This is a genomic window from Priestia sp. SB1, from assembly GCF_038898415.1.
This window is the reverse complement of sequence record NZ_JBBJSS010000007.1, coordinates 55,283-170,625: the sequence shown is the minus strand read 5'-3', so window position 1 is coordinate 170,625 and position 115,343 is coordinate 55,283. Positions and strand designations below refer to the sequence as shown.

General features: G+C 39.1%; 119 protein-coding genes, 1 tRNA gene, 1 other RNA gene, 1 pseudogene and 1 riboswitch (2 of these 123 running past the window's edge). Of the genes and pseudogenes, 102 read left to right on the top strand and 20 right to left on the bottom strand.

Annotation, left to right across the window (positions count from 1 at the left end):
• The 4 genes from WKH56_RS25170 to hpf form a co-directional block, all read left to right on the top strand.
• Positions 1-220, top strand: the end of a protein-coding gene (locus WKH56_RS25170; RefSeq protein ID WP_275210644.1) for a flagellar hook-associated protein 2. 1,580 nt of this gene lie to the left of the window's left edge; the window shows 220 of its 1,800 coding nt (coding positions 1,581-1,800); the start codon falls outside the window, past its left edge; it ends in the stop codon at positions 218-220.
• A 16-nt stretch (positions 221-236) separates the two neighbouring features.
• Positions 237-638 carry a flagellar export chaperone FliS gene (gene fliS, locus WKH56_RS25165; protein WP_028412023.1) on the top strand — a complete coding sequence of 134 codons (402 nt, stop codon included), beginning with the start codon at positions 237-239 and terminating at the stop codon, positions 636-638.
• Between the two features lie 2 nt (positions 639-640).
• Positions 641-979, top strand: coding sequence for a flagellar protein FliT (gene fliT, locus WKH56_RS25160; RefSeq protein WP_028412024.1), 339 nt, complete (start codon positions 641-643; stop codon positions 977-979).
• Positions 980-1,167: 188 nt separating this feature from the next.
• A complete protein-coding gene (hpf, locus tag WKH56_RS25155) occupies positions 1,168-1,719 on the top strand; it encodes a ribosome hibernation-promoting factor, HPF/YfiA family (protein ID WP_013059750.1) in 552 nt (183 codons plus the stop codon).
• A 73-nt stretch (positions 1,720-1,792) separates the two neighbouring features.
• Here hpf and WKH56_RS25150 read toward each other — a convergent pair whose 3' ends face one another.
• Complete coding sequence (locus tag WKH56_RS25150) at positions 1,793-2,197, bottom strand: GNAT family N-acetyltransferase (protein WP_028412025.1); 405 nt, start codon at positions 2,195-2,197, stop codon at positions 1,793-1,795.
• 226 nt (positions 2,198-2,423) lie between these two features.
• Between WKH56_RS25150 and secA the strand changes: the two genes are divergently transcribed.
• From secA to cccB, 6 genes are all read left to right on the top strand, one after another.
• The gene (secA, locus tag WKH56_RS25145; RefSeq protein WP_013059748.1) at positions 2,424-4,940 is read left to right on the top strand and encodes a preprotein translocase subunit SecA; all 2,517 of its coding nucleotides are present in this window, start codon (positions 2,424-2,426) and stop codon (positions 4,938-4,940) included.
• 99 nt (positions 4,941-5,039) lie between these two features.
• Positions 5,040-6,138 (top strand): peptide chain release factor 2 gene (gene prfB, locus WKH56_RS25140; protein ID WP_114896991.1). Its coding sequence is split into 2 segments (ribosomal slippage): positions 5,040-5,102 and positions 5,104-6,138, totalling 1,098 coding nucleotides; the frame shifts between segments, so codons are not numbered across the junction.
• Positions 6,139-6,443: 305 nt separating this feature from the next.
• Complete coding sequence (locus tag WKH56_RS25135) at positions 6,444-8,177, top strand: alkaline phosphatase D family protein (protein ID WP_375166611.1); 1,734 nt, start codon at positions 6,444-6,446, stop codon at positions 8,175-8,177.
• A gap of 26 nt (positions 8,178-8,203) precedes the next feature.
• Positions 8,204-8,422 (top strand): twin-arginine translocase TatA/TatE family subunit, encoded by a 219-nt coding sequence (locus WKH56_RS25130; RefSeq protein WP_028412028.1) that lies wholly within the window; start codon positions 8,204-8,206, stop codon positions 8,420-8,422.
• 59 nt (positions 8,423-8,481) lie between these two features.
• Complete coding sequence (gene tatC / locus WKH56_RS25125; protein ID WP_275210646.1) at positions 8,482-9,198, top strand: twin-arginine translocase subunit TatC; 717 nt, start codon at positions 8,482-8,484, stop codon at positions 9,196-9,198.
• 124 nt (positions 9,199-9,322) lie between these two features.
• Positions 9,323-9,637: a cytochrome c551 gene (gene cccB / locus WKH56_RS25120; protein ID WP_013059743.1), complete on the top strand. Its 315-nt coding sequence runs from the start codon at positions 9,323-9,325 to the stop codon at positions 9,635-9,637.
• 25 nt (positions 9,638-9,662) lie between these two features.
• Here the strand turns inward: cccB and WKH56_RS25115 are convergent, their stop codons facing one another.
• Entirely contained in the window at positions 9,663-10,199 is a 537-nt protein-coding gene (locus tag WKH56_RS25115) for a flavodoxin family protein (protein ID WP_275210647.1), read from the bottom strand.
• Positions 10,200-10,537: 338 nt separating this feature from the next.
• On the opposite strand from WKH56_RS25115, the gene ftsE reads away from it, so the two are divergent.
• The 7 genes from ftsE (at position 10,538) to WKH56_RS25080 (ending at position 17,921) form a co-directional block, all read left to right on the top strand.
• Positions 10,538-11,224: a cell division ATP-binding protein FtsE gene (gene ftsE, locus WKH56_RS25110; protein ID WP_013085414.1), complete on the top strand. Its 687-nt coding sequence runs from the start codon at positions 10,538-10,540 to the stop codon at positions 11,222-11,224.
• A complete protein-coding gene (ftsX, locus tag WKH56_RS25105) occupies positions 11,214-12,104 on the top strand; it encodes a permease-like cell division protein FtsX (protein ID WP_014457813.1) in 891 nt (296 codons plus the stop codon). The genes ftsE and ftsX overlap by 11 nt, the downstream gene beginning before the upstream one ends.
• 160 nt (positions 12,105-12,264) lie before the next feature.
• Complete coding sequence (locus WKH56_RS25100; protein ID WP_275210648.1) at positions 12,265-13,473, top strand: murein hydrolase activator EnvC family protein; 1,209 nt, start codon at positions 12,265-12,267, stop codon at positions 13,471-13,473.
• Positions 13,474-13,646: 173 nt separating this feature from the next.
• A complete protein-coding gene (locus WKH56_RS25095; RefSeq protein ID WP_028412032.1) occupies positions 13,647-15,086 on the top strand; it encodes a S41 family peptidase in 1,440 nt (479 codons plus the stop codon).
• Between the two features lie 163 nt (positions 15,087-15,249).
• Positions 15,250-16,440, top strand: a complete 1,191-nt coding sequence (locus tag WKH56_RS25090; RefSeq protein ID WP_028412033.1) for a PDZ domain-containing protein — start codon at positions 15,250-15,252, stop codon at positions 16,438-16,440.
• 26 nt (positions 16,441-16,466) lie between these two features.
• Complete coding sequence (locus tag WKH56_RS25085) at positions 16,467-16,691, top strand: DUF2198 family protein (protein ID WP_028412034.1); 225 nt, start codon at positions 16,467-16,469, stop codon at positions 16,689-16,691.
• A gap of 315 nt (positions 16,692-17,006) precedes the next feature.
• Positions 17,007-17,921 (top strand): proline dehydrogenase, encoded by a 915-nt coding sequence (locus WKH56_RS25080; RefSeq protein WP_275210649.1) that lies wholly within the window; start codon positions 17,007-17,009, stop codon positions 17,919-17,921.
• A 64-nt stretch (positions 17,922-17,985) separates the two neighbouring features.
• On the opposite strand, the gene WKH56_RS25075 is transcribed toward WKH56_RS25080, so the two are convergent.
• On the bottom strand, positions 17,986-19,647 hold the full coding sequence (locus WKH56_RS25075; protein WP_047749599.1) for a sigma-54 interaction domain-containing protein: 1,662 nt from the start codon (positions 19,645-19,647) through the stop codon (positions 17,986-17,988).
• Between the two features lie 335 nt (positions 19,648-19,982).
• Between WKH56_RS25075 and uvrB the strand changes: the two genes are divergently transcribed.
• The 25 genes from uvrB (at position 19,983) to WKH56_RS24950 (ending at position 43,564) form a co-directional block, all read left to right on the top strand.
• On the top strand, positions 19,983-21,962 hold the full coding sequence (uvrB, locus tag WKH56_RS25070) for an excinuclease ABC subunit UvrB (protein WP_033580416.1): 1,980 nt from the start codon (positions 19,983-19,985) through the stop codon (positions 21,960-21,962).
• A gap of 6 nt (positions 21,963-21,968) precedes the next feature.
• Positions 21,969-24,845 carry an excinuclease ABC subunit UvrA gene (uvrA, locus tag WKH56_RS25065; RefSeq protein ID WP_028412038.1) on the top strand — a complete coding sequence of 959 codons (2,877 nt, stop codon included), beginning with the start codon at positions 21,969-21,971 and terminating at the stop codon, positions 24,843-24,845.
• Between the two features lie 87 nt (positions 24,846-24,932).
• Positions 24,933-25,244: a hypothetical protein gene (locus WKH56_RS25060; protein ID WP_310884131.1), complete on the top strand. Its 312-nt coding sequence runs from the start codon at positions 24,933-24,935 to the stop codon at positions 25,242-25,244.
• A 38-nt stretch (positions 25,245-25,282) separates the two neighbouring features.
• Positions 25,283-26,374, top strand: a complete 1,092-nt coding sequence (locus tag WKH56_RS25055; RefSeq protein ID WP_028412039.1) for a DUF4097 family beta strand repeat-containing protein — start codon at positions 25,283-25,285, stop codon at positions 26,372-26,374.
• 41 nt (positions 26,375-26,415) lie between these two features.
• Positions 26,416-26,610 (top strand): PspC domain-containing protein, encoded by a 195-nt coding sequence (locus tag WKH56_RS25050; protein ID WP_029714382.1) that lies wholly within the window; start codon positions 26,416-26,418, stop codon positions 26,608-26,610.
• A gap of 2 nt (positions 26,611-26,612) precedes the next feature.
• Positions 26,613-26,978: a phage holin family protein gene (locus tag WKH56_RS25045; RefSeq protein ID WP_013059727.1), complete on the top strand. Its 366-nt coding sequence runs from the start codon at positions 26,613-26,615 to the stop codon at positions 26,976-26,978.
• A 191-nt stretch (positions 26,979-27,169) separates the two neighbouring features.
• Positions 27,170-28,105 carry an HPr(Ser) kinase/phosphatase gene (gene hprK, locus WKH56_RS25040; RefSeq protein ID WP_042991820.1) on the top strand — a complete coding sequence of 312 codons (936 nt, stop codon included), beginning with the start codon at positions 27,170-27,172 and terminating at the stop codon, positions 28,103-28,105.
• Positions 28,106-28,121: 16 nt separating this feature from the next.
• Positions 28,122-28,955 (top strand): prolipoprotein diacylglyceryl transferase, encoded by an 834-nt coding sequence (gene lgt / locus WKH56_RS25035; protein ID WP_028412041.1) that lies wholly within the window; start codon positions 28,122-28,124, stop codon positions 28,953-28,955.
• A 60-nt stretch (positions 28,956-29,015) separates the two neighbouring features.
• The gene (gene ppaX / locus WKH56_RS25030) at positions 29,016-29,663 is read left to right on the top strand and encodes a pyrophosphatase PpaX (RefSeq protein WP_033580418.1); all 648 of its coding nucleotides are present in this window, start codon (positions 29,016-29,018) and stop codon (positions 29,661-29,663) included.
• Positions 29,660-30,187, top strand: a complete 528-nt coding sequence (locus WKH56_RS25025) for an acyltransferase (RefSeq protein WP_013059723.1) — start codon at positions 29,660-29,662, stop codon at positions 30,185-30,187. Before ppaX ends, WKH56_RS25025 begins: the two co-directional genes overlap by 4 nt.
• A gap of 183 nt (positions 30,188-30,370) precedes the next feature.
• On the top strand, positions 30,371-31,552 hold the full coding sequence (locus WKH56_RS25020; protein WP_028412043.1) for an ATP phosphoribosyltransferase regulatory subunit: 1,182 nt from the start codon (positions 30,371-30,373) through the stop codon (positions 31,550-31,552).
• Complete coding sequence (hisG, locus tag WKH56_RS25015; protein ID WP_013059721.1) at positions 31,552-32,184, top strand: ATP phosphoribosyltransferase; 633 nt, start codon at positions 31,552-31,554, stop codon at positions 32,182-32,184. The genes WKH56_RS25020 and hisG overlap by 1 nt, the downstream gene beginning before the upstream one ends.
• Before the next feature lie 15 nt (positions 32,185-32,199).
• Entirely contained in the window at positions 32,200-33,468 is a 1,269-nt protein-coding gene (gene hisD, locus WKH56_RS25010) for a histidinol dehydrogenase (protein WP_243495249.1), read from the top strand.
• A gap of 74 nt (positions 33,469-33,542) precedes the next feature.
• Positions 33,543-34,127, top strand: coding sequence for an imidazoleglycerol-phosphate dehydratase HisB (gene hisB, locus WKH56_RS25005; protein ID WP_013059719.1), 585 nt, complete (start codon positions 33,543-33,545; stop codon positions 34,125-34,127).
• The gene (hisH, locus tag WKH56_RS25000) at positions 34,128-34,775 is read left to right on the top strand and encodes an imidazole glycerol phosphate synthase subunit HisH (RefSeq protein ID WP_034264272.1); all 648 of its coding nucleotides are present in this window, start codon (positions 34,128-34,130) and stop codon (positions 34,773-34,775) included.
• The gene (hisA, locus tag WKH56_RS24995) at positions 34,762-35,499 is read left to right on the top strand and encodes a 1-(5-phosphoribosyl)-5-[(5-phosphoribosylamino)methylideneamino]imidazole-4-carboxamide isomerase (RefSeq protein WP_048021782.1); all 738 of its coding nucleotides are present in this window, start codon (positions 34,762-34,764) and stop codon (positions 35,497-35,499) included. Before hisH ends, hisA begins: the two co-directional genes overlap by 14 nt.
• Positions 35,496-36,254 (top strand): imidazole glycerol phosphate synthase subunit HisF, encoded by a 759-nt coding sequence (gene hisF, locus WKH56_RS24990; RefSeq protein WP_048021783.1) that lies wholly within the window; start codon positions 35,496-35,498, stop codon positions 36,252-36,254. The genes hisA and hisF overlap by 4 nt, the downstream gene beginning before the upstream one ends.
• Positions 36,251-36,874: a bifunctional phosphoribosyl-AMP cyclohydrolase/phosphoribosyl-ATP diphosphatase HisIE gene (gene hisIE / locus WKH56_RS24985; protein ID WP_013059715.1), complete on the top strand. Its 624-nt coding sequence runs from the start codon at positions 36,251-36,253 to the stop codon at positions 36,872-36,874. The genes hisF and hisIE overlap by 4 nt, the downstream gene beginning before the upstream one ends.
• 181 nt (positions 36,875-37,055) lie before the next feature.
• Entirely contained in the window at positions 37,056-38,558 is a 1,503-nt protein-coding gene (locus WKH56_RS24980; RefSeq protein ID WP_033580422.1) for a tetratricopeptide repeat protein, read from the top strand.
• Between the two features lie 111 nt (positions 38,559-38,669).
• Entirely contained in the window at positions 38,670-39,623 is a 954-nt protein-coding gene (gene trxB / locus WKH56_RS24975; protein WP_013059713.1) for a thioredoxin-disulfide reductase, read from the top strand.
• 303 nt (positions 39,624-39,926) lie between these two features.
• The gene (locus tag WKH56_RS24970) at positions 39,927-40,385 is read left to right on the top strand and encodes an 8-oxo-dGTP diphosphatase (RefSeq protein ID WP_013059712.1); all 459 of its coding nucleotides are present in this window, start codon (positions 39,927-39,929) and stop codon (positions 40,383-40,385) included.
• 41 nt (positions 40,386-40,426) lie between these two features.
• Positions 40,427-41,320, top strand: coding sequence for an RNase adapter RapZ (rapZ, locus tag WKH56_RS24965; RefSeq protein WP_013059711.1), 894 nt, complete (start codon positions 40,427-40,429; stop codon positions 41,318-41,320).
• Positions 41,317-42,303, top strand: coding sequence for a gluconeogenesis factor YvcK family protein (locus WKH56_RS24960; RefSeq protein ID WP_028412048.1), 987 nt, complete (start codon positions 41,317-41,319; stop codon positions 42,301-42,303). Before rapZ ends, WKH56_RS24960 begins: the two co-directional genes overlap by 4 nt.
• 33 nt (positions 42,304-42,336) lie before the next feature.
• Positions 42,337-43,281, top strand: a complete 945-nt coding sequence (whiA, locus tag WKH56_RS24955) for a DNA-binding protein WhiA (RefSeq protein ID WP_013085390.1) — start codon at positions 42,337-42,339, stop codon at positions 43,279-43,281.
• A gap of 28 nt (positions 43,282-43,309) precedes the next feature.
• Positions 43,310-43,564: an HPr family phosphocarrier protein gene (locus tag WKH56_RS24950; RefSeq protein WP_013059708.1), complete on the top strand. Its 255-nt coding sequence runs from the start codon at positions 43,310-43,312 to the stop codon at positions 43,562-43,564.
• A 34-nt stretch (positions 43,565-43,598) separates the two neighbouring features.
• Here the strand turns inward: WKH56_RS24950 and clpP are convergent, their stop codons facing one another.
• Positions 43,599-44,186 carry an ATP-dependent Clp endopeptidase proteolytic subunit ClpP gene (gene clpP, locus WKH56_RS24945; RefSeq protein WP_013059707.1) on the bottom strand — a complete coding sequence of 196 codons (588 nt, stop codon included), beginning with the start codon at positions 44,184-44,186 and terminating at the stop codon, positions 43,599-43,601.
• 220 nt (positions 44,187-44,406) lie between these two features.
• On the opposite strand from clpP, the gene WKH56_RS24940 reads away from it, so the two are divergent.
• The 15 genes from WKH56_RS24940 (at position 44,407) to ssrA (ending at position 59,649) form a co-directional block, all read left to right on the top strand.
• Positions 44,407-44,478: transfer RNA gene (locus WKH56_RS24940), tRNA-Arg, on the top strand.
• 201 nt (positions 44,479-44,679) lie between these two features.
• A complete protein-coding gene (locus tag WKH56_RS24935) occupies positions 44,680-45,354 on the top strand; it encodes a hypothetical protein (protein ID WP_028412049.1) in 675 nt (224 codons plus the stop codon).
• Positions 45,355-45,640: 286 nt separating this feature from the next.
• Positions 45,641-46,951: an RNA polymerase factor sigma-54 gene (rpoN, locus tag WKH56_RS24930; RefSeq protein WP_048021786.1), complete on the top strand. Its 1,311-nt coding sequence runs from the start codon at positions 45,641-45,643 to the stop codon at positions 46,949-46,951.
• A gap of 12 nt (positions 46,952-46,963) precedes the next feature.
• Positions 46,964-47,212: a glutaredoxin family protein gene (locus tag WKH56_RS24925; RefSeq protein ID WP_028412051.1), complete on the top strand. Its 249-nt coding sequence runs from the start codon at positions 46,964-46,966 to the stop codon at positions 47,210-47,212.
• Between the two features lie 133 nt (positions 47,213-47,345).
• Positions 47,346-48,374 carry a sugar-binding transcriptional regulator gene (locus WKH56_RS24920; RefSeq protein WP_014457838.1) on the top strand — a complete coding sequence of 343 codons (1,029 nt, stop codon included), beginning with the start codon at positions 47,346-47,348 and terminating at the stop codon, positions 48,372-48,374.
• 46 nt (positions 48,375-48,420) lie between these two features.
• A complete protein-coding gene (gene gap / locus WKH56_RS24915; RefSeq protein WP_013059702.1) occupies positions 48,421-49,428 on the top strand; it encodes a type I glyceraldehyde-3-phosphate dehydrogenase in 1,008 nt (335 codons plus the stop codon).
• A 309-nt stretch (positions 49,429-49,737) separates the two neighbouring features.
• Positions 49,738-50,922 carry a phosphoglycerate kinase gene (locus WKH56_RS24910; protein ID WP_028412053.1) on the top strand — a complete coding sequence of 395 codons (1,185 nt, stop codon included), beginning with the start codon at positions 49,738-49,740 and terminating at the stop codon, positions 50,920-50,922.
• Positions 50,923-51,097: 175 nt separating this feature from the next.
• The gene (gene tpiA / locus WKH56_RS24905) at positions 51,098-51,853 is read left to right on the top strand and encodes a triose-phosphate isomerase (protein ID WP_013085385.1); all 756 of its coding nucleotides are present in this window, start codon (positions 51,098-51,100) and stop codon (positions 51,851-51,853) included.
• Complete coding sequence (gene gpmI / locus WKH56_RS24900; RefSeq protein ID WP_028412054.1) at positions 51,853-53,385, top strand: 2,3-bisphosphoglycerate-independent phosphoglycerate mutase; 1,533 nt, start codon at positions 51,853-51,855, stop codon at positions 53,383-53,385. The genes tpiA and gpmI overlap by 1 nt, the downstream gene beginning before the upstream one ends.
• 24 nt (positions 53,386-53,409) lie before the next feature.
• Positions 53,410-54,705, top strand: a complete 1,296-nt coding sequence (gene eno, locus WKH56_RS24895) for a phosphopyruvate hydratase (RefSeq protein WP_028412055.1) — start codon at positions 53,410-53,412, stop codon at positions 54,703-54,705.
• A gap of 208 nt (positions 54,706-54,913) precedes the next feature.
• Positions 54,914-55,147, top strand: coding sequence for a preprotein translocase subunit SecG (gene secG, locus WKH56_RS24890; RefSeq protein ID WP_014457843.1), 234 nt, complete (start codon positions 54,914-54,916; stop codon positions 55,145-55,147).
• Between the two features lie 268 nt (positions 55,148-55,415).
• Positions 55,416-56,156, top strand: a complete 741-nt coding sequence (locus tag WKH56_RS24885) for an alpha/beta hydrolase (protein ID WP_028412056.1) — start codon at positions 55,416-55,418, stop codon at positions 56,154-56,156.
• 38 nt (positions 56,157-56,194) lie between these two features.
• Positions 56,195-58,537: a ribonuclease R gene (rnr, locus tag WKH56_RS24880; RefSeq protein ID WP_310884130.1), complete on the top strand. Its 2,343-nt coding sequence runs from the start codon at positions 56,195-56,197 to the stop codon at positions 58,535-58,537.
• A 145-nt stretch (positions 58,538-58,682) separates the two neighbouring features.
• Entirely contained in the window at positions 58,683-59,150 is a 468-nt protein-coding gene (smpB, locus tag WKH56_RS24875; protein ID WP_013059694.1) for an SsrA-binding protein SmpB, read from the top strand.
• Positions 59,151-59,287: 137 nt separating this feature from the next.
• Positions 59,288-59,649, top strand: a transfer-messenger RNA (tmRNA) gene (gene ssrA / locus WKH56_RS24870).
• 154 nt (positions 59,650-59,803) lie between these two features.
• On the opposite strand, the gene modB is transcribed toward ssrA, so the two are convergent.
• The 4 genes from modB to fdhF all read right to left on the bottom strand — a co-directional run bounded on the left by modB (position 59,804) and on the right by fdhF (position 64,821).
• Positions 59,804-60,460, bottom strand: a complete 657-nt coding sequence (modB, locus tag WKH56_RS24865) for a molybdate ABC transporter permease subunit (RefSeq protein ID WP_034264255.1) — start codon at positions 60,458-60,460, stop codon at positions 59,804-59,806.
• Between the two features lie 7 nt (positions 60,461-60,467).
• Positions 60,468-61,265, bottom strand: a complete 798-nt coding sequence (gene modA, locus WKH56_RS24860) for a molybdate ABC transporter substrate-binding protein (protein WP_168761545.1) — start codon at positions 61,263-61,265, stop codon at positions 60,468-60,470.
• Positions 61,266-61,390: 125 nt separating this feature from the next.
• The gene (locus WKH56_RS24855) at positions 61,391-61,870 is read right to left on the bottom strand and encodes a helical membrane plugin domain-containing protein (RefSeq protein ID WP_310884129.1); all 480 of its coding nucleotides are present in this window, start codon (positions 61,868-61,870) and stop codon (positions 61,391-61,393) included.
• 11 nt (positions 61,871-61,881) lie between these two features.
• On the bottom strand, positions 61,882-64,821 hold the full coding sequence (fdhF, locus tag WKH56_RS24850) for a formate dehydrogenase subunit alpha (protein WP_342836907.1): 2,940 nt from the start codon (positions 64,819-64,821) through the stop codon (positions 61,882-61,884).
• 366 nt (positions 64,822-65,187) lie between these two features.
• Between fdhF and WKH56_RS24845 the strand changes: the two genes are divergently transcribed.
• From WKH56_RS24845 to moaA, 3 genes are read left to right on the top strand one after another with little or no spacing between them, the layout of a single operon-like run.
• Entirely contained in the window at positions 65,188-65,532 is a 345-nt protein-coding gene (locus WKH56_RS24845) for a Na-translocating system protein MpsC family protein (protein WP_013059689.1), read from the top strand.
• A gap of 15 nt (positions 65,533-65,547) precedes the next feature.
• On the top strand, positions 65,548-66,345 hold the full coding sequence (gene fdhD / locus WKH56_RS24840) for a formate dehydrogenase accessory sulfurtransferase FdhD (protein WP_033580428.1): 798 nt from the start codon (positions 65,548-65,550) through the stop codon (positions 66,343-66,345).
• Positions 66,346-66,389: 44 nt separating this feature from the next.
• Entirely contained in the window at positions 66,390-67,406 is a 1,017-nt protein-coding gene (gene moaA / locus WKH56_RS24835) for a GTP 3',8-cyclase MoaA (RefSeq protein WP_028412063.1), read from the top strand.
• A 13-nt stretch (positions 67,407-67,419) separates the two neighbouring features.
• On the opposite strand, the gene mobA is transcribed toward moaA, so the two are convergent.
• Positions 67,420-67,989: a molybdenum cofactor guanylyltransferase gene (mobA, locus tag WKH56_RS24830; RefSeq protein ID WP_028412064.1), complete on the bottom strand. Its 570-nt coding sequence runs from the start codon at positions 67,987-67,989 to the stop codon at positions 67,420-67,422.
• A gap of 161 nt (positions 67,990-68,150) precedes the next feature.
• On the opposite strand from mobA, the gene WKH56_RS24825 reads away from it, so the two are divergent.
• Genes WKH56_RS24825 through moaD form a run of 5 tightly spaced genes read left to right on the top strand, consistent with a single transcriptional unit; the run spans position 68,151 to position 71,661 of the window.
• On the top strand, positions 68,151-69,167 hold the full coding sequence (locus WKH56_RS24825; RefSeq protein ID WP_028412065.1) for a molybdopterin-synthase adenylyltransferase MoeB: 1,017 nt from the start codon (positions 68,151-68,153) through the stop codon (positions 69,165-69,167).
• Between the two features lie 16 nt (positions 69,168-69,183).
• On the top strand, positions 69,184-70,449 hold the full coding sequence (locus WKH56_RS24820) for a molybdopterin molybdotransferase MoeA (RefSeq protein ID WP_221833754.1): 1,266 nt from the start codon (positions 69,184-69,186) through the stop codon (positions 70,447-70,449).
• The gene (gene mobB, locus WKH56_RS24815) at positions 70,437-70,964 is read left to right on the top strand and encodes a molybdopterin-guanine dinucleotide biosynthesis protein B (RefSeq protein WP_033580429.1); all 528 of its coding nucleotides are present in this window, start codon (positions 70,437-70,439) and stop codon (positions 70,962-70,964) included. Before WKH56_RS24820 ends, mobB begins: the two co-directional genes overlap by 13 nt.
• Positions 70,961-71,425 (top strand): molybdenum cofactor biosynthesis protein MoaE, encoded by a 465-nt coding sequence (locus WKH56_RS24810; protein ID WP_275210655.1) that lies wholly within the window; start codon positions 70,961-70,963, stop codon positions 71,423-71,425. The genes mobB and WKH56_RS24810 overlap by 4 nt, the downstream gene beginning before the upstream one ends.
• A gap of 2 nt (positions 71,426-71,427) precedes the next feature.
• Positions 71,428-71,661, top strand: a complete 234-nt coding sequence (gene moaD / locus WKH56_RS24805) for a molybdopterin converting factor subunit 1 (RefSeq protein ID WP_028412068.1) — start codon at positions 71,428-71,430, stop codon at positions 71,659-71,661.
• A 32-nt stretch (positions 71,662-71,693) separates the two neighbouring features.
• On the opposite strand, the gene WKH56_RS24800 is transcribed toward moaD, so the two are convergent.
• From WKH56_RS24800 to WKH56_RS24785, 4 genes are all read right to left on the bottom strand, one after another.
• A complete protein-coding gene (locus WKH56_RS24800) occupies positions 71,694-72,335 on the bottom strand; it encodes a nitroreductase family protein (protein ID WP_013059680.1) in 642 nt (213 codons plus the stop codon).
• A gap of 27 nt (positions 72,336-72,362) precedes the next feature.
• Positions 72,363-72,800: a MarR family winged helix-turn-helix transcriptional regulator gene (locus tag WKH56_RS24795; protein WP_013085370.1), complete on the bottom strand. Its 438-nt coding sequence runs from the start codon at positions 72,798-72,800 to the stop codon at positions 72,363-72,365.
• A 69-nt stretch (positions 72,801-72,869) separates the two neighbouring features.
• The gene (locus WKH56_RS24790; RefSeq protein ID WP_342836902.1) at positions 72,870-73,061 is read right to left on the bottom strand and encodes a hypothetical protein; all 192 of its coding nucleotides are present in this window, start codon (positions 73,059-73,061) and stop codon (positions 72,870-72,872) included.
• Positions 73,062-73,191: 130 nt separating this feature from the next.
• On the bottom strand, positions 73,192-73,818 hold the full coding sequence (locus WKH56_RS24785) for an undecaprenyl-diphosphatase (RefSeq protein WP_028412069.1): 627 nt from the start codon (positions 73,816-73,818) through the stop codon (positions 73,192-73,194).
• A gap of 153 nt (positions 73,819-73,971) precedes the next feature.
• On the opposite strand from WKH56_RS24785, the gene WKH56_RS24780 reads away from it, so the two are divergent.
• The 3 genes from WKH56_RS24780 to WKH56_RS24770 all read left to right on the top strand — a co-directional run bounded on the left by WKH56_RS24780 (position 73,972) and on the right by WKH56_RS24770 (position 77,325).
• Positions 73,972-75,108, top strand: coding sequence for an MGDG synthase family glycosyltransferase (locus WKH56_RS24780; RefSeq protein ID WP_230624697.1), 1,137 nt, complete (start codon positions 73,972-73,974; stop codon positions 75,106-75,108).
• 158 nt (positions 75,109-75,266) lie between these two features.
• The gene (locus WKH56_RS24775) at positions 75,267-75,992 is read left to right on the top strand and encodes a response regulator transcription factor (RefSeq protein WP_025752630.1); all 726 of its coding nucleotides are present in this window, start codon (positions 75,267-75,269) and stop codon (positions 75,990-75,992) included.
• Positions 75,970-77,325 carry a sensor histidine kinase gene (locus WKH56_RS24770; RefSeq protein WP_033580431.1) on the top strand — a complete coding sequence of 452 codons (1,356 nt, stop codon included), beginning with the start codon at positions 75,970-75,972 and terminating at the stop codon, positions 77,323-77,325. The genes WKH56_RS24775 and WKH56_RS24770 overlap by 23 nt, the downstream gene beginning before the upstream one ends.
• Before the next feature lie 30 nt (positions 77,326-77,355).
• Here the strand turns inward: WKH56_RS24770 and WKH56_RS24765 are convergent, their stop codons facing one another.
• Positions 77,356-78,069 carry an FTR1 family protein gene (locus WKH56_RS24765; protein ID WP_028412072.1) on the bottom strand — a complete coding sequence of 238 codons (714 nt, stop codon included), beginning with the start codon at positions 78,067-78,069 and terminating at the stop codon, positions 77,356-77,358.
• A gap of 216 nt (positions 78,070-78,285) precedes the next feature.
• On the opposite strand from WKH56_RS24765, the gene WKH56_RS24760 reads away from it, so the two are divergent.
• The 4 genes and pseudogenes from WKH56_RS24760 to WKH56_RS24745 all read left to right on the top strand — a co-directional run bounded on the left by WKH56_RS24760 (position 78,286) and on the right by WKH56_RS24745 (position 80,803).
• A complete protein-coding gene (locus tag WKH56_RS24760) occupies positions 78,286-78,912 on the top strand; it encodes an FMN-dependent NADH-azoreductase (RefSeq protein ID WP_168761550.1) in 627 nt (208 codons plus the stop codon).
• A 125-nt stretch (positions 78,913-79,037) separates the two neighbouring features.
• A pseudogene (locus tag WKH56_RS24755) lies at positions 79,038-79,217 on the top strand (hypothetical protein).
• Between the two features lie 124 nt (positions 79,218-79,341).
• The gene (locus tag WKH56_RS24750; protein WP_014457861.1) at positions 79,342-80,235 is read left to right on the top strand and encodes a LysR family transcriptional regulator; all 894 of its coding nucleotides are present in this window, start codon (positions 79,342-79,344) and stop codon (positions 80,233-80,235) included.
• Positions 80,236-80,371: 136 nt separating this feature from the next.
• Positions 80,372-80,803, top strand: coding sequence for a carboxymuconolactone decarboxylase family protein (locus tag WKH56_RS24745; RefSeq protein ID WP_014457862.1), 432 nt, complete (start codon positions 80,372-80,374; stop codon positions 80,801-80,803).
• Between the two features lie 38 nt (positions 80,804-80,841).
• Here the strand turns inward: WKH56_RS24745 and WKH56_RS24740 are convergent, their stop codons facing one another.
• Together WKH56_RS24740 and WKH56_RS24735 are read right to left on the bottom strand one after the other, a co-directional pair.
• Entirely contained in the window at positions 80,842-82,044 is a 1,203-nt protein-coding gene (locus WKH56_RS24740) for an MFS transporter (RefSeq protein WP_033580435.1), read from the bottom strand.
• A gap of 129 nt (positions 82,045-82,173) precedes the next feature.
• Entirely contained in the window at positions 82,174-82,968 is a 795-nt protein-coding gene (locus WKH56_RS24735; RefSeq protein WP_028412075.1) for an SDR family oxidoreductase, read from the bottom strand.
• A gap of 170 nt (positions 82,969-83,138) precedes the next feature.
• Between WKH56_RS24735 and WKH56_RS24730 the strand changes: the two genes are divergently transcribed.
• A complete protein-coding gene (locus WKH56_RS24730) occupies positions 83,139-83,723 on the top strand; it encodes a DUF502 domain-containing protein (protein WP_028412076.1) in 585 nt (194 codons plus the stop codon).
• 21 nt (positions 83,724-83,744) lie between these two features.
• Here the strand turns inward: WKH56_RS24730 and WKH56_RS24725 are convergent, their stop codons facing one another.
• A complete protein-coding gene (locus WKH56_RS24725) occupies positions 83,745-84,617 on the bottom strand; it encodes a TetR/AcrR family transcriptional regulator (RefSeq protein ID WP_028412077.1) in 873 nt (290 codons plus the stop codon).
• 268 nt (positions 84,618-84,885) lie between these two features.
• On the opposite strand from WKH56_RS24725, the gene WKH56_RS24720 reads away from it, so the two are divergent.
• Together WKH56_RS24720 and WKH56_RS24715 are read left to right on the top strand one after the other, a co-directional pair.
• Complete coding sequence (locus WKH56_RS24720) at positions 84,886-87,996, top strand: efflux RND transporter permease subunit (protein WP_168761552.1); 3,111 nt, start codon at positions 84,886-84,888, stop codon at positions 87,994-87,996.
• Positions 87,997-88,032: 36 nt separating this feature from the next.
• Entirely contained in the window at positions 88,033-88,170 is a 138-nt protein-coding gene (locus WKH56_RS24715; protein ID WP_014457868.1) for a hypothetical protein, read from the top strand.
• Between the two features lie 34 nt (positions 88,171-88,204).
• Here the strand turns inward: WKH56_RS24715 and WKH56_RS24710 are convergent, their stop codons facing one another.
• Both WKH56_RS24710 and WKH56_RS24705 read right to left on the bottom strand, forming a co-directional pair.
• Positions 88,205-88,378, bottom strand: a complete 174-nt coding sequence (locus WKH56_RS24710; protein WP_080754494.1) for a YozQ family protein — start codon at positions 88,376-88,378, stop codon at positions 88,205-88,207.
• A gap of 112 nt (positions 88,379-88,490) precedes the next feature.
• Complete coding sequence (locus WKH56_RS24705) at positions 88,491-89,477, bottom strand: ABC transporter substrate-binding protein (protein ID WP_028412079.1); 987 nt, start codon at positions 89,475-89,477, stop codon at positions 88,491-88,493.
• Positions 89,478-89,656: 179 nt separating this feature from the next.
• Between WKH56_RS24705 and WKH56_RS24700 the strand changes: the two genes are divergently transcribed.
• The 6 genes from WKH56_RS24700 to WKH56_RS24675 all read left to right on the top strand — a co-directional run bounded on the left by WKH56_RS24700 (position 89,657) and on the right by WKH56_RS24675 (position 94,667).
• Entirely contained in the window at positions 89,657-90,661 is a 1,005-nt protein-coding gene (locus tag WKH56_RS24700) for a FecCD family ABC transporter permease (protein ID WP_028412080.1), read from the top strand.
• Positions 90,658-91,707 (top strand): FecCD family ABC transporter permease, encoded by a 1,050-nt coding sequence (locus tag WKH56_RS24695; protein ID WP_028412081.1) that lies wholly within the window; start codon positions 90,658-90,660, stop codon positions 91,705-91,707. The genes WKH56_RS24700 and WKH56_RS24695 overlap by 4 nt, the downstream gene beginning before the upstream one ends.
• 26 nt (positions 91,708-91,733) lie before the next feature.
• The gene (locus WKH56_RS24690) at positions 91,734-92,561 is read left to right on the top strand and encodes an ABC transporter ATP-binding protein (RefSeq protein ID WP_013059664.1); all 828 of its coding nucleotides are present in this window, start codon (positions 91,734-91,736) and stop codon (positions 92,559-92,561) included.
• Between the two features lie 82 nt (positions 92,562-92,643).
• Positions 92,644-93,321, top strand: a complete 678-nt coding sequence (locus WKH56_RS24685; protein ID WP_342836897.1) for an IucA/IucC family C-terminal-domain containing protein — start codon at positions 92,644-92,646, stop codon at positions 93,319-93,321.
• Positions 93,314-93,571 carry a YusU family protein gene (locus tag WKH56_RS24680; RefSeq protein WP_028412083.1) on the top strand — a complete coding sequence of 86 codons (258 nt, stop codon included), beginning with the start codon at positions 93,314-93,316 and terminating at the stop codon, positions 93,569-93,571. The genes WKH56_RS24685 and WKH56_RS24680 overlap by 8 nt, the downstream gene beginning before the upstream one ends.
• 178 nt (positions 93,572-93,749) lie before the next feature.
• Positions 93,750-94,667: a proline dehydrogenase family protein gene (locus tag WKH56_RS24675; protein ID WP_168761553.1), complete on the top strand. Its 918-nt coding sequence runs from the start codon at positions 93,750-93,752 to the stop codon at positions 94,665-94,667.
• A gap of 79 nt (positions 94,668-94,746) precedes the next feature.
• Here WKH56_RS24675 and WKH56_RS24670 read toward each other — a convergent pair whose 3' ends face one another.
• A complete protein-coding gene (locus WKH56_RS24670; RefSeq protein WP_013059660.1) occupies positions 94,747-94,896 on the bottom strand; it encodes a YuzL family protein in 150 nt (49 codons plus the stop codon).
• 184 nt (positions 94,897-95,080) lie between these two features.
• Here WKH56_RS24670 and WKH56_RS24665 point away from each other — a divergent pair, with 184 nt between their 5' ends.
• The 21 genes from WKH56_RS24665 to WKH56_RS24565 form a co-directional block, all read left to right on the top strand.
• Positions 95,081-97,462 carry a 3-hydroxyacyl-CoA dehydrogenase/enoyl-CoA hydratase family protein gene (locus WKH56_RS24665; RefSeq protein ID WP_176344946.1) on the top strand — a complete coding sequence of 794 codons (2,382 nt, stop codon included), beginning with the start codon at positions 95,081-95,083 and terminating at the stop codon, positions 97,460-97,462.
• A 12-nt stretch (positions 97,463-97,474) separates the two neighbouring features.
• On the top strand, positions 97,475-98,653 hold the full coding sequence (locus WKH56_RS24660; RefSeq protein ID WP_014457877.1) for an acetyl-CoA C-acetyltransferase: 1,179 nt from the start codon (positions 97,475-97,477) through the stop codon (positions 98,651-98,653).
• Positions 98,654-98,676: 23 nt separating this feature from the next.
• Positions 98,677-100,461 carry an acyl-CoA dehydrogenase family protein gene (locus WKH56_RS24655; RefSeq protein ID WP_033580444.1) on the top strand — a complete coding sequence of 595 codons (1,785 nt, stop codon included), beginning with the start codon at positions 98,677-98,679 and terminating at the stop codon, positions 100,459-100,461.
• A 115-nt stretch (positions 100,462-100,576) separates the two neighbouring features.
• Positions 100,577-100,933 (top strand): arsenate reductase family protein, encoded by a 357-nt coding sequence (locus WKH56_RS24650; RefSeq protein WP_028412087.1) that lies wholly within the window; start codon positions 100,577-100,579, stop codon positions 100,931-100,933.
• 135 nt (positions 100,934-101,068) lie between these two features.
• Complete coding sequence (gene gcvH / locus WKH56_RS24645) at positions 101,069-101,452, top strand: glycine cleavage system protein GcvH (protein ID WP_014457880.1); 384 nt, start codon at positions 101,069-101,071, stop codon at positions 101,450-101,452.
• A gap of 79 nt (positions 101,453-101,531) precedes the next feature.
• Complete coding sequence (locus WKH56_RS24640; RefSeq protein ID WP_014457881.1) at positions 101,532-101,777, top strand: YusG family protein; 246 nt, start codon at positions 101,532-101,534, stop codon at positions 101,775-101,777.
• A gap of 181 nt (positions 101,778-101,958) precedes the next feature.
• On the top strand, positions 101,959-102,309 hold the full coding sequence (locus WKH56_RS24635; protein ID WP_025752660.1) for a toprim domain-containing protein: 351 nt from the start codon (positions 101,959-101,961) through the stop codon (positions 102,307-102,309).
• Between the two features lie 14 nt (positions 102,310-102,323).
• Positions 102,324-102,623, top strand: a complete 300-nt coding sequence (locus WKH56_RS24630) for a thioredoxin family protein (protein WP_033580445.1) — start codon at positions 102,324-102,326, stop codon at positions 102,621-102,623.
• A 180-nt stretch (positions 102,624-102,803) separates the two neighbouring features.
• Positions 102,804-102,911: riboswitch (SAM riboswitch) on the top strand.
• Between the two features lie 131 nt (positions 102,912-103,042).
• Positions 103,043-104,068 carry a methionine ABC transporter ATP-binding protein gene (locus WKH56_RS24625; protein ID WP_034264210.1) on the top strand — a complete coding sequence of 342 codons (1,026 nt, stop codon included), beginning with the start codon at positions 103,043-103,045 and terminating at the stop codon, positions 104,066-104,068.
• Complete coding sequence (locus WKH56_RS24620; RefSeq protein WP_016765829.1) at positions 104,061-104,729, top strand: methionine ABC transporter permease; 669 nt, start codon at positions 104,061-104,063, stop codon at positions 104,727-104,729. The genes WKH56_RS24625 and WKH56_RS24620 overlap by 8 nt, the downstream gene beginning before the upstream one ends.
• Positions 104,730-104,746: 17 nt before the next feature.
• Positions 104,747-105,583 carry a MetQ/NlpA family ABC transporter substrate-binding protein gene (locus WKH56_RS24615; protein WP_014457885.1) on the top strand — a complete coding sequence of 279 codons (837 nt, stop codon included), beginning with the start codon at positions 104,747-104,749 and terminating at the stop codon, positions 105,581-105,583.
• Between the two features lie 121 nt (positions 105,584-105,704).
• The gene (locus WKH56_RS24610) at positions 105,705-106,070 is read left to right on the top strand and encodes a carboxymuconolactone decarboxylase family protein (RefSeq protein ID WP_016765828.1); all 366 of its coding nucleotides are present in this window, start codon (positions 105,705-105,707) and stop codon (positions 106,068-106,070) included.
• Positions 106,071-106,308: 238 nt separating this feature from the next.
• Positions 106,309-107,094 carry a Fe-S cluster assembly ATPase SufC gene (gene sufC, locus WKH56_RS24605; protein ID WP_013059647.1) on the top strand — a complete coding sequence of 262 codons (786 nt, stop codon included), beginning with the start codon at positions 106,309-106,311 and terminating at the stop codon, positions 107,092-107,094.
• Positions 107,095-107,111: 17 nt separating this feature from the next.
• Positions 107,112-108,419, top strand: a complete 1,308-nt coding sequence (sufD, locus tag WKH56_RS24600; protein WP_028412089.1) for a Fe-S cluster assembly protein SufD — start codon at positions 107,112-107,114, stop codon at positions 108,417-108,419.
• Positions 108,419-109,639: a cysteine desulfurase gene (locus WKH56_RS24595; protein ID WP_013059645.1), complete on the top strand. Its 1,221-nt coding sequence runs from the start codon at positions 108,419-108,421 to the stop codon at positions 109,637-109,639. The genes sufD and WKH56_RS24595 overlap by 1 nt, the downstream gene beginning before the upstream one ends.
• A complete protein-coding gene (sufU, locus tag WKH56_RS24590) occupies positions 109,629-110,063 on the top strand; it encodes a Fe-S cluster assembly sulfur transfer protein SufU (protein ID WP_013085338.1) in 435 nt (144 codons plus the stop codon). The genes WKH56_RS24595 and sufU overlap by 11 nt, the downstream gene beginning before the upstream one ends.
• A 45-nt stretch (positions 110,064-110,108) precedes the next feature.
• A complete protein-coding gene (gene sufB / locus WKH56_RS24585) occupies positions 110,109-111,506 on the top strand; it encodes a Fe-S cluster assembly protein SufB (protein WP_013059643.1) in 1,398 nt (465 codons plus the stop codon).
• A gap of 101 nt (positions 111,507-111,607) precedes the next feature.
• Positions 111,608-112,462, top strand: a complete 855-nt coding sequence (locus WKH56_RS24580; protein ID WP_048021828.1) for a DUF72 domain-containing protein — start codon at positions 111,608-111,610, stop codon at positions 112,460-112,462.
• A gap of 120 nt (positions 112,463-112,582) precedes the next feature.
• Entirely contained in the window at positions 112,583-112,885 is a 303-nt protein-coding gene (locus tag WKH56_RS24575) for a YunC family protein (protein ID WP_168761555.1), read from the top strand.
• Positions 112,886-112,974: 89 nt separating this feature from the next.
• Positions 112,975-113,727: a sporulation protein YunB gene (gene yunB, locus WKH56_RS24570; protein ID WP_034264201.1), complete on the top strand. Its 753-nt coding sequence runs from the start codon at positions 112,975-112,977 to the stop codon at positions 113,725-113,727.
• Positions 113,728-113,975: 248 nt separating this feature from the next.
• A protein-coding gene (locus WKH56_RS24565; RefSeq protein WP_028412627.1) for a sodium-dependent transporter crosses the window boundary here: on the top strand, positions 113,976-115,343 show its 5' portion. Its footprint extends 147 nt past the window's final position; the window shows 1,368 of its 1,515 coding nt (coding positions 1-1,368); it begins with the start codon at positions 113,976-113,978; the stop codon falls past the right edge of the window.

Here is a 115,343-nt window from a genome sequence, read left to right as displayed (position 1 = left end):
AACCGTATCCAAAGTTGAGCAGCGCGCTGGCCGTTCAACATGGACAAGTGAACAATTTTTGCTTGGGCGGAATTTAAAAAGCGTAAACAGCCAAATTACTAGTTTTGAAAGCAGGCTCACACAAGTAGAGGACCGGTATTATCGTCAGTTTACAGCAATGGAGAAAGCCATTCAAAATGCAAATGCTCAAAGCGCGCAGTTATCGCAATATTTTAGTTAAGAAGGAGTGAACGTTTATGGCAGCAAATAATCCATATCAAGCGTATCAGCAGGGAGCTGTTCAGACTGCCTCTCCAGGAGAGTTAACGCTTATGCTGTATAACGGGTGTTTGAAATTTATCAAACTTGCACGAACAGGCATACAGGAAAAAAATATTGAGCTAAAAAATACGAATTTGTTAAAAGCACAAAATATTATTCAAGAATTAATGATTACCCTTGATACAAACGTGCAAGTTGCTAAGTCTATGATGACTATGTATGACTATATCAACCAGTGTTTAATTGAAGCGAACACAAAAAATGACATAGAGAGCTTGGATGAAGCCGAACAATATGTAACAGAGTTCCGCGATACGTGGAAGCAAGTTGTGCAGCTTCACCGCCAGCAAGTCCATGGAAGCGGCGGCCAAGCATAAATATGATAAACGAACTGTATCAGATAACTGACGAGATTTACCGACTTACTCAAATATTTTCTGACAAAAATCGAGAAGAGGACATTCAGAAATTAGAGTATCTTCTATTAAAAAGACGTGACCTCATGGAGAAGCTGCCGCCAAAAAGTAGAGATCATGAATGGATGGGTAAGAAAATTGTCGAAATGAATAAGACGATTGATCAAAATCTGATCTTCATCCGGCATCGAATCATGGAAGATCTCCGTTTGCTAAAAGTGAAAAAAAAGCATAATAACAGCTATGTAAACCCTTACGAAATGAAATCGTTTGATGGGATGTTTTACGATAAAAAAAATTAATTTTGCGTAAAAAATACAACCCTTCTTCTTATGAAGAAGGTCTATTTTTTTGGTTTTTTCATAAACTTTTCTCAGGTTCTAAAAATTTTCACTAAATTTTCTAAAAATTTTAATAGTTTAGGAAGGGATTGTGTCGGGTATTGTAGAATTGTAGAGGTATAGCAATGGATTAAAGGAGGAGTTCGAACATGATGTATAACATTCGCGGTGAAAACATTGAGGTGACTCCAGCAATTAGGGAATACGTAGAGAAAAAGCTTGGTAAGTTAGAGCGTTATTTCGACGAGACACCAACTGCTGACGTAAATGTAAACTTAAAAGTCTACAATAACGATCAAAAAATAGAAGTCACAATCCCAATGAATGATCTCGTATTGAGAGCTGAAGAGACCCACAGTGATTTATACGCAGCTGTCGATCTTGTCCTAGATAAATTAGAGCGTCAAATTCGTAAACATAAAACAAAAGTGAATCGAAAAATGCGTGAAAAAGGTGCTGAGAAGTATCTATTTGCAGCATTAGAAAGTGAAGCGAACGTAGCTGTTGCAACTGAAGAGGATGAATTAGAGCTAGTTCGTACAAAACGATTTAATTTAAAACCAATGGATAGCGAAGAGGCTATTTTACAAATGAATATGTTAGGACATAGTTTCTTTGTATTTACAAATGCTGAGACAAACATTACAAACGTTGTGTACCGAAGAAAAGATGGCCGATATGGATTGATTGAACCAAACTAAAGGTTACAGTCTTTCTTAAATAAGAGCAGTAAAATAAAAGCAGCGTGCTTCCGCACGCTGCTTTTTTAGCTGTTTAAAAAAATAGTTCCATAACTACATAGCGTGTAGAAGATTTGGTGAATACACGCGTGGTTTCTTTCATTTTGAATGCCTGATAAAAAGATACTTTATTTTCTCGTGCGTTACACCAGACCCTTCGTATCCCAAGATTCTTGAGTTTGAACAAAACTTCTTTTAGCAAATGACTGCCGTACCCTTTTCCTTGTTCTTCTTTGAGCGTAGCAAATTTCCGGAATTGAGCTTCATCACCTGTTATAAATAAGGAAACAACTGATTTTAACTCTCCTTTTTCAAACAGTCCATAGTGCATGCCTGATGGATCCTCTTTCAGCTGAACATAACTGAAATCTTTATGAGGCCACATGACGATATGTCGGACTTCCCAAGCTTGTTCTTTTGTAATCGTTTGAACGTTCATTCTACATTCCCCTTTTTTATTGTAAGAGTGAGGCAGGGAAAATCACAATAGAAAATAACTCCTTAATAGAGTAGTACTAGTAAAGAGACAGACGAAAAAGGGTACAAGTTGCTACTTGTTTAGCTGCAATGTTACAATTTTACTCAGAATGTTTTATAATGAAAGATACAGATATGAATGAAAATAGTATAAAATGTACTGATTATAAATAGAGGAGCGTTTTAATATGCTTGGATTATTTAAAAAAGTGTTTGACGGCAATCAGCGCCAAATCGGCCGTTTAGAAAAAATGGCGGACCAAATTGATGCGTTAGGTCCTGAAATAGCGTCTTTAACGGACGATCAGCTTCGTGAAAAAACAGCTGAATTTCAACAACGCTACCAAAATGGTGAATCGCTCGATAACCTATTAGATGAAGCTTTTGCGGTTGTACGTGAAGCAGCGAAACGTGTGTTAGGCATGTATCCGTACAAAGTTCAGCTAATGGGGGGTATTTCTCTGCATGAAGGGAATATCTCGGAAATGAAAACGGGTGAAGGTAAAACGTTGACAGCTACTATGCCTGTATACTTAAACGCCATTACAGGCAAAGGTGTACATGTAGTAACAGTGAATGAATACTTAGCGAGCCGTGATGCTAGTGAAATGGGTCGTTTATATGAATTCCTAGGCTTGAAAGTAGGGTTAAACTTAAACCATTTAACGCGTGAAGAAAAACAAGAAGCATATGCAGCGGATATTACGTATAGTACAAATAATGAACTAGGATTTGACTATTTACGTGATAACATGGTGCTTTATAAAGAACAAATGGTTCAACGTCCGCTTCATTTTGCTGTAATCGATGAAGTTGACTCTATCTTAATTGATGAAGCACGTACGCCGCTTATTATATCCGGCAGCGCACAGAAATCGACTGCGCTTTATATTCAAGCTAATGCATTCGTTCGCACGCTTGATAAAGAAACCGATTTTACTTTTGATATCAAAACAAAAAGCGTTCAGCTAACCGAAGAAGGTATGTCAAAAGCCGAGCGCGCATTTGGCATTGAAAACTTATTTGATATTTCACACGTAGCGCTAAACCATCACATCAACCAAGCGCTTAAAGCACATGTAACGATGCAAAACGATGTGGATTATGTAATTGATGAAGATCAAGTCGTAATCGTTGACCAATTTACTGGTCGTTTGATGAAAGGAAGACGTTTTAGTGACGGCTTGCATCAAGCTATCGAAGCTAAAGAGAACGTTGAGATTCAAAATGAAAGCATGACGTTAGCTACAATTACATTCCAAAACTACTTCCGTATGTATGAAAAATTATCAGGTATGACGGGTACAGCTAAAACGGAAGAAGAAGAATTCCGTAATATCTACAACATGCACGTTGTCGTTATTCCGACAAACAAGCCAATTTCACGTGATGATAAAGCGGATTTAATTTACAAGTCAATGGAAGGCAAGTTTAATGCGGTAGTGGAAGATATTGCTGAGCGCCACGCAAAAGGACAGCCTGTTCTTGTTGGTACAGTTGCGATTGAAACATCTGAAGTTTTATCAGCATTATTAAAGAAAAAAGGCATTCGCCATCACGTTTTAAATGCAAAACAGCATGAGCGTGAAGCGGATATTATCGAGAATGCGGGTCACAAAGGTGCGGTAACAATCGCAACGAATATGGCCGGTCGTGGTACGGATATTAAACTAGGTGAAGGTGTCGTTGAAGCTGGAGGTCTTGCTGTAATTGGTACAGAGCGTCATGAATCACGCCGTATTGATAATCAGCTCCGCGGACGTGCTGGACGTCAAGGGGACCCAGGGGTGTCTCAATTCTATCTATCCATGGAAGATGAATTAATGCGCCGATTTGGTTCTGATAATATGATGGCGATGATGGATCGTCTTGGTATGGATGATTCACAGCCAATTCAAAGTAAAATTGTAACAAGAGCTGTTGAATCCGCTCAAAAACGCGTTGAAGGTAATAACTTTGATGCGCGTAAACAATTGCTTCAATATGATGATGTTCTTCGTCAGCAGCGTGAAGTTATTTACAAACAGCGCTTTGAAGTGCTTGATTCAGACAACTTACGTGCGATTGTAGAACGTATGATTGAATCAACGCTACAGCGTGTGGTTGAGGTAAATACACCGCGTGAAGAATTAGAAGAAGAATGGAATTTACAAGCGATTATTGATTACGTAAATGCTAATGTTCTTGAGGAAGGCGAAGTCACAGAAGAAGATCTTCGCCGTAAAGAGCCTGAAGAAATGGTAGAACTGCTGGTAGATCATGCAAAAGCTCGTTATAATGAAAAAGAAGAGCAGCTCCCTGAAGAACAAATGCGTGAATTCGAAAAAGTAGTTGTTCTTAGAGCAGTTGATTCTAAATGGATGGATCATATCGATACGATGGATCAGCTTCGCCAAGGTATCCACCTTCGTGCGTACGGCCAAACAGATCCTCTTCGCGAATACCAAATGGAAGGTTTTGCGATGTTTGAAAATATGATTGCAACCATTGAAGAAGAAGTGACGAAGTATATCATGAAAGCAGAAATTAACAACAACCTTGAGCGTCAAGAAGTAGCGCAAGGTCAGGCGGCTGTTCATCCAAAAGAAGGAGACGCGCCGGCTAAGAAGAAGCCAAAAGTAAATGCGATAGAAGTTGGCCGAAATGATCCTTGTATCTGTGGAAGTGGCAAAAAGTATAAAAACTGCTGCGGTAAAGAATCATAAAATAAGAGTCAATTAGTATAGAATGAACTAGTACAGGAAGGAAATGAGTCTTCTCATTTCCTTCCTGTGCGTCAAAAATAAAATAGAGGTGTTTAACTCATGGATTTAGTAGAAATTAAGCAAGAACTTGACAAAACAGCTAAGCGATTAGCGGACTTTAGGGGGTCTCTTTGACCTCGATACAAAACAAGCTCGTATCGATGAATTAGATGAGACTATGGCTGATCCAAATTTTTGGAATGACCAGCAGGCAGCTCAGACTGTTATTAATGAAGCCAATGGTTTAAAAGATGCAGTAAATCAATTTAACCACTTAGATGAAACATACGAAAATTTACAGATATCTCATGAACTTGTAAAAGAAGAATACGATGAAGATTTAGCAGAAGAACTAGTTAGTGAACTAAAAGAGCTTATTTCAGGCATGAACGACTTTGAATTACAGCTGCTTTTAAGCGAGCCGTATGATAAAAATAACGCTATTTTAGAATTGCACCCAGGTGCTGGTGGAACAGAATCACAGGATTGGGGTTCAATGTTACTACGTATGTATACGCGCTGGGCGGAGAAAAAAGGTTTCAAAGTAGAAACACTTGATTACTTACCTGGGGATGAAGCTGGTATTAAAAGTGTAACGCTTTTAATTAAAGGCCATAATGCGTACGGGTATTTAAAAGCTGAAAAAGGCGTTCATCGTCTCGTTCGCATTTCTCCGTTTGATTCATCAGGCCGTCGCCATACGTCATTCGTATCGTGCGACATAATGCCGGAATTTAACGATGAAATTTCAATTGATATTCGTACGGAAGATTTGAAGGTTGATACGTACCGTGCAAGCGGTGCCGGAGGTCAGCATATCAATACAACAGATTCAGCTGTTCGTATTACTCACCTCCCAACTAATGTAGTCGTATCTTGTCAGACGGAACGTTCACAAATTAAAAACCGTGAGCAAGCAATGAAGATGTTAAAATCTAAGTTGTATCAGTTAGAAATTGAGAAGCAGCAAGAACAGCTAGCTGAAATCCGCGGAGAACAAAAAGATATTGGATGGGGAAGTCAAATTCGTTCTTACGTATTCCATCCGTATTCGTTAGTAAAAGATCACCGCACAAATACGGAAGTCGGAAACACGCAAAGTGTAATGGATGGAGATCTAGATCCGTTTATTGATGCGTATTTACGTTCTCATATTTAATCAAAAGGCAGTATACCTCGGTATGCTGCCTTTTTTTAGTTGTTAGGACTTTGTAAAATTTGAATGAAGAAAAACGAGCGTAAAGAACTATTTGTAGATAGAAAATTAAGAAAATGCAGAAATTTAAAGGTTGCTGTCGTCCGTTCGCTTATTTTGTCAATGAAATAAAATGGTTTAAAATACCTATTTTATGGTAAATGCTTCTTTACAATCCTTTATACCTCTTTTACAAACAGCTTTTATAATTTGAGTTAAATCAAGAGGAAGGGGCATGTGCAGTGGCAAATAAATCGTTACACGAATTAATAGAGCAAGTAAAACAGAACAGTTTTTCTTCGAGTAAAGGGTTTGATAGAAGGCGTTTTTTACAAGGAGCTGGAAAAGTAGCAGGAGTATCACTTGGCTTAACAATTGCTCAGTCTATCGGTTTAAATGCAGTAGAAGTTTCAGCGGCAGCGCCTAAATTTTCAAGTTATCCGTTCACTTTAGGCGTCGCATCGGGAGATCCTTTAGCAGATAGTATTGTTCTTTGGACAAGATTAGCACCAGACCCATTGAATGGCGGGGGAATGCCTAATCAACCCGTTCCAGTAAAATGGGAGCTTGCCGAAGATGAAGACTTTCATCGAATTGTCAAACGAGGAACAGAAATTGCTAGACCTGAACTTGCTCACTCTGTTCACGTTGATGTAAAAGGATTAAAGCCAGGCCGTATTTATTATTATCAATTTAAAAGCGGTCATGAGTTAAGCCCGGTTGGAAAAACAAAAACACTTCCTTCAGCAAATGCAGAAGTAGCCAGCATGACGTTTGCATTCGCTTCGTGTCAACAGTATGAACATGGTTACTTTACAGCTTATGAACATATGGTTAAAGAACAATTGGATTTTGTGGTTCATTTGGGCGATTACATCTATGAATATGGACCAAACGAGTATGTGGCTGCAAGCGGAAATGTTCGTACTCACAGCAGCGCAGAAATTCAAACGCTTCAAGACTATCGAAACAGGCATGCTCAGTACAGGTCAGATGCCAATTTGAAGTCTGCTCATGCTGCTTTTCCTTGGATTGTGACGTGGGATGATCATGAAGTAGAAAACAATTATGCAAATGTAATTCCTGAAAAAGGACAATCAGTAGAAGCATTTATTCAACGCCGCGCGGCAGCTTATCAAGCTTATTACGAACATATGCCTTTGCGTCAAACATCCTTGCCTCACGGAACGGATATGAGATTGTATCGTGACTTTTCATATGGGAAACTAGCTTCCTTTCAAGTGTTGGATACGCGTCAATACAGAGACGATCAAGCAAACGGAGACGGAACAAAGCCGCAAACGCCAGAATCTCTTGATCCTAAACGTACACTATTAGGGATTGAACAAGAAAAATGGCTTTTTACTAATCTTGAAAAATCAGCGTGTCATTGGAACGTACTGGCTCAACAAATTTTCTTTGCTCCCAGAAAATTTGGAACGGCGGCTAAGCCTACATACAGCATGGATGCATGGGATGGGTATACGGCGAATCGTCAGCGTGTTATTGATTTTATTGAAAAGAAAAAGTTGGACAACGTCATTGTACTAACTGGAGATGTGCACGCTAACTGGGCTTCTAATTTACACACGGATTTTTCCAATCTTAATTCAAGAATTATTGGTGCAGAGTTCGTTGGCACCTCCATCACTTCCGGAGGGAACGGAGCAGATAAACGAGCTGATACGGATAAAATTTTAAGTCAAAATCCCCATCTTACATTCTTTAATGATTACAGAGGATATGTAAGGTGTACGGTCACTCCTGATATATGGCAAGCTGATTATCGCGTTGTGCCTTTTGTAACAGAACCTGGTGCGGAAATTTCAACTCGAGCTTCCTTTCAATATAAAAAAGATGGAAAAGGTATGACAGAAGTTGAAGTAAATAACGTGCCGCGTGGGCTAAAGATTTCTAAGGAAGTAGAGGAAGATCGTATGCGGGCACACGGGAAAGCACATGAAAAACAAGAGTTGAAAAAGAAAGAAAAAGTACAGCAGTAAATTGAGTAAGGGAAAGGAGGTCAAGTATGCTTTCTAATATTGGAATTCCTGGTTTAGTTATTATTTTGGTCATTGCGTTAATTATTTTTGGGCCGTCTAAGCTGCCGGAAGTTGGACGGGCGTTTGGGCGAACATTAACTGAATTTAAAGGAGCAGCAAAAGGGCTCGTATCAGATGATGAAAGTGTTAAAGAAAAGCAGGCAGCAACCGTTTCTGAACAAAAAAGGAATGAATCGACATTGTAAGTAAGGAAATAGACGAGGAAACTCGTCTATTTCTACTTGTCAGAAAGGAGAAATAGACAATGGGAGAAATGAGCTTGATGGAGCACCTTGAAGAATTGCGTGTTCGTATTATTAAAACACTTTGTGCATTTGTAGTTTTACTTATTGTCAGTTTTGTATTTGTACAAGATATTTATCAGTGGCTAGTGAAAGATTTGGACGGCAAGCTTGCTGTACTTGGACCAAGTGAAATTGTATGGATTTATATGGTGATTGCATTTGTTTTTGCGCTTGCTTTTACACTTCCAGTAGCTGCTTATCAAGTATTTCGGTTTGTTTCACCGGGATTAAAAAAGGAAGAGTATAAGATTATGATTACCTTCATTCCATTCTTTTTTTTCTTATTTGTAAGTGGTTTGGGGTTTGGTTATTTTGTTTTATTTCCAATGGTTTTAGCATTTTTAACAGGTTTGTCGAATGATCAGTTTTCACTCATGTTTACGGCGGAGCATTATTTCCGTTTTATGCTTAATCTGTGTTTACCATTTGGTTTTTTATTTGAAATGCCTTTAGTTGTCTTATTTTTAACGCGTTTAGGGGTTCTAAATCCAGTGAGGTTAGCTAAAGCAAGGAAGTTATCTTATTTTGCTTTAATTGTGATATCTGTGCTTATTACTCCTCCTGATTTTATCTCGGATATTTTAGTCATTGTCCCGCTTCTGCTCTTATATGAGCTCAGTGTGACAATTTCACGCGTAGTATACAAAAAACGTTTAGGAAACGAATCAATTGCTTGACCTCATACATAAATACGATGAGAGAATTCATGAAATTGAAACAAAGTCCTTGTAAACAGAGTGTTTTAAACATTCTTGAGTAGGTTATAATAGAGTGAAAACTCTACAGCAAGGGGGAGAAGGCTTGAAAAAAGTATTATTAACGTTAACAATTGGCCTAGCGCTTGTTTTGTCCGCGTGCGGCGGAGGCAGTTCCAAAAATGAATCTGCCGGTGAATCTTCAGCGAGTGCAGAAGATATTGTGAAGAAAAACTGTACAGGCTGTCACGGTGTAGATTTAGGAGGAGCAAATGGGCCAAGCTTGCAGCATGTAGGCAGCAAGCACTCAGAAGCTGAAATTGAAAACATTATTAACAATGGTCAAGGCGGTATGCCAAAAGGACTGATTAATGAAGAAGATGCCAAAAAAGTTGCGGCTTGGCTGGCAAAGAAAAAATAAGACGGGTATCCGTCTTATTTTTGTGTTAAAGCTGCTTTAATTGTTCATTTAAGACAATAGCTTGCTGTTGAGCTTTGACATCTTTTGCTATGTCTTCAGGTGCATTGGCTTCTCCAATGATGTATCCGCTAAAGGAAGAACCAATAAAATCGACAATGTATTGAAATTGCATAATAAGAGGAAGGGCCTTTACAGATGCGCCTGTGCCCCCGACTACTAATACATAGACGCGCTTATTTTTCATTTGTTCTTTAAAGTTGATTGTCGAATCTCTAAGGCTTTCAGACCAACGATCCACAAAGTTCTTCATCAATCCGCTCATACCGTACCAGTAAAGAGGCGTAACAAATAAAATAGTATCGTGCGCTGCCATCTTTTTCGCTATATCATAATAATCATCTTGTTGATTGGTAAATCCATGTTCATCGTGACGCATATCAGTAATGGGGTTAATGGTATGCCTACGTAAGTAAACTTCTTCAGTATTGATATCTTTTAAGACTGCTTTAGCCAATTCTTCCGTATTTCCGTTTTCCCGTGAACTTCCATAAATAGTGATCATGTTATCTCTCCTCATCGTTTTTCTTATTTATCATACCTTGTTTGTAAAAAAGTAGACATGAATGTGCTTTGTCTAACGATATTCGTAAAAAAGTGAACAGCAAAAAACAACAGAATTAAAAATAAGGATAAATTCTCATACCCTGCTAAAAATATCCTACTTATGTCATATTTGAAATAAAAATGTAATATTTTTGGGGCTTATTTTCACGAAGAGTGATGTTATAATGAGAAAGCGCGTGAGAAGAGTCGAATTTTTGGTTTGAATTGTAGAGTTTTGTCGTATTTTGACAAGTTTTACATAGTATTAAAATAACACACTTGATTAGGTGATTACTTATGATTGAAATGCAAAATGTATATAAAACGTATCCGAACGGTGTAAAAGCAATCAATGGCATTAGCATCAAGATTAATCAAGGTGAGTTTGCTTATATCGTAGGACCAAGTGGAGCAGGAAAATCCACTTTTATTAAAATGATGTATCGTGAAGAAAAGCCTTCTTCAGGAAATATCATTGTAAACGGTGCAAATGTAGCAAAAATAAAAGATAGCAGAGTTCCTATCTTTAGACGTCATATTGGTGTAGTCTTTCAAGATTTCAAGCTGCTTCCAAAATTAACGGTCTATGAAAACATTGCTTTTGCACTAGAAGTAATTGAGCAAAGTCCCGAAGAAATTAAAAAGCGAGTGCTAGAGGTGCTAGAGCTTGTTAAGTTAAAGGGTAAAATGGATTCTTTCCCTGATGAATTATCTGGAGGAGAGCAGCAGCGTGTGTCTATTGCGCGTTCAATTGTGAATAGTCCTAAGGTTGTCATCGCCGACGAACCGACAGGGAACCTTGATCCGGAGACTTCATGGGAAATCATGGATATTTTTGAGGAGATTAATAAACGCGGTACGACTATTTTAATGGCAACGCATAACCGTGAAATTGTAAATACAATTCGAAAGCGCGTAATTGCGATTGAAAATGGAAATGTTGTGCGTGATGAAGTAAGAGGTGAATACGGATATGAAGGCTAGGACATTCGGTCGCCACTTACGTGAAGGATCTAAAAGTTTAGGAAGAAACGGCTGGATGACATTCGCATCTGCAAGCGCGGTTACCGTGACGCTCTTGCTTGTAGGCGTATTTTTTATGTTGATGATGAATTTAAACCACATTGCTAAATTGATTGAAAATGATGTGGAAATTCGCGTTCACGTTGATGCTGCAGCGACAGCGGATGATCGAAAAGCAATGAAAGAAAAGCTAGATGCAATTAAGCAAGTTGATACGGTGACGTTTTCTTCTAAAGATAAAGAGTTAAAAGATTTAATTAATAGTATGGGTGATGAAGGACAAGCTTTTGAACCGTTTGAGCAGCAAAACCCATTAAATGATGTGTTTGTTGTTAAAACAAAAGAGCCGACTGATGTCGCAAAAGTAGCTAAACAAATTGAGAAATATCCGTATGCAGCAAAAGTTCAATACGGACAAGATCAAGTTGAAAAGTTATTTAAAGTGCTGAAAGTAGCTCGTAATATCGGAGTAGTACTGATTTTAGGGCTTCTATTTACAGCGATGTTCCTCATTTCAAATACAATTAAAATTACGATTGTAGCTCGCCGTGAAGAGATTGAAATTATGCGCTTAGTTGGAGCCACAAACTCCTTTATTCGCTGGCCGTTCTTTATTGAAGGTCTGTTTTTAGGAGTGCTTGGTTCTATTGTGCCAATTGCTGTTATTATCGGTGTGTACAGCGTTTTATATAATGAAGTTCAGCCTAAGTTCGATGGATTCTTTGAACTTTTACCTGCTTTTCCATTCGTGCTTCAAGTATCGCTATTACTACTTGTAATCGGTGGTCTAATTGGGATGTGGGGAAGTACATTATCCATCCGTAAATTCTTACGAAAATAAAGATAGATTTTTAACATAATAGATTATAACAACCTCACATTTGATGTTTATCAGATGTGAGGTTGTTGTGTAATTACAGATAAAAATAGAAAAAAGTGCTAATGGGGGTCTTGCTAATGCCCGTTTATACGGGGAAATATGTGCAAATGGGGAGAAACAAATGACACGTAAGACATTAGTAATGACAGCAGCAGTTTTAGTTGGACTAGGTACAGCTTGGATAGGTAATGAAAAAGTTGCTTATGCAGAAAGTGCTAGCACTACTAAACTCAGTGATTTAGAGAAAAAAAGTAACGATGTGAACCAAAATATTAATCAAAATAAAGAGAAATTAAAAGAAGTTCAAGAACAGCAAAAAAACGAAGAAGCTGAGATTGCGCGTTTGGATTCAGAAGTCGGACAGACAAATGCAGACATCCGCAGCCGTGAAGCTGAAGTAGAAAAAGCAAAGCAAGACATCGAAAAGCTGAAAAATGAAATTGACGTTGTAAAAAAAAGAATTGAAAAACGAAATGAGCTATTAAAAAAGCGTGCTCGTGCTTTACAAGAAAACGGCAGGTCTGTGGATTACATAGATGTACTGCTAGGCTCTGAAAGCTTCGGAGACTTTATTAGCAGAGTGAGTGCGGTTTCGACAATTGTAGGGGCTGACCGCGATTTGTTAATGCAGCATGAAGCTGATAAAAAGGCAAAAGAAGAGAAAGAAACAAAAGTTCAAAACAAGCTAACGGAAGTAAATCAAGCGCTTGAAGAACTTAAAAATCTTCGTGCGCAGCTGCAAAAACAAGTGGATGAAAAGAATCACCTCATGCAAACGCTCAAAGATCAGGAAAAAGAATTTAATGAAGAAGCCGTTGGATTGGAAGAGCAAGCTTCTACTTTAGCCGATCAAAAAAATGCAGCACAAGCTCAACAGCAAGAAATTGAAAAAGCCGGGGCAACAGAGGAGGCACCACCTGTTACAAGCGGGTCGTTTATGAGGCCGGCAAAGGGCCCGGTAACATCTCATTTTGGATATCGAGAAACGTTTGGAAGAGGACATTACGGTATTGATATTGGAAAGCGAGGAGAAAGTGTGCCAGTTGTAGCCGCAGCAAGCGGAAAAGTAATTAGAGCATATCATTCTTCTTCTTTTGGTAATGCCGTATTTATTCGTCACAATGTCGAAGGTCAGACGTGGGTTACAGTTTATGCTCACTTAGAGAGCTACAGCGTCTCAAGTGGTCAATCTATCAATAAAGGTCAACAATTAGGTTATATAGGGAACACAGGACGTTCGTTTGGTGCTCACCTGCATTTTGAATTGCATAAGGGCGATTGGAAAGGCAAAAGCTCTGCTGTAAACCCTGAACGTTATATTAAATTTTAAGTTCCTAGCATACGTGGTACAAGCTCAACATATAGTTTAACAAAAAGGCATCGCACTTGATTTGTGTGGTGCCTTTTGCTACAAATAACACATGCATCCTTTTTATTACATAGTTTTGGTTGTATCTATTATAATAAGAAGAGATGGCTTAAGGTTGAGGAGGATGAAAGAACTTGAATCGGAAAATCGTTGCACTATTAATGGCACTCTCCTTAGTTGTTGGAGCAGCAGGTACATATTTTGGCATTCAGTATGCAAATGCTGGAACGGTCAGTACCCCCCTTACAACTTCTTCAAATGATAGTAAAGTGGAAAAGGAAGAGCTAGACAAAATCAAGCAGGCTTACGAACTGATATCTTCAAAATATTACAAAGATGTAGATGACAAAAAATTATTAGATGGCGCAATCCAAGGAATGGTACAAACCTTAGGAGACCCCCACTCATCTTACATGGATAAGAAAACGGCACAGCAATTCACGCAGTCTCTTGATTCATCGTTTGAGGGGATTGGTGCTGAAGTAAGCATGGTAGATGGAAAAGTAACAATCGTAGCTCCGTTTAAACAATCTCCTGCGGAAAAAGCAGGATTAAAACCAAATGATCAGATTTTAAAGATCGATGGTAAAAGTATCGCGGGTCTTGAATTGAATGAAGCGGTATTAAAAATTCGCGGTAAAAAAGGCTCTACCGTGACATTAGATGTTCAAAGACCAGGCGTGAAAGAAACGATGAAAGTAAAAGTTGTAAGAGATGAGATTCCAATTGAAACCGTCTATTCTTCTGTTAAAAATGTAAACAATAAAAAAATTGGTTACATGGAAATTACGTCATTCTCTGAATCAACGGGAGACGAATTTACGAAACAGTTGAAAAAACTTGAAAATAAACATATTGATGGTTTAGTTCTAGATGTTCGTGGAAATCCTGGTGGCTATTTAACGAGTGTTGAAAAAATGCTCGATAAATTAGTAACGAATAAAAAGCCATACATTCAAATTGAAGATCGTAACGGTGAACGTCAAAAAGTGGTTTCTTCAATGAAAAAGCAAAAGGATTATCCAATTGTGGCCTTGATTGATGGAGGAAGTGCATCTGCTTCTGAAATTCTTGCCGGGGCATTAAAAGAAGCAGGCGGATACAAGCTAGTCGGTGAAAAATCCTATGGAAAAGGAACGGTTCAACAAGCTGTTCCAATGGAAGACGGCAGTAATTTAAAATTAACGTTCTATAAATGGCTAACGCCTGATGGAAACTGGATTAACGAAAAAGGTATAAAACCAACGGTAGAAGTCAAGCAGCCGGATTACTATTATGCAAATCCAATTCAAGTTGATAAAAAGCCATTAACACGTGATATGACAGGTGACCAAGTGAAGAATGCTCAAGTGATGCTAAAAGGCCTTGGCTTTGAACCTGGACGTACAGACGGATATTTTAGTAAAGAGACAGAAACAGCTGTAACTGCATTCCAAAAAGCCAATAAGCAAAAAGCTACAGGTGAAATTGATGAAGATACAGCAGCGCTTTTACAAACAAAACTATTAGAAAAAATTAAATCCAAAGATGAAGATCGTCAGCTTCAAACGGCTTTAAAGCTAGCTAGTCAATAAGAAGCAGAAAAAGTTCCGTGCTTTTCCAAAGCACGGAACTTTTTTTAGTAAAAACAACATTGTCGGTTAGTGATGCATTTTGATAAAATAAAGAAGCCTATGATACATAACAATCAATCGTAAATGTTGTAATAAAAATGTGAAAAATACAGGTGGTGAAAAAATGGATTTTGCATTAGAGCTTTTAAAAGGTATCGGGCGTTTATTTTTGCACCCGTTAACTTATTTATTTCTGCTCGTCTCGTTTTTTGTAGGTCTTTCTCGCGTCAAGAGAGAGCGTCAGAATTTTCATGTTCGCGTGTTTGATTTTATTTTAGAAGCAAAATATTTATTTTTTCCAGGTATCATTATTGGTTTGATTTTATCCGTTGTTACCGTGTTGCTAGGTGTCTATGTATCTATAGGAACGATTGTACTTGTAGCTGTTTTAACTTTTATCATAAGCGGCCCGTGGACGTTTAAATGGCTTTCTCCTTCTTATACGGTAGGACTGGCTGTGCTTGCGACCTTGCTTATTCCTGCAGCTGGTTTCGGTGAAGGATTTATTCAAACGTGGTCTGTGCAAGCTCATAACGCAGATTTACCTTCTCTTACTATTTTAATGTCGCTGCTTGTATTAGCAGAAGGATATTTAATTTGGAAGTTTGGAGCAAAAGGTACGTCTCCAGCCATTGTGAAAAGTAAAAGAGGGCAGGAAATTGGGGCTCATTATTCTCAAAAATTATGGGTTGTTCCGCTTTTTGTCTTAATTCCAGGCAGCGCCATTACGTCTGTGTTTCCATGGTGGCCTGTGTTATCTATTGACGGAACATCATTTAGCCTGTTTTTTGTTCCTTTTGCTATCGGTTTTTATCAGCGAATTCAAAGTATGGTTCCGTTTAAATCTATTGAATTTACCGGTAAGCGTGTATTAGCATTAGGCGTGGGATTAACGATTATTACAATTGCTGCTATTTTTTATCCTCCTGCCGCTGTCGCTGTTGTTATTCTAGCGATCATAGGAAGAGAGTGGATTCGTTTGCAGCAGCGTCGAAGCGATGAAAAAGCGCCCGCACTATTTACTAAGCGTACACAAGGTTTGGTTGTGTTAGGAATTATCCCTCATTCTCCGGCAGAGAAAATGGGTTTGAAAGTAGGAGAAGTGATTATTAAAGTAAATGGAATCGCTATATCTGAAGTCCATAAATTTTATGAAGCATTACAAGTGAATAACCGTGCTTTTTGTAAGCTAGAAGTTATTGACGAAAATGGAGAAGTTCGCTTTACTCAGCGAGCATTGTATGACAACGAACATCATGAACTAGGTATTTTGTTTGTACACAATTATACAAAACGTAATTCACAAGCTGGTTAAAAGACGGATAAAAAGGAGAAATGTTTGTGGAAGTCAAAACGATTGCCGCAGTTTTTCTACCCGCCATATTGCTTGTTCTGTTTGCTAGAGTAACATATAACCTATATGTTGCCACAGCGCTGACGCTTTTGTTGATAGCTGTTTCTGTATATAAAGGGTACGCAGATTATCCGCTTATTATTTTAATAGATTTACTTTCAGCAGCCATTGGTTTTATATATGCAAAAGGCATGCTAGCAGCTGGAAAATAAAGATTGTTGCTTTGATGATAAGTGAATCGTCCTATTATCAAAACGTACGCAAAAGCTCTCTACGAAATGTGGAGAGCTTTTTTATGTCGAAAAACGAGTTAGAACTCATAACACTGTTGTTACGGTTCCATCGATAAATGAGTATAATTAAATTAATTATACAAATATGTTTGTAAATAAAATAACTTAAACAATTTTGTGTAAATTATTTTAAATGTGTGTACAAATATGTAGTTGGGGTATAGAAAAATAAAGAAATTAATCTGAAAATTATATTTATTTTGATTTTTAAAAATAGAAGGAGGTTTAGTATCGATGGAAGTGTTAATGAGAACGATGTTTCAGTCGCTTGGCAAAAATCATTCAATGAATAAATTAGCTAAAAAGTATGGATTGCGGATGGGGGCAGCTCGTTTTGTTGCTGGAGACTCAATTGAATCAGCAATTCAAACATCCAAGGAGCTTAACAATGGTGGGAAAGTTGTGACACTCGATCATTTAGGCGAATTTGTTTTTACAGAAGAGGAAGCTAGGTTATCTACGGCCATGTGCATTCAGACACTAGAAGCCATTGCAGCATCGGGCGTTCAATCAAATTTATCATTAAAGATGACTTCTTTAGGATTGGATATTAGCAAAGAGCTTTGTATGGAAAATATGCGCAGAATTCTACACACAGCCAGAGTGAATGATATTTTTGTTCGAATTGATATGGAAGACTACTTGCACTGCCAAATCTCCCTTGATATGTATAAAGAATTACGCAAAGAATTTGATAATATTGGAATTGTGATTCAAGCGTACCTTTATCGTACAGAACAAGATATGAATGACTTACATCAATATCAAGCCAATTTACGTCTGGTAAAAGGAGCTTACAAAGAATCGCCAGAAGTATCGTTTCTGGAAAAGAAAGACGTAGATGAAAACTATAAAAAAATCATTAAAATGCATTTATTAAATGGACACTATACAGCTGTAGCAAGTCATGATGAGGAAATGATTCAGTATACAAAACGATTAGTAAGAGAAAACGGCATTTCAAATGATCAGTTTGAGTTCCAAATGCTTTATGGAATTTGCGTAGAGCTACAGGATCGTCTGGTCAAAGAAGGATATAAAGTCAGGGTTTATGTTCCTTACGGAATTGATTGGTTTGGGTATTTCATGAGACGCCTAGCCGAACGCCCCGCCAACGTATGGTTCGTATTAAAAAATTTCTCCAAATAAGTTCAGTCCAAGAAACATAAAAAATTCGACACAAGTATCCTGAGCTTCGTGTCGAATTTTTTAATTAGTTTAATCCGTATTCTTTGATTTTGTTATAAAGGGTGCCGCGCGAAATGCCAAGCAGATCTGCTGCTGCACTTTTGTTTCCATAGGTTTTTTGAAGAGTCTCTTCTATTAGCCTAGCTTCTTGGAGAGAATCTTCTTCTTTTTGAACTTCTGTGAAAGAACTGGCATCCTTCAGATTGTCAGGAAGGTGCGTAAGGGTAATCAACGACTGATCACTAAGAAAAATCATTCGTTCAATCGTATTTCTCAGCTCGCGAATATTTCCTGGCCAATCGTATTGCATAAAGGCTTCGAGAACTTCAGAGCTGATGAAAGGAGCCTTCTTTTTATACTTTTTACTAAATTCCTGTACAAATTGCTGCGTTAATGCTTCAATGTCTTCTTTATGGTCTCGAAGCGGCGGAATGATAATATTAATGACGGTCAGCAAATAGTAAAGATTTTCATGGAATTCACCGGCTTTTAGCAACTCTTCCAAAGGCGTCGTAGTAGAGGCTACAATTCGGGTTTGGACTTGAATTTCTTCCGTGCCTCCAACGTGATAAAAGGCTCGTTCTTCCAAGTAACGGAGAAACTTAACTTGAATTTCAAGAGGCATTTTATCAATTTCTTCAATAAATAACGTCCCGTTATGAGCCTGCTCCAGTTTTCCTGCAATGGTCGTTGGATCTTCTGAAAAGACGTCTTTTTGATGACCAAAGAGTTCAATTTCCAGAAGTCCAGATGGAATAGTGGCGCAATTTAAAGATAAAAAAGGTTCTTTATGTTTGGATCCCCCGTAGTGGATGGCCTGAGCCAGCATTTCTTTCCCAGAACCAGGTTCTCCTGTTAATAAAATAGGCATATCTGTAGATGCCACTTTTTTGGCAATGTCAACGGCTTGCTTAATTTCAGGACTGATACCCGCAAAAGAAGAAAATGGATTATCTTTCGGAATGAGAAGAGATACATCAATTTCTTCATTTAGTCTTACAATATTGGTAATGTCATGTTCGGTTGCGACTCCACCTATGACTCGGTTGTTTCTTATAATAGGAGATGCATTGATGAGCACGTGAGTTTGTTCATTAGGACGATGATACGTTCCGCGCACAGGACGCCCTTCATTTAGAATCGTATGTAGAATGATGGATTCATCTTTAAAATGCTCTCCGATTTTTCTACCAATAATATCATCTCTCTGAATCTTATACGTATGTTCCGCAGCAGTATTCCACAAGATTACATTTCCTTCATGATCGACCGCTGTCACTGCATCATTAATGGTTTCTGCCAATGTATCAAAATAGGAAGCTAATATCTCATTTTGGCTATGCAAATGTGTAATCCACTGTGAAGGTGTTACAAGTCCTATTGTGGTTTCTTGGTTTTCTGCTTGAATGAGGACTGGTCTATTCCAGTTTGTGTTGGCTTGTAAATTGGCTAACGTAGAAGTAGAAGATGAAGGCCAATTTGTGTCCGCTATTACTTTTTTAATGGACGATGCCTCGTCATGACCTGTTAAAAGGTATCGTTCATCTTTTTGTATTACATAAAAGGTACTTGCTGTGACTACAACGAAATCATAGTTGGAAAGTTCAGATTTCACTTTAGCTAAAGAAGTTGATTCTTCAACTGTTATAAAGGAGTTATTTATAAGAACTTGATCAACGCTTGCCATACTAAACCCCTCTCAGTACATATTTTTTATACTGTATCATAATTTAGAAATTGGCGCAAAAGCCTATCTTTTTCAAACAATTAGGCAGCTTACTTTCTTTTATTGCTTTCATCTAAAGAGTTGTATTCCCCTCGAAAAGGGTAGTATAAGAATTTAGTGGGTAATAAAGTAACAGGGTAAAAAATCAAAACAAACAAACACTATATAAGATTAATACTCATTAGTTTCATTTATGAGTATAAAGTGATAAAATACGAATATCAGTTCGTGTTTTCGGTTTTTACATATCGTAATAAAAATAGATAAAACAAGAAAATAGAAACGGAGGCCTTCATTTGAAAGATCAGTTTGAATTAGTATCCCCATATCAACCGCAAGGTGATCAGCCAAAGGCAATTGAAAAGATTGTGAAAGGAATTAAAGAAGGTAAGCAGCATCAAGTATTATTAGGTGCTACAGGAACGGGAAAAACCTTCACTATGTCTAATGTTATTAAGGAAATAAATAAGCCGACATTAATTATGGCTCATAACAAAACGCTTGCTGGTCAATTGTACAGTGAGTTTAAAGAGTTTTTTCCTAATAATGCAGTCGAATACTTTGTCAGTTACTATGATTACTATCAGCCTGAAGCTTATGTACCTCAAACAGATACATTTATTGAAAAAGATGCAAGCATTAATGACGAGATTGATAAACTTCGTCACTCGGCAACTTCTGCTCTTTTTGAACGAAAAGATGTCATTATTATTGCCAGCGTATCCTGTATTTATGGATTAGGGTCTCCGGAAGAATACAAAGAAATGGTCGTATCTCTTCGAGTAGGAATGGAAAAAGAACGCAATCAGCTGCTTCGTACGCTAGTGGATGTACAGTACGAAAGAAACGATATTGACTTCAAGCGCGGAACGTTCCGCGTTCGCGGTGATGTTGTTGAGATTTTTCCTGTGTCTCGAGATGAACACTGTATTCGCGTGGAATTTTTCGGGGATGAAATTGACCGCATTCGCGAAGTCGACGCCTTAACAGGAGAAATTATTGGAGATCGTGAACACGTGGCTATCTTCCCGGCATCTCACTTCGTCACGAGGGAAGAAAAAATGCGTGTCGCCATTCAAAACATTGAAAAAGAACTAGAAGAACAGCTAGAGAAGTTAAAAGAAGCAGGAAAGCTTTTAGAAGCGCAGCGCTTGGAGCAGCGCACTCGCTACGACCTAGAAATGATGAGAGAAATGGGATTTTGTTCAGGAATCGAGAATTACTCTCGTCATTTAACGCTTCGTCCGGCTGGTTCTACACCTTATACACTGCTGGATTTCTTCCCGGAAGATTTCCTTCTTGTGGTGGATGAATCCCACGTTACCATTCCTCAAGTTAGAGGAATGTATAATGGAGACCAAGCGCGTAAACAAGTGTTGGTGGACCATGGTTTCCGCTTGCCGTCTGCATTAGATAACCGTCCGCTTAAATTTGATGAATTTGAACAGCATATTAAACAAATCGTCCATGTTTCAGCAACACCAGGTCCTTACGAACTTGAGAAGGCGCCTGAGGTGATTGAACAAATTATCCGTCCAACGGGATTATTAGATCCAAATATTGAAGTTCGACCAATTGAAGGGCAGATTGATGATTTAATTGGAGAAATTCACGACCGGATTAAGCGAAATGAACGAGTGCTCGTCACGACGTTAACAAAGAAAATGTCTGAGGATTTAACGAACTACTTAAAAGAAATTGGCATTAAAGTTCAATATCTTCACTCTGAGGTGAAGACGCTCGAGCGTATTGAAATTATCCGAGAGCTGCGGCTTGGAAAATATGATGTGCTCATAGGGATTAACTTACTTCGTGAAGGTTTAGATATTCCAGAAGTTTCGTTAGTAACCATATTAGATGCGGACAAAGAAGGATTCTTGCGTTCAGAACGATCGCTTATTCAAACCATCGGACGTGCTGCGCGAAATGCTAATGGACATGTCATTATGTATGCAGATCGCATCACAAACTCCATGGACATTGCTATCAATGAGACCAAGCGTCGTAGAAGTATTCAAGAAGCTTACAACGAAGAGCATGGTATCACACCGACAACGATTCAAAAAGAAGTTCGAGGCTCAATTCGTGCAACAGTAGTAGCAGAAGATACAGAAACGTATGAAGAAGCACCGGCATTTGATAAACTCAATAAAAAAGAAAAAGCAAAGCTCGTAGAAGAAATGGAACAAGAAATGAAAGAAGCAGCCAAAGCGCTTAACTTTGAACGCGCAGCTGAGCTTCGTGACTTGATTCTAGAATTAAAAGCGGAAGGGTGATAAAACATGGCGATGGAAAAAATCGTGGTAAAAGGTGCACGAGCCCACAATTTGAAAAATATCGATATTGAAATCCCGCGAGACAAATTAGTGGTATTAACAGGGTTGTCAGGTTCTGGTAAATCTTCTTTAGCTTTCGATACAATCTATGCTGAAGGACAAAGACGTTATGTCGAGTCACTTTCGGCGTATGCAAGACAGTTTTTAGGTCAAATGGATAAGCCAGATGTAGATTCGATCGAAGGATTGTCGCCTGCTATTTCAATCGATCAAAAAACAACGAGCCGAAACCCTCGTTCAACCGTCGGAACTGTGACCGAAATCTATGACTATTTGCGCCTTTTGTTTGCTCGTGTAGGAAAGCCGATTTGTCCTAATCATGGAATTGAAATTACGTCTCAAACGATTGAGCAAATGGTAGATAGAATTTTAGAGTACCCTGAACGTACAAAACTTCAAGTACTGGCCCCTGTGGTATCTGGCCGAAAAGGCACCCATGTAAAAGTATTAGAAGATATTAAAAAGGAAGGGTACGTTCGCATTCGAGTAGACGGAGAAATGCGTGAAATAACAGAAGAAATTGAACTGGAAAAAAACAAAAAGCACTCCATTGAAGTAGTGATTGATCGCGTTGTTGTCAAAGAAGGTGTAGCCGCTCGTTTGTCGGACTCTTTGGAATCAGCTCTTCGCCTTGGAGATGGGAAAGTAATTATTGATGTAATAGGTGAGGAAGAATTACTTTTTAGCGAGCATCATGCTTGTCCAAAATGTGGCTTCTCCATTGGAGAACTTGAGCCCCGCATGTTTTCATTTAATAGTCCGTACGGGGCGTGTCCGACGTGTGACGGGTTAGGAACGAAATTGGAAGTGGATAAAGATTTAGTGATTCCTAACTATGACTTAACACTTCATCAGCACGCAATTGCACCTTGGGAGCCAACAAGTTCTCAATACTATCCGCAGCTGCTTGAAGCCGTATGTACACATTACGGCATCGACATGGATGTGCCGGTTCGAGATATCCCGGAACATTTATTTGATAAAGTATTATATGGCAGCGGTAAAGAAAAAATTTACTTTCGCTATGAAAATGATTTTGGCCAAGTAAGAGAAAATCATATCGAATTTGAAGGTGTGCTTCGGAACGTAGAACGCCGTTATCATGAAACAAGTTCTGATTATATCCGTGAGCAAATGGAAAAATACATGGCTCAGCAAGCTTGTCCAAAATGTAAAGGAAATCGTTTAAAACGCGAAAGCTTAGCGGTGCTTATTGACGAAAAGCATATAGGAGATACAACACGCTTTTCAGTAAAAGAAGCATATGACTTTTTTGAAAGTCTCAGTTTATCTGAAAAAGACATGAAGATTGCGGATATGATACTGCGTGAAATTCGTGAGCGTCTAAGCTTTCTCATTAACGTGGGACTTGATTACTTAACATTGAACCGCTCTGCTGGAACTCTTTCAGGAGGGGAAGCGCAGCGCATTCGCTTGGCTACTCAAATCGGTTCTCGTTTGACGGGGGTTCTTTATATTTTAGATGAACCTTCTATCGGTCTTCATCAACGTGACAACGATCGCTTAATTCGCACAATGCAAGACATGCGCGATATTGGGAATACGTTGATTGTTGTAGAGCATGATGAAGATACGATGATGGCAGCTGATTATTTAATTGATATCGGACCAGGAGCGGGCGTACACGGGGGTGCCGTTGTTTCTCAAGGCACGCCTCAGGAAGTGATGGATGATGAAAATTCCTTAACGGGTCAATATCTATCAGGAGAGAAGTTTATTCCACTTCCAGCCGAAAGACGTTCGATAGATAAAGATCGGATGATTGAAATTATAGGAGCAAAAGAAAACAATTTAAAAAATGTAAAAGCAAAGCTTCCGTTAGGTGTATTCACAGCTGTTACAGGTGTATCTGGATCAGGTAAGAGTACGCTTGTAAATGATATCCTTCACAAATCATTGGCGCAAAAGCTGCATAAAGCAAAAAGCAAAGCAGGAGAACATAAAGAAATCAAAGGCATTGAACATTTAGATAAAGTCATTGATATTGATCAGTCTCCCATAGGCCGTACGCCTCGTTCAAACCCTGCAACCTATACAGGTGTATTTGATGACATTCGAGATGTATTTGCCCAAACAAACGAAGCAAAAGTGCGCGGATATAAAAAAGGCCGCTTTAGCTTTAACGTGAAAGGCGGCCGCTGTGAAGCTTGTCGAGGAGACGGTATTATTAAAATCGAAATGCATTTCCTGCCAGATGTATACGTTCCTTGCGAAGTCTGCCACGGCAAACGATATAACCGGGAAACTTTAGAAGTAAAATACAAAGATCAAAACATTTCAGATGTGTTGGATATGACAGTTGAAGACGCGCTTCACTTCTTTGAAAACATTCCAAAGATTAAGCGGAAGCTGCAGACCATTTACGATGTAGGACTTGGCTATATCACGCTTGGACAGCCGGCCACTACTTTATCGGGTGGAGAGGCCCAGCGTGTAAAGTTAGCTTCAGAGCTTCACCGTCGCTCAACAGGAAGAACGCTGTACATTTTAGACGAACCGACTACCGGTCTTCATGTCGATGATATCGCACGTTTATTAAAAGTGCTTCAGCGTTTAGTTGAAAATGGAGATACAGTTCTAGTGATCGAACATAATTTAGACGTGATCAAAGCAGCTGATTATCTACTTGATTTAGGGCCTGAAGGTGGAGATAAAGGCGGACAAATTGTGGCTACGGGTACGCCAGAAGAAGTGGCGAAAGTAAAAGAATCCTATACGGGCCATTATTTGAAGCCAATTTTAGAACGTGACCGTAAGCGTATGGAGAAAAAAGTTGAAAAAGCAGAGGCATTAACTCGTTAAAAGACACCAGCATTGGTGTCTTTTTTATAAAGAATGAAACTTTTTAACTCATTAAAACGTAGTACATGATATAAGGAGCTGATTATTATGGAAGGAAATCGCATACTATCTTCCTTAAATTATTTTAGCGTTTTCTTTGCACCATTTTTATTACCTATTATTATTTATTTTGTTGTTCATAACATAGAAGTAAAGAAACATGCAAAAACTGCATTTTTGTCACATTTATTACCTATCGCTACAGCGATCTTGTTCTTATTTTTCTTGCTTCCTGCTCTTACTGGCTCTAGTGGAACGGTATTTATTCTTTTAATTGTAGCTTTAGTTGTTGTTTCTTTAGTTAATGTTGTTGTGTTTGTATGGAATATTATAAAAGGGATACAAATATTAAGCAGATAAAAGTTAAATGACTAAAACGTAAAGAGGAGATGGAAGGTATGAGTGAAAAGCGAAAACAAATTTTACAGATGGTAGAAGAAGGGAAACTTAGCGTAGATGAGGCTTTAACCTTGCTGAATTCACTGGAAAAAGACTCAGCTAATGACTCTTACTATGCTACGCCTGATAAAGCTGAGCTATCCCCTTATGTAGGAGGAAAACAGAAAAAAACGTACGCTTCTAAGTCATCTCAAAGCTCTTTAAAGGAAAAATTATTTACATTTGTAGATCAAACGGTAAAAAAAGTAAAAGAAGGAGATTTAGATTTTAACTTTGGTCCTTCGATTGACGTTCAGCACATCTTTCAGCAATCAGAAGCATATATTCAAGAGATTGACGTAGATTTAGCAAATGGAAGCGTTCAACTCCGACCTTGGGGAAGTACAGAAGTACGAATAGAGTGTGAAGCTGCTATCTACAAAGTAGAGAATTCGGATGAAGCGCGCCGCACTTTCTTGCAGCATACCGCATTTTCCATCGAAAATGGCAAACTGCGCTTTGCAATTCAGCAAAAGCAAATGAAGGTGAAAGCGATTATTTATATTCCAGAAATGGAATATGAACGCGTCAAGCTCCGTATGTTTAATGGTTCAATCGATGGGGAAAGACTAAGCGTACGAGACCTGAAAGCCAAAACAGCTAATGGCACCATCCGCTTTTACGATGTGAATAGCCATTCTCTTGAAATGGAGACATCAAACGGGCACATGGAACTTTCTCGAATACTCGCTTCGAAATGTGAGCTTGAAACAATCAATGGAACGGTTAAATTTGATGGAGATACAAAAAAGATTGATGTTCAGACATTTAACGGGGATATTGATACGTACTTAAAAGGAGAGCGCATTGAAAAAGCATTTTTCAAAACGACTACAGGAAGCATTACGCTCTATACGCCGTCCCACCTCTCCGTTGATGGAGATTTGAAATCTAACTTTGGGAATTTTACGTGTACACTTCCTGAGATGGAAATAGTAGATGAGAAAAAAGAAACGGTGATGAAACAACTTCGTTTCAAAGCAAATGTTGCTTCGCCGAAAGGCTATAAATTGTTAGCTGAATCCAAAACGGGCTCAATTGTTATAAAATAGAAAATGCTTGTTTTAGTAAAAAAGCAAAGGAGATGATTAACGTGCGAAAGTTGTATCGTTCGCGAACAAATCGCAAGCTTGCGGGTGTAATCGGCGGTATTTCTCAGTATATCGGACTAGACGCTTCACTACTCCGCGTATTGTTTATCATCAGTTTATTTTTTACAGTAGGTACTCCGGTCATTTTATATATGATTTTTGTGTTTTTAGTTCCAAATGAAGAAGGAGATTTCTAAAAATGTTATTGCGTGGAATCATTAGTATTTTAATCAATGCCCTCGTATTAATCGTAATCGCAGGTTATATTGACACCTTTCACTTGGAATCGGTCAGTGCAGCTATTATCGCGAGCTTAATTCTATCGATTTTGAATGTGTTTGTTAAGCCGATTTTAATTTTACTTACCCTGCCGGTGACATTTCTTACGCTTGGCCTATTCTTATTCGTCATTAATGCCATTACGCTGATGATTACGCAAAGTGTTATGGGAGATTCTTTTAATATTGACGGGTTTGGTACAGCGCTTTTAGCCTCGGTAATTATGTCGCTTCTAAATGCGCTTATTCAACGAGTGATTGTTGAACCGCTTCAAAATAGAAGATAACTTTCTTGCAATATTTAATTTTCTAAAAAAGATGGTAAGGCGATGCAGCCTATGCCATCTTTTTTTTCTTTTCTTTCTGTATTAATGATAAAATAAAGTGGCTAGTAGAACCAAACGCGACATAAAAGCGAGAGTTGGATATACTGTAGACATGAACAGGTATATGACTGTTTATAAAAGGAGGATGCACGGTGGTTAAAGTACGTACAAAAGACATCATTGAGAAATTTAAATTAGAGCTTATTAGCGGAGAAGAAGGAATCGACCGTCCTATTTCAACGAGTGATATTTCACGTCCAGGTATTGAAATGGCAGGTTATTTTACATACTACCCAGCAGAACGTATCCAGCTGTTAGGTAAAACAGAACTATCATTTTTTAAACAGTTAGATGATGAACAAAAAAAAGTTCGAATGGAAAAGATGTGTACAGATATCACGCCGGCTATCATTGTTTCGCGCGAAATGGATGTACCGAAAGAACTTATCGAAGCTTCAGAGCGTGAATCAGTTCCTGTGCTGCGTTCGAACTTTAAAACGACGCGACTTTCCAGCCATTTAACGAATTTTCTTGAAAGCCGGCTAGCACCTACGACTGCCCTGCACGGCGTATTAGTTGATATATACGGAATTGGTGTATTAATCATGGGAAAAAGCGGCGTTGGTAAAAGTGAAACAGCTCTAGAGCTTGTTAAGAGGGGTCATCGTCTAGTAGCCGATGACTGTGTGGAAATCCGTCAAGAAGATCAAGACACCCTTGTAGGAAATGCGCCTGGTTTAATCGAGCATTTGCTTGAAATTCGAGGACTAGGGATCATCAATGTGATGACGCTATTCGGCGCAGGAGCTGTACGAAGCTATAAGCGAATTTCACTTGTTATTCAATTAGAGACATGGGATCAGCAGAAACATTATGATCGCCTTGGTTTAGAAGAAGATAAAATGAAAATTATTGATACAGACGTTACAAAAATTACATTGCCAGTACGTCCGGGACGAAACTTAGCTGTTATCATTGAAGTGGCAGCAATGAACTTCCGCTTAAAGCGTATGGGTATTAACGCAGCAGAACAATTTTCTGCACGTCTAACAGATGTAATTGAAGAAGGAGACCGTGAAGATTTATAAGAAAGGGTGTTAACTTGTGGAAGCAACTATTCAGCCGTTAGATCGCGTTTTCCTTGAAATTGGCCCTCTAACGGTCTACTGGTATGGTGTCATTATCGGTGCAGGTGTTCTGTTGGGTCTTTATATTGCGACAAGAGAAAGCGTAAGAAGAGGCTTATCAAAAGATACATTTGTTGATCTTATTCTATTTGCTGTGCCAATAGCTATTATTTGTGCACGAATTTATTATGTATCCTTTGAATGGGGATACTATTCAAAGCATTTGAACGAAATACCTCAGATTTGGCAAGGCGGGATCGCCATTCATGGTGGCTTAATCGGAGGCGTATTAACTGCCATTGTGTATTCGAAAGTAAAAAAGATTTCATTTTGGAAGTTGGCTGATATTGCTGCGCCTAGTTTAATCCTTGGCCAAGCCATTGGGCGCTGGGGCAACTTTATGAATCAAGAGGCACATGGGGGGCCGGTTACCCGTGCTTTTTTAGAAGGGTTGCACCTTCCAAATTTTATTATTAACCAAATGTATATTAATGGTACATATTATCACCCTACGTTTTTATACGAATCATTATGGGATTTTGCCGGATTTATCCTGTTGATGGTACTTCGCCGCACCAGTCTGCGAAAAGGAGAAATTTTCTTATCTTATTTAATCTGGTACTCAGTTGGACGCTTCTTTGTAGAAGGGCTTCGCACGGATAGTTTAATGCTGACGCATACACTCAGAATCGCTCAAGTTGTTTCACTTGCACTGATTGTCATAGCCATTATTTTAATTATTATCCGCCGCGTGACGGGAATGAGTAAACAGAAATACTTAGAGAATGAAGAAGCACAATCTAAGGCGTAAATGAAGAAAAGCTACAAGGTTTAGACAAACTTGATTTGACGCAAGGGAAGGAAATGAATAATGACGATTAATACGGTTTTGTTTGATTTAGACGGTACGTTAATTGATACAAATGAATTAATTATTGCCTCGTTTACTCATACGCTTAATCACTATTATCCTGAACAATACACTCGTGAAGATATTTTACAGTTCATGGGTCCGCCTTTATACGACACGTTTGTAGAAATGGATAAAACGAAAGTAAACGAAATGATTGAGATGTATCGCACGCATAATCTAGCCAATCATGATTTGCTTGTGAAAGAATTTGAAGGCGTACTTGAAACAGTTAAATGGCTGCACGAGCAGAATTATAAATTAGGTATTGTCACAACTAAGCAAAGAAATACGGTCATGATGGGGCTTAAGTTAACAAAGTTAGATCAGTTCTTTGATACGATTGTCGCAATTGAAGACGTAACAAATGCAAAGCCCCATCCTGAGCCGGTCGAAAAAGCGCTGAATCTGCTTGATGCTAAACCTGAAGAAGCGCTGATGGTAGGAGATAACCATCACGATATCGTTTCCGGCCAAAGAGCTTACACGAAAACAGCTGGAGTTGCTTGGAGTGCAAAAGGAAGAGATCACATCGCTTCTTATAACCCTGATATTATTTTAGAAAATATGACGGATTTAATTGATATATTAAAAGGAGAACGTCAGTGAGAAAAACAACGCGCTATCCGGTTAAAGGAGCTAACTCCCTTTGGCATGTCTATAAGACCGTGCCTTTTTGGAAAGTAGTGCGCAACTTCCTCATCATTCAATGCGCTCGTTATACGCCTTTTCTTTCGATGAAAAACTGGCTGTATAAAGCGTGCTTAGGGATGAAAGTAGGACCTCAAACATCCTTTGCCCTTATGGTGATGCTCGATATTATGTTTCCTGAAAAAATACAAGTAGGACGCAATACGGTCATTGGATACAATACCACTATTCTCGCTCATGAATATCTGATAACGGAATATCGTCTTGGAGATGTCATCATTGGGGATGAAGTGATGATTGGAGCAAATAGCACCATCCTTCCAGGTGTAACAATCGGCAACGAAGCGGTTGTAGCGGCTGGAACGGTGGTTCATAAAGATGTAGCACCCGGTTTCTTTGTTGGAGGTAACCCTATGCGTGTCATCTATACAAAAGAAGAAATGGAAAAGCGCAGGGAAGCAGAACCTAAAGCCACAACTTAGCAAGAACTAAGCTGTGGTTTTTTTTGTAAATTTGAACAGCTGGCGGTTGACGGCTGACTTTATCGGGTGTAAACTATCAATAACTTTAATTTGTTATTTCGCTAATACATTAGCGCGATAAAGTAAAATCAACCTATCAATGGTTCCTTAATAGATAAAATCAAGCTTAAAGGACGTGTCAGAATGTCAAAGTTATTTATGTTTGAAAAACCCCTTGGAATGAGAGATACCCTGCCAGCTCTTTTTGAAAGAAAAAAACAAGTTCGCAGTCAGCTGGCAGATGAAATCAGCAGCTGGGGCTATCAATATATGGCAACACCTACTGTGGAATACTACGAGACGGTAGGAAGCGCATCAGCTATTTTAGATCAACAATTGTTTAAACTTTTAGATAAAGAAGGGCATACGCTTGTGCTGCGACCGGATGTAACAACGCCATTTGCACGTGTGGCCGCTTCAAAACTTTTAAATAATTCTCCTTTGCGCTTAGCTTATGAAGCAAATGTATTCCGAGCTCAGCAGCGTGAGGGTGGCCGCCCGGCGGAGTTTGAACAAATAGGCGTTGAGCTAATTGGAGACGCTACGATGAGCAGCGATGCTGAAGTCATTGCTCTCATGATCGGCGCATTAAAAAGAGCGGGACTTAAATCATTTAAAGTCGCAATTGGCCACATCGGGTTCGTTAATTCGCTTTTTTTAGAGATTGTCGGAAATGAAGAACGTGCTAACGTGCTTCGCCGCTTTTTATATGAGAAAAATTACGTGGGTTATCGTAATCATGTAAAAGATTTGAATCTATCTTCTATCGATAAACAGCGTCTCCTTCAGCTGCTTAACCTGCGTGGAGATGAAAAGAAGATTGAAGAAGCGGTTGAACTCGTTGAAAACGAAGCTGGGCAAAAAGCAGCCGGTGATTTGAAAAAGCTATGGAATATGCTTGATGCGTACGGTGTAACGGATGAAATTAAAATTGATTTTAACTTAGTCAGTCATATGAGCTATTACACAGGTATTTTATTTGAAGTTTTTGCTGAAAACGTTGGTTTCCATATCGGTAATGGAGGACGTTATGACCAGCTTCTTGAAAAATTCGCGTCTAAAACACCAGCTACAGGATTTGGAATTCAGCTCGACCGCTTAATTGAAGCGCTGGGCGAAGAAGTATATGAGCCTTCAGTAGTATACGGCATATTATATAGTCAAGAGCGTTTAGATGAGGCATTAGCTTTAGCTGCTGAACAGCGCAAGCAAGGATACCGGGTAGTGACTCAGGAAATTGCGGGCGTTGATGATGTTGATGTATTTACTGCACAGTTTGAAGAAGTCACGTTTCTAATTGGAAAACGAGGCAAGGGGGGACAATAATGAGTGAACTATTAACAATTGCAATGCCAAAAGGACGTATTTTTGAAGAAGCAGCTGAACTTTTGCGTCAAGCAGACTTTCAATTGCCGCCAGAATTTGACGATTCGCGCAAGCTGATTGTAGATATTCCTGAAGAGAACATGCGCTTTATTTTAGCGAAACCAATGGACGTTACTACTTATGTAGAATACGGAGTAGCGGATCTTGGTATTGCAGGCAAAGACGTAATGTTAGAAGAAGAACGAGATGTCTATGAGCTGTTGGATTTAAATATTAGTAAATGTCATCTGGCCGTTGCCGGCTTGCCTAATGCTAAAAAATCAGAAATTGCTCAAAAAGTGGCAACCAAATATCCAAATGTAGCATCTACTTATTTCAGGGAGCAAGGAGAACAAGTAGAGATTATTAAATTGAATGGTTCGATTGAATTAGCGCCTTTAATCGGCCTTGCTGATCGGATTGTTGATATTGTATCAACAGGACAAACACTAAAAGAGAACGGACTTGTTGAATTGGAGCACATTGAAGATATTACATCGCGTTTGATTGTGAACCCTGTAAGCTATCGTTTAAAAGACGAACGAATTGATGATTTAGTGAATCGTTTAGCCCAAGTGGTTCAACCTGTATAAAAGAGGTGACATACATTGAAAATTACACGTGTAACAGAACAAGTGAGCTTAAAGCGTACGATTGATCAAGGGACGAGTGCCCAAAGAGAAATTGTCGTAAATATTTTAAAGCAAGTGCAAGAGCAAAAAGACGAAGCTTTAAAAAGATATACAGCCCAATTTGACGGCGTTGAGCTTGCTTCTTTGCTTGTGACAGAACAAGAAAAGAAGCGTGCTTATGAGCTGGTTGATGCAGATATGCTGTCAATCATTCGTGAAGCTGCTGACAACATTCGTGATTACCACGAAAGAATGGTCGAGCAGTCTTGGATGACAACAAAAGAAGACGGCACCATTTTAGGGCAGAAAGTAACGCCTTTAGATGCAGTAGGTGTTTATGTACCGGGAGGTCTTGCAGCGTATCCTTCTTCCGTTTTAATGAATGTCATTCCTGCTCAAGTGGCAGGTGTAAAACGTATCGTGATGGTTTCACCACCAGGAAAAGACGGCGCGCTTCCTGCTGGAGTAGTTGTAGCAGCGAGTGAGCTTGGGGTCGAAGAGATTTATAAAGTAGGGGGAGCTCAGGCAGTAGGAGCACTTGCCTATGGAACAGAAACAATTCAACCCGTCGATAAAATTGTAGGGCCTGGTAATATCTTTGTTGCATTGGCGAAGAGAGAAGTATATGGCTTAGTAGACATTGACTCAATTGCTGGACCTAGTGAAATTGTCGTACTAGCAGACGATACGGCTAAGCCGAACGAAGTGGCCGCTGATTTATTGTCTCAAGCAGAACATGACAAATTAGCTTCAAGTATTTTAGTTACGCCTTCTATGAAGTTAGCCGAAGCTGTTAAAGAAGAAGTAGAAAGGCAAGTAGAGTCTTTACCACGTAAAGAAATTGCCAAACCTTCTATTGATAACCATGGCGCTATTTATGTGACCGGGTCATTAGAAGAAGCGGTTGAAGCTGTTAATCAATTAGCCCCTGAGCATTTAGAAATTATGACTGAAAGTCCGCTTGAACTTTTAGGTTCCATTCGTCATGCCGGTGCTATTTTTCTAGGAAGATACAGTTCAGAACCTGTTGGCGATTATTTCGCTGGACCAAACCATGTTCTTCCAACCAATGGGACAGCAAAATTCTCAAGTCCTTTATCAGTTGATTCATTTGTAAAGAAGTCTAGTATTATTTCATACAGCCAACAAGCCCTGCAGAAAAATGTCTCAAAAATCGCAGCGTTTGCTCGTTTAGAAGGGCTAGAAGCTCATGCAAGGGCAGTTGAAGAACGCTTTAAAAAATAAGGCGGAGATTAAAAAAAAGAGTAGAAATGTTCTTTTCTTTACTTATTACATGCACAGTTGAAAGGAGTTTCACAATGAGAGAGTCAAGTATTAAACGTACAACAAACGAAACGGATATTGCATTAGCGATTGGAATCGATGGAGAAGGAAAAGCGAACATTGATACAGGCGTTCCTTTTTTAAATCATATGCTCGATTTATTTACAAAACACGGACAGTTTAACCTTGATGTAAAAGCAGATGGAGACACGGAGATTGATGATCACCATACAACGGAAGATATCGGTATTTGCCTTGGTCAAACGTTCAAAGAAGCGCTCGGTGATAAAAAAGGAATTAAACGCTATGGAAATGCGTTTGTACCAATGGATGACGCGTTAGCCCAAGTCGTAGTAGATTTAAGCAATCGTCCTCATTTTGAATTTAAAGGTGACATTCCCGCTTCGCGCGTCGGTACATTTGATACAGAGCTTGTATATGAATTTTTATGGAAATTTGCATTAGAATCTCGCATGAATGTACATGTAATCGTACACTACGGTAAAAATACGCACCACATTATTGAAGCGGTATTTAAGGCATTAGCACGTGCTTTGGACGAAGCGACAACGATTGATCCGCGTGTCAAAGGTGTGCCTTCGACGAAAGGAATGTTGTAAATGATTGGCATTATTGACTATGGGATGGGAAACTTATACAGCGTAAGTAAAGCTCTTGAACGATTAAACTATGACTATATCATCTCCGCAGATCCTGCAGAACTAAGAAAGGCAAAAGGGTTGATTCTTCCTGGAGTTGGAGCATTCAAAGATGCGATGGAACAGCTGAATCAAACAAAGCTGACGGACTTTATTAAAGAAGAAGTAGAAAAAGGAATGCCTTTGCTTGGAATTTGTTTAGGTATGCAGCTTTTATTTGAAGAAAGCGATGAGAACGGTGTAACAAAAGGGCTGGAACTGTTAAAAGGGAGAGTCGAGCGTATTCCCGGCATTACTGCCGAAGGACAGACATATAAAGTTCCGCATATGGGCTGGAACTCTTTAGATTTTCATCAGCAGTCCGCTCTGCTTGATGGAATCAGTGCAGGTCACGTGTACTTTGTTCACTCTTATTACGTAAAAACAAACGACCAAGACGTGCTTTTAGCAACAAGTCCTTATGATGTTGAAGTTCCAGCAGTTGTTGGAAAAGAACACGTATTTGGCACTCAATTCCACCCTGAAAAAAGCAGTGCAATCGGAATGCAAATGCTTCAAAATTATGCAAACTTCGTAGAGAAAAGGAGCCCATCGTATGAGCAAATTTGAAATATATCCAGCCATTGATATGCGCGGAGGGAAGTGCGTCCGTTTGCTTCAAGGAGATTACACAAAAGAAACGGTGTACGGAGACTCTCCGGTAGATATGGCCACACAATTCGCAAGTGAAGGCGCTCAGTGGATTCACATGGTTGATTTAGACGGCGCAAAAGCGGCTAAGCGCGTGAATGATGAATTTGTGCTAGGCGTGAAAAAGAAATTAAATGTACGTGTGCAAATTGGAGGAGGCATTCGCTCAGAAGCTGACGTTGCTTACTATTTAGAAAACGGAATTGACCGCGTTATTTTAGGAAGTGCAGCTATTTCAAATCCTGAATTTGTGAAAAAAATGTTGAAGGAATATGGTGCGCGTATTGCTATTGGTATTGATGCACGTGATGGCTATGTTGCGACGGAAGGCTGGGTGGAAACATCTACAATCAAAGCGACAGAACTAGGAAAAGAATTGGCTAATGCTGGTGCGGAAACATTTATTTTCACGGATATCTCTACAGATGGTATGCTGTCTGGTCCTAATGTGGAAGGAATTGTTGAAATGGCTAAGGCTACTGGAAAAGGTGTGATTGCATCAGGGGGAGTTAGTAAGCTTGCTGATCTAGATGCACTAAAGAAATATGAAGCTGACGGCGTTATTGGTGCGATTGTAGGGAAAGCACTTTATACAAATAAGTTTACAGTAGCTGAAGCACTTCAAGAGGTGAAAGCGCAATGATTACAAAACGAATCATTCCTTGTTTAGATGTAAAGGACGGCCGTGTGGTAAAAGGAGTTCAGTTTGTGGAACTTCGAGATGCAGGAGATCCTGTAGAGTTGGCGAAATTTTATGATGAAGAAGGCGCAGATGAATTAGTCTTTTTAGATATTTCTGCTTCTCATGAAGGACGCAAAACAATGGTACATGTTGTAGAAGAAGTAGCATCTCAGCTAGCGATTCCTTTTACGGTGGGCGGAGGAATTAATGCATTAGAAGATATGAAGAGAATGCTTCGTGCTGGTGCAGACAAAGTGTCATTAAATACAGCGGCCGTACTCAATCCAGCACTGATTACAGAAGGGTCCGACTTTTTTGGAGCTCAGTGTATTGTGGTAGCAATCGATGCTAAGTACGATGAAAGCTTAAAATCATGGCGAGTCTATACACACGGAGGCCGCAATGCAACGGACTGGGAAGTAATCGACTGGGCAAGAGAAGCAGTGAAGCGCGGTGCGGGTGAGATCTTGTTAACGAGCATGGATAAAGACGGCGAAAAGTCAGGGTTTGATTTAGCGTTAACCAAAGCGGTCAGCCAAGCGGTGAGCGTTCCTGTTATTGCTTCTGGCGGCGCAGGAAATGGTCAAGATTTTGTCGATGCGTTTGAAAAAGGAGAAGCTGACGCGGCTTTGGCGGCTTCGATCTTTCACTATAAAGAAACATCTGTAAAAGAAATTAAAAGCTATGCAAAACAACAAGGAGTGAGCATTCGATGACGATTGAAAACATTAAATTCAACAGTGATGGACTTGTGCCAGCTATTGTACAAGATGCTGTGAGCAAAGAAGTTTTAACATTGGCTTATATGAACGAAGAATCACTTCAAAAATCAATTGATACACGTGAAACATGGTTTTACAGCCGTTCTCGACAAGAGTTATGGCACAAGGGCGCAACCTCTGGGAACACACAAAAAATTGTGAGCATGGCATATGACTGTGATGCTGATTCTCTTGTTGTAAAAGTGGAGCCTCAAGGTCCTGCTTGTCATACGGGGGCTTACAGCTGTTTTAATGAAACAATTCTTGGCGAAAATAAACAAAATGATAATCGGTTTGCTATTATTAATGAGCTAGAAGAAGTGATTGCTAAGCGTGAAGCTGAAATGCCAGAAGGAGCTTATACGACGTACTTATTCGATAAAGGCGTAGATAAAATCCTCAAAAAAGTAGGAGAAGAAGCAGGTGAAGTGATTATTGCAGCAAAAAATCGTGACCATGATGAGCTGAAGTGGGAAGTTGCGGATTTACTGTACCACGTACTTGTTTTACTTCGTGAGCAAAAGCTGCCTTTGGACGATGTCCTATCAGTATTAAAGGAACGTCACTCTAGCTAATAGCTACATAGTGAAAGGAGAGAAGGAGTTGTCTCATTTTAGATAAAAGAGGCAAAACCTTCTCTTATTTGCGTCAAGAAACGACTGCTTGCAGGCTCCTTTTTTGAATAGAGGTATTAAACTTCTTGGCAAATGTGATATACTACGAACGTCGAAATTATCAACTTATTTGGAGGGCTTAATGGAAAAACACTCAAAAGTAATTCAAAAAATGGCACAAGTAATTCCATTTTCGCAAACGGGTGACTTCTATTTCGAAAAAGCGCTGCAGGCGTTTGAAGAAGAGGAGTCAGATAAAGCGCTCAAGTATTTAACGCGTGCAAACAAAGAAAATGCCCGTAATCCACAGCTTCTTACAAACGTTGGAGTAGCTTTAACGGAGCAGGGAGATTATCAAGATGCCAACGAGCTTTTTCTCCATGTGATTCATCATATGGACGATACATTAGGAAGCTGTTACTACTATATAGCCAACAGCTATGCGCATCTTGGACTGTTTGAAGAATCAAAAAAATACGCGATGTATTACATTGAGCATTTTCCAAATGGTGACCTCTTTCGATCGGCTACAGATCTGTTAGATTTACTATCAATTGATGTGGATGAAGAAGATGAAGAGCCTAAAAATCAGCTAGGCGACATGCTGATTATAAAACAAGAACAAGCAAAACGACTGCTTGAAGCAACGAATTTTGAAGAAGCAGTGGATTTGTTAACTGAAATAATTGATGAGTATCCAGAATTCTGGTCTGCATATAATAATTTAGCGTTAGCTTATTTTTATTTAAATAAAATTGATGAGGCAATGGATTTGCTGAATGAAGTATTGGAGAAAAACCCTGGAAATCTTCATGCGTTATGCAATCAGCTGATTTTCTATTATTATTGCCATAAGCATAAAGAAGTTGAGGAGCTTACAGACGGGCTTAGCCGCGTTTATCCGATGTCATTTGAACACCGCTATAAGCTTGGAGCAACATTTGCGTTGATTGGTCAATACAAACTATCATACAGATGGTTAAAAAAGCTTTATACACAAGGTTTTCAAGGAGACAACTCATTTCATTATTGGCTTTCATACGCCTCTTACTATACTGGACATGAAGCCTTCGCTAAAGAAATGTGGAAGCTGGCATTGGAAGACGTTCCTGATAAAGAAGGAGAGGAGCCTTGGCGCATCAGTCAAAAAGCTGCGAAGGTTTTTCAATCGAAAGTGGATGTTACAGCGAAAAAGAAGTGTGCAACAAACAATGTTCACGATCAGCTTTACAGCTTGTATATGGCAAAAAAGCTTCCTGAACAGCAGCGTCTGCTTCTTTTAGAAGAAATCAAATCGTCCATACATATGAGTACACTTTTGGATGAAGTATATACGTATGTATGGCAGGATAAACAACATGTGATTTTTGAGGTGGCAGATGTTATTGAACTGGAGATGGAATCGCAGACTGAAAGTGATACCCAGGATCTTTTAAGCTTTTGGTTTTATGTATATGTACAGGTATATAAACAATCCTATGATTTTCAGCATGTCAACGTAAATGCATGGGCTGCAGCCGTCACATATATATGGGCGAAAGAACAAAACCAGTCTATTACTCAAGCCGATGCGGCAAAACAATATTCCATTTCGGCTGCAACAGTTAGAAAGTACAGTAAAATTGTGAATACGTTATTAAATTGAGCAAAAAAATAGACGATAATAGGAAGAACATATTAGGATAGTGGTAACGAAATAATTATCCATAAATTTGGAATCAACTACGAAGGAATTTCCTAAAAGGAGTGTAAAGAAATGACAGAAGAAAAAATTTATGATGTCATTATTATTGGGGCAGGTCCAGCAGGTATGACTGCTGCTGTATATACATCTCGTGCAGATTTATCAACACTAATGATTGAACGCGGAATTCCAGGCGGTCAAATGGCTAATACGGAAGATGTAGAAAACTATCCAGGTTATGATCATATCCTTGGTCCTGACCTTTCTAACAAAATGTTTGAGCATGCAAAAAAATTCGGTGCGGAATATGCGTACGGTGATATTAAAGAAATCATCGACGGAGAAGAATACAAGACAGTTCGTGCAGGCAGCAAAGAATATAAAACACGTTCAGTAATCGTTGCTACTGGTGCTGAATATAAAAAATTAGGTGCGCCAGGAGAAAAAGAACTAGGCGGCCGCGGCGTATCTTATTGTGCTGTATGTGACGGTGCATTCTTTAAAGGTAAAGAGCTAGTCGTTGTAGGCGGTGGAGACTCTGCGGTTGAGGAAGGCGTATATTTAACACGCTTCGCAACAAAAGTAACAATTATTCACCGACGCGATGAGCTTCGCGCGCAGAAAATCCTACAGCAGCGTGCATTTGACAACGAAAAAGTTGATTTTATTTGGAATACAACAGTCAAAGAAGTAAATGAAAAAGATGGTAAAGTAGGCAGCGTAACGTTAGTAGACACAAAAACAGGTGAAGAGCGCGAGTTTGGTGCGGACGGCGTATTCATTTATGTTGGAATGGTTCCACTAACAAAACCATTCGAAAGCCTAAACATCACGAATAAAGAAGGATATATTGAAACGAACGAGCAAATGGAAACAAAAGTACCAGGTGTGTTCGCAGCTGGAGACGTTCGTGAAAAGGCTCTTCGTCAAATTGTAACAGCTACAGGTGATGGCAGCATTGCTGCTCAAGCGGCTCAGCACTATGTAGAAGAGTTAAAAGAAAAGTTAAAAGCTATTCAGCAATAAGGCTGAAATCAATCGTTTACAAAACGTAATTCGGTTTTAACTGTTCTGTAACACCTGTGAAACATTGATGGGGTACTATATAGATAGTAATTGACCCCCTTTTATAAAATATATGTATGTCGGGCATAGGACGTGTTCCTATGCCTCTTTTTTTTGACTATAACAGATTGAATTTACGTATATAACAGCAAGCGTTTATTTTCAGAAAATTTAGTAATAGTTAGTTCATCTCCGTTGTGAGAGAAGTTTGTTTCGTAGTATAATAAAAGAAAATGTCAGTATACATATGATGAGGTGGAAAACATGCAAAGGGTCACAAATTGTGTATTAATGAAAGACGATAAAGTATTGTTGCTTCAAAAGCCACGAAGAAACTGGTGGGTGGCCCCGGGTGGGAAAATGGAGCAAGGAGAATCTGTAAAAGACTCTGTTGTAAGAGAATTTCGTGAAGAAACAGGAATTTATTTGAAAAATCCCACTGTAAAAGGTATTTTTACATTTACGATGAAAGAAAACGATCAAATTTCATCTGAGTGGATGATGTTTACTTTTTTTGCTACAGATTTTGATGGGACAAATGTGCTAGAATCAGAAGAAGGCAAACTCGGTTGGCATAATTTGAGTGAAGTAAGTGAATTGCCGATGGCCCCGGGAGATCATCACATTATCGATTATGTAGCAAAAGGGTCGGGTGTTATTTATGGCAACTTTACGTATACAACGGATTTCGAGTTATTATCTTATCGAATTGATCCTTGTTAATGATAAATAGACATGTATGCATAGATTGAGGGGGATGAAAAATGAGTACTGGGTCTGTAAGCGATATTCAATTAGTGATTATTACTGGAATGTCAGGTGCAGGAAAAACAGTAGCAATTCAGAGTTTTGAAGATTTAGGGTTCTTTTGTGTAGATAATTTACCCCCTACATTGCTACCGAAATTTTTGGAACTCATGAAAGAGTCAGGGAATAAAATGAATAAAGTTGCTCTTGTTATGGATTTGCGAGGCAGAGAGTTTTTTGAAAGCCTATTTGAAGCATTAGATAACATGAGTGAAACAACGTGGGTCACGCCACAAATTTTATTTTTAGATGCAAAAGATTCTGTACTGGTGACGCGCTACAAAGAAACGAGACGTTCACATCCGCTAGCTCCTTCGGGTTTACCGTTAGAAGGAATTGGTATGGAACGGGAGCTGCTTGAGGAGTTAAAAGGAAGAGCTCAGCTTATTTATGAGACATCAGAGTTAAAGCCAAGAGAGCTTAGAGAAAAGATTTTAACTCAGTTTTCTTCGCACGCTTCACAAGTTTTTACTGTTAATGTGATGTCATTTGGTTTTAAATACGGGGTGCCTATTGACGCTGATTTAGTCTTTGATGTGCGCTTTTTGCCAAACCCTCACTATATTGACCATATGCGTCCTAAAACAGGGCTTGAAGAAGAGGTTTCTTCTTACGTATTAAAATGGACGGAAACTCAAAAGTTCATTGAAAAAGTAGTAGACCTACTTTCGTTTATGCTTCCGCAGTACAAGCGAGAAGGTAAAAGCCAGCTGGTCATCGCTATAGGGTGTACAGGGGGACAGCATCGCTCCGTCACATTAGCTGAATATTTAGGTCACCATTTCCAGAATGAATACAAAACTCATATTTCTCATCGTGACATTGAGAGGAGAAAGGAAAATCATAGATGAGCAGTGAACAGCTTCCAAAAGTTGTCGTCATTGGGGGAGGAACGGGTTTACCAGTGCTGTTAAGAGGGTTGAAGGAATACCCTCTTGATCTTACAGCCATCGTAACCGTAGCAGACGACGGGGGAAGTTCTGGCCGATTGCGCGATGAACTTGAAATCCCTGCTCCTGGTGATATTCGAAATGTGCTAGCTGCTTTATCTGATGTAGAGCCACTAGTTGAAGAGCTTTTTCAACATCGATTTGATACAGGAAATGAGCTTACAGGCCATTCTCTTGGCAATTTGTTGCTTGCAGCTATGACGTCTATTACTGGCGATTTTGTGCATGCTATACGAGAAATGAGCAAAGTACTAAACGTCAGAGGGAAAGTGCTTCCGGCAGCTAATCAAAGTGTTGTGCTGCATGCGGAGATGCAAGATGGATCCATCGTAACAGGTGAATCTAAAATTCCAGAAGTTAATAAAAAAATTAATAAAGTGTTTTTATCGCCTGCCGATGTGAAACCGCTTGTCGAGACAATAAAAGCTATTCGACGCGCCGATTTAATTGTATTGGGGCCGGGAAGTCTTTATACAAGTATTTTGCCGAATTTACTGGTGCAAGATATTTGTAATGAGCTTTGTTCGACAAAAGCAAAGAAAGTGTACGTGTGCAACGTGATGACGCAGCCGGGTGAGACATTGGGTTTTAAGGCAAGTGATCATATTAAAGCGCTTTACAACCATATGCCGTGTGCGTTTTTAGATGCGATTATCGTCAATAATGCACCTATTCCGGCACCTTTAAAAAAGAAATATCAAGTAGAGCAGGCTCAGCCTGTAGAATATGACCGTGAAGTATTGCTGAAATTAGGGTTAGAAGTGATTGAAGATCAAATTATTCAGTATGACGGCAGCGTAATTAGGCATGATACAAAAAAAGTAGCAAAGCTTGTGTATTCTATGCTGACATCGCTGCAAGGTAAAGCGAATACTGGTGTTTAACACTATTTCCGTATGTAGATTGGAGGTGAAGTTATGTCATTTGCATCAGAAACAAAAAAAGAGTTAACGAATTTAGAAGTCAAGGATTGCTGTGCAAAAGCAGAGCTCTCTGCATTAATTCGAATGAATGGTTCACTTTCTTTTTCGAATAAAAAATTCACAGTTGATGTCCAAACTGAAAACGCAGCGATTGCTCGACGCATTTATGTCCTGCTTAAGAAAAATTATGATGTGTCAGTAGAACTGCTTGTGCGTAAGAAAATGCGGCTGAAGAAAAACAATGTGTATATTGTTCGATTAGTAGAGAAAACAAGAATGCTTTTGGAAGACTTAAAAATTGTAGAAGAAGGATTCACGTTTACACATCGTATTTCACCAGAGCTAGTACAAAAGAAATGCTGTAAGCGATCCTACTTAAGAGGCGCATTTTTAGCCGGCGGCTCTATTAATAACCCGGAGACATCATCGTACCATCTTGAAATCTTTTCATTGTATGAAGAGCACAACGAAGCTTTATGCAATTTAATGAACGAATTTCAATTGAATAGTAAAACATTAGAACGAAAAAAAGGCTATATTAACTATTTGAAAGAAGCTGAAAAAATTACGGAGTTTCTAAATATCATTGGAGCCCATAACGCTCTTTTACGGTTTGAGGATGTAAGAATTGTCCGAGATATGCGAAATTCCGTTAATCGCTTAGTTAATTGTGAAACAGCTAACTTAAACAAAACAATCGGAGCGGCCATTCGTCAAGTGGAAAACATTCGTTATATTGATGAAACAGCTGGATTAGATATCTTACCAGAAAAGCTAAGAGAAATTGCTCGTTTGCGTGTGGAATATCAAGACGTTACGTTAAAGGAGCTTGGTGAGATGGTATCTGGAGGTCAAATTAGCAAATCAGGCATTAACCATCGATTGCGTAAAATTGACCAAATAGCAGACAAGCTTCGCGCCGGTCAGCCAGTCACATAAGGGGAATTGCAAGGGGGAGGATTTTATCATGGAAAAACAAGTAGAAGTAAAATTAAAAACGGGATTACAAGCTCGTGTTGCGGCACTATTCGTGCAAGAAGCAACTCGTTTTACATCTGATGTGTACTTGAAGAAAGATGAGAAAGTAGTCAACGCTAAAAGTATCATGGGGTTAATGAGCTTAGCGATTAATAACGGTTCTCTTATTACGCTCATTGTTGAAGGGGTAGATGAAAAAGAAGCAATGGATGCGTTAGTCGCTTACGTAGAGAACGATGCATAAAAAAGCCTTTCCCAAAGTGGGAAAGGCTTTTTTCTTATTTAGGGTCGTTTTCTAATACTTTGTCAATTAGACCGTATTCTAAAGCGCGTTCAGCAGTCATGAAATTATCACGATCTGTATCACGTTGTAGCACTTCTAACGGTTGACCTGTACGCTCAGCTAAAATTGAATTTAGTTTTTCACGTAAGAATAGAATACGTTTTGCCGCAATTTCGATTTCAGTAGCTTGTCCTTGAGCACCACCAAGAGGTTGATGAATCATTACTTCGCTGTTTGGAAGAGCAAAACGTTTGCCCTTTTCACCAGCAGCCAGTAAGAAAGCACCCATTGATGCAGCCATACCGATACAAATTGTAGAAACTTTTGGCTTAATGAATTGCATCGTATCATAGATAGCCATTCCAGCTGTAATAGAGCCACCTGGGCTGTTGATATAAAGTGAGATATCTTTTTCTGGGTCTTCAGCAGCTAAGAATAGAAGCTGAGAAACGATCGAGTTAGCTACATTATCATCAATAGCACTACCTAAAATAATAATGCGGTCTTTTAATAAACGTGAATAAATGTCATAAGCACGTTCACCACGGTTTGTTTGTTCAATAACTGTAGGAATTAAGTTCATATTAAATTCCTCCTTAACAAGAATAATTTGTTATGTACCTATAATACACGTATGGTCAATAAAGGTCAAACAAAAGAACCTCTACTACACATATTCGCTTAAAAGACTATGTATTCCTCTTTGACATTATTAAAATTTTTCCCCCTTCTAAAAAAAATAAACGTAGTATTCTATTGAAAAGAGAAGTTTTCTCTCCTATAATGGAAGTTGTGACAAATATGCCCTCGTAGTGTAGTGGATAGCACAAGAGATTCCGGTTCTCTTAGGGTGGGTTCGAATCCTGTCGAGGGCGTCTTAAAACGTTGCGGATTACGCAACGTTTTTTATTTTGAGTAAAAAGGCTCATCTTCTCAAAAAATAATATTTATTTTCCTTCTATAACCCTTTATACGCGTAAGGAAGCAAGAAATTAATTCCATTGTACCGGTTGCGGAATTTGTCAGAATACTATAAAACAGTATATAAGGAAAAGAAACACGGAGGAGGAATAAATATGAAATACATGAACAAACTTTTCATTGTCAGTGCATCGGTAGCCCTATTACTATCTGCATGCGGGACGAACGAAGATTCTGCTCAGCCGAAGTCTAATGATCAAGCAGAAAATGTTCAGCAGGATACAGCTTCTAAATCTGATCAAACATCAGGCGCTGCAAAAGAAGAGTCGAAAAAAGATGCGGATTCTGCTGAGGTCTCAGCCGAACCTTCAGGAAGTCAATCATCGACTAGCGAAACGGCGGAAGGTGGACAGTCAAGGTCTTCTTCAGAAACAAAACTAACAAAAAGCCCAGAACAAGATTATTCTATTCAAGTAATGGACGGCTATAAACTAACGGGTGAAGAACCTGGAAAAGATGCGTTAGTGTTAACTTCAGATGATTCTCAATTTATGCGTATTGAAATGCTTTCATCAGAAGCATCGCTGGATGACGCTGCTCAATCTGTTAAACAAACGGCAACAGCAGTTAATAAAAATGCAGCAGAGAAAAAGAATCTTGAAGAGAATGGAATCTTCAAAGATTCTGTTTGGTATGAAGCCACATCTGGCGATCATACGGTAAACGCCGTGTTGGTTAAAGGAAAGAAACCAATGAAGCTAACCATTTTTACGAAAAATGACGCAGAAAACTTAGACAAGTTTATGCAAATGGCACAAACTATTCAATAAGCAATTCTTCTATATATTATACAAATGCAGAAAATTCGACATGACGAAGAAAACGTCATGTCGAATTAGTACTCGGATCATGTAGTAGGCGCGAATTATAATGAAAAGTTATAAAGGTGTATAGCTCTATTACTTTTTTGATGGTTAGTAACTAAAAATAGGATGAAATGCTTCGTTAACAAAGGTTGACGGAGATTTTTTGATGAAAAAATTACATATAAAAAATAGTTATATGCTCTTTGAAAGCGTTTTTATAGTAAAATAGATGAAGGGGAGGGGAGAAATAATGGAGATTGGATTATTTCAGCAGCAGTCGTTAAAACTGACGATGTCAAAAGAATTATCACAAGCTATTTCTCTTTTACAATATTCATCGATGGATATTGTAGCGTTTTTACATGAGCAGGCGCTTCAAAATCCGCTTATAGATTTTTCAGAGCTGCCCGTCAATACATCTCACAATCAAAAAAATCATGCAACTTCTGATTCAACAGATTATATGAGCAGTATACCAGCTCCTAAAGAAACGCTGTACGAACATTTAATGAATCAATCCGCATTATTAAAATTAGATGAATGTGAGCAGGCAGCCGTTGAGTTTGTTATTCATAGTCTGGATGATGCTGGCTATTTGCACGATGAGTTAATCATACTTGCTAACCAGCTTGGCCAAGATCAAGAGCAGGTTGAAAAGGCTCTTCAACTTGTGCAGCAGATGGACCCGGCAGGAGTAGGGGCGAGAAGTTTGCAGGAGTGCTTAATGCTCCAATTAAAAAGAAGTAATCAATGGACAGAAAAAATAGAGCAAATTTTGACACATCACTTTGAGGAATTTGCTTATAAAAAATGGATGAAAATCTCAAAGCTATGTCAAATCTCACTTGAAGCTCTTCAACAATTACATGAACAGATTAAGAAATTAAATCCTCGTCCTGGATCATTTTATATGAAGTCCAATGAACGATTCATTGTACCGGATTTTATTGTGAAAATTGAAGATGGAAATGTCGTTGCTTATGCAAATGAGGATTTGGAACCTCGTCTTTCAGTGAACGAACAATACAAACTTCAGCTGAAAAATAAGCAGAACCAAGAAATGTTTTCTTATTTGCAAGAGAAATATCGTGAATTTCAATGGATTATGAAAAGTTTACACACACGCAAAGACACATTAAACGCATTAATGAATACTTTACTCGTTGAACAAGAAGCATTTTTTAAAAAGGGCCCTTCGTATTTGAAGCCGTTAACGATGAAGGAAGTAGCGGAACAAACCTCTGTGCATGAATCAACGATTAGCCGTGCTACTCGGCACAAATATATTCAAACGCCTTTTGGCACCTTTTCAATGAAATCTTTTTTCTCAACTAGTATTCAACTGGGCAACAACGAAGCGACTTCTACAACTCACGTAAAAGAACTGCTTAAAAAGCTAGTATCAGAAGAAAACAAACAGCGTCCGCTTTCAGATCAGCAGTTGGCTAACGTCTTGCAAAGCAATTATAACGTTACTATTTCAAGAAGAACGGTAGCCAAATATCGAGACCAATTAAACGTTCTACCATCCAGTCAACGAAAACTTTTTGTCATGCAGTAAAGGAGTGGGAATGTGGAAGTCGTACTATATACCAAAAATGGCTGTCATTTATGCGATGATGCAAAGAAGCTGCTTGCAGAGATGCAGTCTCAGTTTCCCTTTCAGCTTATGGAACGAGATATTTACAAAAACGATGAGTGGCTGGAAAAGTATCACCTTGCGATTCCTGTAGTAGAAATGGATGGAGAAGAAGTGGAATATGGAAAAATAACAGGTATTCCATTAAGAAAACGCTTACTTTTAAAAATAGGCAACACATGAGTTGAATAAAGGATTCACTCCTGTTAGAATAGATTTTGTAGCAGGGTGAATTTTTTTTGCGCAAGGTGGGACATAATATGTCTATATGGGACAAAATATGTCCAGCAAGTTTATGCCTTAAGGGGATTTTAACATGCGTTCTTTAATAGAAGTACAACGAAAATTATTACCTGAACTTCTCTCAGTTATGCAAAAGCGCTATCAAATCTTGCAATACATACGTTTAATGCAGCCGATTGGCCGCAGAAACTTAGCTGTAAGCCTTGGGCTAACAGAGCGTGTGTTACGAAGCGAAGTAACATTCTTAAAAGAACAAGATTTGATTGACATTTACCCTAGTGGGATGACGCTTACAAACGAGGGAGAACTACTTCTAGCTGAGTTAGAAGAAGTAATGAAGGAAGTTTCAGGACTTCGATTATTGGAAACAACATTAAAAGAGGCGTTTTCTTTATCAGAAGTTGTTGTTGTATCTGGAGATAGTGATCAGTCTCCTTGGGTCAAAAATGAAATGGGTCGAGCATCTGTTTCGTGTATCAAGGAGCGCCTTGTTGGTGAAAAAAATACCGTTGCTGTTACAGGTGGTACAACGCTTGCCGCCGTTGCCGAAATGATGACACCTGATTCAAAACACCCTGATGTACTTTTTGTACCTGCTCGCGGAGGGCTAGGTGAAAACGTACAAAACCAAGCAAACACGATTTGTGCTAAGATGGCTGAAAAGTCCATGAGTCACTATCGCTTGCTTCATGTTCCAGATCAGCTTAGTGATGAAGCATACCGATCCATTATCGGTGAGCCATCTATTAAAGACATGCTTCATTTAATCAAGTCCGCTGGTATGGTTGTTCACGGAATAGGAGACGCTATGACAATGGCAGAACGCCGTAAAACACCACAAGCTGACTTAGAAAAAGTGAAAAATGGACATGCTGTAGGTGAGGCATTTGGATACTATTTTAATCATCAAGGCGAAGTTGTTCATAAAGTTAAAACAGTTGGCATACAACTCGATGATTTAAAGAACAATAAATGTGTTATTGCTGTTGCAGGAGGTTCATCAAAAGCAAAGGCAATTAAAGCGTTTATGCAACAAGCGCATGATTCGATTCTCATTACAGATGAAGGCGCCGCAAAAGAGTTAGTAAGGGATTTTAATTAATCCCTCATATAAAAAAATACTTTTTACATTCAAGGAGGAAATACCCATGGCAGTAAAAATTGGTATTAACGGATTTGGTCGTATCGGCCGTAATGTATTCCGCGCAGCTTTAAAAAATGATAACGTTGAAGTAGTAGCAATCAACGACTTAACAGATGCTAACATGCTTGCTCACCTTTTAAAATATGATTCTGTACACGGAAAATTAGATGCAGAAGTAGTAGTAGATGGTAGCAACTTAGTAGTAAACGGTAAAACAATCGAAATCTCTGCTGAACGTGACCCAGCTCAATTATCTTGGGGCAAACAAGGCGTAGAAATCGTTGTTGAATCTACTGGATTCTTCACAAAACGCGCTGACGCTGCAAAACACTTAGAAGCAGGAGCTAAAAAAGTAATTATCTCTGCTCCAGCATCTGATGAAGACATCACAATCGTAATGGGTGTTAACGAAGACAAATACGATGCAGCTAACCACAACGTAATTTCAAATGCTTCTTGTACAACTAACTGCTTAGCGCCATTTGCTAAAGTGTTAAACGACAAGTTCGGTCTTAAACGCGGAATGATGACAACAGTTCACTCTTACACAAACGACCAACAAATCTTAGACTTACCACACAAAGATTACCGTCGTGCTCGTGCAGCTGCTGAAAACATCATCCCAACTTCAACTGGTGCTGCTAAAGCTGTATCTCTAGTATTACCTGAATTAAAAGGTAAATTAAACGGTGGAGCTATGCGTGTTCCAACTCCAAACGTTTCTTTAGTAGACTTAGTTGCTGAACTTGATAAAGAAGTAACTGTTGAAGATGTAAACAACGCTCTTAAAGAAGCTGCTGAAGGTGATCTTAAAGGCATCCTTGGTTACAGCGAAGAGCCACTAGTATCTGGTGACTACAATGGTAACATCAACTCTTCTACAATCGATGCATTATCTACAATGGTAATGGAAGGTAACATGGTTAAAGTTATCTCTTGGTACGATAACGAGAGCGGATATTCTAACCGTGTAGTAGACCTTGCTCAATACATCGCTGCTAAAGGACTATAAGAATAACTTAAAATTCGCTTCTATTTGATTCAATAAGACAGAAATCGACTAGACTTTCCTTTTTTATTGGATATCTGAAAATAGAACGACTATAATAAGACTTGCTAAGGAAGAGAGGGGCATACCCCCTCTTCCTTGATTTATGTATTGGCTTCTACATGAAAAAGCGTCATAAACAGCTAACTCGAGTTTCACTTTATATAGAAAGGCGCCAATATATAAAATGAAATGTACGTTGGTTTGTGGATTGATGATTACATAGAAGCCTACTTGCTTAGTACCATAAATACTTAAGGAGGCCTTTTAACGATGAACAAAAAAACGTTGAAAGACATCGATGTAAAAGGAAAGCGAGTATTTTGTCGCGTAGACTTTAACGTACCAATGAAAGACGGAAAAGTAACAGACGAAACTCGTATTCGTGCAGCTGTTCCTACTATTCAATATTTAGTAGAACAAGGTGCAAAAGTAATTTTAGCTAGCCATCTTGGACGTCCAAAAGGCGAAGTTGTTGAAGAATTACGTCTAAATGCTGTTGCAGAACGTTTACAAGCTCTTCTTGGTAAAGACGTTGCAAAAGCTGACGAAGCTTTTGGTGAAGAAGTAAAGAAAACAATCGACGGCATGAGCGAAGGCGATGTTTTAGTACTTGAAAACGTACGTTTTTACCCAGGCGAAGAGAAAAACGATCCTGAATTAGCAAAAGCGTTTGCTGAATTAGCAGATGTATACGTAAACGATGCATTCGGTGCAGCTCACCGTGCGCATGCTTCAACAGAAGGAATTGCTCAACACATTCCAGCAGTAGCAGGTTTCTTAATGGAAAAAGAGCTTGATGTGCTTTCAAAAGCATTATCGAACCCAGAACGTCCATTTACTGCAATCGTTGGTGGAGCAAAAGTTAAAGACAAAATCGGTGTAATTGACCACTTACTTGATAAAGTAGATAACTTAATCATCGGTGGAGGACTTTCTTACACATTTATTAAGGCACTAGGCCATGAAGTAGGTAAATCACTTCTTGAAGAAGACAAGATTGAACTTGCAAAATCTTTCATGGAAAAAGCTAAGAAAAACGGAGTAAACTTCTACATGCCAGTGGACGTGGTAGTAGCAGATGACTTCTCAAATGATGCTAATATTCAAGTTGTATCAATTGAAAACATTCCAAGCGATTGGGAAGGCTTAGACGCAGGACCGAAAACGCGTGAAATCTATGCTGACGTAATCAAAAACTCTAAGTTAGTTATTTGGAATGGACCAATGGGTGTATTTGAATTAGACGCATTTGCTAATGGAACAAAAGCAGTAGCTGAAGCTTTAGCAGAAGCAACTGACACATATTCAGTAATCGGCGGAGGAGACTCTGCAGCAGCTGTTGAAAAATTCAACCTAGCTGATAAAATGAGCCATATTTCTACAGGTGGCGGTGCGTCACTAGAGTTTATGGAAGGTAAAGAACTTCCAGGCGTAGTTGCACTAAACGATAAGTAAGTTTATGTTTCAGTAAGACGGAGGACCGACCTGACGACTGATAATATAAATAATTATCAAGCAGCGAAGAAGGATGACCAAGAGATAAAAGGGACCGAATCACTTTTAACAGCACCCTCTTGGACATCTAACGCGTGAAGTGAAAACCCACAATAAACAAAGGACGGTGTTACACATGCGTAAACCAATTATTGCAGGAAACTGGAAAATGAACAAAGTACTTTCTGAAGCAACTAGCTTTGTTGAAGAAGTAAAAGGAGCAGTACCATCTCCTGAAAGCGTAGATTCAGTAGTATGTGCACCTGCACTATTTTTAGATCGTTTAGTAGAAGCGACTAAAGGCACAGACTTAAAAATTGGTGCACAAAACATGCACTTCGAAGAAAACGGTGCGTTCACTGGAGAAGTGAGCCCTGTTGCATTAGCAGACCTAGGTGTGAACTACGTAATTTTAGGACACTCTGAACGTCGTGAAATGTTTGCTGAAACGGACGAAACAGTAAACCAAAAAACAATTGCTGCATTCAAACACGGTTTAACACCAATCGTTTGCTGCGGTGAAACAAACGAAGAGTATGAACAAGACCAAACAAAAACAGTTGTAGCTAATCAAGTACAAAAAGCATTAGCTGGTCTAACTGATGAGCAAGTAAAACAAACGGTTATCGCATATGAGCCAATCTGGGCAATCGGTACAGGTAAATCTTCAACTGCTGAAGGTGCAAACGAAGTTTGTGCATACATCCGTAGCGTTGTTGCAGAACAATTCTCTCAAGATGTTGCAGATGCTGTACGTATTCAATACGGCGGTAGCGTAAAACCTGCTAATATTAAAGAATATATGTCTCAATCAGACATTGACGGAGCTTTAGTAGGTGGAGCAAGCTTAGAAGCAGATTCTTTCTTACAGCTTTTGGAGGCTGGTAAGTAATGAGTAAAAAGCCAGTAGCATTAATCATCTTAGATGGTTTTGCATTACGCGATGAAGATAAAGGTAATGCGGTAACACATGCAAAAAAACCAAACTTCGACCGTTTCTGGAACGAGTATCCTCATGCTACACTTCAGGCGTCTGGAGAAGCTGTAGGCTTACCGGAAGGCCAAATGGGTAACTCTGAAGTAGGTCACTTAAACATCGGCGCAGGCCGAATTGTGTACCAAAGCTTAACTCGTGTAAACGTAGCAATTCGTGAAGGCGAGTTTGAACAAAACGAAACGCTTGTAGCAGCTGTAAAGCACGCAAAAGAAAAGGGTACAAACCTTCATCTTTTCGGACTTTTATCTGATGGCGGTGTACACAGTCATATCGAACATCTTTATGCATTATTGCGTCTAGCTAAGAGTGAAGGCTTAGAAAAAGTCTACATTCATGGCTTCTTAGATGGTCGTGACGTAGCACCTCAATCTGCTGAAACGTATTTAAAAGAACTTAATGAAAAAATTGAAGAGTACGGCGTTGGTGAAATTGCAACACTTTCAGGACGTTACTACTCAATGGACCGCGACAAACGCTGGGAGCGCGTAGAGAAATCATACCGCGCAATGGTGTACGGTGAAGGTCCATCATATACAAGCGCTGAAGAGTGCGTAAAAGATTCATATGAAAATGGAATCTATGACGAATTCGTTTTACCTTCTGTTATTACAAAGGAAGACGGATCGCCAGTTGCGACAATTCAAGACGAAGATGCAGTCATTTTCTACAACTTCCGTCCCGATCGCGCAATTCAAATTTCAAATACGTTCGCAAACGAAGATTTCCGCTCATTTGATCGCGGTGAGAAACATCCGAAAAACTTACATTTTGTATGTCTAACTCACTTCAGCGAAACAGTTGACGGATATGTAGCTTTTAAGCCAATTAACTTAGATAATACGCTTGGTGAAGTATTATCTCAAAATAACTTAAAGCAGCTTCGTATTGCTGAAACGGAAAAATATCCTCACGTAACGTTCTTTATGAGCGGTGGACGTGAAGCAGAGTTTCCTGGTGAAACACGTATCTTAATCGATTCACCAAAAGTAGCAACATATGACTTGAAACCTGAGATGAGTGCTTATGAAGTGACGGACGCGTTGCTTGCGGAAATCGAGGGCGACAAGCAGGACGCTATTTTATTAAACTTTGCAAACCCTGATATGGTAGGTCATTCAGGTATGTTAGAACCAACGGTAAAAGCGATTGAAACAGTAGATGAGTGCTTAGGCAAAATTGTAGATGCAATTTTAGCTAAAGGCGGTACAGCAATTATCACAGCAGACCATGGTAATGCTGATGAAGTGATTACACTTGAAGGTAATCCAATGACGGCTCATACAACGAATCCTGTTCCGGTGATTGTAACAAAACAAGGCTTAGAGCTTCGTGAAGACGGTATTCTAGGGGATCTAGCTCCTACAATGCTTACTCTTCTAGATGTAGCACAGCCAAAAGAAATGACAGGTAAAACATTAATTAAATAATTAATTATAAAGGAGAGTTTTAAAATGCCAACAATTCTTGACATTTATGCACGCGAAGTATTAGATTCTCGCGGTAACCCAACAGTTGAAGTAGAAGTATATACTGAATCAGGCGCTTTCGGACGCGCAATCGTACCAAGTGGTGCTTCTACTGGTGAACACGAAGCAGTAGAATTACGCGATGGTGACAAATCTCGCTACCTAGGTAAAGGTGTATTAAAAGCAGTAGAAAACGTAAACGAAATTATCGCTCCTGAATTAGTAGGTATGGACGCAACTGATCAAATCGGTATCGACCGCCTTATGATTGAGCTAGATGGTACGGAAAACAAAGGTAAATTAGGTGCTAACGCTATCCTTGGTGTATCTATGGCAGTAGCTCACGCAGCAGCTGATTTCGTAGGTCTTCCATTATATCGTTACCTTGGTGGATTCAACGCGAAGCAATTACCAACTCCAATGATGAACATCATCAACGGTGGTTCTCATGCTGATAACAACGTTGACTTCCAAGAGTTCATGATTTTACCTGTAGGAGCTCCTACATTCAAAGAAGCAATCCGTATGGGTGCTGAAGTATTCCACGCGTTAAAATCTGTTTTATCTGCAAAAGGCTTAAACACAGCTGTAGGTGACGAAGGTGGATTCGCTCCAAACCTTGGTTCTAACCGTGAAGCATTAGAAGTAATTGTTGAAGCAATCGAAAAAGCTGGCTACAAAGCTGGTCAAGACATCCAATTAGGTATGGACGTTGCTTCTTCTGAATTCTTCAACAAAGAAACTGGTAAATATGACTTAGCAGGCGAAGGTCGTACAGGCGTAACTTCTGCTGAAATGGTAGATTTCTACGAGCAGTTAGTTAACGAATTCCCAATCGTTTCAATCGAAGACGGTTTAGACGAAAATGACTGGGATGGTCACAAGCTATTAACTGAGCGCATTGGCGGCAAAGTACAGCTTGTTGGTGACGATTTATTCGTAACAAACACGAAAAAACTTTCTCAAGGTATCGAACAAGGTGTAGGTAACTCTATCCTTATCAAAGTTAACCAAATCGGTACATTAACTGAAACGTTCGAAGCTATTGAAATGGCTAAACGTGCTGGTTACACAGCAGTAGTTTCTCACCGTTCTGGTGAAACTGAAGATGCAACAATCGCTGATATCGCTGTTGCAACAAATGCTGGTCAAATCAAAACTGGTTCTATGAGCCGTACAGACCGTATTGCGAAATACAACCAATTACTACGCATCGAAGACGAGCTAGGTGTTCTAGCTGTATACGATGGCGCTAAATCTTTCTACAACTTAAAAAAATAAGTTGAAATCATAAAAAACGGATGACGATTGTCATCCGTTTTTTTATGTTAAAATCCGGTGTATTTCGCTGTCATTACTTGTATGAGAGGGTTTTTTATGATAAATTAACCTTAGCGTAGTGCGCGTACTTTATCCCCGGTAATGCCAATCAGAAGGGATGAAGAAACCCCGCTGATTGACTATTACTTGGTGTAGGAGGTGTGTCTTAGTGCATACATTGCTGATTACTTTGCTAGTGATTGTTTCAATTGCATTGATTGTTGTGGTCGTTTTACAATCAAGCAAAACTACTGGATTATCTGGAGCTATTTCCGGTGGAGCTGAAACGTTATTTGGAAAACAAAAAGCACGTGGAATTGACTTAGTTTTACACCGTTTGACAGTAGTGTTATCTATCTTATTCTTTGCGTTAACACTTGCTGTATCTTATTTCAAACTTTAATATGTTACTGGATAGACTGCCACCTAATGCATACGTACTTGGTGTATACCAACTTATGTATTAGGTGGCTTTTTTAATGGGCGTGTTGAATACTTTAATTTCATTTTTAAGTAATGATATAATATAGCTTTAGAAAAAAGTACTAAATATAGTATAAAAGCGTAAAAGTTGACGGACACATCTCTTGTTATGTGATGACCGTCACATAAATACATGTTTTTTTCTATTATGACTGCAGATATTATAACTAAAAGGAGTTAAATGATATATGAAAATTGCACAACCAAAGCCATTTACATTTGAAGGCGGCGAAAAGGCTGTTTTATTACTTCACGGTTTTACCGGAAATTCTGCTGATGTTCGTATGTTAGGTCGTTTTTTAGAGAAAAAAGGATACACATGCCACGCACCTCACTATAAAGGACACGGTGTAGCGCCTGAAGAGCTTGTTCATACTGGTCCAAAAGATTGGTGGAAAGATGTCATGGAAGGCTATGAGTTTTTAAAAAGTAAAGGCCATGAAAGTATTGCCGCTGTAGGTCTTTCACTAGGTGGCGTATTTTCACTGAAATTAGGTTACACTGTACCTATAAAGGGTATTGTGCCTATGTGCGCGCCTATGTATATAAAGAGTGAAGAAGTCATGTATGAAGGTGTTTTAGCGTATGCACGCGAATATAAAAAGCGTGAAGGTAAATCGTCTGAACAGATTGAACAAGAAATGGAAGAGTTCAAACAAACACCAATGAACACGTTAAAGTCTTTACAGGAATTAATCGCTGAAGTGCGAAATTCAGTTGATATGATTTATGCACCGACATTTGTTGTACAAGGTCGTCATGATCATATGATTAATACAGACAGCGCCAATATTATTTATAATAGCGTCGAGTCTCCTACAAAAGATATAAAGTGGTACGAAGAATCTGGTCATACCATTACCTTTGATAAAGAGCGAGATCAGCTTCACGAGGATGTATATGCATTTTTGGAATCACTTGATTGGTAATAGAGATAATACGAATAAGGAAAAAGGAGGGACATGATGTGAAAGAAGAAAATCAGCCCTATATGAATGAAATATTGGATTTTATGAAAAGGGATAATTACAAACCTTTGACTGTCCAAGAGCTTGCAAAAGAATTTAATACGGAGGATGCAGAGTCATTCAAAGAGTTTGTTAAGGCACTTGTTATTATGGAAGAGAAGGGTTTAATTATCCGAGCAAGAAATGACCGCTACGGGCTGCCGGAACAAATGAATTTTGTCAAAGGGAAAGTAAGCGGACATGCAAAAGGGTTTGCGTTCGTAGTTCCTGAAGAAAAAGATGCGGGTGATGTATTTATTCCCCCTACTGAAACAAACAATGCTATGCACGGAGATATTGTGCTTGCAAGAGTGTTATCAGAATCATCAGGTGCTCGTCGTGAAGGAACCATTGTAAAAATCTTAGAACGAGGTACCCAGCAAATTGTAGGTACGTATACGCAAAGCAAGAATTTCGGCTTTGTGATTGCGGATGACAAAAAAATTGCAGGTGATATCTTTATTCCCAAAGCAGCAAGAAACGGTGCAGTTGAAGGCCATAAAGTAGTAGTAGAGCTCACAACCTATCCGGAAGGCCGCATGAATGCAGAAGGAAAAGTTGTTCAAATTCTTGGACATAAAAACGATCCGGGGATCGATATCATTTCTGTTATCCATAAGCACGGTCTTCCTCAAGAATTTCCTGCTGACGCTTTAACGCAAGCAATTGATACACCTGAGACGATTGATGAAAAAGATATCGGTAACCGTCGCGATCTTCGGGATCAAGTTATTGTAACCATTGACGGAGCAGATGCAAAAGATTTGGATGACGCTGTAACGGTTACAAAGCTTGAAAACGGAAACTACAAATTAGGTGTTCATATTGCAGATGTAAGTCACTACGTTAAAGAAGGTTCTCCGATTGATGTAGAAGCAGCAGAGCGCGGAACAAGCGTCTATTTAGTAGACCGAGTTATTCCGATGATTCCTCACCGTTTATCTAACGGAATCTGCTCATTAAATCCAAAAGTTAACCGTTTTACACTTTCTTGTGAGATGGAAATTAATCCACAAGGTGAAGTAGTAAAACATGAGATTTTTGAAAGTGTCATCAAAACGACAGAACGAATGACGTATTCAGATGTGAACAAAATCTTAGTGGATAAAGATGAAGAAGTGTTAGAACGCTACGAGCCAATCGTTCCGATGTTTGAGCGTATGGAAAAGCTGGCAGCTATTCTTCGTAAAAAGAGAATGGATCGCGGTGCCATTGATTTTGATTTCAAAGAAGCAAAAGTAGTGGTAGATGATGATGGACATCCTCACGATGTTATTTTGCGTGAACGTTCAGTTGCTGAAAAGCTAATCGAAGAATTTATGCTGGCGGCGAATGAAACAGTAGCAGAACATTTTCACTGGATGAACGTACCGTTTATTTATCGTATTCATGAAGATCCAGATGCAGAGAAGCTTACTCGTTTCTTAGAGTTTATTACAAACTTTGGTTATACAGTGAAAGGGACAGGCAACGATATTCATCCGCGTGCGCTGCAAGATATTTTAGAAGAAGTAAAGGGTACGCCTGAAGAGATGGTTATTTCAACTGTTATGCTTCGTTCGATGAAACAAGCGAAATATGAAGCAGAAAGTTTAGGCCACTTTGGTTTATCAGCTGAATTCTATACGCATTTTACTTCTCCAATCCGTCGTTATCCGGATTTAATCGTTCATCGTCTCATTCGTACGTATTTAATTGAAGGAAAAACAGATCAGCAAACGCAAGAAAAATGGCGCGAGCTTCTGCCTGATGTTGCTGAGCATTCTTCTAATATGGAACGTCGTTCAGTTGACGCTGAGCGAGAAACGGACGATATGAAAAAAGCTGAGTTTATGGCTGATAAAGTTGGGGAAGTATTCAATGGTATTATTAGCTCTGTTACAAACTTTGGGATGTTCGTGGAGCTGGAAAATACGATTGAAGGGTTAGTTCATGTTAGTGACTTAACGGATGACTATTATCGTTACGACGAACGTCATTATGCGATGATTGGAGAAAGAACGGGCAACGTCTTCCGAATTGGAGACGAAATTGAAGTGAAAGTTGCCGATGTGAATAAAGAAGAGCGTTCAGTGGACTTTGTTATTGTGGGAATGAAAGAAGGCCGCAAACGCTTATCTAAAGATCGTCCTAAAGTGATTAAGGCAAAACAAAAGTCACGCAAAGATGATAAAGGAAAAGGTCGAGAGGGCAGCCGAAGCAAAAATGAAGAGTGGTCTACTCAAAAACCAAAGAAGAAAAAGAAAAAAAGATTCTTCGAAGGCGCTCCAAACGTTAAGCGCAAAAAGAAAAAGCGCAAATAATCGACAGCAGTGAAGCAGAAGGATAGACCTTCTGCTTCAAAACAGCTCTATTAAACGTTTTAGTTGTTGTTTAGATTTCCATACAGTAAAATGATACATAATATCATACATATACGTAAGTACGGCTGAAGGGAAGGAACGTTTTATGCCAAAAGGTGAAGGGAAATTAATTGCACAAAACAAAAAAGCCCGCCACGACTTTTTTATTGAAGAAACATATGAGACGGGTATTGTTCTACAAGGAACGGAAATTAAATCAATTCGTAATGGTCGTGTGAATTTAAAGGACTCTTTTGCTCGTGTGCAAAACGGAGAAGTATTTTTACACAATATGCACGTTAGTCCTTACGAACAAGGAAATCGATACAATCATGAGCCACTTCGTACACGAAAGCTATTGCTGCATAAACGCGAAATCAGCAAGCTAATTGGCTATTCAAAAGAAACAGGTTATTCACTAGTTCCGTTAAAAGTGTATTTGAAAAATGGATACGCAAAGGTTTTACTAGGGCTTGGTAAGGGTAAAAAGAAATATGATAAGCGTGAAGACTTAAAGCGTAAAGAAGCCAAGCGTGATATCGAACGAGCATTTCGTGATCGTCAAAAGATGTAAAATTACAAAATCTTACAATTGCAAAATGCTCATTTTATGATATAATAAATATTGTTATCAGTTAGATTTCATTTTGCACACTGAAGTCGCTATCTGATGTAAGAATTTTTCTTACACATTCCGACTCCCTTTTATATGGGGACGTTACGGATTCGACAGGGATAGTTCGAGCTTAGGTTGCGAGTCGAGGAGATGGCCTCGTTAAAACATCAACGCCAATAATAACTGGCAAATCTAACAATAACTTCGCTTTAGCTGCATAATAGTAGCTTAGCGGTTCCTCCCTCCATCGCCCATGTGGTAGGGTAAGGGACTCACTTTAAGTGGGCTACGCCGGAGTTCGCCGTCTGAGGACGAAGGAAGAGAATAATCAGACTAGCGACTGGGACGCCTGTTGGTAGGCAGAACAGCTCGCGAATGATCAATATGCCAACTACACTCGTAGACGCTTAAGTGGCGATATTTCTGGACGTGGGTTCGACTCCCACCGTCTCCACCAAATACATATTTTTGGTGGCTTACCTTACTTATAACAGGAGCTAATCAAATGTATGATCTACATTTGATTAGCTCCTTTTTAATTTATGATGTATGTAAAATTGAAAAAGCGGTACAAAAGTAAAAGGATGCCTCTTACATAAAGAGGCATCCTTTTACTTTTGTTTAAGCTGAACAAAAAGCAGCATAAGAAAGGAAAGAAAGACGATCGAGATAACCCATAGCCAAGCGAGATTCATGTTTCCAGAGTCAATCGCGACGTAGATAGCGGTAGGAACAGTTTGAGTTTCACCTGGAATATTGCCAGCAAACATCAAAGTGGCTCCAAATTCTCCGAGTGCTCTTGCCAGACTTAACACACCTCCTGTTACGATAGCTTTAGAAGCTAAAGGAATGGAAATAAAGAAAAAGACTTTCCATTCGCTTGCACCATCTACTCGAGCTGCGTCTTCAATTTCATGATCAACGCCTTGGAAGCCCGTTTTGGCAGATTGATACATAAGGGGAAACGCAACGACAACGGATGCAATAACAGCTGCCCACCACGTAAAAATAACGGGTTGTTGAAAGACCCATTCAATTGCTCGGCCGAGTAGGCTGTGTTTTCCGAATATGACAATCAATAAAAACCCAACAACGGACGGAGGCAGGACCAATGGTAGCATCAACACCGTTTCAACCATCACTTTTCCCTTAAAGTGTTTCCTTGATAACAGTTTTCCTATAACAGTGCCTAGAATAATCACGACAAATCCCGCTACTAATGCAATTTTGAGCGATAGCTGAAGAGGAGATAAAAACTCTTGAATCATAGCAGTCTCAATTCGCAGTGAAACCGTATTTTTTTAACGTGTTAAGAGCCGTCTTACTTTGTAAAAATTGATAAAAATCCTTTGCTTCTTGTGGATGTTTCGAATCCTTAATAACGCCTACAGGATATACAATTGGTTTGTGAGTGCTATGATCTGCAGTGGCGACAATCTTCACTTTTTTTGAAATCAACGCATCGGTTTTATAAACAACTCCAGCTTCAACGTTTTCTGTCTCCACATAGGAAAGCACCTGGCGTACGTCTTTTGCATAGACGGTTTTAGGCTCAATGTTTTTCCACAGATTCATGTGTTCAAAAGTCTCTTTTGCATACTGTCCGGCAGGAACGGATTCCGGTATGCCAAGTGCAATTTTTTGAACAGCAGGCTTTGATAGATCTTCAAAATTTTTGATGGCAGCCGAATTATTCTTTGGGACGATAAGCACAAGATCGTTGCCAACCAAGTCAGTTCCATTTTCTTTAGAAATAACTCCTGACTTTACCAGTGCATCAAACTTATCTTCCGCTGCTGAAAAAAACAAATCAGCCGGTGCGCCGTTTTCGATTTGCTGTTGCAGCGAGCCTGAAGCCCCAAAATTAAATTTTAAGTCGACATTCGGATGCTTTGTTTCATATTGCTTTTGAATATCGGTAAGCGCATCTTTTAAGCTGGCTGCAGCGGATATCGTTAAGCTGACGTTTTGGTGCTGAGCCGCTGATTGACTCGTATTTGTTCCGTTCGAACAAGCAGCAGTAAACATAATTAAAAATAATAGTGCGAATAAGGGTTTAAAGTATTGTTGCATCGTGTCACCTCAGTTAGTTGTAGTAAAGCAATTTAGTATAACTATATCACGTTCATTTAAAATTTGACTTCCTAAAAAGAAAACAGCGACTTGAAAGGGGGAAAACTTTCAAGTCGCTGCTTCATTTATTCTTCCAACGCTTTGCCCATTCCTTTTAAAAAGTGAAGCCCAAATCCAATTGCACGATTGACATCTGGATCGTTTAGCACTTTTATAAGAGCTAATGCACTTACTTTTTTTCCTGTTTTTACATACTCATTCGCTTCGTTCATACCAGCTGTTGCACTGTTCACAAGTTTAGCGGTTACCTCTGGGTCTGCCTTCATCAAACCGCTGCTTGCACCCATAAGGGTATTAATTAAATTGGTTACGGGTTCTCTAGAAATTTGATGAAGCGCAATTTTTGAGATTTTTTCTTTTGCTTGAATCATTGAATCAGCAGCTTCAAGAACACCCATGTCGTTAAGTTCTCCGACAATACCGAGAATACGATTCAGCGCTTCTTCATTATCTGCCAGCAGAGAAGTCAAGTCTTCTAATTTTTGCTGTTTTTTTTCTTCCTCGCTTAGAAGAGGCTTTTTAATTTCTGTAATAGGTTGTGCCATCTTTTCTCCTCCTATTTACTTGTTAAATGGACGTAGCCAGGACGATTCCATTTACGCTGAACCTCGACCCCATTTTGAGGATGACGTTTTTTGTTACGCGGATTTGTAGACGGTAAAGGCGTTTTTCCGCCTTTGCTTAATACTTCCATCCGTACTTTTGTTTGTTTGTAAGCCGGCGTATTTGTTCGTTGGTCTACTGCAGGCCCCGTCAAGAAGTTAATAGCCGAATCTTTATGAACGGAGTGCATCGGAAGATACAGCTCATTTGCTTTTACTCGCTCTGTAATTAATGCCTGTACTTTTACTGCTCCAAACGGTGAGATTAATCTGACAAGCGAACCGTCTTCAATTTCACGCTCCTTGGCAAGCTGAGGTGAAATTTCTACAAATACTTCCGGTACCTTTGATTGAATACCGCTCGATTTATTGGTCATATTCCCTTCATGAAAATGTTCTAACATTCGTCCGTTATTAATGTGCAAATCATATTCCTCTGGAAATTCAGCAGGAAGAACCCAATCTGATAAAGCAAAGCGCGCTTTTTTATCTGGGAAATTAAACCCATCGACGTAAAGTAAAGGCGTGCTTTTCCCCTCTAAGCTCCCCCATAAGAAGCTTTCCCAGCCTTCAAGGTTTTCGTAGCTGGCTTGGCTGAACAGAGGTGATAGACTAGCCATTTCTGAAAAGATGTCACCAGGGTGTGTATACGTCCAATTTGCACCTAAGCGGTTTGCAATCTCTTGAACAATCCACCAATCCGGCTTCGAATCACCAAGCGTTGGCAATGCTTGATACAATCTTTGTACGCGTCGCTCCGTATTGGTAAACGTTCCGTCTTTTTCAAGAGAAGGAACAGCAGGGAGTACAACATCAGCATATTGAGCCGTTCTTGAAAGGAAAATGTCTTGGACAACAAAAAAATCTAGATTTGATAATATTTCGTGTACGTGATTAGCGTTCGAATCGACAAGAGCCATATCTTCTCCTACAAGGTACATAGCTTTCATTTTTCCTTCATCAATTGAATGAAGCATTTGGATATTATCAAGACCGGGCTTGTCTTTAATTTTCACGCCGTATGCTTTTTCAAATTTTTCTCGAGCGACTGAGTCCGTGACGTGCTGATAACCTGGAAGCCAAGCGGGAAGAGTTCCCATATCGCATGCGCCTTGCACGTTATTGTGGCCTCGGAGTGGATAAGCGCCTGCACCAGGGCGTCGATAGTTTCCAGTAGCAAGCAACAGGTTTGAGATAGCCGCTGATGTATCAGAGCCTCCTGTATTTTGCGTCACGCCCATACCCCACAGCACACAGGTTCCATCGGCGTCTCGAATCATTTCAGCTATTTGAATGAGTGTTGCTGCTGAAATACCCGTAATTTGTTCAGCATATTCAAGCGTGTACTTTTCAAGCAAAGAGTTAAAGTCTTCAAAATAGTTGACGTTTTCTTGGATAAATTTTTCGTTGTGCCATCCTTGATCAATCATGTATTTTGTTACAGCCATTAGCCATACTTGGTCCGTACCTTGTTTTGGACTGATAAAAATGTCAGAGCGTTCAGCCATTTCGTTTTTGCGCAAATCTGCGACGATTAGTTTTTGGTCATGAAGCTTATGCGCGCGTTTGATACGAGTTGCTAATACAGGGTGACCTTCGGCAGGGTTAGCTCCAACGATGATAACCAGTCCAGCTTTTGCGATGTCTTTTATCGTGCCGGCATCGCCTCCCATTCCGACTGTTCGAAATAATCCATCGGTTGCAGGAGACTGACAGTAGCGAGAACAGTTGTCTACGTCATTTGTTTCAAACATTTGGCGAGCCAGCTTTTGAATAACATAGTTTTCTTCGTTTGTAATCTTAGAAGAAGAGATAAAACCAACGGATCCATGTCCGTACTGCTGATTGATGGAGTTTAACCTGCTTGCTACTAAATCGAGCGCTTCTTCCCATGACGACTCTACAAATGCGCCATTTTTTCGGATTAAAGGCTTAGTAATACGTTTTTCAGAGTTTACAAAATCCCAGCCGAATTTTCCTTTCACACAGGTTGAAATAGCGTTTGCGGGAGCATCTGAGCTAGGTTGAACTTTAAGGATTTCGCGGCCTTTTGTCCACACTTCAAATGAACATCCAACTCCGCAAAATGTACAGACGGTTTTTGTTTTTTTCGTCCGAGTTTCACGCATAGCTGCTTCCACCTCTGAAACAGCAAAAATTCCGCTGTACCCTGGTTCCACTTCTTTAACTAAATCAATCATTGGATTCAAAACGCTTTTTGGAAGTCCGGTCATGAATCCAGCTTCTCCGAGCATAGATTTTTCCATTAAGGCATTACAAGGGCATACTGTTACACATTGACCGCAGCTCACACAAGAAGATTCATTGATTGCTACACCATCATCCCAGAGAACGCGGGGACGTTTCGCTTCCCAGTCGATAGAGAGCGTTTCATTAACTTGAAGATTTTGACAAACCTCTACACATTGTCCACAAGCAATGCATTGATTAGGGTCATAACGGTAAAACGGATGAGACATATCGACTTCATTCTCTGAGGCCTTTGGCGTATAGGGGTATTTTTGATGTTCAATCTCCATCATTTCGGCTGTATTATGTAATTTACAGTTTCCGTTGTTATTATCGCAAACGGTGCAGTATAGCAAATGATTTTCTAATAAGCGATCCATTGCTTCCGTCTGTGCCGCTTTTGCGGGTGCTGATTGTAATTCAATCTTCATGCCGTTTTCAGCTTTTGTAGAACAAGAACGAACTAACTCGCCATTCATTTCAACAATACATGTGTCACAAGTTTGAATAGGGTCTACTTCAGGCACATAACAAATCTGAGGATGCTCGATGTTTTGCTGGTTAATAATTTCGAGTATGGTAGAACCTGAAGCTGCCTTGTATTCGTTGCCATTTATATGAACAGTGATGATTTCACGACTCATTTGTTTTCCTCCTTTATATAAAACAAAAAACCACCATGAATACACATGCCTAATTAAATAAGGGAAGTGCAATCATGGTGGAATAGTTTACTAGCAGGTCTTACTAATATGCCAATCCGGCCCATTTATATCGTTAAGAAAAAGTGATAGAGTAATAACAATTCATTATTATTATTATTCCATCTCGGTTATTTATAATTATATCGCTACGTTTTTAAATGCACAACTTTTTTAAATACCCAACTCTCTTCAAAAGTTTTGCTGCAAAGATTTTAGGCTTTTATTTTTTGAAGTGTTGATTTATGATAAAAAAACTGTAGGAATAAAATGCACAATTTAATTTTAATCGGTGGGAGAGCGTTGATTATGTCAAAAACAATTCATGAATTTAATGATATTATTCGGAAGCTTCGAAAAGATTTATTTGGAAAAGGACCGGAAAGAATACATACGGTTTTTGTTGAAAATATGGCTGTCTCAACACTGTATGGAAATTTAACTCCGACAGAAACATTTATTGCAAGCACTTCTGAAGGGTGTGACATGGTTCATTTAGCTCGAACAAAAATGATTCAAGATGTATATGCATCGAATCCGCCGGAAGGGCTAGAAGAATTGGTAGGAGCAAAGCTGGTTAATTTATTTTCAGATATGAAAATAAAAGAAAATATAGCGGTTTCCGTATTTGTTTTTGATAAAAACATTATTTAAAAAAGGAGACATCACATGAATTCGACCGTTAAGAAGCGTACAGTTCTTAGATTTAAAAATGGTGAAATGGAAAGCGTGGAAGATAAAATTGTAACGGAGTTTCCTGTGACTGTGAAAATTAATGAAGAAGAGTTTGTCACGATGGTATGTAGCCCTCAATACATTGAAGATATGGTAATTGGCTATTTAGCATCTGAAGGGGTTATTCGAGAATACAAAGACATTAAAAACATATGGGTTCAAGAAAAAGAAGGGTATGTTCATGTTACAATAGATAAATTAAACCCGTATTTTCAAAACCTTCAAAATAAACGATATATCACGTCTTGCTGCGGGGCGAGCAGACAAGGGTTTGTCTTTATAAATGATGCGCTGACTGCTAAAAAAATGAATGATATATCGGTAGAACTTTCAATTAAGGATTGTTTTCAACTCATGAATAAGCTGCAGCAATCTGCTGCTACGTTTCAAGAAACGGGTGGCGTTCATAACGCTGCCATTTGTGATAAAAATGGTTTCATGCTTAGCAGAATGGACATTGGCAGGCATAATGCTCTAGATAAACTATATGGGTATTGCTTAAAACACCATATTTCAATTAGGGATAAAGTAGTCGTTTTCAGCGGCCGTATTTCTTCAGAAATTTTGTTGAAAGTAGCGAAGATCGGGTGTGAAGTGGTTCTTTCAAAATCCGCTCCGACTGAACTTGCTTTAAATCTAGCAGAAGAATTGAGAATTACAACGGTAGGGTTTATCCGAAGTGATTCGTTGAATATTTATACATGCCCGGAAAGAATTTTAAGAGAAAGTTAATCTGCTGTGGAGAAGCTGACAGCTAGAGAGGAGAGATGAGGCAGATGTCATACACTATAGTTGATACGTTAAAGCGCCCTTTACGAGACTTGCGTTTGTCCGTAACAGATCGCTGTAACTTTCGCTGTCGATATTGTATGCCTGAAGAAATTTTTGGGGCAGACTATCCATTTTTACCTGCCGAAAATATTCTTTCGTTTGATGAATTAGAGAGACTCACGAGATTATTCGCATCGCTAGGAGTAAAAAAAGTGCGTATAACGGGAGGAGAGCCACTGCTAAGAAAAGGCTTGCCAGATCTAATCAATCGTCTGAAGCAAATTGAGGGTATAGATGATATTGCCATAACAACAAACGGCTCACTGTTAAAGAAGCATGCAGAAGCCTTATCAAAAGCGGGATTATCAAGAGTAACCGTGAGCTTAGACTCGCTTGATGAAGTGAGATTTCAAGAGCTGAACGGAAATCGAGGAAGCGTCAAACGAGTGTTAGAAGGAATAGAGGCAGCAGCTCTTGCGGGGATTTCAGTCAAAATAAACATGGTTGTCCAAAAAGGCAAGAACGAGCAGGATATCCTTCCGATGGCCCAATATTTTAAAGGCAAAAAACATACGCTGCGCTTTATTGAATACATGGATGTTGGAAATTCAAACGGATGGAAAATGGATGAGGTTATAACAAAGAAACAAATTCTTGATATAGTTGGACAAGAAATGCCTCTTGAAGAAATTCCGCCTCATTACACGGGAGAAGTAGCTACCAGGTATCGGTATGTTGGGACAGAAGAGGAAATTGGTATCATTTCATCCGTGACAGATTCATTCTGTTCGACTTGTTCACGCGCAAGAGTATCGGCTGAAGGAAAGCTCTATACCTGCTTGTTTGCGTCAAAAGGGTACGACCTCCGGAAACTGATACGATCACAAGCATCTGATCATACTGTTTGTGACACCATTTCTGATATCTGGAATCATCGGAAAGATCGTTACTCAGATGAGCGGGCTAACGGAAGACAGGTCCAAGGCGCTGAGAAAGTGGAAATGTCTCATATTGGTGGATAATTCAAAAAAAGCCTTATAAATGCCAATCACTGCGATGATTCACATTTATAAAAGTAGGATCTTCTGCTGAAAAAGGCACGCGAAGGACGTTTGCCTGATTCAACAATCCTGTAAGCCTTCTTTCACCTTGTGTAACGAGTTGGTCAATAAGAGGAAGCGTTCTACGGTGATAGAGAGCTAGAAGCGGGTGCATGTGATTTGGCTGAACAGGAAGAACAATATCAGCTGAGTTCGCCTGAGTTAGGGTAATCATATTATGAACAAACTCAGCATTAACAAAAGGAATGTCACACGAAAGAATAAAGAACCATTCAGCACGGCAATCAATTGCAGTTAAAGCATGATGAATTGCATACAAAGGTCCTTGATACGGGCATTTTTCAACTGCAAATGAAACATCTTTTCTTTGAAAATAAGGAAGTAAATCTTGGTTGGTAGACACAAGTATAGGTGTGACGTGATTTTCTTTTAATGCATCTATACTATATTCGTAAAATGATTTCTTGTTATAGGTTTCAAACATTTTTGGTTGACCGTAGCGAGAAGATTTTCCTCCTGCTAATACAATGCCGGCAATGGACATTTATTAAATACCTCCATCAAAATATATTTGTATATTTATGCACATAAGCGTCCGTAAAGCAGCTTAGCTTTATGTGTATAATAGCATGTTTTTAAAGAAATATCTTTGACGAAGGAATAGATAGTGAAGTCATAGATTGAACGAGAAAGGGAGAGAAAAGAGTGACAGAACGTTATTCACGTCAGCAGCTTTTCCAGCCCATTGGAAACAAAGGGCAGCAGCAAATTAGAAGTAAGCATGTTTTAGTTGTAGGCGCAGGGGCTCTAGGCAGCGCTAGTGCAGAAGCTCTCGTGCGTGCTGGAATTGGAAAATTGACTCTTGTAGATCGTGATTATGTAGAATGGAGTAATCTGCAGCGTCAGCAGCTTTATACAGAACAAGATGCGCAAAACAAACTGCCTAAAGCTGTGGCAGCCAAAAATCGTTTGCGTCAAATAAACACAGAAGTGAAAATCGAAGCGCTGGTGATGGATGCTCAGCCTGCTAATTTAGAAAGTATCGTCCAAACAGCTGATTTGATTATCGATGCGACAGACAATTTCGACATTCGCTTTATTTTAAATGATTTGTCACATAAGTATGAAGTTCCTTGGATCTACGGCTCATGTGTAGGGAGTTATGGCACCACTTATACCGTTATCCCAAACGTAACCCCTTGTCTGCACTGCATATTGAAAAAAGTGCCTGTGGGAGGAGCGACGTGTGAGACAGCAGGAATTATCAGTCCAGCCGTTCAAATTGTGGCAGCCTATCAAATAACCGAAGCATTAAAAATTTTAGTGGGAGACGTTGAAGCTTTGCGACACACATTTCTAACTTTTGACGTCTGGAATAATCAGCACGCTGAATTTAAGACGGGTAAAATGAAAAGTTATGAATGTTCTTCTTGCGGATCGGCACGCACATATCCGTACTTAGCGTATGAAAATCAGCTTAAAACAGAAGTTCTTTGCGGCAGAGAGACGGTTCAGATCAGACCCTCGCAGCAGCATTTACACAACTTTGATGAATTGGAAAAGCGTTTAAAAAACCAAGGGAAAGTAGACCGCAACCCATATCTTCTGTCATGTCAGCTTCCAGAGCAGCGCTTTGTTATTTTTCAAGATGGACGTGTATTTATTCATGGAACGAATGATATTCAATTTGCGAGAAGTTTATATTATCGTTTATTAGGATGAGTAAAGGAGTGGAAAAATGAGAAAAAAGCGAACTCCTATCCCTGTCGGAGAATGCGTTGGGCGAGTGATGCAGTATGTCAAAAGCGGAAAGCAAGAAATCATTGCGCTTGAAGAAGCTCACGGCAGATTTTTAGCAGAAGATTTAATGGCAGATCATGATGTTCCTGCTTTTAATCGTTCTCCATATGATGGTTTTGCTATTCGGTCACAAGATACGAAAAAAGCATCATCACTTCATCCAGTAGAACTGGATGTTCGAGGAGAGATAGGAGCGGGTTCTGTTTTTGAACATACAGTCAACGCGATGCAGGCTGTGCGTATTATGACAGGAGCTCCTATTCCAAAAGGCTGCGATGCGGTGGCAATGCTTGAAGTAACAAAAGAATATACAAAAGACAACCAGCCCGTCGTTCAAATCAAGCGGTCGTTTAACAGCGGAGATAACATTTCGTTTCAAGGAGAAGAAACAAAAAAAGGCACTATGTTAGTTTCAAAAGGAACGTATATCACTCCGGGAGTAGCTGCTCTTCTAGCCACATTTGGTTATAGTAACGTAGCTGTCTTCAAAAAGCCTGTAGTTGGATTACTTGCAACGGGAAGTGAACTAGTGGAAGTACGTGATCCTGTTCAGCGAGGGAAAATTCGTAATAGCAATGCTCATATGCTTCGTGCCCAAATTGAAAAAGCTGGAGGAGAAGTAAACTATTTTGGTATTATGCCCGATGATTTAAGTCAGTGCTACAGCGCGGTAAAATCTGCGCTATCAGAAGTGGACATGCTGATTACAACGGGGGGCGTTTCAGTAGGAGATTATGATTATCTACCAGAGGTGTATAAGCAATTACAGGCCGAAGTTCTTTTTAATAAAATAGCGATGAGACCAGGCAGTGTCACAACAGTTGCACGTATGGAAGACAAGCTTTTATTTGGTCTATCGGGAAACCCTACGGCCTGCTACGTTGGTTTTGAACTGCTAGCTCGTCCGGTCATCAGTACATATGCGGGGAAAAGAACCCCTCACCTCCGGAAAGAAAAAGCTTTGTTAGGAAAAGACTTCTTAAAGCCAAATCCTTTTATGCGATTTGTATCTGGCAGGCTTTCATACAGGGAAGGACAGCTGATTGCTTCTCCATTAAGCTTTACAAAATCTAGTGCTGTTTCTTCTTTAGCTCATGCGGATACGTTAATTATATTTCCCGGAGGGACGAGAGGGTACAAAGAAGGAATGCTGGTTGACGTCTTATTGCTAGATGACGTGCAGGGAAGTGAATGGCCTTGGTAGCAAGTTGCACCGTTTTACAAGTAGTTGGATTTCAAAACAGCGGAAAAACGACTTTAGTGGAAAAGCTAATTAAAAAAGCGAAACAATTCGATCTACGTGTAGGTTCTATTAAGCACCATGGACACGGCGGACCTCCAGATAGCAGCAGTGAGCTAAAAGACAGTCATCGCCACCAGCAAGCAGGTGCCGATGTGGCAGGTGTAGAAGGAGGTGGAATCCTTCAGCTTACGGCAAACAGTAAAGACTGGAGCCTAAAAAAGCTGATTGATTTTTATCAATTTTTCTCGCCAGATGTCATTTTTGTTGAAGGATATAAAAAAGAATCCTATCCAAAAGCAGTCTTGATTCGAAGTGAAGAAGATCTTGTTCTGCTTTCCTCTCTAACCAATATCATATGCGTGATTAGTCACATTCCGCTTAAAAACGAAGTGCAGCGAGCATATCCAATGTTTCACTTACAAGAAGACGAGCTTTACCTTAATTTTTTATTGAAAGAAGTGGGGGAAAGAAGATGAACCAGCACTTATTTGAAGTAGTAAATCAGCCAATTGCGGTAGATGAAATAATTAAAAAAGTTTCTAGAAGAGACGCGGGAGCTATTACGACATTTATTGGAACGGTAAGAGAATTTACAAAAGGCAAAAAGACGCTCTCTCTTGAATATCAAGCCTATGTGCCAATGGCAGTGAAAATGCTCAGCCAAATTGGTGACGAAATTCAGGAAAAGTGGCCGGATGCTTTGACAGCTATTACTCATCGAATCGGAAAGCTTGATATAACAGAAGTCGCAGTAGTTATTGCGGTTTCTTCTCCGCATCGCAAAACAGCTTATGAAGCAAATGAGTATGCTATTGAACGTATTAAGCAAATTGTGCCAATTTGGAAAAAGGAATTTTGGGAAGATGGAACAAGATGGATTGGCGATCAGTTAGAAACAAAAGAATATCCTGAAGGAAAGCCATTGAAGGAGATGTAAAAATGATTAACGTCTTATTTTTCGCTGCTATACGTGAAGAGGCGGGAGTGGAACAAGTAACAGTTGATAAGCAAGATATAACAGTGAAGGAATTAAAGGAATATGTACAAAAAACATATAAGCTGTCCTCTCTGAATCAAACGATGACAGCAGTCAACGAAGAGTTTGTAACAGATGAAGAAATCATTGGAACGGGAGATACCGTTGCATTTATTCCACCCGTTAGTGGAGGATAAAAAAAGGTGCTGAATACACAGCACCTTTTTTATTATCTAAATTGAGCTACTTTTTCAATTGGTAAACGTACAGAAGGGTAACCGCTATTTGCTGCTTTGCCGATTGAAAGTAACATAACCGGTGCATAGCGTTCTTTGTCTAAACCGAATGCTTCGGCAATTTGATCTTTTTCATAACCGCCAATAGCATTCGTATCATAACCGTGAGCACGTGCAGCAAGCATTAACTGCATAGATACTAAACCGCCGTCAATTAATACCGTTTCTTTATTTAATTCTTCAGAAGCAGCTGCGTAGTGCGCTTTGATTTTTGGAATTTGCATATCTCTAATTTCTTGTGGCATATAGCCTAGTTCAACAGCTTTATCGTAAATTTCATCTAAATTTTCTTCGCTTTTTAAATCGCCGAATATCGCAATAACAGCTGCCGATGTTTCTACTTGTGATTGATTAAATTTAGCAAGCGGAGCTAGTGTTGCTTTTCCTTCAGGGCTATCAATTACTAGAAAGCGCCAAGGCTGTGCATTAACAGAAGATGGAGCTAGCGTCGCTTCTGTTAAAATTTCTTTCATTTCTTCACGGCTGATTTTGACAGATGGATCGTAATAACGAATAGATCTGCGCCCTGTAATAATATCTTGGAAATCATTGTTTAGTGTTTTTGTTTGTGTCATGGTGAACTCTCCTTTATGTTAAAAATGTTATGACCGTTCAATGGCCGAAATGTTTACTTTTAAACGCTCAAGCATTTTGGAAAGCAGCAGCTGTTCTTCTTCGCTGAAATCTTTAAATGCTTCATCAATAAAGCGAGCTTTTTCGTTTCGAAATGCACCGATTTTTTCATGTCCGCTTTTCGTAAGCTTTACAAATGTTACGCGGTTGTCATCAGGATTTTTACGGCGTGATACAACATCTCTTTCTTCTAGCTGCTTTAAATGCCTTGTAATTGCAGCATTATCAATGTTTACTTGCTGTTGAAGCGCCTTTTGACTCATTTCACCTGTTTCATAAAGCTGATGTAAAATATCAAGACGTGATTGGCTAACACCGGTACAATGCTCAAACTTTTGATTAATTTGTTTATTAACTTCTTGCAGAGCATACAGAACATTTGCTTTTTCAGAACATGAATGTGACAAGAAAGTCGCTCCCTTTTTTCTATGATATTTATTGATGGATTAATATTTGATACATCAATGTTTGATACATCAACTAATATAAAATAAATAAAAGTGAAAGTCAAGAAAGTGAACAATCTTTTTTTTATAAATAATAAAAAGAGATTGAGATATAACGAAATCAATGCAATCTAAAGACGAACAAATCGGATAAATGAGCTCGTATGGACCGCTTGTGACACGGTAGTTGATTTCCGTGCGAGACTTCGCTTTGTCCTCCAATCAGCTGCCAGAAGGAACGAAACAGATAAAATCTACGTTCATCGTAACCAAAAAAAACGAACCACTGATCAAACGGTTTGATTAGTGGTTCGTTTTTCACTTCAACTATACTATTTTTGTCTCAGCGTCTTTAAGCTGAATGATTTTTTTTACTAATTTGTTCATGCGTGTAAGGAGACAGAAACGGAATACGCTTGATAATCACATCGTGAATCCAGAATAATCGCTGGATAAGAGGAGCTGTTTTATCTGAAAGATAGATAACAAAGCAGCTGATAGCTCCCGCAATTACCATGCCTCCAAGTACATCTGCTGGATAGTGGACACCTACGTAAATGCGTGAAAGGCCCGAGATGGCAGCCCATATAAAAATGACGCTTCTCCATTTGTTTTTTCGTAACCACATGATCCAAGCAGCAGAAAAGACTAAAATCGAATGATCACTGACAAAAGATGAATTAGCCGGGTGCGGAATCAGCTTATGAACATGATGAGTCACAAACGGACGCGGGTGGTAATACACCAGGTGAATGACTTCATTGATACAAAGAGAAAGGACAATTGTAAACAACATGTATAAAGCCGTATAACGGTGATAAATTGTTCTTTCTGTTTTTCCGCTAAACCAAAGCAAAAGCAAACAAGCCATTATAAAATAAGGAACGCTATTCGTAATGATAACCATGACAGAATCCATTGCGCTGGATTTACCAGCAAACGAGTTAATCCATTGAAATACTTCGTAATTGAGGTTCATTTGTTTTCTCCTTATGCAGTACTTTTCACTCTTAGTTTAGATTGACACTCTAAAAAAACGATGAATTTCACATTAAAAATCAATTAAAATCCGAAATTCAAGGGCATTTAATGATATAAAAAGGAGAGGAAGAAACTGCTTTTAGAATAGGAGATGAAACAGTTGAAAAAGGTTTTATTTTTACCTCTTCTAAAAATGCCTTCTGGCCATCATCAAGTGGCAGAGGCGTTAATGGATATATTGGAAAGAAGAACAACAAATATTTGTTATAAAAAAATAGATTTATTAAGTTATACAAACGAACTATTAGAAAAAGTGGTTACAGGCACATATTTGAAATGGATTCGTTATGCTCCAGAAACATACAATATGGCATACAAACATCTCTTTTATGAACCGCCTGTTCATTCATTTAAATGGTATCATCACGTATTTGCAAAAAAAATGGAGCACTTAGTTAAAGAAGAAAATCCGGATTTAATTATATGCACACATGGATTTCCTTCTTATTTGCTCAGCCAATTAAAAGCAAAAGGCAAGTGCAATGTTCCTATTATAAATGTCTACACGGATTTCTTTATTAATAATTTATGGGGAAAAGAAGAGATTGACTTTCACTTTCTTCCTAGTGAAGAAGTAAAAAGAGGGCTTCGTGCTCAAAGTGAAATTCCACTTCAAAATATGATGGTCACAGGGATACCGGTACATGAAGAAATAACAAAAACAAGAACTGTTAAACATCATGGTAACCGAAATATTTTAATTGCCGGAGGCAGCAGCGGTCTAGGCAATATTATGGATTTTTACAATGATTTAAAAGACGCGCGCCATTTTCATTACTTTGTCTTATGCGGCAAAAATCAAAAGTTATATGAAGAAATCAAAGGGTGGGAACTACAACACGTTACACCAATTCCGTACATTTCATCACGCACAGAAATGAATGAACTGTATGAGCGAGTGGATGCTATTGTAACAAAACCAGGTGGTATCACGGTCAGTGAAGCTCTTCGCAAAAATTTACCGATTTTTGTTCATTCTGCTTTACCGGGTCAAGAAGAGGTGAATTTACGCTATTTAACAGAGCGAAACTTAGTTCAAGAACTAAAGGCGGATCAATCGTTAGAAAGTCAGCTGCAGACAGTGCTGCAGGATGCTGATAAAATGAGCACATTGTATAACGCGATTGCTGCTTACCATAAAGAAATCGAAGCACAAACGCCTGAAGAACTTTTAGCAGTAGTCAATTGGATTCTAGGTGAAAAGCAAACGATAGGTCTTCATGCGTAAAACATTCATGTTTACAAACAATAAGGATAAGCTAAAGAACAAGTATGTTGAAAAAGTAGGGTTTAGATAAAAAAACAAACATCTTTTGAAAAAGGTGTTGTTTTTTTATCTAAAGAAGCTATTCTTTCACTTAAGACATGTGGTGAGAGGTGCATAATATGAAAGAGAAAATTTTAATTGTGGAAGATGAAGCGCAAATTGCGAAAGTGCTAAAGATTGAATTGGAATTTGAAGATTATGAAGTAGATGTTGAGTACGACGGGAAAGCGGGTTTAGAGACGGCAATATCCGCTCAATATGACCTCATTTTGCTCGACGTGATGCTTCCAAGTCTGAGCGGTATTGAGGTGTTAAGAAGGCTTCGGAAAGCGGAAGTGTTTACGCCAGTTATTTTATTAACTGCCCGAAATACGACGTTAGATAAGGTAATGGGGTTAGACCAAGGGGCTAATGATTATGTTACAAAACCGTTTGAAATTGAAGAGCTGTTAGCACGAGTTCGCTCTTGTATTCGCTATCGTTCGCTCGTAGAAGCATCAGGAACGAAAGAAGCTGAAGCAGAGCTCTTAACGATCAGTGATTTGACCATTAATCTTGAAACAAGGGAAGTCCTAAGAAACAATGAATCCATTACGTTGACACCGAAAGAGTATGATTTAGTCGTGTATTTGCTTACGAATAAAAATAAAATTGTCACGAGAGAAGGGATTCTCACAAACGTTTGGGGCTATGAATATGAAGGAGAAACAAACGTAATTGATGTGTATATTCGCCACTTAAGAAAAAAAGTAGATGAAGGTTTTTCTACTTCTCTCATTCATACGGTGCGGGGCGTAGGATATATGATGAAAGAGGAGAAACATGAAGATCACGACGAAGATTAATTTGCTGACAACAGCATGGCTAGTGGTTATTTTATTAATCATGAACATCGTTGTTTTTTTCTCCTTCACTAAATCTACGGTGAATATGGAACAGGACATTTTATTCGAAAAAGCACGCGAGATTATTCAAAAAGGTCAGCAAGATCATTCCGTGGAGCTCTCGCCGGAGTTACTAAAATTTTATTTGACCAACCATTCATTTATCCGAACAGTCTCAGAAAATTCTACGGTCATTAATCAAGTATCAAATGATCCTCATCTGGTGAAAATTAAGCCCGAGTTTTCAAAGAAAAAAAAGGTGAAGCTTCGCAAAATCAGAGAAAAGCAAGTATTGGTTATTCGCATGCCTGTCAAAGTCAATAATCAAGTCGTTGAAACGCTTGAGATTGGCGAGCTCTTGACTGGTTTTGAAACCCGCAAAGATATTTTGCTATCAATTTTGATTTTTTGTTCGCTTGTGTCCATTTTACTCTCGCTTTTAGGAGGAAGATGGTTATCACGCGTCATTATGCATCCTATTAAAAATATGGTCACAACGATGAAAGAGATTGAAGAGAGCGGTGTTCCTAAAAAAGTTCTCATTCAAACGGAGACGAGAGATGAACTGCAGGGTATGACCGTTACGTTTAATCATATGATTGACCGCTTGCGAGAAAATATTGAAAAGCAAAATCAATTTGTTTCTGATGCATCTCACGAATTAAAAACCCCTCTAACCGTTATTCGCAGTTATTCTAATTTATTAAGAAGAAGAGGGATTAAAAATGAAGAAATTACGCTGGATGCGATCGACACCATCTATGCGGAAGCAACCAAAATGCAAAAAATGATTGAAACGCTGCTTGATCTGGCAAGTGTGGAAAAAGAACAAACGCTTGATATGAAGCAAACAGATCTTGTTCTTATTTTTGAACAAATCGTTAAGCAGCTGCAGCAGGTATACAAAAGAGAATTAGTTCTTCATTATGATCAAACGCCCATTATGATTCAAGTGGATGAACTGAAAATGAAGCAAGTGCTGATTATTTTGCTTGATAATGCAATTAAATACAGTACGAATAAAATTGAAGTGACCGTGGAAAAAAAGCAGGAAGATGTCATTATCAAAGTGAAAGACTATGGAATTGGTATTCCAAAAGAAGATCTTGCACATATCTTTGAACGTTTCTACCGAGTGGATAAAGCTAGAAGCAGAGCTACGGGAGGAACGGGGCTTGGACTATCGATTGCACAAACTATTGTCCGTCAGCATAAAGGCGAGATTTTTATTAAAAGTGAAGAAGAACAAGGGACGGAAGTTGTGATTCATCTTCCCGTCTCATCTATAAACTAAAAAAGCCGCCATTAGGGGGCTTTTTTATGATTATGATGCTGATTTTTGTTTTCTTACTCTTAATTTTTTTAACTCCGTTTGGAAGAATAGATACAGTGATGCAACTGTAAATACACTAAATCCAATTATCTCAAGGGGTTCTCCACCAGCTTCAAATAGCTTAACCAAACCTTCACCGCATAACTCTCCCCCAATAAAAATAAGGAAAATACCAAGCGCTTTAAAAATAATCCAAAGGTTCAGCTTAATAGCTGTTTTGAACAAAATGTATGTAATAACGACGGCCAGCAAAATGCCACTTATACTGCCGAATACAATAGAAGAGGCGTGTTGATTCACTTGTGTCAGATTAAAAATGATTAGTTCTGTTCCTTCACGAAAGACAGATAAAAAGGCTAAAACGATTAATCCCCACTTGGAAGAGCTTTTGGAAATTTTTGATGTAACTGAAGATGTCACTTCTTTGCTTCGGTGCAACCACAGAATAAAATAAGCAATAAGGCCTGCAGCTAAAAGCATCATGACTCCTTCAAAAATTTCTTCTGACTCTTCTTCTAACTCTTTCGCCTCATTAAAACCAATAAAGCCAAATACTAAGCTGAAAATAAGGCCAGCAGCAGCGCCAATAAAGACGGAATATTTTAAGTCTTTTCGGCCGATTTTTGTAACATGAGCTAAAATAATTCCAATGATAAGCGATGCTTCTAAACCTTCACGAAGCGACAAAGCCAAACTTGACCACATAAAAAGCTCCCCTTACTTTAAATGATAAATAATAAATTCTCTCTAATTTTAATGATAATGATTATCGTTGTCAATGTGATTTTTAGCTCTTTAAAAATTCTTACTTATATAAGATTTCTCCGACTAAAGTATGAAAGTATTTCATTATAAAGTCGTGCGAAACGCAAGGACAAAGCGAATAAAATAAGAGTATCAACAATCAGTGGAGGTTTTAGTATGAGTTATACTCTTTTTATAAAAGCAAATGACAGATCGGCAAGTGAAGCGGTCAGCGTAAAATTATATGATGCGTTTTTAGAAAGCTATCAACAATCGCACCAAGGTGAAGAAATAATGGAGCTAAATTTGTTCAAAGAAGAACTTCCTTATTTAGGTGCTGACATGATAAACGGTCAGTTTAAATTAGCAAGAGGACTAGAAGTGACGGCAGCGGAAAACAAAGCAGCAGAAATTGCTAATCGTTACCTAGAACAATTTGTGAAAGCTGATAAAATTGTCATTGCCTTTCCTCTTTGGAATTTTACTGTGCCGGCCGTGCTTCATACGTACTTTGATTATTTAAATCAAGCAGGCAAAACGTTTAAGTATACGCCAGAAGGTCCTGTGGGATTACTGGGCGATAAAAAGGTGATGTTATTAAACGCGCGAGGCGGAGTATATTCAGAAGGTCCATCAGCTGAGGTCGAAATGGCCGTTAAATATGTTAGCAGCGTACTTCAATTCTTTGGAATCACGGACGTGAACTCCGTTATTATTGAAGGACATAATCAGTTTCCGGATCGTGCTCAAGAAATTATTGAAAGTGGCTTAGAACAAGCAGCACAAGCAGCCAAAATATTTTAAATAACCGTAGTAAAAAAGGACAGGCCAAAAGTATTTTAGGTGAAGGTATATCCGAACGATAAATCGTTCGGATTTTTTGATGTTATGGTAAGCGTAGGTTTCGTGCATGTAGTAGCTTTTAGGTGTTGATTGGAGGGCAAGGCGAAGACTCCTGCGGGAAAAGCGGAACAGGTGAGACCCCGCAGGAGCGCAAGTGACGAGGAGGCTCAGCGCCCGCCCGCGGAAAGCGAAGCCTTGCACGGAAATCAACAGCCGTGTCACAAGCGGTCCATACTAGCGCCTTTATCCCATTTGTCCTTATTTAGAGTAAATTGATTTATTATGTGTCCATCTTTTCTTTATATTTTTTATCTGTATATCTTAAAAAATAATAGGTAAAATGAATAAATAAGATAAGAGATATTCGCTTTATCTATAGGAGGAGCAGAGATGGATATTCGTCAGCTTAACTATTTTTTAGAAGTCGCTAAATTAAGGAGCTTTACTAAAGCATCTCAAAGTCTTCATATTTCACAGCCGACCTTGAGCAAAATGGTGAAAAACTTAGAAGAAGAATTGGAAGTAGAATTAATTGACCGGTCCGCAAGACAGATTGATTTAACGGATGCCGGGGAAGTTGTGTATGCGCAAGGGCAAAAAGTTATGGCATCCATTGATGAGCTATCGACTTATCTATATGATGTGATGAATCTGAAAAAAGGCATGATTAAAATTGGAATTCCTCCATTGATTGGAGTCCTGTTCTTTCCAAAGATTATTAAAGGGTTTCAGCAGCTCTATCCAGATATCACAATTAAACTTATTGAATACGGAGCCAATCGTGTTCAAAAAGCAGTAGAAAAAGGAGAGTTAGACTTAGGTGTAGCGGTGCTTCCAGTAAATGAACATCTTTTTGATATTAATCCTTTTATCTCTGAAAAAATGCTTTTATATGTTCACCATTCTCATCCTTTGGCCTCTAAAACTCATGTGGAAATTAATGAACTAGCCCAAGAGAAATTTATTTTGTTTAATGAAGATTTTACGCTTCACGACCGGCTTATTCAGGCGTGTCAACAAGCAGGATTTGAACCTAATGTAGCTTACGAGAGCTCTCAATGGGATTTTATCGGTGAAATGATCGCGGAAAACTTAGGTGTATCTATCTTTCCACAATCCATTGCAGCAAAAGTGGATTCTGCTATCGTAAAAGCAGTTCCTATTACCAATCCTTCAATTTCATGGGATTTAGGATTGATTTTAAAAAAAGATAAATATATTTCATATGCCTCTAAACAATTCCTCCACTATATGAATGAACAGCATTCTGTTTTATATAGATAAAATGCATATGTTGTATTGAATATATGTATTTTACGAAAGAAAGAATGTGCGTTAAAGTAGATAGTGTAGAAAACATACACGAAAACAAACATTGATTCCGCGCGGTGTCAGTAAAAAATACGGAGGCTGATTTTACATGGCACAAAATAGTTATCAAAAAGGTTTAGATAAATTAATGGAATATACGTTAACGAGTAACGATGATATTTCGACTCATTTAAAAATTACGGAAGACTTAAAAGACCTAGCTCCTGACGTTGGGAAATATATTATTGAATTTGCCTATGGAGACATTTATTCACGACCAGGTTTAACGAATAAGCAGCGAGCATTAGTAACCATTTCATCACTGGTTACTCAGGGTACAGAGCCTCAGCTTGAGCTGCATTTAAACACAGGTTTAACAGCTGGACTAGAGCCGAATGAAATTGTGGAAAGCATCATTCAATTAATTCCATACACAGGTTTCCCTCGCGTGTTAAATGCTTTAAGCGTAGCTAAGAAAGTATTCGCTCAGCGTGACGTGGAAGTAGAGACAGGCGAAAAAGAGCTAGTAGAAAATAAATAATAAGCAAAAAAAAGACGCTCTAAAAGAGCGTCTTTTTTTTATGCGAGCTGCTTTTGTTTGGTTTCTTTTCCTAGAAAAACAACCGAACCAACACCGATTAAAATAGCTGCACAAAAGATGGAGAACGTAATCGTTAAAGACGCACCTTGAGTTGACATATACCCAACTAACAGCGGTCCTAGAATTCCTCCAATTCGTCCAAAAGAAGCGGCCATTCCAGCTCCTGTGCCTCGAATAGATGTCGGATATTGCTCAGGTGTATACGCGTACAAAGCTCCCCAAGCGCCTAAGTTGAAGAAAGACAACAACATTCCTGCTGTTAGCAGCAGCCAAAGTGACTCTGCATTTCCAAAGATATATGCGCTGGCAGCCGTACCTAACAGATATGTGACCAATACGAATTTTCGGCCCATGCGTTCAATAAACCAAGCAGCCGTATAATAGCCAGGCAGCTGAGCTAATGTCATAATCAATACGTATTCAAAGCTTTTGATTAAGCTAAATCCTTTAATGACCATGACGCTAGGTAGCCATAAAAACATGCCGTAATATGAAAATACAACGCAAAACCACAGAACCCACAGCATAACGGTAGATTGACGATAAGGCTTAGACCACACGCTTCTTACATTGTCCGCAATAGACGGTTTCTTTTCCTTTGTCGCCTCTAAAAATTGAGGAGAATCTGGCAGTTTGATGCGCAAATAAATGGCATAAAATGCTGGTATAGCCGTTAGGATAAGAGCTAGCTGCCACCCGTAAGCTGGAATTACAAAGTAAGAAATAAGCGCTGCCAGTAGCCAGCCGAACGCCCAAAAACTTTCTAACAAGACGACCACTTTACCGCGTTTTTCCGGCGCCACGGTCTCAGACACAAGGGTAGAAGCAACAGGCAGCTCTCCTCCTAAACCCATTCCAATTAAAAATCGAAATACTAAAAAAGCAGCAAGGGTAGTAGTAAGAGCCGAAAGTCCGCTTGCCACTGAAAAAAGAACAAGAGTCACAATAAAAACGGTTTTTCGCCCAATTCGATCAGCCAGCAGCCCGAACACGAGAGCTCCAACGGCCATCCCGATCGAGTTAACGCTGCCTATCCAACTCATTTCAGTAGGGGAAAGTCCCCATTCAGCGTGAAGAGCTGCAATGATAAAAGACAAAATGCCAACATCCATTGCATCGAAGAGCCATCCTAGCCCTGCGATGCCAAGAAGCTGACGTTCTGATAATTGTTTTGTTTTCATGTCTTCCTCCTAGAAGCAAAGAATTTTGCTTTAAGTTTACACCTGTCTTGACATAATGTCACGTCTATTTTAAAGAAAAAATGCAAACGGAAAAGCTCTATACCTTAAGGTATAGAGCTAATTGTATTCTCACATTTTATCGTAAAGCATTTTTCCAGGCCATGTATACGCCATATGACCGCCATCTACCGTAATGCAGTCACCCGTTACATATGAGCTGTCATCGGATGCTAAAAATAATACGGCACCGGCTACTTCTTCTGGTTTGCCTAAACGGCCCATGGGATCGACCCATTCATATGCTTTTCTGAATTTTTTTCCTTCTTCAGCGCCTGATAAATCATCAAGAAGAGGCGTTTCAATTGTTCCAGGAGCAATTGAGTTAACGCGAATACCTTCACGAGCGTAGTCAATTGCCATGGTTCTTGTTAAGTTGGTAATAGCACCTTTCGCCGCGTTATAGCCAGAACGGTCTAAGTCTGCTGCCAGTCCGGATACGGATGAATTATTAATAATCGACCCGCCATTTTCTAACATCAGCGGAATAACATATTTGCTTACAAGAAATGTTCCGCGTAAATCTACCGACATTAAGCGATCCCAAAGTTCTACAGGGTATTCGTGAAGCTTGCCGCCTTCTGTGTCTGTCCCCGCATTATTAAAAAGAATATCCACTTTTCCAAATTTCTTTTCAATTTCCGCTGTGAACTCTTTTACTTTTTCTTCTTCAGCTACATCGATATAGTAGGCGTATGCTTCACCGCCAGCGTCTTTAATTTCTTTTGCTACTTTTTTTACCCCGTCCAAATTAATATCGGCACAAATAACAACCGCTCCTTCTTTCGCAAAGCGCTCAGCAGTTGCTTTTCCTATACCAGAGCTTGACCCTGTAATAACAGCAATTTTTGATTCTAAACGTCCCAATTGTATCCCTCCGAAAAAATAAATATATAAGTATGTATGTTCATGTACCCATCTATTATTTTGATAAAACGTCGCTAGTTTATACGTATGTGAATAGAAATAAAAAGACGCAGCAAAACAAATCCATTGTATAATGAACAGCAGTATGTCAGGAAAAATGAGGTGTTTGCATGAAAGCAATCATAAAAAGTTTTATTAATGGACTCTTAACGATTGTCCCTATTATCCTTGTTATTTATATTTTGGTAAGAGTATTTAATTTTTTAGACAGCATTTTAGGAAACGTATTGAAGCCCTATATGAAGCAGGATTATATACCTGGTATTGGAATCTTAGCAACGCTTGTCTTAATTACGTTCTTAGGGTGGTTATCTACCCGTTTTTTCGCTGGGAAAATTATTAACTTAATTGATCGATTGTTAGAAAAAATACCGCTTGTTAAAACGCTATATAGTGTCATTAAAGATACATTTCAATCTTTTCTTGGAGAGAAAAAGTCTTTTTCAAAAGTAGCTTTAGTGCCAATGCCTGGCACGTCAATGAAAGTCATAGGGTTTGTGACCTCTGAAGAAGTAGAAGAGGTGATTCACTCGTTAAAAGACCATGTCGCTGTCTATGTTCCACAAACTTTTCAAGTAGCCGGTTTTACTTTTTTGATTCCAAAAGAAGAAATTGAATGGTTAGATATTAAGCCGGAAGAAGCAATGAAGTTCGTGTTATCTGGGGGAGTATCTAGTTCAAAAGCAGAAAAATAACAGAAGGCTTCAAGCCTTCTGTTATTTTTGTTGGAGTAAAGCTGTTAAAAGATTAAGCGGTTCTTCCAACGGTTTAAGTTCCGTTAAATTTCCAACCATGCCTTTTACAATAGCAGCGGTAGGCTTATCTTTTTTTAGCTCCGTTTGTAAAATGTGAAAGCTGTCTGCGTGTTCATCAGAAATATGATCGCTGGTGTCTAGCAGATGTTTAATTTCCTCAAGAGCTTGTTTTACCTGCTCATTTTTACTTAGAAAAGTCGTTCGTTCCTTTCCGTATATATCTTCACCAAAAGAAGCGGGAATAAGGGGACGAGGTTTTCTAGCTAATAAATCTTCTACTAATACATCAACTCGTTCCATTATGTACTGCGCGACTTCTTTAAAGGTAAGCTCGTATTGATTGAAGATAATAATTTCTAAAAAGGAATGATGAATACCTTCAATCATTTTCGTTAAATCGGAGATATAAGGAGTTACGTCTTCTCCGTATACGCTAACGAGGCTTTTGCGATGAAAGTAAAACGTTTCTCGCTGCATTTTATGAACAAAGGTCTCCACTTCTTTGTTAAATGGAATCGATTTTTCACGGATTTGCATGATAATAAAATCTCTGTGCTCTGTAATAAATTCATAGAAATAGATGAGCTGATTCATATAGCGGCTGCGGGCATCGTTTACTTCCTCGTCCAGAGCATAAACAGAGCTAAAGAGCTTTTCATAGTAAAAGTTTAGAATTGATAATAAAAGTGCATCCTTAGATTTGAAGTGCAGGTAAAACGCACCTTTTGAAATGTTGCATTCATCTACAATTTCTTGCACAGAGGTAGCATTAAATCCTTTTTTTGCAAAAAGCTTAATCGAAGCTTCAATTATTCTTTTTTCTTTTTCTTTCAAGTATTCTACCTCCTTTATTGAACAATTTGACCATTCATTTCGTTAGATAATAGTATCATACACTAAAAAAGATAAAGGTATATATCAAAGTTAAGAACGGGAGTCAGTTCCTCTAAAAAAGATTTATCGTAAATATGTCTTTATTATGAACATATTAGGAGAGAGACTGCTTAGGGTTGACACTGACCGGTTAGTCATTTATATTTTAAGTTGTTGTGACCAATCAGTCAATTTTATTAGTATACATATATTTGAAGGAGGATATGCATTGGGGAAGTTTATTAAATTTTCATTGAAAAATAAATTTGCAGTATGGCTGTTAACACTCTTTGTCATTATTGCAGGGCTGTATTCAGGATTTAATATGAAGCTAGAGACTATTCCTGATATATCAACGCCTGTTGTAACAGTCAGTGCAACTTATCCGGGCGCCACTCCGGAACAAGTGGCAGACAAGGTGAGTAAGCCAATTGAACAAAAGCTTCAGGGACTGAGCGGCGTTGACACAGTTAGCTCGTCTTCTTATGAAAATATGGCTACCATTCAAGTTGAATATGGCTTTAGTAAAAATATGGAGAAGGCAGAAGACGAAGTCAGACGAGCTCTTTCAAACGTGGATCTGCCAGATGATGTAGAGGAACCAAATGTTTCAAGACAAAGCATCAGTGATTTTCCGATTATTTCATTAAGTGTTTCAGATGATAAAAAATCATTAGAAGACTTAACGAAGTATGTAAAAAACACCGTTGTTCCACAAGTTGAAAAAGTGCAAGGCATTTCTTCGGTCAGCGTGTCAGGAGAACAAGTTGAAGAAGCAGAACTTGTATTCAAACAAGACAAGCTCAAGCAGCTGGGACTCGATGAAGATACGGTGAAAAAGCTGATCCAAGCATCCGATGCAAAAGTGCCGGCTGGTACGTATACGATGGATGGATCTCAAAAATCTGTTGTGGTAGACGGAAAGATGACAACAGAAAAAGATTTGGAAAACTTAGAGATTCCAGCTGTGCCTAGTCAAGGAGCTGCTCAAGGTCAGCAACAAGGAATGAGCCAGCAGCAAACACAAAAAGCCGTGCAGCAGGCGCCGTCCGCAGCTTCGATTCCAACTGTGAAATTAAAAGAAATTGCGGATGTTAAAGTGACGGGGAAAGCAGAATCCATTTCTCGCACGAACGGAAAACCTTCAATTGCTGTACAAGTTGTCAAAGCGAAGGATGCGAACACAGTAAATGTTGTAAATGATATTAAAGAAAAAATGAATAGCCTAGAAAAGAAAAATAAAGACCTTCACGTTGACAATATTTTTGATCAAGGTAAACCGATTGAAGATTCTGTTCATACGATGCTAAATAAAGCTATTATCGGTGCGGTCTTTGCGGTTATTATTATTCTTTTATTTTTACGTGATATTCGTTCAACGATTATTGCCGTTATTTCAATTCCGCTTTCGCTATTAATCGCCATTTTGGCGCTCAAATCAATGGATATCTCTTTAAATATTATGACGCTTGGAGCGATGACTGTAGCCATCGGAAGGGTTGTAGATGATTCCATTGTCGTTATTGAAAATATTTACCGCCGCATGGCTTATCAGGAAGAAAAACTTACAGGAAAAGATTTAATTGTCGCGGCGACGAAAGAAATGTTTGTTCCGATTTTTTCTTCTACAGTCGTAACCGTGGCCGTATTCTTACCGTTAGGTCTCGTAGAAGGACCGGTAGGAGAGCTATTCTTACCGTTTGCGTTAACGGTTGTTTTTGCACTGTTAGCATCACTGCTAGTAGCGGTAACACTCGTGCCAATGCTTGCTCATTCGTTATTTAAAACAAATGTAAAAGTCAAAGAAGAAAAGCCAAGCAAACTAGCGCACGGATATAAGCGAATTTTGAACTGGACGCTAAACCATAAGCTTATTTCCTTTGGGTTAGCCGTACTACTGTTAGTAGGAAGTTTATTTTTAGTTCCTTCTATTGGGGTTAGCTTTTTATCATCCGATCAAGAAAAAACGCTGACGCTTACGTATACACCGAAAGCCGGACAGTCTCAAAGCGACGTGGAAAAAGCAGCGAATCGCGCAGAAGCGTACTTGATGAAGCGAGATGGTGTCAAAACGGTTCAGTATTCGTTCGGTGAAGGTAACTCTTTTAATCCGGGAAGCAAAAATAACGTTTTAACATTTGTGCAATATGACGAGGATACACAAAACTTTGATAAAGAGCAGGATAAAGTATTAAAAGCTCTGAATAAACAAGCGAATCAAGGTGAATGGGGCTCCATGAATACGGCGTCTAGCGGCAGCAATAATTCATTAAACGTCCTTATTTACGGAGATAGCTTAGACGAAATCAAACCTTATGCTGATAAAGTTCAGCGCGTTTTAGAAAAGCATAAAGAACTGAAAAATGTCGATTCTACGCTTTCAGATACGTTTGATGAATATACGCTAGTACCGAACCAAAAGAAAGCCGCTGAACTCGGCTTGTCTGCTAGTCAAATCGGAATGCAAATTTCCAACCTTGGACAGCGTGAAGTATTAACAACTATCCAAAAAGACGGAAATGAAATTAACGTATACCTTCCAAAAGAAAAAGAGGATTTCTCTACTTTTGCCGAACTTTCAAGCACAAAAGTGACCTCTCAAACTGGACAGGAAGTTACATTAAATGAAGTTGTCGATATTAAAAAAGGTAAAACGTCGAATACGGTAACGCGCCGTGATAATAAAATTTATGCAGAGGTAAGTGCCGATATTAAGAGTGACGATGTAGGCGGTGTTTCTTCTAACGTCCAAAAAGAAGTGAAGAAAATTGATTTGCCAAGTGATATGGACATTAACTTTGGTGGAGCATCAGAGCAAATTAATGACTCATTTAGTCAATTAGGAATTGCCATGCTCGCAGCCATTGGTATCGTGTACTTCGTACTTGTACTGACATTTGGTGGAGGTTTAGCGCCATTTGCTATCTTATTCTCACTTCCATTTACACTCATTGGTGCGCTAGTGGCACTTTTAATCTCTGGGGAAACGATTAGTATTTCTTCGATGATTGGAGCTCTTATGTTGATTGGAATTGTGGTAACCAATGCGATTGTTCTGATTGACCGCGTGATTCATAAAGAGCAAGAGGGTCTTTCAACGCGTGAAGCTTTACTAGAAGCTGGAATGACACGTCTTCGCCCGATCTTAATGACAGCTATTGCAACGATTGGTGCACTGCTTCCATTAGCTTTTGGATTTGAAGGTGGAGGCCTTATCTCAAAAGGGCTAGGGGTTACCGTGATTGGAGGACTAACAAGTTCTACGCTGCTTACGCTCATTATCGTTCCAATTGTCTATGAGTTTTTTATGAAGTTTAAGCGCAAAGAAGTAAAAGAGTAGAAGCAAGACAAATTTCCGCTTTTGAGGTGAATAGCGATGAAGTCAATTGATAAACTAATGAAACAGCTGATTCAACAAGGAATTAAAGCAAAGAAAGTGACGATTGATAAATCAAAGCGCCAGCAGTGGATGTCCATGTCATTGCCTAAAACGGCATGGCAGCATTCAAAATAAAAAAAGAGCTGACTTAGAGTCAGCTCTTTTTTTATTAACGATCTGTATCTTCAAATGATCCTTCTTGATAGGCGTCGCTTATTTGCTCATGTGTTTCTGCTAGACCTTGTGAGAGTGCATCTTGTCGGTTATAATCTTCTGTTTCGAACTGACGGTCAGCCATTTCATTTGTATCTGGCTGCTTTTTAGGCTGTTTTTTTGAATTCATTTTCACCACTCCTATTTAATAAAGTGAGACCACGGTTAGTGTGCGATGAAAGGAAATACATTATACATGAAAGAAAGAGCTTCGACGAATCGAAGCTCTTTCTTTCATATTATTATTGTTTTTTATCTAAGAAGATTTTTTCAATATCATCAAGGACGATATTAGCTGCTAACACACCGCCTGCTGTATTCCAAGTAGCATCATCTACTTTATGAACATGATTTTCTTGAGCCACTTTTAGCTTTTTAAAGAGAGGATCGTTTATCCATTCTTTTTCAAGCTTTGTTGCTTCACCGTCTCCCGTTTCATAAGAGAAGTAAAATAGCTGATCGCCGTCCATTGCCGGAATGCGTTCTTTTGTTGCATTCATTTCAGCAAAATCATCCTTGTCTTGAGACTCAGGGCGAGCAAATCCAAGCTGATCTAAAATAACACCTGAGAATGAATCTTTATGATAGATACGAACGTCTCCAGCTGTAAAGCGTACAACTGAGATTTTTTGTTTTAACTGATCTCCAAGGCGTTTCTTTAAATCTGCTACGCGATTGTCATAGTCAGCTAATACTTCTTTACCTTTTTCTTCTTTGTTTACAGCTTTTGCATATAGCTTAAAGTTTGATTTCCAATCTCCGCGCAGCTCCTCAGAGAATACAGTCGGAGCAATTTGACTAAGCTGATCGTATACTTTTTCTTGTCGCATTTTATTTCCGATAATCAAGTCAGGCTTTAAAGCAGCGATTGCTTCTAAGCTTGGCTCGCTTTCTGTACCCACACTTTTAACGCCTTTCATCTGACCTTTAATATGGTCATACCACGGATTTCCTAACCATGATTGAACAGCGCCCACAGGCTTTACACCCATTGCAAGAAGAGCTTCAGTACCTTCGTTTGTTAAAACAACCACTCGTTTAGGCGTTCCTTTAATATCGGTTTTATCCATTGCGTGTTTTACTGTGTAAGTTTCGCCAGAACCCTCAGTTTTTTCTTTTTTATCGCTGTCAGCGCCGTTTGAATTACCGCAGGCTGCCAGCACAAGCAGTGTCATAATGGTAAGAATGGACAACAAATATGACAACTTGCCTTTAGAATATGTATTCACATCTTTTCCCCCTCGTAAGTGATAATGATTTTCATTAACAATTAAGATAATATTCTAACTTTTAAGCGGTGTCAATTAAAAATTGAAAATGATTCTCAAAATCATTGACACTTTTTTCAATGTTTCCTAAACTAAAGGTTAGATATATATAGGAATCATCTTAGAGGAGAGCAATGAAAATGATGCTACGCAGTGTTCAAATGAAAGTAATGGGGCTCATCATTGGAATCATGCTGCTTTTAATCTGTATTGGATTAAGTATCGTACTCGGATACACAGATACAAGTATCAAAACAGCATTTGAAGCTTTTCAAGCGTTTAACGGTTCGAATGAGCACATAGTTATTCAAAATATTCGATTGCCGCGCGCTATAATCGGTGCTGTGGTAGGTATTTGTTTAGGAATTGCAGGAGCAATGATGCAGGCGTTAACGAAAAACCCACTTGCTTCACCGGATATTATCGGTGTGAACGCTGGGGCCAGCTTTTTTATTGTTGTTGCAGTGATGATTTTTTCGGTCAATTCACTTCAAGCTTTTACATGGATTGCATTTGTAGGAGCGGCACTAACCGTAGTGGTTGTCTATTTTCTTGGGTCCATTGGAAAAGAAGGGCTAACGCCTATCAAACTGACGCTCGCAGGAGCGGCTATTGCAGCCTTTTTCTCTTCTTTAACACAAGGACTGCTAGCTGTGGATGAATCTTCGCTTGATCAAGTCCTCTTTTGGCTGGCAGGGTCTGTGCAAGGACGCAAGGTTGAAATGTTGTATGGCATACTGCCTTATGTAGTGCCAGCAATTATTGTTACTTTTTTTATCGCTTCAAAAATTAATATTTTAACGATTGGTGAAGACGTAGCCAAAGGATTAGGTCAAAGAACAGCTCTTGTCAAAATTATAAGCGGCATCATTATTGCGATTTTAGCGGGGGGAGCCGTTGCAGTAGCCGGTCCCATTAGCTTTGTAGGAATCATTGTTCCTCACGTTGTAAGAGCAATCGTAGGACAAGATTATCGCTGGGTATTTCCTTATAGTGCGGTTGTCGGCGGGATTTTAATTTTATTAGCTGATGTTGGCGCAAGGTACGTCATTATGCCTCAAGAAATCCCTGTTGGAGTCATGACTGCTGTTATTGGTACACCTTTCTTTATCTATATGGCAAGGAAAGGGGCGAAGACGTCATGAAAACATACTTATCTCTTCGCTTAAAGAGAATTTCATTTTTAGTTAATATAAAAGCTGCTCTAATCATTACCGGATTTTCAGCTGTCCTTGTTGCACTCTTTTTGTTAAGTGCAGGTACGGGTGACTTATTTATTAATCCCTTTCGTGTAATTAAAATTTTAGCGGGTCATGGGTTGGAGTTTGAACGATTAGTTGTTACATCTTTTAGACTGCCGCGTATTATTGTTGCCATTTGTGCTGGTATTTGTCTAGCTATTGCGGGCGCTATCTTGCAGGGGCTTGTGAGAAATCCGCTTGCTTCACCAGACTTAATTGGATTAACAGGAGGAGCGTCAGTTGGTGTAGTGTTATTTTTGACACTATTTAGTGATAAAAGCAACTCGTTAACCGTAAGTATTAATTGGATGCCTGTTAGCGCATTTTTAGGTGCCGTGGCAGTGGCGCTTTTACTTTATGTGTTTGCCTGGAAAAATGGTGTCTCTCCTATTACACTAGTATTAATAGGAATTGGATTAACAGCGTTAACGAAAGCTATGACCACGCTGTTTATGATTATGGGTCCTATCTACCGCGCTAGCCAGGCAAATATTTGGATTACCGGAACGGTGTATGGTTCAAATTGGGCAAGTGTTTCCGTACTAGTTCCAGTTACTGCAGGGCTGGTTATAATTACGATTTTAATGATTCGAAATTTAAATGTTCAAGAATTAGGTGAAGAAATTGCGACTAACGTTGGAAGTCGCGTTCAAAAAAATCGATTGGCACTATTGCTGATGAGCACAGCTTTAACCGGGAGCGCCGTTGCATTTGCCGGTGGAATTAGCTTTGTAGGGTTACTTGCTCCACATATTGCCCGAAAGCTTGTAGGTTCGTCATTCGGCGCTTTAATACCGCTATCGGCACTAATCGGAGCGATTTTAATCACAGCAGCAGATTTAATTGGCCGAACATTCTTCTTGCCAATCGAAGTGCCAGCAGGTGTATTTACAGCTGCAATTGGCGCACCATACTTCATTTATTTACTATACAAACAAAGAAACGTATAGCATTCTTTGTAGAAGGAGCGATTCGCATGCATTCGTTAGAAACAAAGTCGCTAACATTATCATATGGAGAAGCGATGATTATAGATGAGCTTGACGTTACCATCCCAAAGGGTGAGATTACGGTTTTTATCGGCAGTAATGGATGCGGAAAATCTACGCTGCTGCGTTCACTGGCAAGGTTATTGAAGCCACATGCAGGCTCTATTTTACTAGAAGGTTCTAAAATTTCTTCTCTTCCTACCAAGGAAATTGCAAAGCAGCTAGCAATCCTTCCTCAAGGTCCTGTTGCACCTGAAGGTCTGACTGTGCTGCAGCTTGTTAAACAAGGGCGCTATCCGTATCAAAATTGGTTCCGCCAGTGGTCTCAAGAGGATGAAGAAAAAGTGCAAAATGCACTGGAAGCAACAGGCTTAGCAGACTTGGCAGATCGTCAAGTTGATTCGCTTTCTGGGGGACAGCGTCAGCGCGCATGGATTGCCATGACACTAGCGCAAGATACAGATATTATTTTACTTGATGAACCGACAACATATTTAGATATGACGCATCAAATTGAGATCTTGGACTTGTTGTTTGAACTGAATGAAAAAGAAAATCGTACCATCGTAATGGTGCTGCATGATTTAAACTTAGCTTGCCGCTATGCTCATCATATTGTGGCGCTTCAAGATAAAAAAATCTATGCACAGGGAAGACCAGAAGAAGTCATTAACTGCGATTTAGTACAGCGAGTCTTTAATATGAACTGTGAAGTGACTGTTGATCCGTTATTTGGAACGCCTCTTTGTATTCCTCATGGGCGCGGACGATGTATTGTGAATAAGCTGCGAGTTGAAACGCAGCATGCTCAGTAGGAATGAGCAAAGCGAGTTAGCAGAAAAATTCCGCTGTACGTTTAAAGATAACTCGCTGTACAGGTTTTCTCCTGCCAGCTGCATGGATGAAAGTAAGGTGAAGGTGCAGCTATTATGGATTCAAGAGACGATGGAGGCCGCTAGTTTGAGAGCAGCTGCTTCAATGTTAGCAAAGCGGTATAGTTTTGTTGTGGTTGCGGCTTTGTATTCATTTATTGTGTTTCAAAAAAAGATAAATGCATCGACTAAAAATGTATCTTTGCATACCGAACAAGTTGAAACGATGTGGCTTCCAAAAGTGTTTATCTCAGAAATTGAGACGACAGAAGTAACAGAGGATAATCGCGAAATTCTTCTTGATGAACTTCTTGATGAATTGTTTGCTCATCAAATTGAGCCGATGTGGTCAGTACTGCGTAAAGTGACAAAAATCTCAAAGCTGACGCTGTGGGAAAACGTAGCTGTTTATATTCACTGGCTTTATGATTTGCTTTTAGCAAACGAAGAAATAGACAATGTGAAAGTGCAAAAGAATTTACGATACGTGTTAGAAGAAGCTGAGGGACGTCACTTTGGTTCATATCATAACAATCCGCTTGCTGGGTACAGTTCACCTCCTCAATATATAGAGAAACAAAAGCAGGAGATAAGAGTACGAAAAACGTGCTGTTTGTCCTACCAAACAGGAGATAAAGAGACTTATTGTCGAACGTGTCCGGTTATTTGTAAACCAAAGAAAGGAGTGACTGCGCATGAGTAAAACCTTTCAAGAGCAATTCGACGGTTTGATTGAAAAGTATACGGAACTAATGGTTGGAGAAAGTGATGAACAGCTGCAGGAAAAAGTGAAAATGTGGGCACTTTACAACCATATCTCAAAATCTATGCCGCCTTTAACAAAGCATTGGAATCAATTATATCCAGACGCAAAAGCGGAAATGATTGAAATTGTGAAGGAAATAAAAGAGCTGAATGAAGCGCATCGAGCGTCACAGCGAAAACCAGAATAAAAACATTCATCACGAAGCTGATGAATGTTTTTTTATCAAAAAAGCTCCAGGTAGCTTTTTGATCTAGTGTGCATATGTTAATGAAGGGTGCCTATCTATATGGTTGATAAAATGGTAAAATTAATGATAATTAGATAAAATTTGTGAGGTGTATGACAAGTGAAGGCGGGGGGTTGCTTTGGAACAAACGATAAGAAACTTTTTTTTATTGTTATCAAAAAGCAAAAAGTTAACAAAGTTAGCTAAGCGCTATGGTTTACGTTTTGGGGCAGCAAGGTTTGTTGCAGGGGAAACCATCGATGAAGCTGTTAGTGTGATAAAAAAGCTAAATGAACAGGGATTAAAAGTAACGATTGATTATCTCGGAGAGTTTGTGGAAAGTGAAGCTGAAGTCAATAATGTTGTGGCTCAATGCATAAAGGCCATCCATCTTATACACAAAGAAAGGTTAGATTCAGAAATTTCTTTGAAATTAACGTCTATGGGACTTGATATTTCTGAAGATCTGGCGCTTCATCATATGCGTCATATTCTAAATGAAGCGGAAAAATATAGCGTGTTCGTGACGATTGATATGGAAGATTATAAGCGATGCAGCAAGACGATTAAGCTGTTTAAACAATTAAAAAGTGAGTATGACCACGTAGGGACGGTACTTCAGGCATACTTATATCGAACAGAAAGTGACGTTCGCGAATTAGATGCTTATGCTCCTAAATTAAGGTTAGTAAAAGGAGCGTACAAAGAAGCGGCAGACGTGGCTTTTCCTGATAAAGAAGACGTAGACGAAAACTTCAAAAACATAATTGGACTTCATTTATTAAACGGTCACTACACAGCAGTTGCTACTCATGATGAACGAATCATTCAGTATACAAAAGAGTTTGTTAAAAAGCATGGAATTTCAATGAATCAGTTTGAATTCCAGATGCTATACGGTATTCGACCAGAAAGGCAGGTTCAGCTCGTAGCAGAACAATATCAAATGAGAGTGTACGTTCCTTATGGAACGGACTGGTATGGGTACTTTATGAGGCGCCTTGCAGAAAGACCTGCAAATGTCGCATTTGTCTTAAAAGGAATCGTAAAAAAATAACCATGAAATGGTCGTGATGACAGAATAAGAAATAGTCAAAAATCGAACATGATTCGATTACTCATGTTCGATTTTGAGGTTAATGTCCTTGTGTATTATGCTTTGTGTACTGCTGGTTTTGAGATGTCTTTTTGCCGCGTCCGTGCGGTTCATTAACCGGTCCAGCATTTCCTTTAACGCTTGCTGCGCTTACGCCTGCTGAAGATGGATCTTTCTTTAATTTACTCACAAAATCACCTCCTGTGTATTAAGATAACCAAACACATAAAAAATAGTTAGAGATAATATTGTGAATATATTGCGAAAATTTAAAAAATGCTTTATAGTAAAAACAGAGATTAACAGTGACTCTCTTTTTTTACACATAAAATGAATGATCATTCATTCAATATATCAAAGGGGATGTGGGGATAATTATGAACATAAAAAAAGCCGCCGTTTTAGGTTCAGGAGTTATGGGCTCTGGAATTGCAGCTCATTTAGCGAATGTAGGAATTCCAACGCTTTTGCTAGATGTGGTTCCAGCTTCATTAACACCAGACGAGGAAAAAAAACAGCTAACGCTTGAAGATAGGCAAGTCAGAAATCGGTTGAGCACAACTGCTTTAGCTAAATTAACGAAGCAAAAACCGGCACCTTTAACGTCGAAGTCGTCACTATCGTTAATTACGCCGGGAAACCTTGAAGATCATTTACAGCAGTTAAGCGACTGCGATTGGATCATTGAAGTAGTAGTGGAACGCCTTGATATTAAACAGCAGTTGTTTGAAAAAATTGACGGCGTACGAAAAAAAGGAAGTATTGTAAGTTCAAATACTTCAGGAATATCGATCCACGAAATGGCTAAAGGACGCTCAGAAGATTTTAAAGCGCATTTCTTAGGAACGCACTTTTTTAATCCACCTCGTTATTTAAAGTTATTAGAAATTATTCCAACTCATGACACAAAATCAGAAATTGTTGAATATATGAAAACGTTTGGTGAAGATGTATTGGGTAAAGGAGTAGTTATTGCAAAAGATACGCCTAACTTTATCGCCAACCGTATCGGTACGTACGGTTTACTTGTGACCGTTCAAGAAATGTTAAAAGGTAATTACAGCGTGGGAGAAGTTGACTCTGTGACGGGTCCCTTAATTGGAAGACCAAAAAGCGCAACGTTTCGAACGTTAGACGTAGTGGGACTAGACACATTTATTCATGTGGCCAACAATGTGTTTGACAAAGTGGAAGGCAAAGAAAAAGAGGTATTCGACGTGCCTTTATTTATGAAACAAATGCAGGAAAATGGCTGGCTGGGAAGCAAGTCGGGGCAAGGCTTCTTTTTAAAGAAAGGCAAGGAAATTTTAGAACTTGATCCTAATACACTTCAATACGTCGAAAGAAAGAAGTTAAAAACAGCTTCTACCGAATTAAGTAAGCAGGCAAAAGGGCTGCAAAACAAAATGAAAGCGCTTATATATTCTGATGATCGTGCTGGACAGCTTCTTTGGAACATTATCAGCCCCGTTCTTGTGTATGCAGCACAGTTGAAAAATGAAATCGCCGACGATATCGTCGCCATTGATCAAGCTATGAAGTGGGGATTTGGCTGGAAAATGGGTCCTTTTGAGACGTGGGATGCAATTGGTTTAGAAAAATCAATTGAGAAGATGGAGCAGTCTGGCTTAGCCATCCCGCAGTGGGTAAAACAAATGCAGGAAAATGGATTTACAAGCTTTTATAAAGAAATGGAAGGTCAAACGCTTTACTACGAAGAGGATGAGTATAAAGCAGTAAAAGAAAATAAAAAGGTGATCCACCTGTCATCTTTACGCTCTCAAAATAATGTCATTTTAGAAAACAGCGGAGCGAGCTTAATTGATTTAGGAGATGATGTGGCATGCCTGCAGTTTACTTCTCCTAACAATGCGATTGGGCTAGATATTATCAGCTTATTGAATCAGTCTCTTGAAGAAGTGAACAAGAATTATAAGGGGCTGGTCATAGGAAACCAAGGAAAAAATTTCTGCGTTGGCGCTAACTTAGCTATGATTTTGATGGAAGCACAAGATGACAATTATTTTGAAGTTGAGCTTGTCATTAAACAATTTCAACAGGCAATGATGAAGGTGAAATATAACGAAAAGCCGGTTGTTGCAGCTCCATTTGCGATGACTCTTGGAGGCGGAGCAGAAATTTGCTTACCGTCAGCTAAAATCCAAGCTTCTGCTGAAACTTACATGGGCCTTGTAGAAGTAGGAGTCGGGTTAATTCCTGGCGGAGGAGGTAACAAGGAGCTTTATATCAAACAGCTAAATGGTTTACCGAACGGTGTAACGCTCGATCTTCAGCAAATTGCCAATAAAACATTTGAAACAATTGCTACTGCAAAAGTATCTACTTCTGCTGCAGAAGCTAGGCAGCTAAACTTTTTAAACCGCCATGATGCTATCAGTGTAAACGGAGATCACTTGCTGAATGATGCAAAGAACTCAGTCCTTGCTTTACACGACACGGGCTATAAACCGCCTGTAAAAACTAAAGTTCCTGTCGTTGGAGAAACAGGATATGCAACGTTGCTGCTAGGAGCTCAATCCATGAAATATTCAGGATATATATCAGAACATGATTACAAAATTGCTAGTAAGTTAGCATTTGTATTAGCTGGAGGACGCGTAGCGTTTGGTTCCGAAGTGGATGAAGAGTATTTGCTTGATTTAGAGAGAGAAGCATTTTTAAGCCTTGTTGGAGAAGCGAAGTCTCAAGAACGTATGCAGCACATGTTAGTTAAAGGAAAGCCACTGCGCAATTAAGGGGGAGAAAAAATGAGAGAAGCAGTTATTGTAGCAGGTGCTAGGACACCGGTCGGAAAAGCAAAAAAAGGTTCATTGGCAAGTGTTAGACCTGATGATTTGGGAGCTATTGCGGTTAAAGAAACTCTTCGCCGAGCAGGCGGATACGAAGGACCGATTGATGATTTAATTATTGGTTGTGCGATGCCTGAGGCAGAACAAGGTTTGAATATGGCTCGAAATATTGGCGCTCTTGCAGGTTTGCCTTATACGGTGCCAGCAATAACGATTAATCGTTATTGTTCATCAGGTTTGCAAAGTATTGCCTACGGTGCAGAACGAATTATGCTAGGGCAAGCCAAAGCAGTGTTAGCTGGAGGAGCAGAATCAATGAGTTTTGTTCCGATGTTTGGAAACGTAGCGCGTCCGAATGTTCAGCTGGTTGAAAATGCGCCGGAGTATTATATGGGCATGGGACATACAGCAGAACAAGTGGCGATGAAATACGGCATTTCACGTGAAGACCAGGATGCATTTGCCGTACGCAGCCATCAAAAAGCAGCAAAAGCACTTCAAGAAGGGAAGTTTAACGACGAAATTGTTCCCGTAGAAGTGACGCTTCGGAAAATCGATGAAAACAATAAGCTACGTGAACAAAAACTGATGTTCTCTCAAGATGAAGGAGTTCGTCCTGGCACAACTGCGGACGTATTAGGGAAACTTCGTCCAGCCTTTTCGATTAAAGGATCCGTCACAGCTGGAAACTCTTCGCAGACAAGTGACGGAGCTGCATCCGTTTTTCTAATGGATAAAGAACAAGCTGAAGCAGAAGGCTTAAAGCCTTTGCTTAAGTTTCGCTCATTTGCAGTTGGAGGAGTTCCACCTGAAGTAATGGGGATTGGCCCGGTAGCTGCCATCCCTAAAGCTCTTAAACTAGCAGGGCTGGAGCTTTCTGATATCGGATTGTTTGAATTAAATGAAGCATTTGCTTCTCAAGCACTTGGCGTTATTCGTGAATTAAATATTAATGAAGATAAAGTAAATGTAAACGGAGGCGCTATTGCCTTAGGTCATCCATTAGGCTGTACTGGAGCTAAGCTGACTCTTAGCTTAATGCACGAAATGCAGCGTCGAAATGAGCAGTTTGGAATTGTCACCATGTGTATTGGTGGAGGAATGGGAGCTGCTGGTGTATTTGAATTGTTAGCATAATCATTTCAAAGGGGGATATGAACATGTCAAATAAAACAAAACAAATGATTAAAGGTGGAAGTTTTTTAATTGAAGAAGGCGATGCAAGCCGCGTCTACACGCCGGAGGATTATACATCTGAACAAAAGATGATTGCCAAGACGACAGATGAATTTGTAGAAAATGAAGTCCTTCCGCAAGTGGAATATTTAGAAAAGCATGAATTTGACCGTTCTGTAAAGCTATTAAAACAAGCTGGTGAATTAGGCTTGCTTGGTGCAGATGTACCGGAAGAATACGGTGGGCTTGGTTTAGATAAGATTACTTCGGCTTTAATTGCTGAAAAAATGTCTCGAGCAGGCGGATTTTCCATCACTCATGGTGCTCATGTAGGAATTGGGTCATTGCCAATCGTCTTATTTGGAACAGAAGAGCAAAAACAAGCATATTTACCTGCTTTAGCGGTAGGGGAAAAAATAGCGGCTTATGCGCTGACTGAACCGGGTTCTGGTTCGGATGCTCTCGGTGCTCGAACAACAGCTCGCCTTAACGCAGAAGGTACACACTATGTGTTAAATGGAGAAAAGCAGTGGATTACGAATGCTGGATTTGCTGATGTATTCGTGGTGTACGCAAAAATTGACGGCGATAAATTTTCTGCTTTTATCGTTGAGCGCGAATTTCCAGGCGTTTCGGTTGGCCCGGAAGAGAAGAAAATGGGAATCAAAAGCTCATCAACCAGAACGTTGATTCTTGAAGATGCGCTTGTTCCAAAAGAAAACGTGCTAGGTGAAATTGGAAAAGGCCATGTGATTGCCTTTAACATTTTAAATATTGGGCGCTATAAGCTTGGAGTTGGAGCAGTTGGAGCAGGGAAACGTGCGTTAGAAATTACGTCTCAATACGTTAACCAGCGTCAGCAGTTTAAAACGCCAATTGCTAAATTCTCATTAACACAAGAAAAGTTAGCCACAATGGCTTCTAAATTGTATGCAACTGAAAGCTCCGTATATCGTACGGTAGGACTTTTTGAAGACCATATGGGCCAGCTTTCAGAAGAACAGCAAAAAGACGGAAAACAAATTGCTGCTTCTATTGCTGAATATGCTATCGAATGTTCATTAAATAAAGTGTTTGCCACGGAAGCTCTTGACTACATTGTAGATGAAGGCGTGCAGCTTCATGGAGGCTACGGTTTTATGAGCGAGTATGAAATTGAGCGTCTGTATCGCGATTCTCGCATTAATCGTATTTTTGAGGGAACAAATGAGATTAACCGTCTTTTAGTACCAGGCACATATTTACGCAAAGCGTTAAAAGGAGAGCTTCCACTGCTTCAAAAAGCACAAACGCTTCAAGAAGAATTGATGATGCTTATGCCGCAGGAAGTAGGAAATGAGCCGTTAGATCAAGAAAAAATGCTTGTGCAAAACGGGAAGAAAATTGCGCTCTTGCTTTTGGGATTAGCTGCACAAAAGTATGGCAAAGAATTAGAAAAAGAACAAGAAATTCTCGTTAATATTTCTGATATGATTAGTAACGTATATGCAATGGAATCTACTGTTTTACGTACTGAAAAAGCCATTTCCAAAACAGGAGTAGATCAAAACAGCTTAAAATTAAAATACACGCAAGTATTCTGCCAAGAAGCATTTAATCGAATCGAAGCAGATGCAAAAGAAACGTTAATTGGCGTTGAACAAGGTGATACGCTTAGAGTCATGCTTTCGTCTCTTCGCAAATTAACTCGCTATACACCAATCAATGTAATTAGCGTAAAGCGCGAGGTTGCAAAAACGCTTCTAGAAGTAGAGAAATTCACAGTTTAAGGAAAAAGGAGCTCGTTTTGCGAGCTCCTTTTTGTTTAAGAAGCCTCTATCTAGGTAAATGATAAAGGATGTGTTAAAATACGAAAAAAGCTTAAAATAAAGGGTGGTTGACGAAATGTCATTATTTTTTTATTCATATCCAAAGTGCGGTACGTGCCGAAAAGCAAAGAAGTGGCTCGATGATAACGGAGTAGCATATGAAGAAATTCATATTGTAGAAAATCCGCCAACAAAAGAGCAGCTGCAAGCTTACTATCAGAACAGCGGCCTAGAATTAAAAAAATTCTTTAATACAAGCGGTAAAAAATATCGCGAGTTAGGTCTTAAAGATAAAGTAAGCAGTGCGAGTGAAGACGAACTTCTGTCTATTCTTGCGTCAGATGGCATGTTAATTAAGCGTCCGCTGCTAACAGATGGACAAAAAGTAACGCTTGGTTTCAAAGAAGAGCAGTTTGAGGACGTGTGGAAGTAAGTTTTCAAATAGAAAATTTTTACCTTTTACGTTACACTGTTAATAGGAAGTTATTTTAGGTTGTAGAAAGTGTTCTCCACGTTGAAGGCGCTTTTTATATAAACAAATTACGATACATATTTTGGAGGGATTAAGATGAGTACACCAAAAGATTTGCGTTATTCTGAAGAGCATGAATGGGTAAAAACAGAAGGAGACGTTGTCCGCGTAGGTATTACACATTTCGCTCAAGCTGAGCTTGGAGACATCGTATTCGTTGAACTGCCAGAAGTAGGAGCAACAGTAGAAGCTGACGAGCCGTTTGGTAGCGTTGAATCAGTAAAAACAGTTTCTGAGCTTTACGCACCAATTAGCGGTGAAGTTGTAGCAGTAAACGACAACTTAGGCGATAGTCCTGAACTTGTTAATGAATCTCCATACGAAGAAGCATGGATGATTACAATCAAACCATCTGATGCTTCTCAAGTAGACAAGCTGATGACAGCAGAGCAATACGAAGAAATGACAAACGAAGGATAATATTCCTCCATAAATTGTCTTTATGAAAAGTTTTTGACTGGACACTCTATTAGTAAACAAGCTAAAGGAGTGTCTTTTTATGTTTGAAAAACAAAAAATGGACGTTACAGATCGCGTTACAGCTAAATTTCATGACGGCGGTATGAAATTATACGTTGATAAGCAGCCAATTGGTGAAGTTAGCTACGGAACAAGCGGCAATGAATACCGCTTTGAAGAAGGATATTCGCAAGAAAATAATAAGTTCTATCAATACGCGGACGTACAAAAACAAGGTGAAACGCAAAAATATACAGACTGCGATGAAGAAGCAGGATGGTGCTAAACAGTGGCAACTGCCGCTGTTTTTCTTGTTTTATAGGGATAATATGGCCTAAACTGCCTTTTAAAAGAGTTCTTTCTTGCAAATTTCTTTTAAAAAACAGGTGAACTGTGATACATTAACGAATATTGTATAGCATAAAGAAATGATGTTACTATACAACTGACGATTATGGGTGATGAAAATGGGGCTAATTGAAATTGAAAAAGTAATTATTGTCGAAGGAAAGTCAGATAAAAAGCGTATTCAAGATATCATTCGAGAACCAATTGAAATTATTTGTACAAACGGTACGATTAGTTTATCAAAGCTGGATGAAATTATTGACTGTACGTTTAACAAAGAGGTATACATACTCGTTGACTCTGATGATTCAGGGAATAAGCTGAGAAAACAATTTAAACGAGAGCTTCCGGAAGCAGAGCATCTATATATTGATAAAATGTACCGAGAAGTTGCTGCCGCCCCTAGACATCACATAGCAACAGTATTGCTGAGTGCCAATATCGATGTTAATGCAGAATTTTTAACATAAAAGGAATGAGCAACATGCAAGAATGGAGCGAAAAACAGCTGGATGATCAGTTAAAAGAAGGAGAAAGAGCCTTTATCTTTTTCCATACGCCTTTTTGCGGGACATGTCAGCTGGCAAAAAAAATGTTAACCGTGGCAGAAGCGATGCTGCCGGATGTAACCATCGGAATGAGCAATTTGAATTATATGCCTTCAAAAGCAGAATTATTTTCTATTGAAAGCGTACCTTGTTTGATTGAAGTGGAAAATGGTGAAATGGTAAAAAAACTCTACGCGTTTCATTCCATCGAGCACGTACTCGAGGAGCTTCGATAATCAAACGTTTGTTTAAAATGAAGAAGTGGAAAGAGAGCGAACCGTTGGGGCTGTTGAAATCTTGGGATATTATCCCAAGAATAAAATCTGTTGACAGCCTATCTGACACATGCTAAAATCACACTCATGAATGTTCATAAATGAATGAATATTTCCTAAAAACAAAATAATTGTTGCGAACTCTTATCAAGAGAGGTGGAGGGACTGAGCCCTGTGAAACCCGGCAACCGTCAGACTAACTGAAATGGTGCCAATTCCTGCAAAGCTATGCGCTTTGAAAGATGAGAGAAAGGATTAAATATCGAGCCTTTCTGTCATGCGCAGAGAGGCTTTTTTAATGGGGAAAATTGTTTTACGGCTTTTTCATCCTATAGGGCAACCTAACATAATTAAGTTTTTATTAAAGAAGGTGAAGAAATATGATTACATTAACAGACGTTACAAAAATTTATCAGGCCAAAAGCGGTCAAGTAACAGCTGTTGATAATGTGAATCTAACCGTTAACCAAGGTGAAATTTACGGAATTATTGGTTATAGCGGAGCGGGGAAAAGTTCTTTGATTCGCTTGCTAAACGGATTAGAAACACCAACGACAGGAACGGTCGAAGTAGCAGGTAATGATATTGGAAAAATTAAAGGCGGAAAACTCAGAAAAGCTAGACAAGAAATTAGTATGGTATTTCAGCACTTTAATATCTTGTGGTCGCGTACGGTACGAGAAAATATTGCCTTTCCGTTAGAAATAGCAGGGATTTCAAAAGAAAAAAGAATGAAACGAGTGGACGAACTTATTAAGCTAGTCGGGCTTGAAGGGCGTGAAGATGCTTATCCATCACAGCTTAGCGGCGGACAAAAGCAGCGTGTTGGGATTGCTCGAGCGCTAGCGAACAATCCAAAAGTATTGCTTTGTGATGAAGCAACATCAGCGCTTGATCCTCAAACGACAGATTCTATTTTAGATCTGTTAGTAGATATTAATGAGAAGCTAGGGTTAACCATTGTATTGATTACTCATGAAATGCACGTCATTCGTAAAATTTGTCATCGAGTAGCCGTTATGGAAAATGGGGCAGTAGTAGAAGAAGGACAAGTGCTAGAAGTATTCAGAAAACCTAAGCAGCCGATTACAAAACGATTCGTTCAACAGATTTCTGAACCAGAGGAAACGTTTGAAACGATTGAACAAGTAAAAGAGCTGTATCCAAGCGGGCAAATTATTCAGCTGACGTTTGTTGGCGGAAAAGCAGAGCAACCGCTCATTACAACGATTTTAAAACAGTTTGATGTAACGATTAATATTTTGCAAGGAAAGATTTCTCATACACAAACAGGTTCATACGGGACGCTGTTCGTTCATTTAGACGGAGAATTAACAGAAGTTGAAAAAGTCATTGCATACATTCATGAGCAGCAGGTAGAAGTGGAGGTAATGACAAATGCTTGAGAAACTATTTCCAAACGTTATTTTAGATGATTTTATTCAAGCGACAAATGAAACACTATATATGACGGCTATTTCAGTTGTAGCCACATTTGTTCTAGGTATTTTATTGGGCCTGCTTTTATTTTTAACGTCCAAAGGACAGCTTTGGCAAAACAAACCTTTATATGCCATTGTGTCGGCGGTTGTAAATATCTTTCGTTCCATTCCATTCATTATTTTAATTGTTTTACTGATTCCATTTACCAAAGCATTGGTAGGAAGTATTTTAGGCGCTAATGCAGCGTTACCGGCTTTAATTGTTGGAGCAGCACCATTTTATGCGCGTCTTGTAGAAATTGGTCTGCGTGAAATTGATAAAGGTGTTATTGAAGCTGCTAAATCAATGGGAGCCACAACAAGCACTATTATCTTTAAAGTGCTGTTACCTGAATCGCTGCCAGCTTTGATTTCCGGTTTGACAGTAACAACCATTGCGTTAGTAGGCTATACGGCAATGGCGGGTGTGATTGGAGCTGGAGGTCTTGGAAACCTTGCATATTTAGAAGGATTCCAGCGCAGTCATAATGACGTAACGCTAGCCGCTACGATCTTAATTTTGATTATTGTATTTATTATCCAACTTATTGGAGATGCGATTACTGCAAAAATTGATAAAAGATAAAGGGAGGATTATTTATTATGAAAAAATGGCTTTCAGCTTTAGCATTAACATCTGCGCTAGTAGTAGGATTAGCGGCGTGTGGATCTAACAATGGATCAAAAGATGAAAAGAAAATTGTCGTGGGTGCATCTAATACGCCTCATGCTGAAATTTTAGAACAAGCAAAACCTATTTTGGAAAAACAAGGAATTGATTTAGAGATTAAAAAATTCCAAGATTACATCTTACCGAACACAGCTCTTGCAAACAATGAAATTGATGCAAACTACTTCCAGCACGTTCCTTATATGAATTCAGTGCTAAAAGATCATAAAGGTGAAAAAGGGTATGATTTCGTAAGTGCCGGTGCCATTCACATTGAACCAATTGGTATCTACTCTAAAAAATACAAAAGCTTAAAAGATCTTCCGAAAAACGGCACAGTTATTATGCGTGATGCAGTAGCAGAGCAAGGACGTATTTTATCGATTTTTGAAAAAGCTGGCGTGATCAAATTAAAACCAGGCGTAAAGAAAACAGACGCACAAATTAAAGATATTGTAGAAAACCCTAAGAATTTAAAATTTAAAGCCGATGTTGAAGGCGGATTGTTACCTCAAATGTACAAAAACAATGAAGGTGACGCTGTTGTTATCAATGCTAACTATGCTATCGATGCTGGTTTAGATCCAGTAAAAGATCCAATCGCAGTGGAAAGCAAAGAAAATAACCCATATGCAAACATCATTACGGTTCACAAAGGTGACGAAAATAAAGATACAGTGAAAGCTTTAGTAAAAGTTCTTCACTCTAAAGAAATTCAAGACTACATTAAAGAAAAATACAAAGGCGGAGTATTGCCGGTAAATAAATAATAGAAGAAAAGCACTTGCCCACTCTGGGCAAGTGCTTTTTTGTATGCATCAAAACGAATAACTCTTATTTTTCTCACGCATACTAACCGTGAAAACTTTACTGATGATGGGAGCTGACGTTATGCAGCAAGAAGCACGTCATTCAACTGAGCAAGCACTTCATGATTATAAAATGGGTGTTGGGAAATTTAGCGAAAAATTGCCGGAAGTAACAAAAACGTTTAATGCGTTTACTGAAGCATGTTTTGGAGAAGGTTCTCTTTCTAAAAAAGAAAAGCAGTTAATCGCGCTAGGAATCAGCGTAGTAGCTCAAGACGAGTACTGTATGATTTATCATACAAAAGGCTGCATTGATCAAGGTGCAACTGAGCAAGAGATTTTAGAAGCATGCGGAGTATCAGCGGCATTTGGCGGAGGCGCAGCGATGAGTCAGTCCGTTACGCTTGTCCAAGAGTGTGTTTCAGAACTGACTAGCCACACGCACTAAGTAAATAAAGCGGGTAAAAAGCTTGTCTTAGAAGGCTCTATCGAGTCTTTTAAGGCAACTTTTTTATGAGTGGATTTAGTCTTAAAAAACGTACATAATGGTTTAAAACCTTTTGGGTCAAAAGGTTGCTATAAGTTTTCATTTGTTATAAGATTGTAATGAGAATAAAATGAGAATAATTAAAAAGATATAGGTATATCGTTTTTTACTATATACGTCTATAACTGGAGGTTTTAATATGGCAGGGTCAACTTTAACAATTAAAGATCTTCATGTTGCAATTGAAGGTAAAGAAATTTTAAAAGGTGTTAATTTAGAAGTTAAGGGCGGCGAAATCCATGCAATCATGGGACCAAACGGTACTGGTAAATCAACATTATCTTCAGCAATCATGGGACATCCTAAATACGAGGTTACACAAGGAAGCATCACGCTAGACGGCGAAGATGTACTTGAGATGGAAGTAGATGAGCGCGCTCGTGCAGGTCTATTCCTAGCGATGCAATATCCAAGTGAAATCAGCGGGGTAACAAACGCAGACTTCCTACGTTCAGCAATTAATGCTCGTCGTGAAGAAGGCGAAGAAATTTCACTAATGAAATTCATCCGTCAATTAGACAAAAACATGGATTTCTTAGAAATGGATCAAGACATGGCTCAGCGTTACCTAAACGAAGGTTTCTCTGGCGGTGAGAAGAAGCGTAACGAAATTCTTCAATTAATGATGCTTCAACCAGGAATTGCAATTTTAGATGAAATCGACTCTGGTTTAGATATCGATGCGTTAAAAGTTGTATCAAAAGGTATTAATGAACTGCGCGGCAGCGAGTTTGGTTGCTTAATGATCACTCACTACCAACGTTTATTAAACTACATTACACCAGATAAAGTTCACGTTATGATGCAAGGTCGTGTTGTAAAATCAGGCGGACCAGAATTAGCGCAGCGTCTAGAAGCAGAAGGTTATGACTGGATCAAACAAGAATTAGGTATTGAAGACGAAACTGTAGAGCAAGAAGCTTAAGAGTTAGGAGGATCTCTATGACTATTGATACGAAATTACCATTTGATCAAGAGTACATCAGCAGCTTTTCAAAAGAAGCTAATGAACCAAGTTGGCTGCTAGATCTTCGCTTACAAGCTCTTGCGAAAGCAGAAGATCTTGCACTTCCAAAGCCAGATAAAACAAACATTTCGAAATGGAACTTTACTGCTTTTGACAAGCACACTTCACAGGCAAGCACAATCTCATCTGTAGACGAGCTTCCAGAAGTGGTTAAAGCACTAATTGATACAGAAGCGGTTAAGAATCTATATGTTCAGCGTGACCAAACAGCTGCATACTCAACGTTAACAGAAGAGCTAAAATCTCAAGGCGTTATCTTTACAGATATTCAAACAGCTGCTAAAGAGCATAGCGACCTTGTTGAGAAGTACTTCATGAAAGACGGAGTTAAAGTAGATGAGCACCGTTTAACTGCATTAAACGCAGCGTTATTAAACGGGGGTGTATTTGTATACGTTCCTAAAAATGTAGAAGTACAAGAGCCTCTTCAAGCTGTATTTGTCCGTGAAGATGAAGAAGCAGCTTTATTCAACCATGTTATTGTTGTAGCTGAAGACAACAGCTCAGTAACATATGTAGAAAACTACATTGCTACTGCTGAAGAGTCACACGGTGTTGTCAATATCGTGACGGAAGTATTCGCTAACAGCAATGCAAAAGTAACGTTTGGAGCTGTTGACTACTTAGCTAAAGGTACAACTACTTATGTGAACCGCCGCGGCGTAGCGGGCAAAGATGGTCGCATTGAGTGGGCTTTAGGCTTAATGAGTGAAGGAAATACAGTTTCAGAAAATACAACGTATCTAATGGGCGACGGTTCATATGGAGATACAAAAACGGTAACAGTTGGACGTGGAGAGCAGTCTCAAAACTTAACAACAAGTATCGTACACTTCGGAAAACATTCTGAAGGCTACATTTTAAAACACGGCGTTATGAAAGAAAGCGCGTCTTCAATCTTTAACGGTATCGGTAAAATTGAACACGGTGCATCTAAATCAAACGCTGAGCAAGAATCCCGTGTGTTAATGTTAAGTGAAAAAGCACGTGGAGACGCAAACCCAATTCTTCTAATTGATGAAGATGATGTAACAGCAGGACACGCTGCATCTGTTGGACGCGTAGATCCAATTCAGCTTTACTACTTAATGAGCCGCGGTATTCCGCAAACAGAAGCAGAACGTCTAGTTATTCACGGGTTCTTAGCACCAGTGGTAAACGAGTTGCCAATCGAAACGGTTAAAAAACAATTAACGGATTTAATTGAAAGGAAAGTTCGATAATGAATATCTCTGATATTCGTAAACAATTTCCTATTTTAGACCAAGAGGTAAATGGCAGCCCACTCGTTTATTTAGACAGTGCAGCAACTTCACAAAAGCCGCTTGCTGTAATTGAAGCAATTGAGAAGTATTACAAAGAATATAACTCAAACGTACACCGAGGTGTTCACACGCTTGGTACAAGAGCAACAGACGGATACGAAGGCGCTCGTGAAAAGGTTCGTAAGTTTATTAATGCAAAATCAACGGAAGAGATTATCTTTACGCGCGGTACAACGACAGCTCTTAATACAGTAGCTGCAAGCTATGGCCGTGCGAATCTTAAACCTGGTGATGAAATTGTGATTACTTATATGGAACATCACAGTAACATCATTCCTTGGCAGCAAGTTGCCAAGGAAACAGGTGCAACGTTAAAATATATTTCATTAACAGAAGATCATGCACTTTCACTAGAAGAGGTGAAAAGCACGATTACATCTAACACAAAAATTGTATCGATTATGCAAGTATCTAACGTATTGGGTACAATTAACCCAGTAAAAGAAATTGCAGAAATTGCACACGCTAACGGTGCAGTAATGGTTGTGGATGGTGCGCAAAGTACGCCTCACATGAAGGTGGATGTACAAGATTTAGACTGTGATTTCTTTGCTTTCTCTGGACATAAAATGGGCGGACCGACTGGAATCGGCGCTCTTTATGGAAAGAAAGAGCTTCTTGAAAAAATGGAACCAATCGAGTTTGGCGGCGAAATGATTGACTTCGTAAACTTATACGAATCAACGTGGAAAGAGCTTCCTTGGAAATTTGAAGGAGGTACGCCAATCATTGCAGGTGCAATTGGTTTAGGTGCAGCGATTGATTTCTTAGAAGAAGTTGGTTTAGATAACATTCAAGCACATGAGCACAAGCTAGCGCAATATGCACTGGATCGCTTATCGCAAGTAGATGGAATTACGATTTACGGACCGAAAGAGCGAGCGGGTGTTGTGACGTTTAATATTGAAGATGTGCATCCGCACGACGTTGCAACAGTAGTAGACGCTGATGGAATTGCGATTCGTGCAGGTCATCACTGTGCGCAGCCGCTGATGAAATATTTAAACGTATCGTCTACTGCACGTGCAAGCTTCTATCTGTATAACACGGAAGAAGAAGTAGATAAATTGGTGTCATCATTAATAAAAACGAAGGAGTATTTTACAAATGGCTTTTAATAATTTAGATACTCTCTATCGTCAAGTAATTATGGACCATTATAAAAACCCGCGTAATCGTGGAACATTGAATGAAGATACTGTGAACATTCATATGAATAACCCGACGTGCGGAGACCGCATTGAACTTTCTTTAAAAGTAGAGGACGGCAAAGTGGTGGATGCAAAGTTCGAAGGTGAAGGGTGTTCAATTTCAATGTCATCAGCTTCAATGATGACACAAGCAATTAAAGGTCAAGAAGTAGACAAAGCGTTTAAAATGGCCCATATCTTCTCTGACATGATGCAAGGTAAAGAGTATGATGATAGTATAGATTTAGGAGATATTGAAGCACTTCAAGGTGTAGCAAAATTTCCTGCGCGTATTAAATGTGCAACACTAGCGTGGAAAGCGATGGAAAAAGGTCTTAACGAACAAAAATAAGACCTTCATTCATTCCCAATCCTATCAAGTAGGGGGTAATAAAAGATGGCTAAAAAAATGCCAGAAATCGGCGATTATAAATATGGATTTTCCGATAAAGACGTATCAATTTTCCGCTCTAAACGCGGTTTAACAAAAGAAATCGTAGAAGAAATTTCTCGTATGAAAGAGGAACCACAATGGATGCTTGACTTCCGTTTGAAATCTCTAGAGCACTTCTACAACATGCCAATGCCACAGTGGGGCGGAGACATGGCAAGCTTAGACTTTGATGAAATTACGTACTACGTAAAACCATCTGAGAAGTCTGAACGCTCTTGGGATGAAGTTCCTGAAGAAATTAAACAAACGTTTGATAAACTTGGTATTCCTGAAGCAGAGCAAAAATATCTTGCGGGTGTATCAGCTCAGTACGAATCTGAAGTTGTTTATCACAATATGAAAGAAGATCTTGAAGCGCAAGGTATCGTATTTAAAGATACAGATACGGCGCTAAAAGAAAACGAAGATATTTTCCGCGAGCATTTTGGAAAAGTTATCCCGCCAACGGATAACAAATTCTCTGCTCTTAACTCAGCGGTTTGGTCTGGTGGATCATTCATTTACGTACCAAAAGGCGTAAAAGTAGATACACCATTACAAGCTTATTTCCGTATTAACTCTGAAAATATGGGACAGTTTGAGCGTACGTTAATTATTGCTGATGAAGGCTCACACGTCCACTATGTAGAGGGCTGTACAGCACCTGTTTATACAACAAACTCTCTTCACAGTGCCGTTGTAGAAATCATCATCAAAAAAGACGCGTATTGCCGCTATACAACAATTCAAAACTGGGCGAACAACGTATACAACCTTGTAACAAAACGTGCAGTTTGTGAAGCAAACGCAACAATGGAATGGATTGATGGAAACATCGGTTCTAAGTTAACAATGAAATATCCAGCGGTTATCTTAAAAGGCGAAGGCGCACGCGGTATGACATTATCTATTGCCCTTGCTGGTAAAGGACAGCACCAAGATGCTGGTGCAAAAATGATTCACTTAGCACCAAACACATCTTCAACGATCGTATCAAAATCAATTTCAAAACAAGGCGGTAAAGTAACATACCGCGGTATCGTACACTTTGGCCGTAAAGCAGAAGGTGCACGTGCGAACATTGAGTGTGATACGCTAATTATGGATAACCAATCAACTTCTGATACAATTCCGTACAATGAGATTTTAAATGACAACATCTCACTTGAACACGAAGCGAAAGTATCAAAAGTATCTGAAGAACAATTATTCTATCTAATGAGCCGCGGTATTTCTGAAGAAGAAGCGACAGAAATGATTGTAATGGGCTTTATTGAACCATTTACAAAAGAGCTTCCAATGGAATATGCAGTAGAGATGAACCGTCTAATCAAATTTGAAATGGAAGGTTCAATCGGTTAATAATAGATAAAAACTCGTTTGCTGTTTAAGCAAACGAGTTTTTTTGTATCGTTTGTATTAAAATAAAGAAAAGCAATCTAAGAAAATAGAGGAGGAATGGCATGATTTATATTGGAGTTACAGGCTGGGGAGATCATGATTCATTATATGAAGCGGGTGTTTCATCAAGAGACAAGCTTGCCGTATACGCAGGCCATTTTCCAATTGTTGAAGTCGATTCATCTTTTTACGCCATTCAACCTAAGTCAAATGTAGAAAAGTGGGTGAATGATACGCCGGAATCTTTTCGTTTTGTGGTAAAAGCCTATCAAGGCATGACGGGGCATATGAGAGAAGGAAATCCGTTTGATAGCAAAGAAGAAATGTTTCATGCATTTTTAGAATCAGTGAAGCCGTACGTAAGTTCAAATAAGCTTGGTATGATTTTATTTCAAATGCCGCCTTGGTTTGACTGTACAAAAGAAAACGTAGCCTATTTGAGGTATAGCCGTGAGAAGTTTGGAGATTTGCCAGTAGCGCTGGAGTTTCGAAATCAATCTTGGTTTAAACCGTTTTTCTATGATAAAACGTTAACGTTTATGGAACAAGAGAAGTGGATTCATGGTATTTGTGATGAACCGCAGGCAGGAGAAGGATCTATTCCCACTGTGATTCATGCTACAGATAAACAGAAAACACTTATACGTTTTCATGGACGAAACGTACACGGTTGGAATAAGCCCGCAGAAGGCAATTGGCGAGCGGTAAGGTTTTTGTATCGCTACAATGAAAAAGAGCTCCTAGAGTGGAAAGAACGTCTTGAAAAGCTGCAAAAACAAACGAAGGACATCTACTTATTATTTAATAATAACTCCGGCGGAGATGCTGTACATAATGCCAAACAGCTCATGAGCTTATTAAATATTGAATATGAGAATTTAGCTCCTAAGCAACTAGATTTTTTTAACGAATTTTAGCACCGAGGTCTATAAAATGTATAAGGATTACTCTAAACGTTAAATAGGTAGAAAAGTATATGTAAAACCTCACTTTTTTCTTTCAAAATCATAAATTGATTAAGAAAGGAGTGAGCTACTATGATTACCTTAGCGCCTATCGTAATTGAAGGTCATACTTTTAATGCAGTTACCGTATTGCTGCCAAAAACAACTTTGTTAACCATTTCATCAGATAAAGGCTACATTATGTGCGGAGCACTAGATGTAGGTCTATTAAATGATAAATTAGCTGATCGTCAAATAATAGCTGGAAGAGCTGTAGGTGTACGTACAATTGAGCAGCTTCTTGAAGCGCCGCTTGAATCTGTAACGCTTGAAGCTGAAAAAAGAGGGATTTTTAAAGGCACAAGTGGCAAAGATGCTTTATTGAAAATGCTTTAATATAGTCGAGAATTTAAGATAAAACTTTTTAAAAGAAGCGTGAACCTCCTTATACATGCATACATATAGCTTGTAAGGGGGGATTTTTTTTGGTTAAACTTCGTCGGAAATTAACAAGAAAAGGCCCGCTTCCTTTTCGTTACGTTCTGTTGCTCACCTTTCTTTTTTTTATGCTTTCCACAGGGGTAGGATTATGGCTAATTAATAGAGGGATTGAACCAACGTTGATGAAATATGCTGAAGCACAAACAAAAGAGATTGCAACTTTAGTTATTAATAAAGCGGTGAATAAACAGGTACTCGATCAGCTCGACGTAGATGTCATTAAAGTGGAATCTACACCTAACGGTCAAGTAGCCAAAATTGACACAGCGCTTGTGAACCGAGTTAGAGCTCAAACTACGTCATTTGTCCAGGCTAACTTAAAAGAAGCAGAGAAAGGGAATTTAGATGCACTTGAACTTCCAACAGATATTCGTATTGAAAAAAATGAAAAGTTGCGGAATCAAGGAATTGTCTACCAAGTTCCGCTTGGGCAAGCGACTAATAATGCGCTGCTTGGAAATCTGGGTCCGCTAATTCCGGTTAAATTTCATGCTATTGGTGACGTTCAAACAGACGTAGTGCGAAAAATCGAGGAGTATGGAATAAATAATGCGTTTCTTGAAGTATCTATCAAAGTGAAAGTAAACATGCAAATCATTATCCCATTTGCAACTAAAAAAACAACCGTTACGGCTACAATCCCAGTCGGAGGCACCGTTATTCCTGGAAATGTTCCTGACTATTTTAACGGTGGAAACTCGTCTTCTCCGGCGATTGAACTTCCGAAGAAAAATTAACAATATTATATTAACGTGATAAAGTATTATTGAAAAAGCAGGTACGGAAGTTCAAAAAGACTTTCATACCTGCTTTTATTCATTGGTTAATTTGTCTGAATTTTCTATAAAAAATATTTTGACATACTATCTTCTCCCTTCTATAATTTGAGATAGGAAGTTATAGAAAGAATAATCTAAAAATTATAAAAATTCTCGTTGATCTGCGATAAAAAGAGAGTAGGGAGAGAACAAGAGGGGGAATTACGGTGGAAAATAGGCCGCAGTGGGGATCAAGAGCAGGGTTTATTTTAGCAGCAGCAGGTTCAGCAATTGGACTAGGGAATATATGGAGGTTTCCAGCTACTGCATATGAAAACGGAGGAGGAGCATTTTTTCTTCCCTATTTATTTGCTTTGTTGACGGCAGGGATTCCTATTTTAATCATGGAGTTTGCTATAGGTCATAAATATAAAGGTTCTTCTCCTTTATCATTAGCGAGACTAAGTCCAAAGGCTGAGTGGCTAGGCTGGTGGCAAGTAGCTATTTCCTTTTTTATTTCAGTTTACTATTCCGTTATTATCGCATGGGCGATGTCGTATTTTATCTTTTCATTTAAGTTAAGCTGGGGAAAGGATACGGAAGCGTTTTTATATGGAGATTACTTAAAGTTAGCTGAAGCACCAGGACAAACAGGAAGCATCGTATTACATGTTTTAATTCCGCTTGTACTTGTATGGATTGTGACGTTAGGTGTGTTATTAAAAGGAATCAAAAAAGGAATTGAAGCGGCAAATAAAATCTTTTTACCAACACTAATTGTTCTATTTTTAATCATTGTCATTCGAGCAGTAACATTGGACGGAGCAATGGAAGGTCTGCACGCTTTTTTTAAACCAAACTGGAGCGCAATTGGAGATGGAAAGGTTTGGATTGCAGCATATGGTCAAATTTTCTTTAGTTTATCTGTTGGTTTTGCTATTATGATCACTTATTCCAGTTACCTTCCAAAAAAATCTGATTTAACTAATAATGCGTTTATTACTGGATTCGGTAATTCCGCTTTTGAATTACTAGCAGGAATCGGTGTGTTTAGCGCACTTGGTTTTATGGCTACTCAGCAAGGTATCCCAATCGATAAGGTGGTTCAGGGAGGCGTAGGACTAGCCTTTGTTGTTTTCCCGCAAATTATTAATGAATTTCCAGCCTTTAAACAGCTGTTTGGCATGTTATTCTTTGCTTCCTTAACATTAGCAGGGTTAACGTCGCTTATTTCAATTATTGAAACATTTGTAGCAGGCATTCAAGATAAATTTACTATCTCACGTACAAAATCCGTATTAATAGGCGGAGGAATCGCTTCAATTTGCTCCCTATTATTTGCAACACAGGGCGGACTTTATTTCTTAGATGTGGTCGATTATTTCATTAATAACTTCGGAGTTGCTTTAGCAGGCTTAGTAGAAGTTGTATTAGTTGCTTGGGTATTTAAAAAGCTGAGCAGCCTTCAGCAGCATGCAAACGAAGTTTCTGATATTCGAATCGGATCATGGTGGAAGATATGTTTAGGAGTAGTTACACCGCTTGTACTTGGGTATATGATGTTTGATAACTTCCGAAAAAATATTTCGGAAAAT

Bases quoted from the DNA above. Each gene is read 5' to 3' on its own strand.
- fliS (WP_028412023.1), top strand. From the start codon at position 237: ATGGCAGCAAATAATCCATATCAAGCGTATCAGCAGGGAGCTGTTCAG.
- fliT (WP_028412024.1), top strand. From the start codon at position 641: ATGATAAACGAACTGTATCAGATAACTGACGAGATTTACCGACTTACT.
- hpf (WP_013059750.1), top strand. From the start codon at position 1,168: ATGATGTATAACATTCGCGGTGAAAACATTGAGGTGACTCCAGCAATT.
- WKH56_RS25150 (WP_028412025.1), bottom strand. From the start codon at position 2,197: ATGAACGTTCAAACGATTACAAAAGAACAAGCTTGGGAAGTCCGACAT.
- secA (WP_013059748.1), top strand. From the start codon at position 2,424: ATGCTTGGATTATTTAAAAAAGTGTTTGACGGCAATCAGCGCCAAATC.
- WKH56_RS25130 (WP_028412028.1), top strand. From the start codon at position 8,204: ATGCTTTCTAATATTGGAATTCCTGGTTTAGTTATTATTTTGGTCATT.
- tatC (WP_275210646.1), top strand. From the start codon at position 8,482: ATGGGAGAAATGAGCTTGATGGAGCACCTTGAAGAATTGCGTGTTCGT.
- WKH56_RS25115 (WP_275210647.1), bottom strand. From the start codon at position 10,199: ATGATCACTATTTATGGAAGTTCACGGGAAAACGGAAATACGGAAGAA.
- ftsE (WP_013085414.1), top strand. From the start codon at position 10,538: ATGATTGAAATGCAAAATGTATATAAAACGTATCCGAACGGTGTAAAA.
- ftsX (WP_014457813.1), top strand. From the start codon at position 11,214: ATGAAGGCTAGGACATTCGGTCGCCACTTACGTGAAGGATCTAAAAGT.
- WKH56_RS25100 (WP_275210648.1), top strand. From the start codon at position 12,265: ATGACACGTAAGACATTAGTAATGACAGCAGCAGTTTTAGTTGGACTA.
- WKH56_RS25090 (WP_028412033.1), top strand. From the start codon at position 15,250: ATGGATTTTGCATTAGAGCTTTTAAAAGGTATCGGGCGTTTATTTTTG.
- WKH56_RS25080 (WP_275210649.1), top strand. From the start codon at position 17,007: ATGGAAGTGTTAATGAGAACGATGTTTCAGTCGCTTGGCAAAAATCAT.
- WKH56_RS25075 (WP_047749599.1), bottom strand. From the start codon at position 19,647: ATGGCAAGCGTTGATCAAGTTCTTATAAATAACTCCTTTATAACAGTT.
- uvrA (WP_028412038.1), top strand. From the start codon at position 21,969: ATGGCGATGGAAAAAATCGTGGTAAAAGGTGCACGAGCCCACAATTTG.
- WKH56_RS25060 (WP_310884131.1), top strand. From the start codon at position 24,933: ATGGAAGGAAATCGCATACTATCTTCCTTAAATTATTTTAGCGTTTTC.
- WKH56_RS25055 (WP_028412039.1), top strand. From the start codon at position 25,283: ATGAGTGAAAAGCGAAAACAAATTTTACAGATGGTAGAAGAAGGGAAA.
- WKH56_RS25045 (WP_013059727.1), top strand. From the start codon at position 26,613: ATGTTATTGCGTGGAATCATTAGTATTTTAATCAATGCCCTCGTATTA.
- ppaX (WP_033580418.1), top strand. From the start codon at position 29,016: ATGACGATTAATACGGTTTTGTTTGATTTAGACGGTACGTTAATTGAT.
- WKH56_RS25020 (WP_028412043.1), top strand. From the start codon at position 30,371: ATGTCAAAGTTATTTATGTTTGAAAAACCCCTTGGAATGAGAGATACC.
- hisG (WP_013059721.1), top strand. From the start codon at position 31,552: ATGAGTGAACTATTAACAATTGCAATGCCAAAAGGACGTATTTTTGAA.
- hisB (WP_013059719.1), top strand. From the start codon at position 33,543: ATGAGAGAGTCAAGTATTAAACGTACAACAAACGAAACGGATATTGCA.
- hisH (WP_034264272.1), top strand. From the start codon at position 34,128: ATGATTGGCATTATTGACTATGGGATGGGAAACTTATACAGCGTAAGT.
- hisA (WP_048021782.1), top strand. From the start codon at position 34,762: ATGAGCAAATTTGAAATATATCCAGCCATTGATATGCGCGGAGGGAAG.
- hisF (WP_048021783.1), top strand. From the start codon at position 35,496: ATGATTACAAAACGAATCATTCCTTGTTTAGATGTAAAGGACGGCCGT.
- hisIE (WP_013059715.1), top strand. From the start codon at position 36,251: ATGACGATTGAAAACATTAAATTCAACAGTGATGGACTTGTGCCAGCT.
- WKH56_RS24980 (WP_033580422.1), top strand. From the start codon at position 37,056: ATGGAAAAACACTCAAAAGTAATTCAAAAAATGGCACAAGTAATTCCA.
- trxB (WP_013059713.1), top strand. From the start codon at position 38,670: ATGACAGAAGAAAAAATTTATGATGTCATTATTATTGGGGCAGGTCCA.
- WKH56_RS24970 (WP_013059712.1), top strand. From the start codon at position 39,927: ATGCAAAGGGTCACAAATTGTGTATTAATGAAAGACGATAAAGTATTG.
- rapZ (WP_013059711.1), top strand. From the start codon at position 40,427: ATGAGTACTGGGTCTGTAAGCGATATTCAATTAGTGATTATTACTGGA.
- WKH56_RS24960 (WP_028412048.1), top strand. From the start codon at position 41,317: ATGAGCAGTGAACAGCTTCCAAAAGTTGTCGTCATTGGGGGAGGAACG.
- whiA (WP_013085390.1), top strand. From the start codon at position 42,337: ATGTCATTTGCATCAGAAACAAAAAAAGAGTTAACGAATTTAGAAGTC.
- WKH56_RS24950 (WP_013059708.1), top strand. From the start codon at position 43,310: ATGGAAAAACAAGTAGAAGTAAAATTAAAAACGGGATTACAAGCTCGT.
- clpP (WP_013059707.1), bottom strand. From the start codon at position 44,186: ATGAACTTAATTCCTACAGTTATTGAACAAACAAACCGTGGTGAACGT.
- WKH56_RS24935 (WP_028412049.1), top strand. From the start codon at position 44,680: ATGAAATACATGAACAAACTTTTCATTGTCAGTGCATCGGTAGCCCTA.
- rpoN (WP_048021786.1), top strand. From the start codon at position 45,641: ATGGAGATTGGATTATTTCAGCAGCAGTCGTTAAAACTGACGATGTCA.
- WKH56_RS24920 (WP_014457838.1), top strand. From the start codon at position 47,346: ATGCGTTCTTTAATAGAAGTACAACGAAAATTATTACCTGAACTTCTC.
- gap (WP_013059702.1), top strand. From the start codon at position 48,421: ATGGCAGTAAAAATTGGTATTAACGGATTTGGTCGTATCGGCCGTAAT.
- WKH56_RS24910 (WP_028412053.1), top strand. From the start codon at position 49,738: ATGAACAAAAAAACGTTGAAAGACATCGATGTAAAAGGAAAGCGAGTA.
- tpiA (WP_013085385.1), top strand. From the start codon at position 51,098: ATGCGTAAACCAATTATTGCAGGAAACTGGAAAATGAACAAAGTACTT.
- gpmI (WP_028412054.1), top strand. From the start codon at position 51,853: ATGAGTAAAAAGCCAGTAGCATTAATCATCTTAGATGGTTTTGCATTA.
- eno (WP_028412055.1), top strand. From the start codon at position 53,410: ATGCCAACAATTCTTGACATTTATGCACGCGAAGTATTAGATTCTCGC.
- WKH56_RS24885 (WP_028412056.1), top strand. From the start codon at position 55,416: ATGAAAATTGCACAACCAAAGCCATTTACATTTGAAGGCGGCGAAAAG.
- smpB (WP_013059694.1), top strand. From the start codon at position 58,683: ATGCCAAAAGGTGAAGGGAAATTAATTGCACAAAACAAAAAAGCCCGC.
- modB (WP_034264255.1), bottom strand. From the start codon at position 60,460: ATGATTCAAGAGTTTTTATCTCCTCTTCAGCTATCGCTCAAAATTGCA.
- modA (WP_168761545.1), bottom strand. From the start codon at position 61,265: ATGCAACAATACTTTAAACCCTTATTCGCACTATTATTTTTAATTATG.
- WKH56_RS24855 (WP_310884129.1), bottom strand. From the start codon at position 61,870: ATGGCACAACCTATTACAGAAATTAAAAAGCCTCTTCTAAGCGAGGAA.
- fdhF (WP_342836907.1), bottom strand. From the start codon at position 64,821: ATGAGTCGTGAAATCATCACTGTTCATATAAATGGCAACGAATACAAG.
- WKH56_RS24845 (WP_013059689.1), top strand. From the start codon at position 65,188: ATGTCAAAAACAATTCATGAATTTAATGATATTATTCGGAAGCTTCGA.
- fdhD (WP_033580428.1), top strand. From the start codon at position 65,548: ATGAATTCGACCGTTAAGAAGCGTACAGTTCTTAGATTTAAAAATGGT.
- moaA (WP_028412063.1), top strand. From the start codon at position 66,390: ATGTCATACACTATAGTTGATACGTTAAAGCGCCCTTTACGAGACTTG.
- mobA (WP_028412064.1), bottom strand. From the start codon at position 67,989: ATGTCCATTGCCGGCATTGTATTAGCAGGAGGAAAATCTTCTCGCTAC.
- WKH56_RS24820 (WP_221833754.1), top strand. From the start codon at position 69,184: ATGAGAAAAAAGCGAACTCCTATCCCTGTCGGAGAATGCGTTGGGCGA.
- mobB (WP_033580429.1), top strand. From the start codon at position 70,437: ATGGCCTTGGTAGCAAGTTGCACCGTTTTACAAGTAGTTGGATTTCAA.
- WKH56_RS24810 (WP_275210655.1), top strand. From the start codon at position 70,961: ATGAACCAGCACTTATTTGAAGTAGTAAATCAGCCAATTGCGGTAGAT.
- moaD (WP_028412068.1), top strand. From the start codon at position 71,428: ATGATTAACGTCTTATTTTTCGCTGCTATACGTGAAGAGGCGGGAGTG.
- WKH56_RS24800 (WP_013059680.1), bottom strand. From the start codon at position 72,335: ATGACACAAACAAAAACACTAAACAATGATTTCCAAGATATTATTACA.
- WKH56_RS24785 (WP_028412069.1), bottom strand. From the start codon at position 73,818: ATGAACCTCAATTACGAAGTATTTCAATGGATTAACTCGTTTGCTGGT.
- WKH56_RS24780 (WP_230624697.1), top strand. From the start codon at position 73,972: ATGAAACAGTTGAAAAAGGTTTTATTTTTACCTCTTCTAAAAATGCCT.
- WKH56_RS24775 (WP_025752630.1), top strand. From the start codon at position 75,267: ATGAAAGAGAAAATTTTAATTGTGGAAGATGAAGCGCAAATTGCGAAA.
- WKH56_RS24770 (WP_033580431.1), top strand. From the start codon at position 75,970: ATGAAGATCACGACGAAGATTAATTTGCTGACAACAGCATGGCTAGTG.
- WKH56_RS24765 (WP_028412072.1), bottom strand. From the start codon at position 78,069: ATGTGGTCAAGTTTGGCTTTGTCGCTTCGTGAAGGTTTAGAAGCATCG.
- WKH56_RS24760 (WP_168761550.1), top strand. From the start codon at position 78,286: ATGAGTTATACTCTTTTTATAAAAGCAAATGACAGATCGGCAAGTGAA.
- WKH56_RS24750 (WP_014457861.1), top strand. From the start codon at position 79,342: ATGGATATTCGTCAGCTTAACTATTTTTTAGAAGTCGCTAAATTAAGG.
- WKH56_RS24745 (WP_014457862.1), top strand. From the start codon at position 80,372: ATGGCACAAAATAGTTATCAAAAAGGTTTAGATAAATTAATGGAATAT.
- WKH56_RS24740 (WP_033580435.1), bottom strand. From the start codon at position 82,044: ATGAAAACAAAACAATTATCAGAACGTCAGCTTCTTGGCATCGCAGGG.
- WKH56_RS24730 (WP_028412076.1), top strand. From the start codon at position 83,139: ATGAAAGCAATCATAAAAAGTTTTATTAATGGACTCTTAACGATTGTC.
- WKH56_RS24715 (WP_014457868.1), top strand. From the start codon at position 88,033: ATGAAGTCAATTGATAAACTAATGAAACAGCTGATTCAACAAGGAATT.
- WKH56_RS24710 (WP_080754494.1), bottom strand. From the start codon at position 88,378: ATGAATTCAAAAAAACAGCCTAAAAAGCAGCCAGATACAAATGAAATG.
- WKH56_RS24700 (WP_028412080.1), top strand. From the start codon at position 89,657: ATGATGCTACGCAGTGTTCAAATGAAAGTAATGGGGCTCATCATTGGA.
- WKH56_RS24695 (WP_028412081.1), top strand. From the start codon at position 90,658: ATGAAAACATACTTATCTCTTCGCTTAAAGAGAATTTCATTTTTAGTT.
- WKH56_RS24690 (WP_013059664.1), top strand. From the start codon at position 91,734: ATGCATTCGTTAGAAACAAAGTCGCTAACATTATCATATGGAGAAGCG.
- WKH56_RS24685 (WP_342836897.1), top strand. From the start codon at position 92,644: ATGGATGAAAGTAAGGTGAAGGTGCAGCTATTATGGATTCAAGAGACG.
- WKH56_RS24680 (WP_028412083.1), top strand. From the start codon at position 93,314: ATGAGTAAAACCTTTCAAGAGCAATTCGACGGTTTGATTGAAAAGTAT.
- WKH56_RS24660 (WP_014457877.1), top strand. From the start codon at position 97,475: ATGAGAGAAGCAGTTATTGTAGCAGGTGCTAGGACACCGGTCGGAAAA.
- WKH56_RS24655 (WP_033580444.1), top strand. From the start codon at position 98,677: ATGTCAAATAAAACAAAACAAATGATTAAAGGTGGAAGTTTTTTAATT.
- WKH56_RS24650 (WP_028412087.1), top strand. From the start codon at position 100,577: ATGTCATTATTTTTTTATTCATATCCAAAGTGCGGTACGTGCCGAAAA.
- gcvH (WP_014457880.1), top strand. From the start codon at position 101,069: ATGAGTACACCAAAAGATTTGCGTTATTCTGAAGAGCATGAATGGGTA.
- WKH56_RS24640 (WP_014457881.1), top strand. From the start codon at position 101,532: ATGTTTGAAAAACAAAAAATGGACGTTACAGATCGCGTTACAGCTAAA.
- WKH56_RS24635 (WP_025752660.1), top strand. From the start codon at position 101,959: ATGGGGCTAATTGAAATTGAAAAAGTAATTATTGTCGAAGGAAAGTCA.
- WKH56_RS24630 (WP_033580445.1), top strand. From the start codon at position 102,324: ATGCAAGAATGGAGCGAAAAACAGCTGGATGATCAGTTAAAAGAAGGA.
- WKH56_RS24625 (WP_034264210.1), top strand. From the start codon at position 103,043: ATGATTACATTAACAGACGTTACAAAAATTTATCAGGCCAAAAGCGGT.
- WKH56_RS24620 (WP_016765829.1), top strand. From the start codon at position 104,061: ATGCTTGAGAAACTATTTCCAAACGTTATTTTAGATGATTTTATTCAA.
- WKH56_RS24615 (WP_014457885.1), top strand. From the start codon at position 104,747: ATGAAAAAATGGCTTTCAGCTTTAGCATTAACATCTGCGCTAGTAGTA.
- WKH56_RS24610 (WP_016765828.1), top strand. From the start codon at position 105,705: ATGCAGCAAGAAGCACGTCATTCAACTGAGCAAGCACTTCATGATTAT.
- sufC (WP_013059647.1), top strand. From the start codon at position 106,309: ATGGCAGGGTCAACTTTAACAATTAAAGATCTTCATGTTGCAATTGAA.
- sufD (WP_028412089.1), top strand. From the start codon at position 107,112: ATGACTATTGATACGAAATTACCATTTGATCAAGAGTACATCAGCAGC.
- WKH56_RS24595 (WP_013059645.1), top strand. From the start codon at position 108,419: ATGAATATCTCTGATATTCGTAAACAATTTCCTATTTTAGACCAAGAG.
- sufU (WP_013085338.1), top strand. From the start codon at position 109,629: ATGGCTTTTAATAATTTAGATACTCTCTATCGTCAAGTAATTATGGAC.
- sufB (WP_013059643.1), top strand. From the start codon at position 110,109: ATGGCTAAAAAAATGCCAGAAATCGGCGATTATAAATATGGATTTTCC.
- WKH56_RS24580 (WP_048021828.1), top strand. From the start codon at position 111,608: ATGATTTATATTGGAGTTACAGGCTGGGGAGATCATGATTCATTATAT.
- WKH56_RS24575 (WP_168761555.1), top strand. From the start codon at position 112,583: ATGATTACCTTAGCGCCTATCGTAATTGAAGGTCATACTTTTAATGCA.